At 44.8% G+C, this 102,859-nt stretch carries 106 protein-coding genes, 6 tRNA genes, 1 pseudogene, 1 riboswitch and 1 other annotated feature; of the genes and pseudogenes, 74 read left to right on the forward strand and 39 right to left on the reverse strand.

Features of this window, described 5'->3' with window-relative positions; all coding sequences use genetic code 11:
* Positions 1–10 precede the first annotated feature (10 nt).
* The 7 genes from HFA01_RS15750 to rocF all read left to right on the forward strand — a co-directional run bounded on the left by HFA01_RS15750 (position 11) and on the right by rocF (position 1,881).
* Positions 11–86 (forward strand) — tRNA-Thr (locus HFA01_RS15750).
* Positions 87–102: 16 nt separating this feature from the next.
* Positions 103–188 (forward strand) — tRNA-Tyr (locus HFA01_RS15755).
* A 109-nt stretch (positions 189–297) separates the two neighbouring features.
* Positions 298–372: transfer RNA gene (locus HFA01_RS15760), tRNA-Gln, on the forward strand.
* 38 nt (positions 373–410) lie between these two features.
* Positions 411–483, forward strand: a tRNA-Lys gene (locus HFA01_RS15765).
* 16 nt (positions 484–499) lie between these two features.
* A tRNA-Gly gene (locus HFA01_RS15770) sits at positions 500–574 on the forward strand.
* 3 nt (positions 575–577) lie between these two features.
* Positions 578–650, forward strand: a tRNA-Ala gene (locus tag HFA01_RS15775).
* A 328-nt stretch (positions 651–978) separates the two neighbouring features.
* Positions 979–1,881: an arginase gene (rocF, locus tag HFA01_RS15780; RefSeq protein ID WP_146818055.1), complete on the forward strand. Its 903-nt coding sequence runs from the start codon at positions 979–981 to the stop codon at positions 1,879–1,881.
* 11 nt (positions 1,882–1,892) lie between these two features.
* On the opposite strand, the gene HFA01_RS15785 is transcribed toward rocF, so the two are convergent.
* On the reverse strand, positions 1,893–2,087 hold the full coding sequence (locus HFA01_RS15785) for an aspartyl-phosphate phosphatase Spo0E family protein (RefSeq protein ID WP_146818057.1): 195 nt from the start codon (positions 2,085–2,087) through the stop codon (positions 1,893–1,895).
* 161 nt (positions 2,088–2,248) lie between these two features.
* Here HFA01_RS15785 and sigW point away from each other — a divergent pair, with 161 nt between their 5' ends.
* The 7 genes from sigW to HFA01_RS15820 all read left to right on the forward strand — a co-directional run bounded on the left by sigW (position 2,249) and on the right by HFA01_RS15820 (position 9,846).
* The gene (gene sigW, locus HFA01_RS15790; protein WP_146818059.1) at positions 2,249–2,812 is read left to right on the forward strand and encodes an RNA polymerase sigma factor SigW; all 564 of its coding nucleotides are present in this window, start codon (positions 2,249–2,251) and stop codon (positions 2,810–2,812) included.
* Positions 2,813–2,827: 15 nt separating this feature from the next.
* A complete protein-coding gene (locus HFA01_RS15795; RefSeq protein WP_146818061.1) occupies positions 2,828–3,484 on the forward strand; it encodes a zf-HC2 domain-containing protein in 657 nt (218 codons plus the stop codon).
* Between the two features lie 203 nt (positions 3,485–3,687).
* The gene (gene cdaA, locus HFA01_RS15800) at positions 3,688–4,500 is read left to right on the forward strand and encodes a diadenylate cyclase CdaA (protein ID WP_089652931.1); all 813 of its coding nucleotides are present in this window, start codon (positions 3,688–3,690) and stop codon (positions 4,498–4,500) included.
* The gene (locus HFA01_RS15805; protein ID WP_146818063.1) at positions 4,493–5,482 is read left to right on the forward strand and encodes a CdaR family protein; all 990 of its coding nucleotides are present in this window, start codon (positions 4,493–4,495) and stop codon (positions 5,480–5,482) included. Before cdaA ends, HFA01_RS15805 begins: the two co-directional genes overlap by 8 nt.
* Before the next feature lie 64 nt (positions 5,483–5,546).
* Positions 5,547–6,896, forward strand: a complete 1,350-nt coding sequence (glmM, locus tag HFA01_RS15810) for a phosphoglucosamine mutase (protein ID WP_146818065.1) — start codon at positions 5,547–5,549, stop codon at positions 6,894–6,896.
* 492 nt (positions 6,897–7,388) lie between these two features.
* A complete protein-coding gene (gene glmS / locus HFA01_RS15815) occupies positions 7,389–9,191 on the forward strand; it encodes a glutamine--fructose-6-phosphate transaminase (isomerizing) (RefSeq protein WP_146818067.1) in 1,803 nt (600 codons plus the stop codon).
* 118 nt (positions 9,192–9,309) lie between these two features.
* Entirely contained in the window at positions 9,310–9,846 is a 537-nt protein-coding gene (locus tag HFA01_RS15820) for a hypothetical protein (RefSeq protein WP_146818069.1), read from the forward strand.
* Positions 9,847–9,921: 75 nt separating this feature from the next.
* Here HFA01_RS15820 and HFA01_RS15825 read toward each other — a convergent pair whose 3' ends face one another.
* Both HFA01_RS15825 and HFA01_RS15830 read right to left on the reverse strand, forming a co-directional pair.
* The gene (locus HFA01_RS15825; RefSeq protein ID WP_146818071.1) at positions 9,922–11,070 is read right to left on the reverse strand and encodes an FtsW/RodA/SpoVE family cell cycle protein; all 1,149 of its coding nucleotides are present in this window, start codon (positions 11,068–11,070) and stop codon (positions 9,922–9,924) included.
* Positions 11,071–11,477: 407 nt separating this feature from the next.
* Positions 11,478–11,777: a phospholipase gene (locus HFA01_RS15830; protein ID WP_307725377.1), complete on the reverse strand. Its 300-nt coding sequence runs from the start codon at positions 11,775–11,777 to the stop codon at positions 11,478–11,480.
* Positions 11,778–11,904: 127 nt separating this feature from the next.
* Between HFA01_RS15830 and HFA01_RS15835 the strand changes: the two genes are divergently transcribed.
* The 10 genes from HFA01_RS15835 to HFA01_RS15880 all read left to right on the forward strand — a co-directional run bounded on the left by HFA01_RS15835 (position 11,905) and on the right by HFA01_RS15880 (position 19,606).
* Positions 11,905–12,231 carry a four-helix bundle copper-binding protein gene (locus HFA01_RS15835; protein WP_146818075.1) on the forward strand — a complete coding sequence of 109 codons (327 nt, stop codon included), beginning with the start codon at positions 11,905–11,907 and terminating at the stop codon, positions 12,229–12,231.
* Positions 12,232–12,338: 107 nt separating this feature from the next.
* On the forward strand, positions 12,339–12,686 hold the full coding sequence (locus HFA01_RS15840) for an ArsR/SmtB family transcription factor (RefSeq protein WP_146818077.1): 348 nt from the start codon (positions 12,339–12,341) through the stop codon (positions 12,684–12,686).
* A gap of 12 nt (positions 12,687–12,698) precedes the next feature.
* Positions 12,699–13,994 (forward strand): arsenic transporter, encoded by a 1,296-nt coding sequence (locus HFA01_RS15845; RefSeq protein WP_146818079.1) that lies wholly within the window; start codon positions 12,699–12,701, stop codon positions 13,992–13,994.
* A gap of 27 nt (positions 13,995–14,021) precedes the next feature.
* On the forward strand, positions 14,022–14,444 hold the full coding sequence (gene arsC / locus HFA01_RS15850; RefSeq protein WP_146818081.1) for an arsenate reductase (thioredoxin): 423 nt from the start codon (positions 14,022–14,024) through the stop codon (positions 14,442–14,444).
* A gap of 103 nt (positions 14,445–14,547) precedes the next feature.
* Positions 14,548–15,501, forward strand: coding sequence for a thioredoxin-disulfide reductase (gene trxB, locus HFA01_RS15855; protein ID WP_146818083.1), 954 nt, complete (start codon positions 14,548–14,550; stop codon positions 15,499–15,501).
* 195 nt (positions 15,502–15,696) lie between these two features.
* The gene (locus tag HFA01_RS15860; protein WP_146818085.1) at positions 15,697–16,746 is read left to right on the forward strand and encodes an ArsR/SmtB family transcription factor; all 1,050 of its coding nucleotides are present in this window, start codon (positions 15,697–15,699) and stop codon (positions 16,744–16,746) included.
* Entirely contained in the window at positions 16,743–17,978 is a 1,236-nt protein-coding gene (locus HFA01_RS15865) for an MFS transporter (RefSeq protein WP_146818087.1), read from the forward strand. Before HFA01_RS15860 ends, HFA01_RS15865 begins: the two co-directional genes overlap by 4 nt.
* 1 nt (position 17,979) lies before the next feature.
* Positions 17,980–18,252, forward strand: coding sequence for an NUDIX domain-containing protein (locus HFA01_RS15870; RefSeq protein ID WP_246139352.1), 273 nt, complete (start codon positions 17,980–17,982; stop codon positions 18,250–18,252).
* A 120-nt stretch (positions 18,253–18,372) separates the two neighbouring features.
* Positions 18,373–19,083, forward strand: a complete 711-nt coding sequence (locus HFA01_RS15875) for a nucleotidyltransferase domain-containing protein (protein WP_146818089.1) — start codon at positions 18,373–18,375, stop codon at positions 19,081–19,083.
* Positions 19,084–19,087: 4 nt separating this feature from the next.
* The gene (locus HFA01_RS15880) at positions 19,088–19,606 is read left to right on the forward strand and encodes a P-loop NTPase family protein (protein ID WP_146818091.1); all 519 of its coding nucleotides are present in this window, start codon (positions 19,088–19,090) and stop codon (positions 19,604–19,606) included.
* 74 nt (positions 19,607–19,680) lie between these two features.
* Here HFA01_RS15880 and HFA01_RS15885 read toward each other — a convergent pair whose 3' ends face one another.
* Positions 19,681–21,270 (reverse strand): high affinity choline transporter 1, encoded by a 1,590-nt coding sequence (locus HFA01_RS15885; RefSeq protein WP_146818240.1) that lies wholly within the window; start codon positions 21,268–21,270, stop codon positions 19,681–19,683.
* 151 nt (positions 21,271–21,421) lie between these two features.
* On the reverse strand, positions 21,422–21,976 hold the full coding sequence (gene cudC, locus HFA01_RS15890) for a choline uptake/conversion transcriptional regulator CudC (RefSeq protein ID WP_146818093.1): 555 nt from the start codon (positions 21,974–21,976) through the stop codon (positions 21,422–21,424).
* Between the two features lie 1,231 nt (positions 21,977–23,207).
* On the opposite strand from cudC, the gene cydD reads away from it, so the two are divergent.
* Together cydD and cydC are read left to right on the forward strand one after the other, a co-directional pair.
* Entirely contained in the window at positions 23,208–24,935 is a 1,728-nt protein-coding gene (cydD, locus tag HFA01_RS15895) for a thiol reductant ABC exporter subunit CydD (RefSeq protein WP_146818095.1), read from the forward strand.
* Positions 24,932–26,641 carry a thiol reductant ABC exporter subunit CydC gene (cydC, locus tag HFA01_RS15900; RefSeq protein ID WP_146818097.1) on the forward strand — a complete coding sequence of 570 codons (1,710 nt, stop codon included), beginning with the start codon at positions 24,932–24,934 and terminating at the stop codon, positions 26,639–26,641. Before cydD ends, cydC begins: the two co-directional genes overlap by 4 nt.
* 105 nt (positions 26,642–26,746) lie before the next feature.
* Here the strand turns inward: cydC and HFA01_RS15905 are convergent, their stop codons facing one another.
* Positions 26,747–27,199 carry a hypothetical protein gene (locus HFA01_RS15905; RefSeq protein WP_246139353.1) on the reverse strand — a complete coding sequence of 151 codons (453 nt, stop codon included), beginning with the start codon at positions 27,197–27,199 and terminating at the stop codon, positions 26,747–26,749.
* A 176-nt stretch (positions 27,200–27,375) separates the two neighbouring features.
* Between HFA01_RS15905 and HFA01_RS15910 the strand changes: the two genes are divergently transcribed.
* The 5 genes from HFA01_RS15910 (at position 27,376) to HFA01_RS15930 (ending at position 32,419) form a co-directional block, all read left to right on the forward strand.
* Positions 27,376–28,308 (forward strand): MBL fold metallo-hydrolase, encoded by a 933-nt coding sequence (locus HFA01_RS15910; protein ID WP_146818099.1) that lies wholly within the window; start codon positions 27,376–27,378, stop codon positions 28,306–28,308.
* Positions 28,309–28,399: 91 nt separating this feature from the next.
* Positions 28,400–30,109, forward strand: coding sequence for a DNA-binding protein (locus HFA01_RS15915; RefSeq protein ID WP_146818101.1), 1,710 nt, complete (start codon positions 28,400–28,402; stop codon positions 30,107–30,109).
* Positions 30,110–30,192: 83 nt separating this feature from the next.
* On the forward strand, positions 30,193–30,576 hold the full coding sequence (locus tag HFA01_RS15920; RefSeq protein WP_146818103.1) for a carbonic anhydrase: 384 nt from the start codon (positions 30,193–30,195) through the stop codon (positions 30,574–30,576).
* Positions 30,577–30,637: 61 nt separating this feature from the next.
* Positions 30,638–30,856: a hypothetical protein gene (locus HFA01_RS15925; protein ID WP_146818105.1), complete on the forward strand. Its 219-nt coding sequence runs from the start codon at positions 30,638–30,640 to the stop codon at positions 30,854–30,856.
* A 435-nt stretch (positions 30,857–31,291) separates the two neighbouring features.
* Positions 31,292–32,419, forward strand: coding sequence for an NAD(P)/FAD-dependent oxidoreductase (locus HFA01_RS15930; RefSeq protein ID WP_146818107.1), 1,128 nt, complete (start codon positions 31,292–31,294; stop codon positions 32,417–32,419).
* Between the two features lie 47 nt (positions 32,420–32,466).
* On the opposite strand, the gene HFA01_RS15935 is transcribed toward HFA01_RS15930, so the two are convergent.
* Positions 32,467–32,886 carry a VOC family protein gene (locus tag HFA01_RS15935; RefSeq protein WP_146818109.1) on the reverse strand — a complete coding sequence of 140 codons (420 nt, stop codon included), beginning with the start codon at positions 32,884–32,886 and terminating at the stop codon, positions 32,467–32,469.
* Between the two features lie 161 nt (positions 32,887–33,047).
* Between HFA01_RS15935 and HFA01_RS15940 the strand changes: the two genes are divergently transcribed.
* Entirely contained in the window at positions 33,048–33,278 is a 231-nt protein-coding gene (locus tag HFA01_RS15940; RefSeq protein ID WP_146818112.1) for a hypothetical protein, read from the forward strand.
* 38 nt (positions 33,279–33,316) lie between these two features.
* Here the strand turns inward: HFA01_RS15940 and HFA01_RS15945 are convergent, their stop codons facing one another.
* On the reverse strand, positions 33,317–33,976 hold the full coding sequence (locus HFA01_RS15945) for a type 1 glutamine amidotransferase domain-containing protein (RefSeq protein ID WP_146818114.1): 660 nt from the start codon (positions 33,974–33,976) through the stop codon (positions 33,317–33,319).
* 204 nt (positions 33,977–34,180) lie between these two features.
* On the opposite strand from HFA01_RS15945, the gene HFA01_RS15950 reads away from it, so the two are divergent.
* The 3 genes from HFA01_RS15950 (at position 34,181) to HFA01_RS15960 (ending at position 38,359) form a co-directional block, all read left to right on the forward strand.
* Positions 34,181–34,519, forward strand: a complete 339-nt coding sequence (locus HFA01_RS15950) for an ArsR/SmtB family transcription factor (RefSeq protein ID WP_146818116.1) — start codon at positions 34,181–34,183, stop codon at positions 34,517–34,519.
* A gap of 14 nt (positions 34,520–34,533) precedes the next feature.
* Complete coding sequence (locus tag HFA01_RS15955) at positions 34,534–36,600, forward strand: heavy metal translocating P-type ATPase (protein WP_146818118.1); 2,067 nt, start codon at positions 34,534–34,536, stop codon at positions 36,598–36,600.
* A gap of 265 nt (positions 36,601–36,865) precedes the next feature.
* On the forward strand, positions 36,866–38,359 hold the full coding sequence (locus HFA01_RS15960) for a UDP-N-acetylmuramoyl-L-alanyl-D-glutamate--2,6-diaminopimelate ligase (protein WP_146818244.1): 1,494 nt from the start codon (positions 36,866–36,868) through the stop codon (positions 38,357–38,359).
* Between the two features lie 36 nt (positions 38,360–38,395).
* On the opposite strand, the gene HFA01_RS15965 is transcribed toward HFA01_RS15960, so the two are convergent.
* Positions 38,396–38,935, reverse strand: coding sequence for an HD domain-containing protein (locus tag HFA01_RS15965; RefSeq protein ID WP_146818120.1), 540 nt, complete (start codon positions 38,933–38,935; stop codon positions 38,396–38,398).
* A gap of 142 nt (positions 38,936–39,077) precedes the next feature.
* Here HFA01_RS15965 and HFA01_RS15970 point away from each other — a divergent pair, with 142 nt between their 5' ends.
* The 7 genes from HFA01_RS15970 (at position 39,078) to HFA01_RS16000 (ending at position 44,719) form a co-directional block, all read left to right on the forward strand.
* Entirely contained in the window at positions 39,078–40,010 is a 933-nt protein-coding gene (locus tag HFA01_RS15970; protein WP_146818122.1) for a bifunctional riboflavin kinase/FAD synthetase, read from the forward strand.
* Between the two features lie 33 nt (positions 40,011–40,043).
* On the forward strand, positions 40,044–40,292 hold the full coding sequence (locus HFA01_RS15975) for a YuzB family protein (RefSeq protein ID WP_146818124.1): 249 nt from the start codon (positions 40,044–40,046) through the stop codon (positions 40,290–40,292).
* 14 nt (positions 40,293–40,306) lie between these two features.
* Positions 40,307–40,795 carry a DUF1189 family protein gene (locus HFA01_RS15980; protein WP_146818126.1) on the forward strand — a complete coding sequence of 163 codons (489 nt, stop codon included), beginning with the start codon at positions 40,307–40,309 and terminating at the stop codon, positions 40,793–40,795.
* A 79-nt stretch (positions 40,796–40,874) separates the two neighbouring features.
* A complete protein-coding gene (locus tag HFA01_RS15985; RefSeq protein ID WP_146818128.1) occupies positions 40,875–41,711 on the forward strand; it encodes an SAM hydrolase/SAM-dependent halogenase family protein in 837 nt (278 codons plus the stop codon).
* Positions 41,712–41,825: 114 nt separating this feature from the next.
* Positions 41,826–42,650, forward strand: a complete 825-nt coding sequence (locus HFA01_RS15990; protein ID WP_146818130.1) for an aldo/keto reductase — start codon at positions 41,826–41,828, stop codon at positions 42,648–42,650.
* A 369-nt stretch (positions 42,651–43,019) separates the two neighbouring features.
* Positions 43,020–43,976: a UV DNA damage repair endonuclease UvsE gene (gene uvsE / locus HFA01_RS15995; protein WP_146818132.1), complete on the forward strand. Its 957-nt coding sequence runs from the start codon at positions 43,020–43,022 to the stop codon at positions 43,974–43,976.
* Positions 43,977–44,032: 56 nt separating this feature from the next.
* Positions 44,033–44,719 carry a Crp/Fnr family transcriptional regulator gene (locus HFA01_RS16000; protein WP_146818134.1) on the forward strand — a complete coding sequence of 229 codons (687 nt, stop codon included), beginning with the start codon at positions 44,033–44,035 and terminating at the stop codon, positions 44,717–44,719.
* Between the two features lie 13 nt (positions 44,720–44,732).
* Here the strand turns inward: HFA01_RS16000 and HFA01_RS16005 are convergent, their stop codons facing one another.
* Positions 44,733–45,314 (reverse strand): CDP-alcohol phosphatidyltransferase family protein, encoded by a 582-nt coding sequence (locus HFA01_RS16005; RefSeq protein WP_146818136.1) that lies wholly within the window; start codon positions 45,312–45,314, stop codon positions 44,733–44,735.
* Positions 45,315–45,522: 208 nt separating this feature from the next.
* On the opposite strand from HFA01_RS16005, the gene HFA01_RS16010 reads away from it, so the two are divergent.
* The gene (locus HFA01_RS16010) at positions 45,523–45,960 is read left to right on the forward strand and encodes an OsmC family protein (RefSeq protein WP_146818138.1); all 438 of its coding nucleotides are present in this window, start codon (positions 45,523–45,525) and stop codon (positions 45,958–45,960) included.
* 136 nt (positions 45,961–46,096) lie between these two features.
* Positions 46,097–46,678 carry a cell wall hydrolase gene (locus HFA01_RS16015; RefSeq protein WP_146818140.1) on the forward strand — a complete coding sequence of 194 codons (582 nt, stop codon included), beginning with the start codon at positions 46,097–46,099 and terminating at the stop codon, positions 46,676–46,678.
* A 132-nt stretch (positions 46,679–46,810) separates the two neighbouring features.
* Here the strand turns inward: HFA01_RS16015 and HFA01_RS16020 are convergent, their stop codons facing one another.
* Positions 46,811–48,226: an alanine/glycine:cation symporter family protein gene (locus tag HFA01_RS16020; RefSeq protein WP_146818142.1), complete on the reverse strand. Its 1,416-nt coding sequence runs from the start codon at positions 48,224–48,226 to the stop codon at positions 46,811–46,813.
* A 135-nt stretch (positions 48,227–48,361) separates the two neighbouring features.
* Here HFA01_RS16020 and HFA01_RS16025 point away from each other — a divergent pair, with 135 nt between their 5' ends.
* A complete protein-coding gene (locus HFA01_RS16025; protein WP_174787837.1) occupies positions 48,362–48,958 on the forward strand; it encodes a flavin reductase family protein in 597 nt (198 codons plus the stop codon).
* Between the two features lie 82 nt (positions 48,959–49,040).
* On the opposite strand, the gene HFA01_RS16030 is transcribed toward HFA01_RS16025, so the two are convergent.
* On the reverse strand, positions 49,041–49,841 hold the full coding sequence (locus HFA01_RS16030; protein WP_146818144.1) for a DUF2935 domain-containing protein: 801 nt from the start codon (positions 49,839–49,841) through the stop codon (positions 49,041–49,043).
* Between the two features lie 212 nt (positions 49,842–50,053).
* Here HFA01_RS16030 and HFA01_RS16035 point away from each other — a divergent pair, with 212 nt between their 5' ends.
* The 7 genes from HFA01_RS16035 (at position 50,054) to HFA01_RS16065 (ending at position 55,560) form a co-directional block, all read left to right on the forward strand.
* Positions 50,054–50,431 carry a GntR family transcriptional regulator gene (locus HFA01_RS16035; protein WP_146818146.1) on the forward strand — a complete coding sequence of 126 codons (378 nt, stop codon included), beginning with the start codon at positions 50,054–50,056 and terminating at the stop codon, positions 50,429–50,431.
* Entirely contained in the window at positions 50,424–51,323 is a 900-nt protein-coding gene (locus tag HFA01_RS16040; RefSeq protein WP_146818148.1) for an ABC transporter ATP-binding protein, read from the forward strand. Before HFA01_RS16035 ends, HFA01_RS16040 begins: the two co-directional genes overlap by 8 nt.
* Entirely contained in the window at positions 51,298–53,292 is a 1,995-nt protein-coding gene (locus HFA01_RS16045; protein ID WP_146818150.1) for a DUF6449 domain-containing protein, read from the forward strand. Before HFA01_RS16040 ends, HFA01_RS16045 begins: the two co-directional genes overlap by 26 nt.
* 18 nt (positions 53,293–53,310) lie before the next feature.
* The gene (locus HFA01_RS16050) at positions 53,311–53,832 is read left to right on the forward strand and encodes an RNA polymerase sigma factor (protein ID WP_146818152.1); all 522 of its coding nucleotides are present in this window, start codon (positions 53,311–53,313) and stop codon (positions 53,830–53,832) included.
* A 97-nt stretch (positions 53,833–53,929) separates the two neighbouring features.
* On the forward strand, positions 53,930–54,313 hold the full coding sequence (locus HFA01_RS16055) for a hypothetical protein (protein WP_146818154.1): 384 nt from the start codon (positions 53,930–53,932) through the stop codon (positions 54,311–54,313).
* 26 nt (positions 54,314–54,339) lie between these two features.
* Positions 54,340–55,092 carry a sulfite exporter TauE/SafE family protein gene (locus HFA01_RS16060; protein ID WP_146818156.1) on the forward strand — a complete coding sequence of 251 codons (753 nt, stop codon included), beginning with the start codon at positions 54,340–54,342 and terminating at the stop codon, positions 55,090–55,092.
* A gap of 87 nt (positions 55,093–55,179) precedes the next feature.
* Positions 55,180–55,560, forward strand: coding sequence for a VOC family protein (locus HFA01_RS16065; RefSeq protein ID WP_146818158.1), 381 nt, complete (start codon positions 55,180–55,182; stop codon positions 55,558–55,560).
* A 65-nt stretch (positions 55,561–55,625) separates the two neighbouring features.
* Here the strand turns inward: HFA01_RS16065 and HFA01_RS16070 are convergent, their stop codons facing one another.
* The 6 genes from HFA01_RS16070 to HFA01_RS16095 all read right to left on the reverse strand — a co-directional run bounded on the left by HFA01_RS16070 (position 55,626) and on the right by HFA01_RS16095 (position 63,323).
* Positions 55,626–56,099: a PCYCGC motif-containing (lipo)protein gene (locus HFA01_RS16070; RefSeq protein WP_146818159.1), complete on the reverse strand. Its 474-nt coding sequence runs from the start codon at positions 56,097–56,099 to the stop codon at positions 55,626–55,628.
* Positions 56,100–56,192: 93 nt separating this feature from the next.
* The gene (locus HFA01_RS16075; RefSeq protein WP_146818161.1) at positions 56,193–57,827 is read right to left on the reverse strand and encodes a thiamine pyrophosphate-binding protein; all 1,635 of its coding nucleotides are present in this window, start codon (positions 57,825–57,827) and stop codon (positions 56,193–56,195) included.
* Between the two features lie 4 nt (positions 57,828–57,831).
* The gene (locus HFA01_RS16080; RefSeq protein WP_146818163.1) at positions 57,832–60,627 is read right to left on the reverse strand and encodes an EAL domain-containing protein; all 2,796 of its coding nucleotides are present in this window, start codon (positions 60,625–60,627) and stop codon (positions 57,832–57,834) included.
* Positions 60,628–60,756: 129 nt separating this feature from the next.
* Positions 60,757–61,935 carry a chromate efflux transporter gene (gene chrA, locus HFA01_RS16085; RefSeq protein WP_146818165.1) on the reverse strand — a complete coding sequence of 393 codons (1,179 nt, stop codon included), beginning with the start codon at positions 61,933–61,935 and terminating at the stop codon, positions 60,757–60,759.
* Complete coding sequence (locus tag HFA01_RS16090) at positions 61,928–62,251, reverse strand: PadR family transcriptional regulator (protein ID WP_370632785.1); 324 nt, start codon at positions 62,249–62,251, stop codon at positions 61,928–61,930. The genes chrA and HFA01_RS16090 overlap by 8 nt, the downstream gene beginning before the upstream one ends.
* Positions 62,252–62,357: 106 nt before the next feature.
* The gene (locus HFA01_RS16095; protein WP_146818170.1) at positions 62,358–63,323 is read right to left on the reverse strand and encodes an ABC transporter substrate-binding protein; all 966 of its coding nucleotides are present in this window, start codon (positions 63,321–63,323) and stop codon (positions 62,358–62,360) included.
* 191 nt (positions 63,324–63,514) lie between these two features.
* Between HFA01_RS16095 and HFA01_RS16100 the strand changes: the two genes are divergently transcribed.
* From HFA01_RS16100 to HFA01_RS16110, 3 genes are read left to right on the forward strand one after another with little or no spacing between them, the layout of a single operon-like run.
* Positions 63,515–64,474 (forward strand): FecCD family ABC transporter permease, encoded by a 960-nt coding sequence (locus tag HFA01_RS16100; protein ID WP_146818248.1) that lies wholly within the window; start codon positions 63,515–63,517, stop codon positions 64,472–64,474.
* Positions 64,471–65,475, forward strand: a complete 1,005-nt coding sequence (locus tag HFA01_RS16105; protein ID WP_146818172.1) for a FecCD family ABC transporter permease — start codon at positions 64,471–64,473, stop codon at positions 65,473–65,475. Before HFA01_RS16100 ends, HFA01_RS16105 begins: the two co-directional genes overlap by 4 nt.
* 18 nt (positions 65,476–65,493) lie before the next feature.
* Positions 65,494–66,471 (forward strand): NAD(P)/FAD-dependent oxidoreductase, encoded by a 978-nt coding sequence (locus HFA01_RS16110; protein WP_146818174.1) that lies wholly within the window; start codon positions 65,494–65,496, stop codon positions 66,469–66,471.
* A 95-nt stretch (positions 66,472–66,566) separates the two neighbouring features.
* Here the strand turns inward: HFA01_RS16110 and HFA01_RS16115 are convergent.
* The 10 genes and pseudogenes from HFA01_RS16115 to HFA01_RS16160 form a co-directional block, all read right to left on the reverse strand.
* Positions 66,567–66,798 (reverse strand): annotated as a pseudogene (locus HFA01_RS16115) (homocysteine S-methyltransferase family protein); the annotation flags it as partial.
* 3 nt (positions 66,799–66,801) lie between these two features.
* Positions 66,802–67,980, reverse strand: coding sequence for a cystathionine beta-lyase (gene metC / locus HFA01_RS16120; RefSeq protein ID WP_146818176.1), 1,179 nt, complete (start codon positions 67,978–67,980; stop codon positions 66,802–66,804).
* Positions 67,977–69,095: a methionine biosynthesis PLP-dependent protein gene (locus tag HFA01_RS16125; protein ID WP_146818178.1), complete on the reverse strand. Its 1,119-nt coding sequence runs from the start codon at positions 69,093–69,095 to the stop codon at positions 67,977–67,979. The genes metC and HFA01_RS16125 overlap by 4 nt, the downstream gene beginning before the upstream one ends.
* 128 nt (positions 69,096–69,223) lie before the next feature.
* Positions 69,224–69,335, reverse strand: a riboswitch (SAM riboswitch).
* Positions 69,336–69,462: 127 nt separating this feature from the next.
* Complete coding sequence (locus HFA01_RS16130; protein WP_146818180.1) at positions 69,463–69,852, reverse strand: hypothetical protein; 390 nt, start codon at positions 69,850–69,852, stop codon at positions 69,463–69,465.
* A 55-nt stretch (positions 69,853–69,907) separates the two neighbouring features.
* A complete protein-coding gene (locus tag HFA01_RS16135) occupies positions 69,908–70,240 on the reverse strand; it encodes a hypothetical protein (RefSeq protein WP_146818182.1) in 333 nt (110 codons plus the stop codon).
* 83 nt (positions 70,241–70,323) lie between these two features.
* Entirely contained in the window at positions 70,324–70,770 is a 447-nt protein-coding gene (locus HFA01_RS16140) for a DUF4385 domain-containing protein (RefSeq protein WP_146818184.1), read from the reverse strand.
* The gene (gene glsA, locus HFA01_RS16145; RefSeq protein WP_146818186.1) at positions 70,760–71,728 is read right to left on the reverse strand and encodes a glutaminase A; all 969 of its coding nucleotides are present in this window, start codon (positions 71,726–71,728) and stop codon (positions 70,760–70,762) included. The genes HFA01_RS16140 and glsA overlap by 11 nt, the downstream gene beginning before the upstream one ends.
* A 119-nt stretch (positions 71,729–71,847) precedes the next feature.
* Positions 71,848–72,873: a cytochrome d ubiquinol oxidase subunit II gene (locus HFA01_RS16150; RefSeq protein WP_146818188.1), complete on the reverse strand. Its 1,026-nt coding sequence runs from the start codon at positions 72,871–72,873 to the stop codon at positions 71,848–71,850.
* Positions 72,874–72,905: 32 nt separating this feature from the next.
* Complete coding sequence (locus HFA01_RS16155) at positions 72,906–74,237, reverse strand: cytochrome ubiquinol oxidase subunit I (RefSeq protein ID WP_146818190.1); 1,332 nt, start codon at positions 74,235–74,237, stop codon at positions 72,906–72,908.
* Positions 74,238–74,302: 65 nt separating this feature from the next.
* Entirely contained in the window at positions 74,303–75,079 is a 777-nt protein-coding gene (locus HFA01_RS16160) for a class I SAM-dependent methyltransferase (RefSeq protein WP_146818192.1), read from the reverse strand.
* A gap of 264 nt (positions 75,080–75,343) precedes the next feature.
* Positions 75,344–75,571 (forward strand) — a binding site (T-box leader).
* 97 nt (positions 75,572–75,668) lie between these two features.
* Here HFA01_RS16160 and ileS point away from each other — a divergent pair.
* Both ileS and HFA01_RS16170 read left to right on the forward strand, forming a co-directional pair.
* Complete coding sequence (gene ileS, locus HFA01_RS16165; RefSeq protein ID WP_146818194.1) at positions 75,669–78,758, forward strand: isoleucine--tRNA ligase; 3,090 nt, start codon at positions 75,669–75,671, stop codon at positions 78,756–78,758.
* A gap of 113 nt (positions 78,759–78,871) precedes the next feature.
* On the forward strand, positions 78,872–79,486 hold the full coding sequence (locus HFA01_RS16170) for a PH domain-containing protein (RefSeq protein WP_146818196.1): 615 nt from the start codon (positions 78,872–78,874) through the stop codon (positions 79,484–79,486).
* Positions 79,487–79,528: 42 nt separating this feature from the next.
* Here HFA01_RS16170 and HFA01_RS16175 read toward each other — a convergent pair whose 3' ends face one another.
* From HFA01_RS16175 to nadB, 5 genes are all read right to left on the reverse strand, one after another.
* On the reverse strand, positions 79,529–80,008 hold the full coding sequence (locus HFA01_RS16175) for a DUF4362 domain-containing protein (protein WP_146818198.1): 480 nt from the start codon (positions 80,006–80,008) through the stop codon (positions 79,529–79,531).
* Positions 80,009–80,121: 113 nt separating this feature from the next.
* A complete protein-coding gene (locus tag HFA01_RS16180) occupies positions 80,122–80,304 on the reverse strand; it encodes an H-type small acid-soluble spore protein (RefSeq protein ID WP_115824538.1) in 183 nt (60 codons plus the stop codon).
* A 195-nt stretch (positions 80,305–80,499) separates the two neighbouring features.
* Positions 80,500–81,600 (reverse strand): quinolinate synthase NadA, encoded by a 1,101-nt coding sequence (gene nadA / locus HFA01_RS16185; protein ID WP_146818200.1) that lies wholly within the window; start codon positions 81,598–81,600, stop codon positions 80,500–80,502.
* A complete protein-coding gene (gene nadC / locus HFA01_RS16190; protein ID WP_146818202.1) occupies positions 81,597–82,448 on the reverse strand; it encodes a carboxylating nicotinate-nucleotide diphosphorylase in 852 nt (283 codons plus the stop codon). The genes nadA and nadC overlap by 4 nt, the downstream gene beginning before the upstream one ends.
* Positions 82,429–83,994 (reverse strand): L-aspartate oxidase, encoded by a 1,566-nt coding sequence (gene nadB / locus HFA01_RS16195; RefSeq protein ID WP_146818204.1) that lies wholly within the window; start codon positions 83,992–83,994, stop codon positions 82,429–82,431. The genes nadC and nadB overlap by 20 nt, the downstream gene beginning before the upstream one ends.
* Positions 83,995–84,103: 109 nt before the next feature.
* Between nadB and HFA01_RS16200 the strand changes: the two genes are divergently transcribed.
* Positions 84,104–85,222 carry an IscS subfamily cysteine desulfurase gene (locus tag HFA01_RS16200; protein WP_146818206.1) on the forward strand — a complete coding sequence of 373 codons (1,119 nt, stop codon included), beginning with the start codon at positions 84,104–84,106 and terminating at the stop codon, positions 85,220–85,222.
* 132 nt (positions 85,223–85,354) lie between these two features.
* A complete protein-coding gene (mscL, locus tag HFA01_RS16205) occupies positions 85,355–85,846 on the forward strand; it encodes a large conductance mechanosensitive channel protein MscL (RefSeq protein WP_146818208.1) in 492 nt (163 codons plus the stop codon).
* Positions 85,847–85,889: 43 nt separating this feature from the next.
* Here mscL and HFA01_RS18970 read toward each other — a convergent pair whose 3' ends face one another.
* The gene (locus HFA01_RS18970; RefSeq protein WP_167506262.1) at positions 85,890–86,036 is read right to left on the reverse strand and encodes a hypothetical protein; all 147 of its coding nucleotides are present in this window, start codon (positions 86,034–86,036) and stop codon (positions 85,890–85,892) included.
* A gap of 237 nt (positions 86,037–86,273) precedes the next feature.
* Here HFA01_RS18970 and HFA01_RS16210 point away from each other — a divergent pair, with 237 nt between their 5' ends.
* The 3 genes from HFA01_RS16210 to HFA01_RS16220 all read left to right on the forward strand — a co-directional run bounded on the left by HFA01_RS16210 (position 86,274) and on the right by HFA01_RS16220 (position 88,260).
* Positions 86,274–86,507 (forward strand): hypothetical protein, encoded by a 234-nt coding sequence (locus HFA01_RS16210; RefSeq protein WP_146818210.1) that lies wholly within the window; start codon positions 86,274–86,276, stop codon positions 86,505–86,507.
* Positions 86,504–86,956 (forward strand): GNAT family N-acetyltransferase, encoded by a 453-nt coding sequence (locus tag HFA01_RS16215; RefSeq protein WP_146818212.1) that lies wholly within the window; start codon positions 86,504–86,506, stop codon positions 86,954–86,956. Before HFA01_RS16210 ends, HFA01_RS16215 begins: the two co-directional genes overlap by 4 nt.
* Positions 86,957–87,069: 113 nt before the next feature.
* Complete coding sequence (locus HFA01_RS16220; RefSeq protein ID WP_146818250.1) at positions 87,070–88,260, forward strand: MFS transporter; 1,191 nt, start codon at positions 87,070–87,072, stop codon at positions 88,258–88,260.
* A gap of 36 nt (positions 88,261–88,296) precedes the next feature.
* Here the strand turns inward: HFA01_RS16220 and HFA01_RS16225 are convergent, their stop codons facing one another.
* Both HFA01_RS16225 and HFA01_RS16230 read right to left on the reverse strand, forming a co-directional pair.
* The gene (locus HFA01_RS16225; RefSeq protein ID WP_146818214.1) at positions 88,297–88,725 is read right to left on the reverse strand and encodes a BrxA/BrxB family bacilliredoxin; all 429 of its coding nucleotides are present in this window, start codon (positions 88,723–88,725) and stop codon (positions 88,297–88,299) included.
* A 12-nt stretch (positions 88,726–88,737) separates the two neighbouring features.
* The gene (locus HFA01_RS16230; protein WP_146818216.1) at positions 88,738–89,880 is read right to left on the reverse strand and encodes a conserved virulence factor C family protein; all 1,143 of its coding nucleotides are present in this window, start codon (positions 89,878–89,880) and stop codon (positions 88,738–88,740) included.
* A 254-nt stretch (positions 89,881–90,134) separates the two neighbouring features.
* Here HFA01_RS16230 and HFA01_RS16235 point away from each other — a divergent pair, with 254 nt between their 5' ends.
* The 4 genes from HFA01_RS16235 (at position 90,135) to HFA01_RS16250 (ending at position 94,142) form a co-directional block, all read left to right on the forward strand.
* Positions 90,135–91,055, forward strand: a complete 921-nt coding sequence (locus HFA01_RS16235) for an ABC transporter ATP-binding protein (RefSeq protein WP_146818218.1) — start codon at positions 90,135–90,137, stop codon at positions 91,053–91,055.
* Positions 91,048–92,004: an ABC transporter permease gene (locus HFA01_RS16240; RefSeq protein WP_146818220.1), complete on the forward strand. Its 957-nt coding sequence runs from the start codon at positions 91,048–91,050 to the stop codon at positions 92,002–92,004. Before HFA01_RS16235 ends, HFA01_RS16240 begins: the two co-directional genes overlap by 8 nt.
* A gap of 18 nt (positions 92,005–92,022) precedes the next feature.
* Complete coding sequence (locus HFA01_RS16245) at positions 92,023–92,475, forward strand: DUF4064 domain-containing protein (RefSeq protein WP_146818222.1); 453 nt, start codon at positions 92,023–92,025, stop codon at positions 92,473–92,475.
* A gap of 182 nt (positions 92,476–92,657) precedes the next feature.
* Complete coding sequence (locus HFA01_RS16250; RefSeq protein ID WP_146818224.1) at positions 92,658–94,142, forward strand: HD domain-containing phosphohydrolase; 1,485 nt, start codon at positions 92,658–92,660, stop codon at positions 94,140–94,142.
* 38 nt (positions 94,143–94,180) lie between these two features.
* Here HFA01_RS16250 and HFA01_RS18975 read toward each other — a convergent pair whose 3' ends face one another.
* A complete protein-coding gene (locus tag HFA01_RS18975) occupies positions 94,181–94,354 on the reverse strand; it encodes a hypothetical protein (RefSeq protein ID WP_167506263.1) in 174 nt (57 codons plus the stop codon).
* A gap of 112 nt (positions 94,355–94,466) precedes the next feature.
* Here HFA01_RS18975 and HFA01_RS16255 point away from each other — a divergent pair, with 112 nt between their 5' ends.
* Positions 94,467–95,375: a formate/nitrite transporter family protein gene (locus tag HFA01_RS16255; RefSeq protein ID WP_146818227.1), complete on the forward strand. Its 909-nt coding sequence runs from the start codon at positions 94,467–94,469 to the stop codon at positions 95,373–95,375.
* Positions 95,372–96,064, forward strand: coding sequence for a Type 1 glutamine amidotransferase-like domain-containing protein (locus HFA01_RS16260; RefSeq protein WP_146818229.1), 693 nt, complete (start codon positions 95,372–95,374; stop codon positions 96,062–96,064). The genes HFA01_RS16255 and HFA01_RS16260 overlap by 4 nt, the downstream gene beginning before the upstream one ends.
* Positions 96,065–96,189: 125 nt before the next feature.
* On the opposite strand, the gene HFA01_RS16265 is transcribed toward HFA01_RS16260, so the two are convergent.
* Positions 96,190–96,660: a DinB family protein gene (locus HFA01_RS16265; protein WP_146818231.1), complete on the reverse strand. Its 471-nt coding sequence runs from the start codon at positions 96,658–96,660 to the stop codon at positions 96,190–96,192.
* Between the two features lie 228 nt (positions 96,661–96,888).
* Here HFA01_RS16265 and HFA01_RS16270 point away from each other — a divergent pair, with 228 nt between their 5' ends.
* Positions 96,889–97,656: a MerR family transcriptional regulator gene (locus tag HFA01_RS16270; protein WP_146818234.1), complete on the forward strand. Its 768-nt coding sequence runs from the start codon at positions 96,889–96,891 to the stop codon at positions 97,654–97,656.
* Positions 97,657–97,831: 175 nt separating this feature from the next.
* Here the strand turns inward: HFA01_RS16270 and HFA01_RS16275 are convergent, their stop codons facing one another.
* Positions 97,832–98,890 (reverse strand): class I SAM-dependent methyltransferase, encoded by a 1,059-nt coding sequence (locus HFA01_RS16275; protein ID WP_167506264.1) that lies wholly within the window; start codon positions 98,888–98,890, stop codon positions 97,832–97,834.
* Between the two features lie 347 nt (positions 98,891–99,237).
* On the opposite strand from HFA01_RS16275, the gene HFA01_RS16280 reads away from it, so the two are divergent.
* The 5 genes from HFA01_RS16280 (at position 99,238) to yxzF (ending at position 102,698) form a co-directional block, all read left to right on the forward strand.
* Positions 99,238–100,008, forward strand: a complete 771-nt coding sequence (locus tag HFA01_RS16280; RefSeq protein ID WP_146818255.1) for a LysM peptidoglycan-binding and 3D domain-containing protein — start codon at positions 99,238–99,240, stop codon at positions 100,006–100,008.
* Positions 100,009–100,356: 348 nt separating this feature from the next.
* Positions 100,357–100,512: a hypothetical protein gene (locus HFA01_RS18980; RefSeq protein WP_167506265.1), complete on the forward strand. Its 156-nt coding sequence runs from the start codon at positions 100,357–100,359 to the stop codon at positions 100,510–100,512.
* Between the two features lie 188 nt (positions 100,513–100,700).
* On the forward strand, positions 100,701–101,501 hold the full coding sequence (locus HFA01_RS16285; RefSeq protein WP_146818236.1) for an SDR family NAD(P)-dependent oxidoreductase: 801 nt from the start codon (positions 100,701–100,703) through the stop codon (positions 101,499–101,501).
* A gap of 21 nt (positions 101,502–101,522) precedes the next feature.
* Positions 101,523–102,542 (forward strand): thiazole biosynthesis adenylyltransferase ThiF, encoded by a 1,020-nt coding sequence (locus HFA01_RS16290; RefSeq protein ID WP_146818238.1) that lies wholly within the window; start codon positions 101,523–101,525, stop codon positions 102,540–102,542.
* Between the two features lie 63 nt (positions 102,543–102,605).
* Positions 102,606–102,698, forward strand: a complete 93-nt coding sequence (gene yxzF, locus HFA01_RS19275) for a small protein YxzF (RefSeq protein WP_503826410.1) — start codon at positions 102,606–102,608, stop codon at positions 102,696–102,698.
* The last annotated feature ends 161 nt before the right edge of the window (positions 102,699–102,859 follow it).

Genomic DNA, 102,859 nt, shown 5'->3' on the forward strand with positions numbered 1-102,859 from the left:
AAATTCATAAGCCGGCCTAGCTCAACTGGCAGAGCAACTGATTTGTAATCAGTAGGTTGGGGGTTCAAGTCCTCTGGCCGGCACCACTTATTTAGTCAAAGTGGAGGGATAGCGAAGTTGGCCAAACGCGGCGGACTGTAAATCCGCTCCCATCGGGTTCGTAGGTTCGAGTCCTACTCCCTCCACCATTTATTTCTTTGACGATAACGGCTGACATCCATGATCAGCTATTTTTTATGAAAATAAACATTCCTTGTATAATGATCTTTAGATGGTATATACTATTTTTGTAACTGTTGGGCCATAGCCAAGCGGTAAGGCAACGGTTTTTGGTACCGTCATGCGCTGGTTCGAATCCAGCTGGCCCAGCCATTTTTCAAAAGATGTTATACTAGATTTTATTACAATACGAGCCATTAGCTCAGCTGGTAGAGCATCTGACTTTTAATCAGAGGGTCGAAGGTTCGAATCCTTCATGGCTCATCTTTTAATTTTATATGCGGGAGTAGTTCAGTGGTAGAACACCACCTTGCCAAGGTGGGGGTCGCGGGTTCGAATCCCGTCTCCCGCTCCATACGGGGCCTTAGCTCAGCTGGGAGAGCGCCTGCTTTGCACGCAGGAGGTCAGCGGTTCGATCCCGCTAGGCTCCACTCTTTGAACCTGACATCAATTATTGATGTCAGGTTTTTTATGTTCTTTCCTATAGGATCTAGAATCAATTTTGTTGATTCATTTATATCCATTCATAAGTATCGACCCTAATATCTATCTTGGTGGTTAATCAAAAAATCTGTGACGTTGCTTCCTATGTGTAGTTCACTTCCCCTACAATATGGAAAAAGGTTTCAAACCTTGTAAACATGCATGATTACATACGTTTTCATACTATTTCTCGTATATATATACACAAAGATGTCCAGTTGAGTCATTACGGGAAAAACGGATACAATTATAGTAGAGAAAAAAGGAGGAACTTTAATGAATAAACAGCTTTCAGTTATTGGTGTACCTATGGACCTTGGACAAATGCGTCGAGGCGTGGATATGGGACCAAGTGCTATTCGTTATGCGGGTATGGTTGAACGTCTAGAGCAATTGAAGTATAACATTGAAGATCTAGGGGATATTGAGATTCCTCGCCCAAAACAAAATACAGATGAGAAACAGGATAATTTACGTAACTTGAATGAAATTGCTGAAGGAAGTCGCCGTCTTGCAAAAGCGGTGGATGAAGTTGTTGAAAATAAACGTTTCCCACTCGTGCTTGGGGGAGATCATAGTATTGCTATGGGTACGCTCGCAGGGGTTGCGAAACATTATGAAAACCTTGGGGTCATCTGGTATGATGCTCACGGTGATTTGAACACAGGAGATAGCTCCCCTTCAGGTAATATTCATGGGATGCCGCTGGCTGTAAGCTTAGGGATCGGCCATGAAAAACTGACAAGTATCCATGATTATGAACCGAAGATTAAACCAGAAAATATTGTGATCATTGGAGCTCGTTCTCTTGATGAAGGAGAAAGAGTGCTTATTGAAGAGAAGGGCATCAAAGTCTATACGATGCACGAAGTTGATCGTATGGGAATGACGCAAGTGATGGAAGAGACAGTGGATTATTTGAAAGATCGTACGGATGGGGTTCATTTAAGCTTAGACCTTGATGGACTGGATCCTAATGAAGCTCCTGGCGTAGGAACACCTGTAATGGGTGGCTTAAGCTATCGTGAGAGCCATCTAGCGATGGAAATGCTACATCAGTCTGGGATGATTACATCAGCGGAATTCGTAGAAGTAAACCCGATTCTAGATGAAAAAAATAAAACCGCTAGCGTAGCGGTAGGTTTGATGGGTTCTCTATTTGGTGAGAGCTTGAAATAAATGAACGTTCCTTAGCAGTAACCCGCCTTTTGTAAGGTGGGTTGCTGTTTTTTATGGGTTATTTCATCATATTCATTTAACAGGTGGTCTAATTTCACACTCACGCGTACAACTTCCGGCGAGCTCAACTTATGGAGGCTGGCTAAACGAATCATTTCCACACGACAAGCTTCGATTTCTTTCTTCAAAGCGGTCACTCGCTTCATATTAAATTTCCTCCTAAGAAATTTTTTACATTTACAGCTTTATAACCGATACTAAAAAAAGTTAAACTTATATTAGCTAAAAAAATATTAAATTTATGAAACTTTGTGGCGAGGTCATCCGTAAAGGTTAGCGACCGCACGTATAGCGGAGGTATTAGAAGATGGAAACCATGATTAAGCAAAAAATAAAAGAAGTGAAAAAGGGTAATCAATCCGCTTTCGAAGACATTGTTTCTTTTTATCAGAATAAAGTTTTTCATATTTGTCTACGAATGGTTGGGAACTCGTATGAAGCTGAAGACCTGGCTCAGGAAGCCTTTATAAGAGCCTACACAAATCTCCATACGTTTGATGAGAAAAGGAAGTTCTCCACTTGGTTGTATAGGATAGCCACGAATCTGTCAATTGATCGGATCCGCAAAAAAAAGCCGGACTACCACCTGGATGCAGAAGTGAAGGGGACCGAAGGGTTAGACATGTATTCGCAATTAGCTGCCGACCAAGCTTTACCTGAAGAAGAAGTGGAAAGCCTTGAATTACAGTCGTACATTCACAAAGAGATATTGGCACTTCCTCCTAAATATCGGAGCGTCATCGTGCTTCGTTATTTAGATGAGCTTGCTCTTCAAGAGATTGCGGAGGTATTGGATATCCCAGTAGGGACTGTTAAGACGAGAGTCCATCGAGGTAGAGAGGCTTTACGTAAGAGGCTTCGACATGTGTGAAGGAGTTGAGAGGGAATGAATTGCAAAAGAGAAGCCGTTGAACTTATGCATAAGTATTTAGATGGCGAATTAAATAAAGAAGAAGAGAGACGACTGAGAGATCACTTACAAAGCTGTCCATCCTGCCAAAATCATTTTCATGAACTAAAGAGAACGACGACATTGATCACAAACACGACCCCTGTATCTGCGCCGCCACGATTTACGGCGAATGTAATGGCGAATTTGCCGAAAGAGAAGAAGAGGAAGAACTATCTTCGTAAGCTGCAAAGGCATCCGATGCTTACAGCTGCTGCCATCTTTTTCATATTGATGTTCAGTGGTATATTTACCGCATGGAACCAGGACCAGCAGGTAACAGTATCCAAGCAGGAGAACCTCGAAATACGTGATCATACGGTCATTGTACCGGAAGGCGTTACGGTTGAAGGGGATCTTGTCGTCAGAAATGGGGATTTGAGGATTGACGGGAAAGTCGATGGGGATATCACCCTTATCAATGGCGATATCCTCAATGAGTCTTCTGATCAAGTGGAAACGGATGATGGACTTGACCGCAATAATCTTCGGGCTTATTCAGGGGAGTTAACAGAAGTGAACCAGGTTTACGAATGGGTCTGGTATCATACGAAGAAAACATTCAAGGCGATCTTCTCATTTGAATCAGATTAAATAAAGCAAGGAGGCCCAAGCTTCCTTGCTTTATTTAATTAAACAGAATGGAGGACAGGATACCCTGAAACAGCCAAAATGGCATAAAACCAGATAGGTCTGTCGTTAGGACGGTATGTTCTCCATATATACAGGAAAGGTTATGTGATATAATGGTAAATGTGAATTTTTAAGGTTTATTATATCTAAAAGGAAGTGTAGGCATGCTTGATGGGGGATTGGATGTTTTAGATTATTTTTTGATTACTGTGGATATCGCCCTTGTCTGGTTTGTTGTATATAAATTAATCATGCTGATCCAGGGAACGAAAGCCGTTCAGCTTTTAAAAGGGATTTTCGTCATTCTGGGTATATGGTTATTGAGTAATTTATTTGGACTAACCACATTAAGGTGGCTGATGTCACAAGCGATTACGTGGGGTTTCCTCGCAATCATCATTTTGTTCCAGCCTGAACTCCGAAGAGCTTTAGAACAACTGGGACGAGGGAGTTTCTTCAGCAGGAATACCTCAGAAGAAGAAGACACCGAGAAAACCTTACAGGCGATCATTAAGTCCTGTAACTACATGGCCAAACGCCGCATCGGTGCATTGATTACGATTGAACGTGATACAGGTATGGGAGATTACGTAGAGACAGGCATACGTGTCGGCGGACACTTGTCGAGCGAACTGCTTACGAATATTTTTATACCGAACACTCCTCTCCACGATGGAGCGGTTATACTTAAAAATGATGAAATTGTTGCTGCTGCCTGTTACCTCCCACTTTCAGAGAGTCCTTTCATTTCCAAGGAGCTGGGTACAAGGCACAGAGCAGCCATGGGAATCAGTGAGGTGACGGATGCTTTAACGATCGTCGTATCTGAAGAGACAGGAGCTATTTCCTGTACGAAGAACGGGGAATTGCATCGAGACCTTGATCAAGTGAAATTGGAAGAGATCTTGCGTACAGAATTGGATTACTCCGCCCCTGCGGTGAAAAGCTGGAACTGGAGGGGGAAAAAGAATGGATAATTGGTTCAAGAGTGTATGGTTTATAAGAATCATATCCCTTATGCTTGCTGGTCTTCTTTGGGTGACGGTGAATGTCGATAACAATATGGATTCTGATTCTTTGTTCTTCAATCAGTCATCCTCAGATATGGAAGTAATGGAAAACATCCCATTGGAAATCAGGTTTGATAGTGAAGAATACGTAGTCAGCGGCATTCCACAAGAAGTATCCGTCTCTGTTGAGGGGCCGACCTCTGCTGTCGCTCCTGTTTCCAGACAAAAGAACTTTACGGTTTTTGTAGATTTGAATGGGCTCGGTCCGGGTACACATGAGGTGTCCTTACAGCATTCAGGGATATCCAATCAGCTGGCAGTCACGCTCGATCCGAAAATCATTGAAGTGACGATCGAGCAAAAAGTGACCGAAGATTATGAAGTGAACATTGATTATATCAATCAAGGAAACCTGGATAGTGCGCTCGAGCTTGGTGAGCCAGAAGTGGATCCTTCGCAAGTTGCCATTACGGGAGCTTCGTCGGTCATTGAGCGTGTAGCCTCTGTGAAAGCAATCATTGATGTCGGAGGAGCTACAGAGTCGATTGAAGCTCAGGAAGCTCCTGTGAAGGTTTATGATAATCAGGGGAATGAGTTGAATGTCCTCGTGGATCCAACGACTGTGAATGTATCCGTTCCGATTGCCACTCGTACGAAAAGCATTCCATTGAACGTTGCCGCTCGTGGTGGGAATACAGAAGGTGTACTGATTGAATCAGTCAGTACAGAAACAGAAGAAGTCACCATTTCCGGACCTAAGGAAGTACTTGATGGCATTGAGGCGCTTCCTGAAGTGCCGGTCGATGTATCAGAAGTGACAGAAAGTCAAACCGTTGAAGTGGATATTCCCCTCCCTGAAGGGGTGACTTCCGTCCAACCTGAAACGATTGAAGTGGACATTGAAGTCGTTGAAGGCGAAGCGGGAGATGACGGAGACGCGACAGAATAACTAAAAACGAATCAATCGTGAAACATAGATCAATGGAAAGAATAGAAAGAGAGGTCGAATGATTATGGGTAAATATTTTGGTACGGACGGCGTACGAGGCGTCGCGAATAAGGAATTAACACCGGAGCTTGCATTCAAACTTGGCCGTTATGGCGGTTATGTCGTAACAAAAGGCGTCGAGCGTCCGAAGGTTTTGATTGGACGTGACACAAGGATCTCTGGTGAGATGCTTGAAGGCGCATTAGCTGCCGGATTATTGTCGATTGGAGCAGAGGTCATGCGTCTCGGTGTCATCTCTACGCCAGGGGTAGCCTTTTTGACAAAAGCCCTGCAAGCAGAAGCGGGAATTATGATATCGGCATCCCACAACCCTGTTGAAGATAATGGAATCAAATTCTTCGGACCAGACGGTTTTAAGTTGACTGATGACCAAGAGCAGGAAATTGAAGCATTGATTGATGCAGAGCAAGATGATCTTCCACGACCGTCAGGGGCGGACCTCGGTCAGATCAACGACTACTTCGAAGGTGGACAGAAATATTTGCAACACTTGAAGCAAACCGTTGATTATGACTTTGAAGGACTCCACATCGCACTCGATTGTGCTCATGGAGCGACTTCATCACTGGCTTCCCACTTATTCGCAGATCTTGAAGCGGATATTTCTTCGATCGGATCATCCCCCGATGGTCTAAACATTAATGACGGTGTCGGTTCTACTCACCCTGAGCCATTGCAAGACCTTGTGAAAGAGAAAAAAGCGGATGTAGGACTTGCTTTTGATGGAGACGGCGATCGTCTAATTGCGGTTGATGAAAAAGGGAATATCGTGGATGGAGACAAAATCATGTACATTTGTGCCAAGCACATGAATGAAAATGGTACATTGAATAACTCAACGGTGGTTTCTACAGTTATGAGTAACCTTGGTTTCTATAAAGCCGTAGAAGCGAATGGAATGAAGAGTGATAAGACAGCCGTAGGCGATCGTTATGTCATGGAGGAAATGCGTCGCGGTGGTTATAACCTTGGTGGAGAACAATCCGGCCACATTATCTTCCTTGATCACAACACGACAGGCGATGGGATGCTGTCCGCTCTACAACTGGTGAATGTTATGAAAGAAACAGGCAGACCACTCTCAGAGCTTGCTGGTGAAATGGAGAAGTTCCCACAAGTACTTAAGAATGTGCGTGTCATTGATAAGAATAAAGTACAAACGCATCCTAGAATCCAGGAAGCGATCCAAGCTGTAGAAGAGGAAATGGGCGATCGTGGACGCGTTCTTGTACGTCCTTCTGGTACAGAGCCTCTCGTAAGGATTATGGTGGAAGCACCTACAGAAGAACAATGCGAAGAGTATTGTGATAAAGTCGTCCAAGTCGTTGAAGAAGAGCTTGGTTTGAAGGAGTAATTTCAGGGCTTGCGCAGGTCGCACATAGGGGTGATCTGCGCATATCCTATTACAGGGCCCTTACATTTCTGTAACGGTTACAATTTTTATTGACCCACCTGAGAGGTCTGTGTACAATTGAACATGTCCTTGAAAAAATTGTCGATTTTCATGTTTGAGAAGTCTTTCATTCGGAAATGAGACAAAAGGATTTTATTTTGAAATAGTTAAGGAGGATCGAGGTCATTCCTTATTATAAAGCGCCAGGACTGTGTGTACGTTTGAAAAATAAACACAGTTGACGAGGTGGAGGTTCATCGAGTTTTCGGCGGATGCCTCCCGGTTGCCACACTTCAACCGCATGTCCGAGTGTAAAACGGGAAGGTGACTTTCCGAACAAAACATTCTGGACGAAGTGATCAAAGAAAGAATAACGGGAGAGGGGCAGCGGAAAGCCCCTTGAAATCTACGGAGCATTCGTTGCCCTTCTCCGATAATAGGAGGACAACAATTATGTGTGGAATTGTAGGATATATCGGACAGAATGATACAAAAGAGATTTTATTGAATGGTTTGGAAAAGCTTGAATACCGCGGCTATGATTCAGCGGGAATCGCAACATTGAACGAAAATGGAGTAGAAGTGACGAAAGTGAAAGGTCGTATCGCTTCCTTGCGTGAAGCTGTCGATGAAAGTGTCAAAGCGACGCATGGCATCGGACATACACGTTGGGCTACACACGGCGCTCCTAGTGAAGAAAACGCACACCCGCACCAAAGTACTTCCGGACGCTTCACAATCGTTCACAATGGCGTCATTGAGAACTATGTGGATGTTCGCGACGAGTATTTGAGTGACGTGGAGTTCAAGAGTGAAACCGATACGGAAATCATCGTTCAATTGATTGAAGTGCTGAATAATGAAATGAATGATGTAGCTGCAGCTTTCCGTAAAGCTGTCGAGCTTCTGACTGGTTCTTATGCGATTGCCATGATCGACCGCGAAGATCATGATACGATTTATGTCGCTAAGAATAAGAGCCCACTGTTAGTTGGAACCGGTGACGACTTCAACGTTGTAGCCAGTGATTCCATGGCAGCTCTTCACGTAACAGACCAATTCCTTGAGCTTATGGATAAAGAAACCGTCATCGTTCGCCGTGATGGTGTTGAAATTCAAAAGCCCGATGGTACAAAGGTTGAGCGTGAACCATTCACAGCTGAATTGGATACCACAGATATCGAAAAAGGAACGTATCCTCACTTTATGCTGAAAGAGATTGATGAACAGCCGTTCGTCATCCGTAAAATCATTCAGGAATATCAAAATGAGAATGACGAGATCAAGCTGGATCCTGAAATCCGTCAAGCGATGAAAGACTGTGACCGTATTTACATCATCGCTGCAGGTACGAGTTACCATGCCGGACTTCTAGGTAAACAGTTCATTGAAAAACTCGCAAACATTCCAGTAGAAGTTCATGTAGCTAGTGAATTCTCTTACAACATGCCACTTCTTTCTGAGAAACCGTTGTTTGTTTACATTTCTCAAAGTGGTGAAACGGCAGACAGCCGTTCTGTCCTTGTCCAGACAAAAGAACTTGGTCATCCGGCACTGACGATTACGAATGTGCCAGGATCCACCCTTTCCCGTGAAGCAGACTATACGATGCACCTGCATGCAGGACCAGAGATTGCTGTAGCTTCTACAAAAGCTTATACAGCACAAATGGCCGTCCTTGCCATTCTTGCTGTCGATACAGCGCGTGCGAAGGGCATTGAACTTGATTTCGATCCTATGCAGGAGCTTGGAATCGTGGCAACTACGATGGAAGCCTTGACCGATCAAAAAGAGAAGTTGGAAGACTTGGCGCGCGAGTATCTATCTACGACTCGTAACTGCTTCTTCATCGGCCGCGGCATTGACTATTACGTTGGATTGGAAGGGTCTCTCAAGTTGAAGGAGATTTCTTACATCCAGGCGGAAGGCTTTGCTGGTGGGGAATTGAAGCACGGCACGATTGCTTTGATCGAAGATGGCACTCCTGTCATTGCCCTTGCCACACAGCAAAACGTGAACTACTCCATCCGTGGAAACGTCCAGGAAGTGGAGGCGCGTGGCGCAAACAGCATGATCATCAGTATGGAAGGCTTGAACAAAGATGGCGATGCTTTCGTCATTCCACAAGTGCATGATTTGATGACACCACTTGTTTCTGTCATTCCATTGCAGTTGATTTCTTACTATGCAGCGCTTCACCGCGACTGTGATGTTGATAAACCACGTAACCTTGCAAAGAGTGTTACGGTAGAATAAAGAATAAAGAGCTGGCACCCTGGTGGGTGTCAGCTTTTTTACTTTGATGCCTTTGGATAGGGGAAAGAAAACCTGGGGAAAATAAGGCTACTCAATGCCGTTAGGGGTGTTTGTTTTTATGAAGAAATATGCAATGGCTTTGCTTTTAATCACCTGCCTGTTGGTTGTATATACGCCCGTTCATGCCCAAGTGGATCAGCCAAAACCCCTTGAAGATTTCTATGCTGAATATGGATACAAGTCCTTGGATGAAGCAGTCAAAGAATTTGAACAGCAAATGAAAATGAAAGTGACTCTTCCTAAGAAACTTCCGTCCTTGACATTTACACATGTGCTGGCCAGGGTTGATCGGGTAGGTGGGAGCGAGAAATTGGAATTAAATGTGGAGTATTTGAATGAACATGTGCCTGAAAATCACTTTAATGTAGATATCCGTCCTGCAGAAAATAAACTATTTATTCATGAAAAGCGAATCATAGAACAGGTGAGGTTAAAGAGTGGAGGAAAAGGGGTTTTTGTGAAAGTCCCCGGTTTTCACGTCTTCATTTTTGAAACGGAGCATTGGCAATACAGGCTGAGTATGGATCAACGCGTTTCTGATCAATTTTTTCCTGATGAATTAGTGGAAATCGCAAATACCGTCGAAAGTCATTGATCGTGTAGGAGGGTCATGCTTCAACTTAAACAAAAAGGGGACGTTCCAAGACGTCCCCTTTTGTATGGTGTTTCTCTATTCTCCAAACATATAGGTCTTATGGTGATAGGAGATCGAAAATGCAATTCCGAGTGCCATCAAGTTACCGAGCAAGGCACTTCCTCCATAGCTGATGAATGGCAGCGGAATTCCCGTGATCGGTAGCAGCTGCACAGACATTCCAATGTTTTGGAAAACGTGGAAAGCGATCATGCTGATGATCCCAACCATTACATACGCACTATAGTTGCTATTCGCTTTAAAGGCGATGGTGGTGAAGCGGTAGATCAACAGGAAGAATAAGATGATGACGATACAAGAACCGAGAAAACCATATTCTTCGGCGATGATACTGAAAATGAAGTCAGTCTGGGCTTCGGGTAAGTACACTTCGCGCTCGCCGAAGCCTTTTCCATACAACTGACCTGAACCAATGGCCCGCATCGCTTTTACGAGGTGGTATCCAGAAGAGTCTTCATACTTGGTCGGCTGGAACCAGGAGTAGATACGACCGAGCTGGTACTCTTTCACACCTAAGTAGCGGTCAAGAATTTCAGGTGCTTTTAGAGCAAGCCAGATCAACCCTGTTCCAAGAGCTGAGATCATGGTGAAAATCGGTAAAATAATTTTCCATGAGATGCCTGATATGAGGACGAATCCTGCTAAGATGGCGATAAACACAAGGCTTGTCCCTAAATCGGGCTGCTGCATGATTAAAAGAACCGGCAGTCCGGTAACCGCACCTAGTTTTAGTAACAAGAATAAATCCATTTTTATGGAAGAGCGGTGCTTTTGATTATGATCCACGGCAATTCTTCCGAGGGCAAGAATAGTGAATATCTTAACAAGTTCTGCAGGTTGTAAAGACAATCCTGGCATGGCGAACCAACTCTTCTGCCCTTTAATAACAGGTGCGATGGATGGTGGAGCGACAATCAGGGCGATCAGAAGGATGATACCGAATCCATATAAATACCAGCTGATTTTCTTGAAGTCTTCCGGATCTACAAGGAGCATAAAGCCGATGACGATGCCCCCGAGTCCATACCAGACCAGCTGTTTAAGTACAAAGTTATCGTTGTATTGGGTGCTTTGCTGGGCACTGAAAAGAGCGACTGCGCTGACGGCTATGAAACAACACATAATAAAAAAGAGCTGCCAATCGAATCTTTCTTCGAATTTCATTTTTGGTTATACATCCTCTCATGTTGGCGAAGCAAAAAAAGCGTGCTGTTGACTATTATAAGCACATGTAACACGTTTGAAAAGTGAACTCTTCCTTATTCTTCAATTATAAAGCATTCTTTTCTTTCAAGGACATGAAAATGTAACACATAACTATCAAAAAGGGTAAACCCATGCGTAAGACTCAGTTTCGAAGTCTCGATGAACAATTCGTGGAATGGGAAAATCACTCGCTGTCCGTAGGTGACTGTGCGCCTGTCCTATGAAAAGTGAGCTGATTTCCGCACCACCCAGAACCCCATAACCTCTCCAAGAATAATGCCAGGTTGCTTAATAACATAGCTTCACTTACTTTCCAATGAAAACAAAAAATCACCATAAGAACGGTGATTGGGTTATGGCATACTTTAAAAACAGGTGAAGAGACGCTGGATTCTCATGTATTTATACAGCGTTCTTGCATGACGCCCTTCTGAGGTATAAGGATTTTGTAATCTTTCAAGCTGATTGATGAAAGCAAGGTCACAAGCGCAATAATCTCTGCGCCGACGATAACATTCATCATGAGCTTTGCAGGCAGCATCTACGGCGTTTATGGGTTCGCCGGGGCCGCTGCATCCAGGTCCACAGTAGTTGTAGCCGGGAAAGACACAGAACCCGGGTCTGCGTACCGGTCCTCTTCTTCTATACATGTGGTTCTCCTCCATCCAATAGTTTGGCTAGGAGTAGTTTATGACCAAGAATTGATTTTTGTATGGTCACCTATCCTTTATAGGTTTAGTAAATCCTCTATTGAGTTAAATACTAACCAACACCAATCAAGGAGGAGATAGGATGGCACACGAAAAATATCAAAATCTAATTCAGAAGCTTCATGCTTGTATGGAAGCGTGTAACCATTGTTATGATGCTTGTTTAAAAGAAGAAGACGTAAAAATGATGGCGGAGTGTATCCGTACTGATCGCGAATGTGCCGATATTTGCGGATACTTAGAACAAGCGATTTCAAGAAACTCTCCGTTCGTATCTGAATTAGCAGGAGTTTGTGCGAAGATCTGCCAGGCTTGTGGGGATGAATGTAAGAAACATGACCATCAGCACTGCCAGGATTGTGCTAAAGCTTGCTATGACTGTGCGGAAGTTTGTAAACAGGTAGCATAAATGAAATGATAACGAGTCCCTGAATGCAGGGGCTTTTTATTTTCGCGTTTTTCCTCTTGCACATATAAGCATATACTTATATTATAATGGAGGATGAGGTGATTCTGATGGAAAAGACGATCATTGAGTTGGAACAAGCCGCACAAACGTTGAAGCTCTTAGGAGATAAAACGCGGCTGACTATTCTTGGTTTGGTTAAAGATAGCGAATGTTGTGTCTGTGAATTTGTAGAAGTGTTGCAAATGAGTCAGCCTTCGATCAGTCAGCACCTAAGAAAGCTGCGCGATGCTGGTCTTGTTAAAGAGCAACGAAGAGGGCAGTGGATTTTCTATTCCTTGAACAGAGAACACGCCACATATCCCATCATTCATCAGGTTCTGGAACAGATCCCGGACCAAAAAGAGAAATTGACAGCATTGGAAGAAGCGGGACTTCGGATCCAATGTGATAGCTAGGGGGATTGTTTTTTGAGTTTAGCACTGATTGCTACGATTATTTTTGTACTTACGCTCGTCTTTGTCATATGGCAGCCTAAGAATCTTGGAATCGGTTGGTCCGCTTGTGCGGGTGCCATTCTTGCCTTGATTTTTGGTGTTGTTGATTTTCAAGACGTCCTTGCCGTTACCGACATTGTCTGGAACGCAACGTTAGCCTTTATTGCGATTATTATTATTTCATTGATTCTAGATGAGATTGGATTTTTTGAATGGGCGGCTCTTCATATGGCTCGTGTAGCCAAGGGTGACGGAAAGCGTATGTTCGTTTACGTGACCTTGCTTGGAGCTGTCGTTGCAGCTCTGTTCGCAAATGACGGAGCGGCCTTGATTTTAACGCCGATTGTCCTTGCGATGGTCAGGAATTTGAATTTTAAAGAATCCATGATTCTTCCGTTCATTATGGCGAGTGGTTTTATCGCTGATACGACATCTTTGCCACTGATTGTCAGTAACCTGGTGAACATTGTGTCCGCAGACTTCTTCGATATTGGATTTGTTGAGTATGCGTCACGCATGGTTGTTCCGAACTTGTTCTCACTGGCTGCAAGTATTCTTGTCTTATTCTTATTTTTCCGTAAGAGTATTCCCGACAACTACGACTTATCTCAGTTGAAAAAGCCGAAAGAAGCGATACAGGATGATAAGATGTTCCGCATGTCCTGGGGCGTTCTTGCTGTTCTGTTGATCGGATATTTCGCAAGTGAGCCACTGGGAATTCCTGTTTCTATCATTGCGGGAATTGTCGCGATCTTTTTCCTATTGATGGCTAGAAGGAGTGCGGCCGTCCAGACAGGAGAAGTGATTAAAGGAGCTCCATGGGCGATTGTCTTCTTCTCTGTCGGGATGTATGTCGTCGTTTACGGACTTCGAAATGTCGGCTTGACCGATATCCTTGCGAATGTCATCCAGTACACAGCAGATCAAGGATTGTTCACAGCGACAGTCTCCATGGGATTCATTGCAGCCATTCTTTCTTCCATCATGAATAATATGCCTACCGTAATGATTGATGCTCTCGCCATTGCTGATACGAATACAGCAGGAACGATGAGGGAGGCCCTTATTTATGCCAATGTGATCGGATCAGACCTAGGACCGAAGATTACACCAATCGGGTCTTTAGCGACTTTATTATGGCTTCACGTTTTATCCATGAAAGGCTTCAAAATTTCATGGGGATACTATTTTAAAGTCGGAATCATTCTAACCGTGCCGACCTTATTCATTACACTCGTCGGACTTTATCTATGGTTATTAATTCTATAATTTTTACACAAAAAGGAGAAATGCTACATGTCTAACAAACCAGTTATCTATTTTCTATGCACAGGGAACTCTTGCCGCAGCCAAATGGCGGAAGGGTTCGGAAAGAAATACTTGAGCGATAAGTATGAGGTGAAATCAGCAGGGATTGAAGCGCACGGATTGAACCCGAATGCGGTTAAAGCGATGAATGAAGTGGATGTAGATATTACCGATCAAACATCTGACATCATCGACCCTGATATTCTAAACAATGCTGAATACGCGATTACTCTTTGTGGAGATGCGAACGATAAGTGTCCAATGACCCCTCCACACGTTACTCGATTCCACTGGGGCTTCGATGATCCTGCTAAGGCGGAAGGAACGGAAGAAGAAAAATGGGCATTCTTCCAACGCGTGCGTGATGAAATCGAAGCACGCATTCAGAGATTCGCTGAAACCGGAGAGTAAAAAACAGATGGGGCTAAGCTTGAATATAGAGAAAATAGGCATGACTTCAGTGAAATAAGGTTATACCTCTAAAGAGGAGACCTTTGCTGAAGGAGGAGTTTGCATGGCTTATAAATCGATTATATTAGGCACAGGCCCTGCCGGATTGACAGCGGCTGTTTATTTAGCAAGAGCGGATATGGAACCGCTCGTTATCGAGGGACCGGAACCAGGCGGACAATTGACGCTTACGACTGAAGTCGAGAATTTCCCTGGATTCCCTGATGGCATCATGGGTCCAGAGCTCATGGATAACATGAAAAAGCAGGCCGAACGCTTTGGTGCGACTTTCAAGCGCGGATGGGTGACCGATGTAGAGGTGGAAGGGCGTCCGTTCAAGCTTCATGTCGACGGCTTAGGTGAAGTGGTGACGGAAACGTTAATCATCTCTACTGGTGCCTCTGCCAAAATGCTCGGCATACCAGGTGAAAAAGAAAACCTTGGAAAAGGCGTCAGCACATGTGCGACCTGTGATGGGTTCTTTTTCCGAGGAAAGAAAGTGGTCATCATTGGTGGAGGGGACTCCGCAATGGAAGAAGCGACTTTCCTTACGAAATTTGCGAGTGAAGTGCAAGTCATCCACCGTCGTCATGATCTCCGCGCATCGAAAATCATGCAGACACGTGCGCAAGAAAATGATAAAGTGACGTGGGCGCTGAACAAAACACCCGTTGAAATGGTGTCGGATGGTATGAAGATCAGTGGCATCAAGGTTCGTGACAACGAGTCTGGAGAAGAGGAAGTCATTGACACCGATGGAATATTTGTTGCGATCGGTCACAATCCCAACACGGATTTTGTGAAAGGGAAGCTGAATATGGATGAAAAAGGCTATATTCTCGTTGATCCCGGGACGACCAACACGAATATTCCCGGCATCTTCGCCTGTGGCGATGTCCAGGATCAGAAATACCGCCAAGCGATTACCGCTGCAGGAACAGGCTGCATGGCAGCAATGGATACGGAGCGTTTCCTTGAAGGAGAAGCGACGATCGACTGGAGCGAAAATCTATCCTAATGACTCGATTAAGCATCGATCTGTTCTAACAGATCGATGCTTTTTTTGTACCAGAAATAGATCAAATCTTTAAGTGGATCACCTAAATAATGGTGTACCAGGTCATACATATATTGGAAGATACTTTAAAAACTAATTCAATATATATTGAATATTTAATTCTATAAGTATAGAATAATTGCAAGAGGTGATGAAATGGAAGTATTTTCTATGGGTTCAAGAAAAAGAGAGACGTATCAAGTGGAGGTGAAACATTCTCTTCTGTGGGAAGCGGCACTTGGCATTGCTGCGATCACGAATGAACAGCTGCTGGACACGCTGGACTATACAGATAAACAATGGAAGACGATTAAAGCATCATTGTCTAAGGAAATGTTGGCTCATTTGGAAATTGTCCAGCAAAAGAATACGTGGAAAACGATCTTGCTTCTACTTCATGAAAAGGACATGAATTTACTAGAGGAATTCAATCAATTTGTAAATGAATTAGGTGAAGAAGAGTTGCGTTACATCGCCCTTCCTTACATAGGGGTGAAGCATCAACAAGAGCGAAAGCTTGCTTCTCAAGGAAACCGTGATGCGGTAGAGAGGCTTCAGGAAGGATCTAAGGATAATGCTTTTTTTCCAAACTACGTTGCCTACATTAGCCAGGTGGATGTGAGCCATCTGAAAAATCATATCCAAGAGGTGATGACAGGGTGGTATGAGTCGGTTATTCAGCCGGATGAGGCGAAGTTCAAAGGTATTCTGGAACGCGATGCTTCTTCTAAGAATAAGCGTCTTGAGAAGCTGGAAGCGGAGGATTTTGTGGAGTGGGCAACCCATGGAATTCGTTATCTCCCGGAGCCTAGTGTCTATAAAGTCATCATGATCCCTCATTTTATCTATCGTCCTTGGAATGTGGAAGCCGATATTGAGGGGACGAAAATCTTTTATTACCCTGTGGCCAATGAAAGCATCCATCCAGATGACCCGTATGTTCCGGATCAAATGCTTGTTCAGAAGTTTAAGGTGCTGGGAGATGAGAATCGTTTGCGTATGCTCAAGATTTTGATGGGTGGAGGGCGTACCCTGAAAGAGATGACCGAGGAAGTCGGGATGGGTAAAACCACCGTCTATCACCATCTGAAGTTGTTGAAATCTGCCCGGCTCATCGTCGCTTATGGCCCCCGTTATCATGTAAGCCCACGGGCGTGGGAAATGCTGCCGAGGGAATTGGAGTTGTTTTTGGGAGAGGAAAAATGAACCGTGCGGAAGTGTGGCAGAGCGAAGACAAACCGTCATTCAAGTCCAATCGTCAGGCTCTACGCTTCATTGGAGGAAATCTAGTATCTTTTTTCGGAGATCAGATCTATTTGATTGCGCTCCCTTTGATGGTGCTTGCTCTTACCGGTTCCCCGCTCAGTATGGGAATTGTTGCTGCTATTGAGCGGGTGCCTGTTTTGTTCCAGCCGATTGCAGGTGTGCTTGCTGATCGATTGAACCGGAAACGAATTCTCCTGTTTTGTGATTTTTTCCGGTTTCTTTTACTTGGGAGCGTAGGAGTTTTGTTTCTGTATGAAACGATTGCCATCTATGTTCTATATGCAGCGGCTTTCGTTATTGGTGTGCTTGGACAACTTTATCAAACCTCTCAGTTTGCATCGATTCCGAAACTCGTTAGAAAGCAGGATCTCGACCTTGTAAATGCCTGGAACACAGGGATGTTTCATACGGCTGTTTTTCTTGCCCCGGGGCTGGGTGGTTGGATTGTGGCCTTTTACAACCCTGGAATCGGGATAATTATAAATAGCCTTTCTTTCTTCATCGGCTTTCTAGTCGTTTGGAGTCTACGGTTGGAAGAGGAGCGGATGCAAGGGGAAAAGCGGTCATTTACTCAAGACATGAGAGAAGGGTTTCATTTTGTAATGCAACAACGACCTTTACTCTATACCAATATCGCTATGTTCTTTTCTGTATTTGGCACGACTCTCTTTTTGACCATGATGATCGTTCATTTAAAAGCGGGTATTGGTTTTTCAGCGGTCTCGATCGGTTGGCTTCTTTCCATTGGGGGGGTAGGAGCTATTGGGGGAGCGGTGCTTTCTCCTATACTGAGAAGGAGAGTTACTTATCGCACCCTATTATTTGGATGTGGCGCACTCGGAGGGCTTTCTATCTTCCTGTTCAGTTTCTATCAATCTTTTATGGCTCTAGCCCTTTTGAACGCTTTTGGGACCATTTGTGCTTCCATCAGCAGTCCATGTATTGTAACGTTAAGACAAAAGCTGACGCCGGAGCATTTACTCGGAAGGGTGCAGGCGACGAGCCGTTTCATGACGTGGGCGTTGATGCCTGTAGCTGCCTTGGTGGCTGGAATCATCAGTGAATACATAAGTACATCTATGACCATTGCTATAGGAGGAAGTGTCTCCATCATCGCTTCTTTTATTTATTTACACCCTTCCCTGAAAAAAGTAGATAGAGAGGGGGCGTGAAATGGACTACGTACAAAGAATAAGAAAAAGGATTGGGACACAGCCGCTCGTCGTGGCAGGGGCTACGGTTCTTGTTCAGAATGAGCAGGGGGAGCTGCTGTTCCAGTATCGTAAGGATACAAAAGAGTGGGGACTTCCTGGTGGAGCGATGGAGCCTGGGGAGACGCTTGAGCAGACGGCTGTCAGAGAGCTGAAAGAAGAAACGGGGCTTATAGCTGGACACGTGCGCCAAGTCGCCACGTATTCAGGGGAAGACTTTTTTTATCGCTTCTGAGATTAGCGGAGAACGCAAAGTGGATGATAAAGAAACGTTGGATTTGAAGTATTTCAGCCTTGAATCTCTCCCTGAGAATATCGACAAAAGGGCGCGGATCATTATGGAAAGGGTGAGCCTATGAAAGCCTTAGAGGCGGCAAAAGTTGTGGTCAGAGAACGGTTCCTGGAATGTGATGCCGCCCTTCTAGCAGGGAGCGTCGTAAGGGGGGAGGAAACAAGCACATCCGATTTGGACATCGTCATTTTCGATTCGAAAGTAGCGTCGTCTTTTCGCGAATCTTTCTATGCGGGAGAGTGGCCGGTCGAAGTCTTCGTCCATCATTGGTCTTCCTACCGTGAGTTTTTCGAGAGTGATTGTGAGCGTGGACAACCTTCGATGCCACGCATGGTGGCAGAGGGACAGATCCTTAAGTGGGATGATCGTCTGGAAATTGTCAAAAATGAAGCCGTGGACCTGCTGAAGGAAGGGCCGGCCCCGTGGTCTGAAGAAACCCTTTTGCTTAAGCGGTATTTTCTTACGGATGCATTGGACGATTTTGTTGGCTGCACTGACCGGGGGGAAGCTCTTTTCATTGCATCAAAGCTGGCAGAGCAGACGAGTGAGTTTCATTTAAGAATGAGTGGCCAGTGGAGCGGAGCCTCAAAATGGATGGCTCGCTCGCTCCGAAGCTATGATGCTACTTTTGCAGAACGGTTGATCCAATGCTTTGATCATTTTTACAAATACGGCGAGAAGGAAGGCGTCGTGGAACTGGTAGATGAGGTGCTGCATCCATACGGCGGTCGTTTGTTCGAAGGGTTTTCAATCGGAAAGAAGAAAAGGAGGTAGACCAGTGAAGAGAATCATGGTGCTTGGTGTTTCTGCAGGTGTAGGCAAATCGACATTTGCAAAGAAACTAGGGGAGAAGCTCGACATCGACGTGTATCATCTCGATCGTTTTTATTGGGAGCCGGGTTGGAAGGAAGCGACACTGGAGGATTTCTCCGAGAGGCAGAGAGAAGTCGTAGAAAAAGACCAGTGGATTATAGAGGGAAATTATAGACCTACGTATGAGATACGCGCAGAGAGGGCAGACACGATCATCTACTTGGAATTGCCTCTAAGGACCTGTCTATTTCGAGTCTTGAAGCGCTGGTGGACCCACCGGGGAAGCACACGCCCGGACCTCGGTGAAGGGTGTAGTGAAAGAATGGAAGCGGACTTTTTAAAATTCATTGTAACGACCTATCGGAAACGGAAAAAGAACATGCAGGAGAGGCTCCTTTCGTTTCAGGAAATCGGCCGTGAGAAGCGTGTCATTCAATTAAGATCGAAAAACGATATCCAGAAGTTTCTTGATCACCATTCATAAATGAGTGGTTCGCAAGCGGGATTTTTACATAAAAAAGCGCTCCAAGTGAAAACTTGGAGCGCTTTTTGTTTTTATTAGGAAGCCTTTTTCTCTTGCTTTCTCTCCTCAGGTAAGAGAAGGGGCTTTGGCTGACATTTTTTCTTCGTCATTTCTGACACAACGAAAATCATTACGAATGCTGCAATACAAGCAAGTGTACGGAATGGGAACAGGACAATTCCGTCAGGATTGATCATTGGGTACGGCAGGAATGCCGGTAGTCCCATTGCAGGCTCTCCGCCTCCTAAACGGAGGAATAACGCCACGGAGAATCCGGCGATCGATCCGTAAAGGTTCGCATTTTTATAAAAGAGTGCCATGGTGAGCTGTGGGAAAAGAATCGTGTACACAAGATCGGAGGCTAAATACCACAGCGTATATACACTTTTAACATTTAATGCGATGATCATCGCTCCGACACCGACGATGATGATTGTACGCTTAATCACTTTCTTCAACTGCTCAGAGCTTGCATTCGGTTTAAGCAATGGACGGTACACGTTCCAGGATGCCATGGAAGAGGCAGAAAGAATGGAAGAGTCCATAGAGGACATGACCGCCGCTGCGAGAGCTCCAAGTCCGATAGCGGATACGAGTTCAGGCGTCAAATATCTTAGAATGTGCGGCAGAATGACTGCTGGGTTCTCAGGAGTTGGAAGTCCCATGCTTGCCCAGTCCATATTTACGCCGACAATTCCAATCAGAACGGCAGGGATGGCTGCAATGATGCAGATGATTCCTGCTGTGATGGATAACCACATGGCAGTTTTTTCATTTTTCGCTGAAAGAACACGCTGGAAATATACTTGCCACGCAATCCCACCAAAAATAAGAAGGAGGGCGTAGTCAATCCAGTTCCAGAACCAATTGCCCCATGCAGGATCCTGCCATCCGTTCAACGGTGGAAATAAATTGGCGTATGATCCGAATTCTGCTGAATAGTTACTCCATGCATTATCAATACCACCAACATGACCTAAAGTAAATGGCACTACTAAAATGAGTCCAATCAATAGAATGGCCATCTGGAAAACGTCCGTATAAGCAACCGCCCACATACCACCAGCTACGGTATAGGCGATAGCAATGATTCCTGAAAGGATGATGGATGTAGTAAAGTCAATGTTCAGGATGGTACCGAATGTCGTGCCTAGAGCCGTTAGAATCGCAGCACTCCAGAACATTTCTCCAAGTAAAGCAGGAATGTAAAGGACTCCGGCCATTTTTTTGCCGAAACGTTGTTCCAGAGGGTCAATAATGGTGAGGAATTCATAGCGGCGCATTTTACGAGCGTAGAAAATACCACCGATGATTAGACTTAATGCGTATCCCCATGGAGCTTGAGCCCAAACGAGACCATCGCTGTACGTGAATTCTGCTGTTCCATTGACATATCCGCCACCTACCCAGGTAGCAGCCATAGTGAACATGGCAATTCCAAGAGGTAAGCTGCGGTTTGCGACCATCATGTCTGCTAGAGTTCCGGATTTGTTTGTAGCGAAGACTGCACCGATGTAATAGACGAGGGCATAAAAAACAATCATGGCGATAAATCCGCCCCATTGAATGTTTTCATTTGTGAGGGCCATGTAGAGGACGAAAACACCTAAAAGCGTCCCGAGCATGATTGCGGCTTTGTTTTTTGCGAAAAAAGATGGTTGTTGATTCGATTGCAATGACATCACTCCTTTATTATTATCTGAATATTCTGTAAATTATAAAGTCCATACTTCTCCCATGAATAACAGGTAAAGTGTTATTCAGAGAGGCAGTATCTTATTTTTCTTGGTCAACAGGGAGAAAATCAAAAATTTCTCCACTCTCTATAGAGTCCACGAGCTTCTGTAACCAATGGTAATAAGGTTTGGATGCTTCGAGTTGCTGATAGACTTGTTCTGCTTCTTGTTTTACAACTTCGTCCGCTTCAGGATCTTCGATGAGACCATTCAATTCCTTTTGGGCAAGTTTGATCGCATCTAAGTTCGTTTTGACTTCTCGTAACCATTTTTTTGTAAAAAAGTTGGAGAAGAAATTAAAGAAGTCTTTTTCAGCGACAAACGTCTGCCGGCGCGTTCCTTTTCGGAATGTCTGCTTCACAATGTTGTAGTTTTGAAGCTTCTTTACTCCTGTACTCATGCTTGGCTTGCTCATTCCGAGCTTTTCACGCATTTCATCCAACGTCATATCATCCTCGAAGTACATCGTCCCATACAAGGTCCCTGCACTCCGGGTCACTCCATACAAATCCATCGTTTCCGCAATGGAATCGATCACAAGTCCTTTCGCGTGCTCAATGGTCTGTCGGGAGTTTTCTTCATGATGATTTGTCATTAAAAACCTCCTCACAGGCGTAAAAGCAATTAACTTTATTAAATTTTTTCTTTACAGACTTTATCTTAACGAATAAAAATCGCTTGTCAAAAATCATTTTAGAAAAAAATCGCCTTAAGCCCTATCATCTCATAGGTTATAGGCGATTTAAAAAATTTTTCGCTTTGACAAGCTTCCAAAGGCTTGTTAACGTTAAAAGTATTCAAAAAGTTAAATTTTTAATTAACAAGATTAACGATATGGGAAATAAAAGTAAATCAGGAGACTTACACCTGAATCAGGAAAGAATATCATTAGGTAGCAAATGATTCGATTCTGCCGGTGCGACCGTATCGTGCATTTAGTATGGAATAGGATAACTGGGGAGAATGATCATGATTTGGAACAGAAGAATGGAGAAATACCTCATAAAATATAACGCTCATAAGACTATATTGATCTGATCTGATAGAGGTGCCTGAGACTCTCTCGGGGCTAGAATAATAAGAATAAAAGAGGAGGCCGTTTTGCTTGCTCACTCTACTCTATATGGTTTGGCTGTTATTAACAGGTCAAGCAAACGCAAAAAAACAAAATTTGTAGGAGCTATATACAGGAGTTTTTGTGGAGGAACGAGGGTGATCAAACGTGTTCGAAGGTATTAACCTGATGTTACAGCAGCGGAGTTTTCTTGTATGTTTGGACGATTAATCCACCTCTCCCGTACCCATTTACTCGAAAAGAACTCCTTCCCTTATCAAACCGCTGGCTAACTTAGAATCCCGTACGTAACATATGACTATAGGACGCATCAACTTCAGCAGTAAACGAAATAGACAAGCGCTGTATTAACAGTATAAACCACTACGCAAGCCTTCAGGAATTGAATCCTGTAGGTTTTTTATTTATACAGCATGGGAAGAGGTGCGTTCGTGTGGCTATCTTCAGGAGCATCGTGAAGCGCGTGTCTTTTAACTCATCAATGTTAAAAAGGGGAGAGGTAAAGGATGGCGAATACTCCTTTATACATATTAAAAGGTCTCCATCATTGAAAAGAGGGAAATGATAGAGAAAAGGTACCTTGAGCAGCTGTGCGTTACGTTACGTATGACCGCTGTTTATTAAGGGGACGATGATATAGAATTGTCATAGAATCATCAGTTTTATTTTTAGCAATGATCCGCTTCATGAATTATAATGATGGTAATGTGAACTATTTCACAAAAAACGCATGTAAGGAGTTTTTATATAAATGAAGCACCTCAGCAGACTAGCTTTCTCAGATCGAAAAGTTTTCATGCTGTTGGTCCTCACATCCGTGTTGATTGGTGCCACGATTATTGGTCAATCCTATTTCTTCGTTGCGATCGTCGACCGGATTTTCCTTGGTGAGGAACGTTTTCAAGATATCCTTCCCCTTCTCGCAGGATTGCTTGCTGTGCTCGCAGGTCGGACGCTGTTTACATGGCTGAACGGCCGTACAGGCATAACGCTTGCTTCCAAAGCGAAGCGTTATTACCGACATTCAATTATTGAAAAGTACGCGCGCAATCCCGTTCAAGCCTCTTTACAAGGACAATCGGGAAGGAAAGTCAGTGTGCTGATGGATTCCGTAGACGAGATTGACGGATACTTCAGCAGTTATATTCCACAAATGATTCAGACGATGATCATCCCATTGATGATTCTTGTCGTTGTATTCACCCAGCATCTCTATTCAGGGCTGATCATGGTTATTACAGCTCCGTTTATCCCTCTGTTTATGGCAATCATTGGTGTCATGACAAAAAAGAAATCGGAAGAGCAGATGGAGAAATTGAACACGTTCTCGGGAAAGTTTCTAGATACGCTTCAAGGCTTGACGACATTAAAGCTGTTCGGACGTTCCAAGCAGCAAAAGGAAGAGATTGAATCCAGCAGCCTCGGTTTCCGTGATGCGACGATGGAAGTGTTGAAAGTGGCTTTTGTTTCTTCCTTGATGCTTGAGTTCATTTCCATGCTCAGCATCGGCTTGATTGCATTGGAAATTGCCATACGGCTTGTCGTTTACGAGAGTGTTTCCTTTTTTACCGCCTTTTTCATTTTAATCCTTGCCCCTGAATTTTATTTGACGCTGAAGGACTTCGGCAGTGCTTTTCATACAGGGAGAGGGGCTTCGGGCGCTGCGAACCTTTTGACGGAAGAACTTGAAAAAGAAGAAGAGCACATTCAGTGGGGAGACGAAAAGCTTGAAGGTGAACATCCCCCTGTATTGGAACTGAATCAAGTGAGCTTTTCTTACGACGAAGGATTTGCTATGGAAGGTGTGACCGCAACGATTAAGCCGTATGACCAGGTGGCCATCGTTGGTAAAAGTGGGTCAGGGAAATCGACGCTTCTGCACCTTTTAGCGGGTTTGGCTAAACCCTCGTCTGGAGTTGTCGCACTCCATAATCGCTCCCTCTTTGATTACGAGGAAAGGGAGTGGTTTTCTCGGGTGAGCTACATTTCCCAGCATCCCTATTTATTTTCCGGAACGATTGCAGAAAACATTGCGATTGGCGGGCGAGGGAATCATTCCACTGAAGAAATCAAGGAGGCCGCGGAGAGAGCGGGAATTGCCCAGTTGATCGCATCATTGGAAAAGGGTTACGACACCCCTGTAGGAGAGGCCGGACGTGGACTTTCTGGAGGAGAAAAACAACGTCTCGCTCTGGCGCGTACATTTCTAAAAAAACCCTCTGTTATTCTGTTTGACGAACCGACGACAGGCCTCGATCTGAAGACAGAACGGATATTACAAGCCTCTATGGAAGAGCTCGCAAAAACTGCAACAATCATCACCGTAGCCCACCGTCTGCATACAATCAAAAAGGCTGATCAAATTTTGCTTCTCGATCGTGGTCATCTTATTGGAAATGGTACGCACGAAGAACTTCTTGAAACGGTGAAAGAGTACAGAGATATGGTGACCGTGCAGCAAGGAGGGGACTCGGCATGAAAGAACTTAGAGAAATCATCCGTTTAGTCGTATTGGAGAAAAGGGATATTGTGCTTTCCATCGTTTTCGGCTTTCTTGCCGGAATGTCAGCGGTCGGGCTGTTTGGTGCCAGTGGTTATTTAATCTCCAGGGCAGCCCTCATCCCACCGTTGTACGCCTTGACGGTACTTATCGCTTTTTTGAAGTTGTTCGGGTTTGCAAGAGCGCTCGGTCGTTATGCTGAAAGGTATTTCTCACATAGAGCGACCTTTACGATCTTAAGTAACCTACGGCTTGCTTTTTATAAAAAAATTGAGCCGCATGCACCGAGGATTTTCCAAAAATACAGGAGTGGTGATTTGCTCTCACGGATTGTCGGTGATGTAGAAAGTCTGCAAAACTTCTTTTTGCGGGTGTATTATCCACCGGTGGTCCTTGTCATCATCTTTTTAGGGACGATCGTTTTCACATCCATCTTCTCTATTTCTGTAGCTCTCGTGCTTCTCTTGGGGCTCATCGTTACTGGGCTGATGATTCCGGCCTGGTACACCGTCAAACAACGGAAACTAACCCCCCGTGTAAGACAGGCACGTGGAGAGGTATCAACCGAAGCTGCCGAATGGCTGTACGGCTTCCGTGACCTTAAAATCTATCAACAGCTGGAAAAGAAAAAAGAAACGCTTCGGCAGTCTTCCGATGATTATATCCGAGAGGATGAGCGCAACAGTCGTCAAATGCTTTCCAGCCATTCATGGAACACGTTTGCAACACTCCTTGTATCGTGGGTTGTCACAGGTCTTGGTGCGTTTCTTGTGGCTGAAGGAGATTTAAACGGTCTGTTTTTGGCGATGCTCGTGATGATCTCATTGACAGTCTTTGAAAACGCAGCACCGATGGCTGTTCTGCCAAGCCACCTTGATGATAGTAAACAAGCATCAGAACGGCTTTTTTCTATCGTAGAGGAAGAAAATCGGGGGTCAGAAACGTACAAACTTGATGGGGATCTGTCTCCTAGTTTCCAATTAACTGATGTCAGCTACCGTTTTCCCGACGAGGAAAGAGAGGCGCTTACAGGTGTCAATGTAACGATTCCTGCTGGCAGTAAAACGGCCATTGTCGGAGCCAGTGGATCCGGAAAATCAACACTTCTGCAACTGTTTATGAAATTCCAAATCCCCTCTGAAGGTGAGTTCATGCTCAATGGTATGGACATCACGGACATATCAGAAGAGAGCATATGGGAGAACAGCAATGTCGTACTTCAGGAGAACCATTATTTTTACGGGACGATCCGTGAGAACCTGCAGCTAGCCGGACAGGACCTCACCGATGAAGAGATGTACCTTGTGCTGGAAGAGGTGGGATTGGACTTTGACCTGGACCAACCGGTTTTTGAAAAAGGGGAAAACCTTTCGGGAGGAGAACGTCAGCGCCTGTCCATAGCAAGAGCTTTTCTAAAAGGAAAACGTCTCTGGCTGTTAGATGAACCGACCTCTTCTGTCGATGCTCTGACCGAACGGAGGATCTTCAATTCCTTGTATGATCGAGCGTCTCAAGATACCGTTGTTCTTATCAGTCACCGCTTGAGCGGCCTCGAAAAGATGGACCAAATCATCGTCATGGCCGAAGGGAAAGTTGTAGAAGCAGGTTCTTATGACAACCTCATGCAAAAGCAAGGACACTTCTGCGAAATGAAACAAATCGAAAAAAACATCTTCAGCACATAAAAAATGCCGTACCGGATATTCCATAATATGGATGACCTGGTACGGTAATATTTTCCATGTAATTGAGATAAGTGAACATCCGGTCTATACGAGATTATTGCTTACTTAGTAGTAGTAAGGGTATCCGTATGAGTAGGGGTAGTAATACGGGTATGGACTTGCCAAGTATGGAAAAAGCGCTAATGTAGCAAGCCCGGCTAGTGGAAAAGTTCGACGACGGAAGCGACGTGCACGACGACGTCCGTATCCATATTGACGTTCATCCATAGCATTTCCGTCTTCATCGACCATGACGTCTTCGCTGATTAAGATTGTCAGCTTATCATTATTTACGTCGGTGATGATTCCATCAAAGCTTTGCCCGTCCTTGGTTTGGACCATGACATGATAATACTTCATTTTATTGCACTGCTCATAGGAAGGCTGCGTATGACCTTGTTTATGCATGTTTCGTTCTTCTGTCATTTTAACCATCTCCTCAAAATCCATGATATTCACCCAGCCCAAAAGTGTGACAATCCATTTCATCAGAGTTAGTAAAGCGAACCGTTTTCCCAATCATCGCTCCCCTAACACAAATGTCTCGAAATTGTTTCTTTAACTAAAGCGAGCTTATATAAAAACAATGAGAAGCTGAATAACTATCCGAGAAAGCGTTATCATTATTTGTTAAATTCTAGTACACTAGAGATAATTCATAAGGTGAGGTGAAGGAATTGAAAAAGAGAGCGCCGATGGATTTAGGAAATGATGTGTTTTTGATTGATGGTTATGATATGGGATTTGAAGGACGAACAGGTACATATGTTTTGTTAGGGGATGACATTACACTCGTGGAAACGGGTCCGAGTCCTTCTGTGCCGAGAGTACTTGCAGGTTTGGAAGAACTGAAAATTCCCAAAGAAAAAGTAGCGTACGTGGTTTTGACGCATATCCATTTGGATCACGCAGGTGGAGCAGGACTGCTTTTGCAAGAATGTCCCAACGCGCAGGTCATTGTCCATGAAAAAGGGAAACGGCACCTCGCAGATCCTTCGCGTTTGATTAAAGGAGCGAAGGCGGTGTATGGAGAAACGTTTGATGAATTGTTTGACCCGATTCTTCCTATACCAGAAGAGAAACTGGAAACAAAGACAGACGGAGACACCCTTTTGCTTTCGCAGAATCGTAAACTCACATTTTATGACACTCCAGGACATGCGAAGCACCATCTTGGTATACATGATTCACAGAGTAATGGAATTTTCACTGGGGATACGGCAGGGATCCGGTATCATCAGACCGAAGATCATGGACTGACTTTTTATTTGCCGACAACTTCACCAAACCAGTTCGATCCAGATGCTATGCTTGCGTGCATCCGTCGTTTTCGGGATATGAATCCTTCTTGTCTTTATTTCGGTCACTTCGGGAAGACGGAGGATCCTGATCAAACGTTTGACCAAGTCACTGGCTGGGTGCCTGTTTTTGTGAGTGAAGCGAAGGATGCTTTAGAGCAGGGTCAAGGGTTGGATGGTGTTCAACAGCGCCTTCATGATCGTGTGTCGTCCTTTTTAGATGAAAAAGGAATTCCGAAGGATCATAAGGTCTATGATATTCTCAAATTAGATATAGAAGTATGTTCCATGGGCCTTGCCGACTACTTGAAAAAGAAAAGCAGAACGTAATTGTTCTGCTTTTTCTCATGATTGAATATATAATTGAAACATAACGGGAGATTCGAACGTAAGAAATAAGGAGAAAAAAGGGGGATACATAATGATTGGAATAGTAATGACAACGGTCTTATCTTTTCTATTATTTTTGACGTTGTCGATCATCGTCTATGTGAAAAATCGAATGAGAAGAAAGAAAATCATGAAAACGACATTGGGAGTCCTGGTTTTCGGGATCATCGTCATGTTCTTCGTCGTTTATGCGTTCATGCCGACGATTACGGTACCGAATATGTTGATTCTTAATGTGATTGTCGCTGTTTTGTTTGTTCCGTTAGTGTATGGAGGAGCCAAAGTACCGGTGCAATATCAAACGATGCACCGTTCACTGTCAGGAATCGTAATTTTAGGTGTAGCGGTCGCGGTCATTGGTGTTTTTATTTACAGCATTCTTGCTTTGGAGGACAGCTATGACAGCATCTCTAAATCAGAGGAAGAGGAAGCTCGTCCTTTGAATGAAGAAAACACGCCCATTTCTGTAGCACCTGAATCAGCACGGAACAAGGTGCAAAAAGCGATGAGTGTCGTTCCTAATACACAATTCTATGATTTAGGAAAACTACAGGCCCAGCGAATTGATGGTGAAATCTCTTATGTAGCACCGGTAGAGTTTTCAAGTTTCTGGCGTTACTTGCGAGGAAAAGAAACAGAAGGATACTTTACGATTACAGCTACGAATATCAACGCGCAGCCGGAGTTTGTACAGAGCAAAATGAGGTACACGAACTCAAGTTTCTTCAACCACAATGTGCAGCGTGTCGTCTATGGGAAACATCCGGAATATATCCAAAGTGGAGAAGCGCAAATTGAAGTCGATGACGAAGGTAAGCCATGGTATGTCCAAACCATCTATAAGCCGCTGCTGTTTTCCAACCGCCCGGACATGAATGATATCAAAGTGGCCATTGTCGATCCCGTCTCAGGTGACATCCAAACGTTTGAGTCTTCCGATGCTCCTGATTTCGTGGAAGGATCGGTCAGCTCAGAACTGGCAGCGATTGAAAATGAGTACTTTGGTAAGTATGTAAATGGCTGGTTGAATTCGATCTTTGGAGAAAAAGATGTAAAGATCCCGAATGAGTCGGGGACTGAAAGCAGTGTTACACCGATTTTCAATGAAGCAGGTGAAATGTTCTACTTCACAGATATGGCCTCACCGAAGGAAAATATTGATTCTGCCCTTGGTTATACGTTAATCAATGCTCGGACAGGAGCACTGACCTATTACAACGGCCAGCAAAATCAGGGGATCATGGACAGCAAAGGAGCTGTACAGATCGTCAACAAACAGTATCCTGAGAAAAACTGGACAGGAACGATGCCGGTCCTCTATAACGTAGATGGTCATCCGACATGGATTGTAAACGTGCTTGATCCAAATGGATTGTTCAAGCAGTATGCATACATCAAGGCAGCAGATTCAGACTTTGCTGTGTTTGGAGATACGGCTAAGCAGACGTTGAATGCATACCGTCTGCAAATCGCCCAGGACCCAAGCAGCGTCGAGGGAAGCCAAGGTGTCGATTTGACGGAGAAGTCAGGAACAATCAACCGCGTGCTTGTCACTTCTACTGATTCCAGGCAGTCTGTTCAATTTTTGTTAGAAGGGGAGACGACCATCTATACGGTCAATACGAGTAAAGCCCCTCTCGCCATTTTCCTGAAAGAAGGAGATCAAGTGAACATTCAGGCGCGTATTCGTGATAACGGAACAGCAACTGTAGAAGAAATGCAGATTCAAGGCATCAATTGACAAAAAGCAGCAGGGCACCCACTCCTGCTGCTTTTTTGTTATGATAAAATATATATAGAAATTTAATAGTGGAGGGATTTTTTATGGCAGAAAAAACATTCGCAACAGCAATTAATTGTATGGATGGACGTGTGCAGCTTCCCGTCATCCACTGGATGCAGGAACGTTATGGTACGGAATATATCGACATGATTACAGAAGCAGGCCCGACCAAGTTCTTGTTGGAAGGCTCTGAGGATCAGCTGGATGCTGTCAAAACGAAAATTGGCATTTCTGTGGACAAGCACGGATCTGGCGTTGTGGCTGTAGTCGGCCATTACAATTGTGCCGGTAACCCTGTTGATCGTGATGTAAAAGCTGGCCAAATCAAGGAATCTGTGGAGCTTGTGAAGTCCTGGGGCTTCAATGTGGATGCCATTGGCCTATACGTTAACGACCAGTGGGAAGTAGAAGTGATCACAGAATAAGAGGGTTTTTCTTCCTCATGGCGAATATTTCCTAGTAGAACATTCGCGAAGGAGTGGCGGTATGGAGCAAGCGAGCTGGTTTGATTTCGTTGAAAAAGAGCGGGATCCTGTTTATGAAGAACTGCAGACTTTAACGGAGGAGAACCCGAAAATACGCATCGCCTCCTATACCATTACGTTGAACCCTTTTGCTCTCATTGAAATTGAAAGTGATGGCATTCATGATTGCGTCAGCAACATCGAAGCTTGTTACGCCTATTTATGTAATTTAAATAAGTAATTTCAAAGGGAAACCCCAGAGTCCACACTCTGGGGTTTCCCTTTTCCTTTTTCTCAGCTAAAGCTCCCTATACTTGAAGACTCAGTTTCGAGACATTTGTTGAGTGGATGGGGGCTGCGAGGAATGGCTCGCTTTCCGCGGGAGTACAAAGAGAACCTACCGGGTATCCCTAAAGGAAGCCTTAACTGGTTAAAATGATGATTGACGAATGCTGGCCATGGATACGGGGGCAGGTTACTATTAGAGGGATTTCGAGAACCTCGTAAGATAAAGGGGCGGAGCGAACCTTTTCCCGGCGCCCCTAAACTCCCACAAAAGTCTCGAAATCGAGTCTTACACAATCCTGCCATTAACTCGAATAGGGATTTGAGTGGAGGTTTCTTTTTCTATACAATGGTCATGGAAATGAAAATACGAATGAAAAGGTGTTTACCTATGAAGAAATATATCGTTGTCGGCGGGGGCGTGCTGGGCGCATCCACCGCTTATCACTTAGCAAAAGAAGGCGTCGATGTGAAAATCGTTGACCGCAAAGATGAAGGACAGGCGACAGAAGCGGCAGCTGGAATCGTGTGCCCGTGGCTCGCTCAACGCCGCAATAAGCGCTGGTACCGGCTCGTCAAAGGCGGCGCTCGTTATTATCCTGAACTGATCCGTCAGCTTGAAGCGGAAGGAGAAACACATACAGGATATCGTCGCGTGGGGGCAATTAGTCTCCAAAGGGATGAAGCGAAATTAGAAAAAACAATCGAACGTGCCGTGAAGCGGAGAGAAGATGGCGCACCTGAAATCGGCGAAATCACTAGGATTTCATCAGAAGAAGCGAAGAAAATGTTTCCGCCACTCGCGGATGGGTATGATGCGATCCACGTCAGTGGGGCGGCCCGCGTCAATGGACGTGAGTTGAGAGATGCGCTTCTTCGAGTAGCTGAAAAACATGGGGTGGAAAGAATTCATGGAGATGCGAGCCTTATTCATCAAGGACAGAAGGTGACCGCTGTCGAAGTGGACGGCGTACGTCATGAAGCAGATGAAGTGATCGTGACCGCTGGTGCCTGGGCAAAATCGATCCTTAAGCCACTAGGGATAGATTTTCTCGTCCATCCACAAAAAGCACAAATCGTTCATCTGGATGTACCAAATACGGAAACGGAAAATTGGCCTGTCATTATGCCACCGAACAATCAGTACATGCTTTCCTTCGGGGGCGGTCGTGTTGTTATTGGTGCCACTCATGAAACCGATGCAGGTTTCGATGGACGCTCGACCGTAGGTGGTCTCCATTATGTGTTTGATAAGGCTTTGGAAGTCGCTCCAGGACTTTCCGACAGTACGTTTGCTGAGACACGTGTCGGTTTTCGACCATTTACACCTGGGTCGCTACCTGTTTTCGGTGGCATCCCTGAATGGTCAAATTTATATGTCGCCAATGGTCTCGGGGCTTCCGGTCTTACCTCCGGTCCCTATGTTGGTGCAGAACTTGCGCGGTTGGTACTTGGAAAAGAAACCGAACTGGATCCGGCGGATTATGACGTGTCGGAAGCGCTTGGATCTAATAAATAATCACCCAACAAAAAATCCTTGCAGCCCAATAAAGCTGCAAGGATTTTTTATGGTTGGTCGGGATAGTCACAATATTCGATGATCGTTCCTTCTGTATCGGCTGGGTTTAAATAGATAAGGCGGCGTCCGTGTTTGTTTGTACGTAAAGACCATTCCAAAGTGCGGATCCCTTCTTCCTCTAATTGTTTCAGCGCCTGATCCAAATCGCCGACATCATAGGCAATATGGTGGACCCCTTTCCCTTTTTGCTTAATGAAGCGAGCGATGGGGGAAGTCGTATTATTCGTCGGCATCAATAATTCTGTACGGTCGCCTTTAATATCAATAATCGCAATCTCACTCTCTACGCCTTCCGCTTCACTACGATAACGGTCGATTAAAGTGCCCCCGAGGACATTCGTATAAAATGTGATGCTGTCCTCGATGTTGCGGACAGCAACTCCTATATGATCTAGTCTTTTTTCCACGTTTCATTCTCCTCTGCTGCCATTCTGAGAATCATTTTAACATACGAGCGCCCATCAAACTTCCTGGGGGTCCTTAATAAATGCCCTTTTTCACAGAATCTATCAAAACGTACAAGCTGATTTGGCTCTACCACATAAAGTAGAGCAGGAGGTGATTTTCTATGCCTGCCTGGATCAGCAATAGTTTCAAAATCCTGTCATCTGCTGTACTACATGTGGTTGTAACTCTTCTTTTATTTGGAACATCCACCTTTACCATTGTTACTGGATGGACGTGGATGAAAGGGTTGATCGTCATCGGGTTGTTGATTTTCTGGCTTGCTTCATTTGTGTGTGTAGCCCAAAAGCTGTACGCGTATTTGTTCGGCCGTTGGAAAGACGACGATGAATAATGAAAAAGGGGCCCTGTGGCACAGGACCCCTTTACATATTAATTGAGCTGTTTAACGACTTCTTTAGCAACGACTTCAGTGGATTGAGGGTTCTGACCGGTAATCAGGTTCCCATCCACTTCATAATGCTCTGACCAGTTTGGACCGCTCACGAATGTTGCGCCCAGCTCATTCAGCTTGCTCTCAAGCAGGAATGGCATGTGCTGATCCAGCGTTGTTTCTACTTCTTCGGCATCGGTAAATGCATTGACGCGTTTACCTTTAACTAGTGGTTCACCGTTAGATAATGTAGCTCCGACAAGACCTGCGGGACCGTGGCAGACGGCTGCCACGATTTTATCCGCTTCATAAAAGTTACGAAGCAGTTTTTGAAGCTTTTCATTATCTGGAAAGTCAAACATCGTTCCGTGACCGCCTGGTAAGAAGATGGCATCATAGTCTTCCGCTTCGACATCGGCAAGCGGCGTTGTATTTTCTAAATGTGGTTTCGTATCTAAAATCTCTTGTGGTTCATCTTCGCTGACACTACCTGGATCGACAGGTGAACGGCCGCCTTCCGGGCTTGCTACTGTCACTTCATAGCCGTGTTTTTGGAACTCGTTATAGGCTTCGCCAAATTCGGATAACCAAATTCCTGTCGGTTGCTCATCCGTGATTTTTTCGTGGTTCGTAACGACCATTAATACTTTTTTAGACATGATTGTCCTCCTTTTTCGGTAGTGGGTGTCATTGTAATATGTGAAAATCGAAAGTGCCAAACATTATGCTTTGTCACACGTAGATTAATTTTCCCGTTTTTAAATAGATAAAACATGGGCGAGCACACATTGACAAAATGGAATGCTGCGCATACGATAAGTGTATATATGAATATATGTGCATATAAGGAAGGTGTCGATTTCATGAGTGATGATAAAAATAAACCAGAGGATCAGGAGAAAAAGCACGTCAATGAACTGGATGAAGAGACATTGTTTGTCGTTTCTCAAACATTCAAGGCGTTATCGGATCCGACAAGAATCAGAATTCTACATTTACTCTGTGAACAAGAAATGTCTGTCAATCAAATCGCCGATACATTAGAACTTCGCCAATCGACCGTTTCCCACCAGCTGCGGTTTCTGAAGAATTTACGCTTGGTGAAGTATCGAAGAGCGGGTACGACATTATTTTATTCCCACGATGATGAACACGTCATCGATCTTTTGCAACAAACCATCAATCACGCTCTTCACCATTAAAGGGGAGAAAGAGAATGAAGGAATACAAACTGCAAGGCTTATCATGCGCAAATTGCGCAGCAGAAATGGAAGAGGAAATCCGCAAGCTCAATCATGGGGAAGATTCTGAGCTTCAGTTTTCATCGAGTAAATTGAAAGTTCAGGACGGCGTCGATATGGAAAAAGTACGCCGGATCTTGAAATCCGACGGCGCTTCTCTTGTCGATGATGAGGGCGCCCATGATCATAGTCATGGTCCGAACATGAAGCAGCTCGTCATTATTTCCTCACTTATCTTCGGTGCGACCTTTTTATTGGAAGGAATGGTCACCCCTTTTGTAATGATTGCCATGTATTTGGCTGCGATTGCGATCAGTGGTTATCAGACATTCTGGAAAGGTTTGAAAAACTTAATCCGGTTGAAGTTTAACATCGATACGTTGATGACGATTGCTCTCATCGGAGCGGTGGCCATTGGAGAATGGAAAGAAGCGACCCTAGTAGCTATTCTGTTCGGGTTGAATGAATATTTGGAAGGTCTCGGCATGGAAAAGGCACGGAGTTCAATGGAGCAATTGCTGAAGGTCGCTCCCAAACATGCGACACGCCTTCTCGAAGATGGAACGGAAGATGTTGTAGGAATTGAAGACTTACAAGAGGGAGATCTTGTCCTCGTCAAGGCAGGTGAGAAAATACCATCAGACGGTGTGGTCGTGGCTGGTTACAGTTCCGTGAATGAAGCAGCCATCACGGGAGAATCTCTCCCTGTGGACAAAAAGCCAGGCGAAAAGCTTTTTGGAGGGAGTATCAATAATGAAGGATTGTTGAAGGTGGAAATCGCGAAAGCCTACAACGACTCATCTCTCGCTAAAATACTTCAGTTAGTGGAAGAAGCGCAGGAGAGAAAAACACCAACAGAGCTTTTCATCAACCAATTTGCTAAATACTACACACCGCTGATCATGGTCATCTCCGGCCTCGTGATGGTCATTCCGCCTTTCCTTTTCTCTGCTTCTTGGGGAGGATCATTTTATCAGGGGCTGGCGGTCCTTATTGTCGGTTGCCCTTGTGCCCTGATTTTATCCTCGCCGATTGCAATTTTATCAGGAATCACCAAAAATGCGAGGAACGGTATCCTTGTTAAAGGTGGTGCTTTTCTTGAACAGCTTGGCAAGATCGAGAGCATTGCTTTTGATAAGACAGGAACTCTTACAAAAGGAGAGCCAAAGGTTCACGCAGTGCATGCGTATGAAGAAGAGAGGTTCTTCTCTGTTGCTTATGCCGTTGAAAGAAATTCCTCTCATCCGATTGCGAAGGCAATCCTTGAGGAGAAGCGCGTTCAAAAAGCAGCTTCATTGGAGCCTTCTTCTGTGGATACGATCCCTGGGAAAGGCGTTCGAGCGGTCATTGATGAAAAGACGTATTATGTAGGAAGCGAACAGACGCTGACGCACTTAACGGTTTCAGAAGAGGTAAAAGCAGACATTAACGAGCTCAAGGAAGATGGGTTCACCCTTGTTATTGTTTCTGACGAAAAAGAAGTGCTTGGGATGTTCGGAGTTGCGGATGAAGTACGTGAAGAAAGCCGGACGCTAATGAAACGTCTTCATTCCTTAGGAATCAAGCACACGATCATGTTGACCGGTGACCATGAAAAAACGGCTGGAAAGGTGGCTGCAGAGATTGGGGTCACGGATGTCCATGCGCAGCTTTTGCCGGATCAGAAAGTAGAAAAAGTCGAGGAATTAAAAAGGAATTCCAAACTCGCGATGATTGGAGACGGGATTAATGATGCGCCTGCTCTTGCGATGGCTGACTTAGGAATTGCGATGGGGAAAGGAACGGACAGTGCGATTGAAACCGCCGATATCGTTCTCATGCAGGACCACCTCGGTAAGTTGCCGAATGCTTTCAGGATCGCGAAACGTGTGAATGCCGTCGTGAAATGGAACATTGGAATTGCCCTTGGGTTGAAGGTGATCGCTCTTCTTCTCACGATTCCAGGATGGCTCACCTTATGGTTCGCCATTTTAGCTGATATGGGGGCAACGATTCTCGTCACACTCATCAGCCTGACCATCCTCCTCATGAAAGATAAATGATTGGATATTGATATTTTTCCACACCAGGTCATCCAAATACTGGATGTTCTGGTGTGGTTTTATTTGGAAGAAATCTAGGCTGAGTGGACCCTTTTTGTTTTAAGTGTGTCTTTTGTGTTTGCGAAGAGGTAGATTAAGGGAAACGTACCTCATGGTCGTACGGTAAATAGTGGCTTTGTTTCCGTCAAAACCACCTGTCTGCCATACATACTTTTGCTACGAAAAGACGACGATAAACCATATATAAAGAGTGAGGATAATGGCTATGAAGATACAATTCGAACACATAAAAAAACTTCATATCAGACATATTTACGGCCCCCTTCAACAAGAGGTCAGAACTCTTGCTTTTCATTCCAAAAGAGTCGAACCAGAAGCCGCTTTTTTTTGTTTGAAAGGGGAAAACTTTGATGGGCATGGATATATCGAAGAAGCCATCGGACTAGGAGCTTCCACAATCATCGGCAGTGATGAAAAGGTGCTGGACGAGCTTTCTAAGATCTATGACCGTACTACTTTCTTACTTGTAGACAATGTCCGTTCCGTCATGTCTGTTTTTTCAAAGGATTTCTTCGGCTTTGCAGATGAAGAACTCAAAACCATTGGGGTCACCGGAACGAACGGCAAGACGACTGTCACGGCCTATGTCCGATCTTTATTGACTTTGCTCGGCCTGCCGACAGGTTCGATCGGAACGACAGGGATATGGTCTTCGAAACGGAAGTTGGAATATAAGAAGAGCACGCCGACCACGCCGGAGTCCATGGATCTCCACAGGATTTTCCGTGACTTAAGAAATTTGGATGATGAGGCCGCAGTGATGGAGGTTTCTTCCATTGCCCTCGATCAATGCAGGGTGGAGGGCATTCAATATGATGTTGCTGTTCATACGAATTTTTCTGAAGAGCACTTGGAATACCACCGGACAATCGATCACTATAGGGAATGTAAAATGCGTTTGTTCAACCAGGCAGACCACCGTGTTGTGAATATTGATGATGAAGGCATGGCTCCAGAGCTGTTAGCGATGGGGAGTGACGGTCTTCTCACATATAGCATCGAAGGTCACCCGGAGGCTGATTTGTCTGCAGCCAACATTCAAGTGATGGAAAAGGGGTCTTTGTTCGATCTTACCTATAAGGGCGATACGAAAAAAGTTTACGTTCCCGTCTATGGAACCTACAATGTCGCGAACGTAATGGCCGCAATCGCTACAGCTTTCCACCTGAATTACTCTTGGGAGGAAGTATTGGATGTGCTTCCAAACATGGATGGGCCTGAAGGAAGATTCCAGGTCATCGAAACCCCTTTGAACCAAAAAGTAATCTTAGATTACGCGCACACACCCGTAGCCTTGAACAGGCTGCTGGAAGAGGTCAAGAAGCTTGATCACAGACGTTTAATCGTTATGATCGCCGGTATTGGTATTCGGGATTTCAATAAAATGCCTAAGATGGCGAAAGCGATTGAAGGAAAAGCAGATGAAGTGATCGTTACAGTCGATCATCCTGGTTATCATGACCCGCAATCCGTGGTCGATCAGGTAATGACTGGGTTTACTAATCCCATGGCTTCCAATATCCACCCAACATTGACAAGGGAAGAAGGCGTTCGTAAATCCATGCAGTTGGGAGAAGAAGGAGATATTATTCTTTTGACGAGTGGCTGCATCAACAATTCGCAAATCGTCAAAGGAGAAGAAGTGCCTCATTCGGATGAAAAGATCATCGAGAGCTTTTTTCCATCGGTCGCTCAATAAAAAATCCAGTCTCGGGCCCGAGACTGGATTTTTCTATTAATCAAACGTTTGTTCAACGAGTTGTTTATACTCATCAAAATAACTCGGGACTTCTTCAGATTCCAGTCCGTTTGTCATCCCTTCAACGATGGATTGGTTGTACCATTTTTGTGCATCGGCACCTGCGTTAAAGTTATTCCAGACTTCGATGCCATAGGTTTCTATGTCTTTTTGCAGCGAGCGTAAGTTATCCAGCTTGTCAGCTATAATCAACGCTTTTAATTCAAAAGAACCTTCCCTGACTGTGTCGATTGTATGCTGTTTTCTTTCTTTCCATGACTTACTTTTATCTTCTGTATGAGCGGCGACGAGATCTTTGACGTCCAAACCGAATTCACGTTCAATATTCTTTAGAGTGTAGGAAGTATCTTCAACCACATCATGGAGGTAGCCGGCACTAATCACTTCTTCACGAAAGCCTGCATGTTCCAAGAGAGCCGCAACCCGGATGGGATGGACCACATAGTCTTCCGAAGAGTTTTTACGTTTTTGCCCCTCATGGGCTTTAGCTGCGAATGCTTTCGCTTTTTCAATCATCGACGACCCGCCCCTTCTTTTTGTTCATCATAACAAATAAAGGGGCAGAATGATTGCAAAAAGTGATAAAGCTTGATTAAATAAGAATGGATATTATATAATTAATAGGTTTAATCAACAGGTTGAAGGGGATGCTTTGCAAATGGAAATGATTGAAGTACAAGGACAACCGCCTCACAACTCAGAGCCCGTCGTATTGATCATCGGGAAGATGGATGGTGTGCATTTAGGGCATCAGTCTCTTTTACAGGAAGCAGAAAGACTGGCGACAGAGGAAGATAAAATCGCTGTGTACGGTTTTTCTGATCACCCGAAATGGGTCCTGAGAGGCGATGAATCATTCAAATATTCATTATCAACGATTGAAGACCGTCAAACCCGCTTGGAGCAGTTCGGTGTCGATCGTTATTATCACGTCCATTTTACAAAAGAATACGCAAAGACATCTCCTGAAGAATTCGTGCTTCAGCACTTGAGCCGCTTGAACGTCCGTCATGTGATCGTCGGTGAGGACTTCCGCTTCGGTAAAGGGAGAGGGTCGGATGCTGAAGGCCTGGCAGAACTGTGTCAGCAAATTGGTGCCGGTGTCTCAATCGTCCCAGGTGTCCAGCTTCACGACAGAAAAGTGAGCAGTACGGATATCCGCACACACGTGACACAAGGGCGGATGGAAGCTGCTCAGGCGATGCTTGGACGACCTTTTGAGATCACAGGAGTCGTGGAAAAAGGGGAGCAGCTTGGCAGACAATTAGGCTTTCCGACATTGAACGTCGGAGGGATTGATGAATATGTCAAAGTGAAACCAGGAGTCTACCTCGGCCTTGTCAAAAAAGTACAGGAAGCTCCTGAATACTATTACACGTTAATTAGTGCCGGTTATCGTCCAACGGTTAACGGTGATTCTTATAAAGTGGAAGCTTATCTTCTGGATTTTTCCGGCGATCTGTACGACCATAAAGTGACCGTCCAATTCTTACGCCACATGCGCGATGAGGAGAATTTCGACGGAATGGATGCATTGATTGACCAGATGCACCAGGATGAGAAAAACGCACGAGCGATTTTAGGCCTATAAATCATACAGACACCTTAGAAGGGAGGAAGCACCATGGGAATTGTCGTTGTTGAAGTTTGTGATGGAAACTTAATCAATGAAATGGATATCGAAAGTATCATTGAATCCGAATACCCGGAAGTGGCGGTACTCATTAGTGAATGCTTATCCTTCTGCGGCATGTGTGCCCTCCGTCCTTACGCGCTTGTTAACAACCAGCGGGTATTTGGAAAAACCCCCGAAGAAGCATTACAGAAAATCCGTACGAAAATCGAAGAAGAATTAGCGATTTACGCTGAGTAAGGCAGGAGAAGACGATGGGTTTTTTGGATTCACTAATTAACAGCTTGCGTTTGCCGAAAAAAGAAGCAATGTTCCACCTGAACCGGAAAGGCATCACTCATACGATCGGTTATTTGTTCGTATTGCTGCTGCTCCTGTTTTTACCGGACATGGTCACATCGATCTTGTATTTGGAGACGAATCTGACAGAGGTATCACGAGGGATGTACATTGCACAGTTTCTCGTTTTCTATCCTCTGCTGATTGTTTTTCTTATCCTTGTCGGAGTATCCATTCTTGCCGGTGGGAGCCTGCTGATGCGAAAAGCTCTTTCACGGAAGCTTGCTTACCAGCAGTTGTGGAAGTTGACTGCCTATGCTTGTACATTGCCTTTGATCTTAAGCGTATTATTAAAATATTTGACCGTACCGAATGCCATCAGCGCCCTCATCTTTATGGTGATTTTCGTGTCTTACATGTATAAGATGATTACGGTTTATCCAAAAGTACCAGCGAAACCTTGAGTTCTTGCGGGTGCTTTTTTCTATTTGTCTTTTTTATATGTTAGAATATTCATTATTTAATAAAAAAGGTGGGGGTATGATGACAAGAGCGTTAGTTTTGCAATCAGATTTTGGAATCAGTGATGGAGCCGTAAGTGCCATGCATGGGGTGGCGCATTCTGTAGATCATCAATTGTCGATCTTCGATTTGACGCATGACATCCCACCATTCAATATTTGGGAAGGGTCTTACAGGCTATGGCAGACGATGGCTTACTGGACAGAAGGGACGGTATTCGTATCCGTCGTTGATCCCGGCGTAGGATCGACGCGAAAGAGTATTGGTGTGAAAACAGGTTCCGGTCATTTTGTCATCACCCCGGATAATGGAACACTGACCCATATCGCCCGCACGGAGGGCATCGTTGAGGTTAGGGAAATTGATGAAAAAGTGAACCGCCTGCCAAGGTCCGGAGAGTCCTACACGTTTCATGGCAGAGATGTTTACGCCTATACCGGAGCACGTCTGGCGGCCGGAGTCATCACCTTTGAAGAAGTCGGACCTGCCCTTAAGCCAGACTCCATTGAGCGTATATCCGTCAAAGATCCTGATATTGAAGAATCTAGAGTCTCAGGCATCATTGATATCCTCGATATCCGCTTCGGCAACCTTTGGACAAACATCCCGAGAGACTTTTTCAAGCAGATGGGGGTCCATTATGGAGACACCCTGAACGTGTCTATTTTGCATAATGGAGATGAGGTTTATCATAACTCGATGACCTTCGGCCGCTCGTTTGCAGATACTCATAAAGGCGAGCCGCTCGTCTATGTGAACAGTCTCGATAACTTAGCGGTGGCCATCAACCAAGGATCATTTGCCAGGGCTTACACTATTCGTACAGGTTCGAATTGGACCATCCATTTTGAAAAATAACTTCCTGCTTCTGCGGGGAGTTTTTTCCTGTCTATAAGCAAAATGAAAGCTTGTGGGGACTCGCTGTGCTACACTTAGCCATGTAAAACCTTCACAAGAAAAGGAGAATGATCAATGAAGACAGTTACGCTACATAGCACCATTGAAATGCCTCAACTAGGCTTTGGTGTTTGGCAAGTCGAAGAAAAAGACGCGGTTCCAGCCGTTACGAAAGCGATTGAAACAGGCTACCGTTCGATTGATACAGCTGCGATTTATGGCAACGAAAAACAAGTCGGTGAAGCAATCCGCCAGAGTGGTGTAGCTCGTGACGAATTGTTCATTACGACAAAGGTCTGGAACACAGACCAGGGATATGAAAATACATTGAAGGCTTTTGAAACCAGCCTTGATAAACTTGGCTTAGACTATGTGGACCTTTATTTGATCCACTGGCCGACACCAGAATACGATGATTACGTAGAAACATACAAAGCGCTTGAACAGCTGCAAAAAGACGGCAAAGTCAAAGCAATCGGCGTATGTAACTTTGATATCGACCACTTGCAGCGTCTACTTGACGAGTGTGAAGTGAAGCCGGCGGTCAACCAGGTCGAGTGCCACCCATTCTTGGCACAAAACGAACTGAAAGACTTCTGCCGCGACAATGGCATTCTGCTTGAAGCATGGAGCCCATTGATGCAAGGTGGAGAAGTATTGAAAAATGATACGATCCAGTCCATCGCTGAAAAGCACGGCAAAACACCAGCACAAGTCATCATTCGCTGGCACCTGCAAAACGACACGGTCGTTATTCCAAAGTCTGTCACACCATCCCGCATCGAAGAAAACTTCGACGTGTTTGATTTTTATTTGACAGCTGACGATATGGCTGCGATTAATAAGCTGGACCGCGGTGAGCGGAAAGGCCCGAAACCATCTGAAATGAACGTACGATAAATAGAGGAAGACTGCCCTTAGATGGCAGTCTTTTTTTGTGGACAATGGGTCAAGCCGGGAATGCGCGCAAGAGAGCCGGAACGCGCGCATGAGGTCTGGAACGCGCGCATGAGGTCTGGAACGCGCGCAAGAAGCCGGGAATGCGCACAAGAGAGCCGGAACGCGCGCAAGAAGCCGGGAATGCGCACAAGAGAGCCGGAACGCGCACAAGGAGCCGGGAACGCGCGCAAGAGAGTCAGAAACGAGCACATGAAGATCGAGCCGCGTACAATACCTCGTCTACAAAACTCCGCAAACCCACCCTTATGTTATTCCCACCAAATATGGGGAACATAAAGGTATCAATTTTATCGGTAAAGGAGTTTTTGTATGATCATCCGGTTCGGTTACGTATCGCATGCGCTCGACCTATGGGAAGCGACACCTGCGAAGACGATGACATTTGCACGTTATAAGAAGCTGGGGCATGAAGCAGCCATCGAGCAGCTTCACAAAATTGCGGAAATGAATTTGGAGCGCACACGTCGGATCATCCATTACAACATTGCGAGGGAGATCCATCTGTACCGCTTTTCTTCATCCATCATTCCACTTGCGACTCATGATGAAGTGGAGTGGGATTACATCGGGCCTTTTCGACATCTTTTCGAGGAAATTGGCGAACTGGTACGGGCGCACAACATGCGCACGAGTTTTCATCCGAATCAATTCACCCTTTTTACAAGTGACCGTCCTCATGTGACAGACAATGCCGTCCAGGATATGGAGTACCATTACGCGATGCTTAAAGCGATGGGGCTTCACAATGAATCTCATATCAACTTGCATGTGGGCGGAGCGTATGGGGATAAACAAGCAGCCGTTGCTCGTTTCCATGAAAATATAAAGAAATTGCCGACTCCAATTAAACAGCAGATGACACTCGAAAATGATGATAAAACGTATACGACAACGGAAACCCTTGATGTCTGTGAAAAAGAAGAGATCCCCATGATGTTCGACTATCATCATTACATGGCCAATCATACGGAAGATGAACCGCTATCTGAAATTCTTCCACGCTTTTATAAAACGTGGGACAGGCTTGGTCTCCCGCCGAAGATTCACATTTCGTCTCCAAAATCGGAAAAGGCGTACAGGAGTCACGCCGATTTTGTGGATGCTGATTTCATTCGCCCTCTCCTGAAAGAATTGAAGGCTCTTAACACCCCCGTTGATTTTATGATTGAAGCGAAAGAAAAGGATCGTGCGCTTCTAAAGCTTGTCGAAGACTTTTCGAGCATTCGTGGTGTGAAGCGAGTAGGGGAAGCGACTTTGGACGTTTAGTTTTGCATGCTCGCCCATGGATCAAGTATATTGTTGGTAGTGGAAGGGGTGGAATGATGGATAAACAGACCCTCTTATCAGAAGTTAATTTATTTGAAGAATTAACAAAAGAAGAACTGATGGATGTCGATGCGATCAGTGAAATGAAAAAAGTAGGGAAGGGTGAAGTCATCCTTTCCCCTGAACATCCAGCTGAGCATTTATATATTTTGAAAAAAGGTCAAATCCGATTATACCGGACAAATAAAGAGGGGAAACAGTTCACCCTCGACATTTTAAAAGACGGGAATCTATTTGGCGAGGCTTCAACGCTTACCCTGACGGATTACGAAATGTACGCGGAGGCAATGACCGATACATATGTTTGTCTGATGAGCCGGGAAGAGTTTGAACGATTCATGGAAAAGTACCCGAAAATCACTCTTCGTCTCGTTCAGTTGCTTTCGTCAAAGTTGAACGATTTTTACAGGAGAAGTGAGAAAATTGCTTTAGGTGAGGTGCGGGAACGAATTCTATATTTGCTACTTATGCTTAGCGAAAAAAGCGGCCGCCGTCATCAGGAGTGGCAGACCGTTGAGATGAAGTTGACTCATCAGGACATCGCGACGATGATCGGGGCTACAAGGGAAACGACGAGTGCGGAAATCAGTCGTTTAAAAAAGGAAGGCTATTTGAAAAAGGGCCAAGTATTATTTATTGATGCAGAAAAAGCAAAAACCCATCTCGGCTTAGTGGTTACATAAGCCGGGATGGGTTTTAGTTTAATATCCTTTTTGCTTCCATGAATCGCTGGATTCCTGTAAACAATTCAACTGCAAAGAACAACAGTGTTGACCAGAAAAGGAATGGAGGGAATAGGAGCATCACACTGAACAAAACGAATCCTTCTGTTCGCTCCGCAAGCCCTGCTTGATAATAAAAGGATTTGATTCCTGCCTTTTCTGATACGGCCCCTACGACTAAAAAGATGGTCATGGAAACAATAATGGAAACGCTGAGAAGGAGAAGCGGCCACAATACCTCTGGATGAACATAAGCGATGGCGACAATCATCCCGATTTCAACAACTCGGTCGAATGTAATATCCATCACGGTTCCGAAGGGGGAGGTTTTTGTGTTTCTGGCCATCGTCCCGTCTACGGCGTCTAAAAATCCGGAAATCCATAAAAATAAAACCGCTAAAATCGGAAAACCGAGCACATAAAGTGCACTTGTAGCAAGACCGACGAACAAGGCGAGCACTGTGATCTCGTTGGCTGTGCGGCCTTTTTGCAGAAAGTAAGAAGCTGTACGTTCAATAGAGGGCTGAACGAATTTTCTTGCGTGTGTATCGAGCATAAAAAACACCTGCTTTAGCAAATAATAACGACGTCTTGTTACCACTTTACCCTATTTGATCTCCCTTTAGACGATAGCACACGTTCCATGGAAATAGTAATACCCAGCTTCTTATGTAAGACAGATTACAATGTTGAGCACATAAGGTTTGTGACAAGTGAACAGGGTGTATAGTATCCCTGTAACAAACAACAAGGAGGAATCGGACATGTCAGAACATAAAGTATCCATTACGAGTAAATCCCATGGGATGAAATCGGAGATCCAGGCTGGAAAACATTCATTGACGATTGATGAACCGAAGCAAATGGGGGGAACAGATGAAGGTGCTGATCCACTTGCAACGATGTTAGGTTCTCTCGCAGGATGTGAAACAGTTATTGCTAATATGGTCGCGAAGGAAATGTCGTTCGATCTCCAAAGTATTTCTTTTGATATCAATGGAACCTTGGATATGCGCGGCTTAATGGGAACGGCGGATGTAAAGCCGTACTTTGACACGGTGAACATCAGAGCGGACGTAGAAACTTCGGAATCCCAAGAGCGGATTGAAGAACTTCAGGAAATCGTGGATCAACGTTGCCCTGTTTTCACTACCCTGAAAGCGGCGGGAATTACACTAAATGTCGATTGGAAAAAGGCATAACAAATGCGAAGAGGCTCCTTCGGGGGGCCTTTTTATGCTGGTAATTTCCATGGAAACGATGGAAAGAATTAATAATGAATCACTCATTCCTCCTATGTTACCTTATTAGGGAACCAGATAAGGAGGTAGATGATCAATGTTCAAAAAATCCTTGCTGACAGGATTGGCTGCCGTAAGCATGCTCGCTTTCTCCTTCCCTGTCGAAAGTTTTGCACATGCCAATACTCACACCGTCCAGAAGGGCGATTCTATTTATAAAATTGCTATGAAACATGGGGTTTCTGCACAACAATTGCAGGCTGTGAACGATAAAGAGAATACAGAAATTTATCCTGGGGAGCAGTTACAGCTTCCTGTGGCGCTTAGTGCTTCTGAAAAAGATTTACTGGCCCGTCTAGTAGAAGCAGAGGCGAAGGGTGAAAGCTACGCTGGTAAAGTTGCGGTTGCCACGGTTGTTTTGAACCGTGTGGAAAGTGACCGTTTCCCAGATTCATTGAATGGCGTAATCTATGACGGCATTCAGTTCTCTCCTGTTCTTAATGGTACAATCAATCAGCCGGCAAGCGCTGAGTCAAAACGTGCGGTTAATGAAGCTGTTGCTTATCAAGGGTTCGACCGCGAGTCTCTATTTTTCTATAACCCTGATAAAGCGCAAAGTGACTATTTGAGCAGCAAAGAAGTGACTACAATCATTGGCGACCACGTTTTCTTAAGATAAACCACGTGAACAAGCACCTTAGGAAGGTGCTTGTTTTTTTGTGGTTTTCTTTCTATGTGATGAAGTTGGTCGGTAGGGGAAATGGGAAAAGGAGACTCCTGGATAGGAATCTCCTTTTTACAATCGATCGATTTAACTGGCATCTTCTTCTTCATCAAACAATTGGACTTTCCTTTTCTTGGTCCGTTTTTTGTACACGCGGTTAACATAGTCATCTGTTAGAGCTGCAATTTCCTTATGCAGGAACAGTAATGGAATGATGTTTGTAAGCAGGACGAAGGCCAAAATTAAATCGAGGAACTGCCAGACGAATTGAAGCCCTCCAATTGCTCCTACGAATACAGCTAAGATGTAAACGATCCGCATAATTTTGGCTGCGCGTAAACCGAAGAGATACTCCGCTTGCTTTTCACCATAAAAGACAAGGACACCGATGGTCGTAATGACAAAAAAGAGTAAAAATACAGTGATGAAACTGCCTCCGAACGCATCACCGAATTCGGTGCCGATGGCCACGTTGATCATATTCGATGCATCACTACCACCGACTTCCTGCCATGCGCCGGTAACGAGGACGGTCAAACCAGACACAGTACAAATGACAATGGTATCAACGAATACGCTGAAGATTCCCCATAACGCCTGGCGGGAAGGGTGATCTGTTTTGGCTGCCGCGTGGGCAATCGATGCGGTTCCGAGACCTGCTTCATTGGAATACAGACCACGCGCAATCCCCCAGCGTAACGCTTGGGCAACGGCAGCACCTGCAAAGCCACCAGTTGCGGAAATGGGTGTAAAAGCGTGGGTGAAGATCAATCCAAATACGTTGGGGATTTGATCGATGTTGGCAAATATGACGTATAAACAGACAGAGAGGTAAATGAGAACCATGCCTGGCACCATCTTATCAGTGACCTTGGCAATCCTTTTGATGCCACCGAAAACGACCACAGCAATCGCTGCACACATGACGATTCCCGTAATTTCAACCGGCCACCCGAAGGCGCCCTCTGTTTGAGTAGCGATGGAATTGGACTGGACCATTGTACTTGGAATTAACTCAATCATTAGGAAGAATGCGAAGGCGGTGGAGACCCACTTCCAACCCAGGGCCTTTTTTATGTAATATTGAGGACCACCGACCCAAATGTTTTTGTCGTTCTTTTCCCTGTATTTCATACCCAATAATATTTCACTATACTTTGTGGCCATTCCGATTAAAGCGACCAGCCACATCCAGAATAAAGCACCGGGTCCACCTAAAGAAATTGCGACAGGAACACCGACGATATTCGTTGCACCGGCTGTAGAAGCTAAGGCTGAAGTGAAAGCCTGGAATGGGGTGATGGTTCCTTTCTTTTTCGTTTTCTTGAATATCTGTCCGATGGTTTGATGGAGAACATGTCCAAAAAAGCGGAATTGGAAAAACTTAATCCGGATGGTAAGGAAGATTCCACCCAGAATCAAAATGATCGCTAATGGATACGTCCATAAAAAGTCGGAAATCGTAGTGATCCCCTCTTTGATACTATTCCATAAATCTCCCAATGAAAGATCCCCTTTCGACATACTGTAAGATACCCATATATTCCCTTTACATATTATGTTAAACGTATAAAATGAGCAGGGAAGATGTGACTTAGGAGAAAAAGCCATACACTAGAGAGGTAGAGGAGGGATCAGTTGATTATAAGGGAAGAGGAATTTCAAAATCATTCCATGAGTAAGTTGATTAAAGGGGCAGTCGTGCCACGTCCGATTGCCTGGGTATCGACAGTAAGTCAGGATGGCGTACGCAATCTGGCTCCGTTCAGTTTTTTTACGGTAGCCTCTATGAATCCGATTACGCTTTGTTTTTCTGTGGGAAGTGTGGGCAGAGATAAAGACACACTGAAAAATATTAAGGAAACAAAGCAGTTTATTATTAATGTCGTTTCAGAATCTTTGGCTAATCAGATGCATGAGAGCAGTAAAAGGTATGGTCCTAACGTCGATGAGTTTGAGGAGGCAGGTACAGATTTCGAAGAGGGTGATTTCGTTTCCGTTCCAAGGGTAAAGCAATCACCCGTTCACATGGAATGTAAGCTCGATCAAGTCCTCGAAATCGGTGAAGGAAACCTGGTTTTAGGAAGGTTGGTCGGCTACCACATCAGGGATGACGTTTATATAGAAACAGACAAAGTGGATCCACATGAGATGAAGCCTGTCGGAAGAATGGCTGGAGATTACAGCTACATCCGGGACTTCTTCTCACTCCCCAACAACGACCTTCCCAAATAAAAGAAAAGCCGCAACCCTTTACTAAAGGCTCTGCGGCTTTTTTACATTTACTGGCGTACCAGGTCATACATTATTTGGTCATTCACTCCACCCGTGGTTTAGTTGGATCGCAGGTTGGATATTCGCCGTTTGTGGTTTCTGCTAATTTATAAAGGTAGTAGCATTCTTCTCTTGCCATGTGGTCAGCCATGAGGGGAGAGAAAGTCCCGAGTATGACTTCATTCATTTCCATCTCCTCTATTTCCTCTAAAAATGTACGAAAGATCTTCATTTCCAGATCCACTTCATTATTTAATCGTTTCAGAGCAGGGAAGGAGTGCTGGTTTGTTCTCAGATACCCTTTCATCTCCACAGCTTTTATGTAGAATTGATCGAAATGTTTTCGGAATGTTTCACTCTTTTCTTTTAACCTTTGTTCCACAGCATCCAATTCATCATGGATGGCTCCTGCATGCCCTGAAGCATCCATCAACCAGAGCATGTGGTGGTGCAGCTCATGAAATAACGGAGGAACATCTCCTTTTCCTAAAAAACCAAGCACAAGCAGATACTCTTCTACTTCATTGACCATATGGTTGAGAAAGGTCGGGCTCAAGTGGATCTTTACTTTTCCAAAAAGGGAACGTTCAATCAGGTTCAGTTTAAACTTGTGAAAACTACGTGCTTTTTCCCCGACTTGCTTTGAAAATCCGTTCATGTCCTCTACATGACCTTCACGCACCATGTTCAAAAGATCATCCCACTGTGTGACATAATCCCTTACTTGATATAACGTATCCTCTTCGGAAGCGTACAAAGAATCCCGAATAAAACGGGCGTGGTCACCAAGGATCTGCAACCAGAAGAGATGTTCAAAATTTGCTTGTTCAGTATAGTCCTTCACCTTCATCACCCTCTTTTTCTTAGGTCATCCCTTTCATCTTATTCACGCTTGGTTTTCTTCATGAGAAGAGTCATGTTTACAAGGAAGAATTTGTGATTCTTTGGAAAAAATTTAAATAGGGGCTTCTCAAATGGAAGATCCTCCTATATACTACTGTACTAGAAGTAATAATACAGTTGATACAGATAGAACACACCGTTGGAGGTGGCTGGATGTTTGAGTTGGACGTCAGGAGCCGAAAGCCGATTTACGAGCAGCTCGTGGAAAAGTTGAAGCAACTGATTATTAATGACGTTCTGAAGGAAGACGAAAAACTACCTTCTGTTAGGGAACTTGCCCAGCAGTTGACGATCAATCCGAATACAATTCAGAAAGCGTATCGGGAGTTAGAGTCACAAGGGTATATCTACTCGTTGAAGGGGAAAGGGAGTTTCGTGCATCCTTCTGGAAAAGTCGATAACGAAGAGGAGTTGAAAAAAGTGAGAGAAGAGTTAAAGAAGCTATTTTCGGAAGCGATTTATTTAGGGATGACATCAGAAGAGATCGCCGCTCTTCTCCATGAAGTTGAAGGAGGTCAGCAGGATGATTGAGGTCCATACGGTCAGTAAATCGTTTGATCGAACCAGGATTTTGAAAGACGTTTCTTTTCATGTGAAGAAAGGATCGATCTACGGCCTTCTTGGTTCCAATGGTGCAGGGAAAACAACATTAATGAGGATTCTGACAGGCATTCTTAAGCAAAACAATGGCCAGGTTCATGTTTTGGAGGAGGATGTGTTTGAGAACGAATCCGTCAAACAAAGGATGGTCTTCATCCCTGACAGTCTCTACTTTTTGCCACAGTACACGACGCGTCAAATGGCAGATTATCACCGGTCCATGTACGACAGTTGGAACGAAGAGCGATATGAGAAATTAAAAAATGTCTTTCAACTGGATGAAAAAAAGAAAATCAGTCAGTTTTCCAAGGGGATGCAACGGCAAGTCGCCTTTTGGCTGGCGATGTCGGCGATGCCTGATGTTTTGATTCTCGATGAGCCATTCGATGGACTTGATGCTGTCATGAGGCAGAAAGTCCGGAACTTGATCATTCAGGATGTGGCTGAACGGGAGATGACCGTTTTAATATCTTCCCACAACTTAAGGGAAGTCGAAGATATCTGTGACCATGTCGGAATTCTACATAAAGGTGAAATTCTTCTTGAACGTGATTTGGATGATTTGAAAGCGGATGTTCATAAAATCCAGGTTGCTTTCGATGATGATTCCTTTCAGCCGGAGGAAGCGAACCTCGATATTCTTCATAAAGAAAAGCGGGGCAGTGTCTGGCTGCTGATTGTCAGAGGAAGTGAAGCTGACATTTCAGCTGGGATCAAAAAACACCGCCCGCTCGTTTATGACAGGCTTCCACTTACGCTTGAGGAAATCTTTATCTATGAAATGGGAGGTGTAGGGTATGCGTTCGAAAACATCCTCGTTTAATAAAGAGATCATCAAGCAGGATTTCCGAAATGTCGGATGGATCAGTATCGTTTACTTTTTAGGGTTGTTCTTTATTGTACCGATGCAATTGTTTATGGTATTGAGCAGGGAAGAACCAATAATTACCGATGATCGTGGTTTATTTGGTCAAGTGTTCGCTTTTGAACTTCAGGTTTTGTTCCTGCTAGTAATGCCTCTTCTGATGGCGGTATTTTTATTCCGTTATCTACACGTGAAGGGAGCTTCAAATTTTGCTCATAGTTTTCCTATGAGAAGAGGGAAACTTTTTAATCATCATATTTTCTCCGGCATTATTCTTTTACTTTTGCCGATTCTACTAAACTATCTGATTCTCCTCATCGCAAGTGGAGTAACAGATGTGACGGAATACTATACCATAACGAACGCAAGTTATTGGCTTTGGTTATTTGTGACCATGTCATTTCTTATTTTTATCGCTGGTGTTTTTGTTGGAACTCTTACCGGCTTGTCAGCGGTGCAGGGGATTCTTACCTACATCCTTTTGTTTTTACCAGCTGGTTTGTATGCCCTAACATCATTTCACCTTAGCACTTATATCAAGGGATATTCGGCCGACATGGTTCTGGAGAGCTCCTTTCAATACTTCTCACCCCTGGCGGATCTCTTGCAGTTCGGAGGTTATGGTCCTGACCAAGTGAAGGTTCCAGTTGAAGTGATTGCTTTGTTGATCTATGGTCTCGTGGCTGTTGCTTTTTATGCAGTGTCCTTATGGCTGTATAAAAACCGTTCGATCGAATCTGCCGGCCGGGCGCTTGCTGTAAGTGCTTTGAATCCTGTGTTTACATTTGGTGTAACGTTCTGTTTCGCTTTATTTGGTGGAATGTATTTTACAGTCTCTCAATACGCGTATACCTGGATGATCGCGGGATATTTTATTGGTGGCACTTTTGGGTTTGCTGCAGCTACCATGTTGCTAGAGAAGACTTGGAGAGTGTTCAACTGGAAGCACTTAAAACGATGGTCTGGTTATGGATTGGCTGTAGCGATCCTTGTCGCTATCATCCCTCTCCTATGGCAGAATTACGAATCATATGTACCGGCACAGAGCGAAGTTGAAAAGGTTTATATTAGCGGGGGCTATTGGCAGTACCGAGAACTTACTAATCAAGATATAGAGATCCCATATATTACCTCTGAAGAGGCGATTCAGTCCTCCTTGGATCTCCATGAGCAACTTATTGAAATCAGCAATCCATTAAGTAGAGGGGAAGATTATTTCTTTTTCGTCTATCAGCTGGAAGATGGAAGTGAAATTTATCGTCAGTACCGGGTAGATGAAGAGGTCGTACGAGAAGAGAAAAAGGCTGTGTATGAAACAAAAGAATACAAGAAGATCAAGTATCCGGTTCTAGGCCTTGAATCTTCTGATGTCAACCAGTTGGTTATTCATCCTAATGCAGCACCGGGAGAGGAAGAATTGTATGATCCCGAAAAAATTTCGGCCTTTATGGAAGTACTAAAACAGGATATCCATCAATTATCTTATGAACAGATGATGGCACCACAAGGTCTGTCATCAGGGGTATCCTTCACACTTGATGGAATGCAGGAAAATCCATATCATCTCCAGATCTACCCTTCATTTGAAAATACCGTCGAGTGGATGAAGCGAGAAGGGTTTTATGAAAAAATGATGATTCAAGCTGAAGATATTCAGCATGCAGAAGTTTACAAGTGGCCTGAGGATCGCGACTTCCCTCATGACTATGACCATTATGTGTATAATCGTTTAAAAGAGGATAATGTGAAACCTCTAGAAGTCAGCGAAAGCGACCAGATAGTTAAGTTGCTGAATGGACAAGAAAATCAGGAATCAGGTAATTATATTGTTGCTTTCTACTTTGATGAACGCAACGAAAATCATTACAACCTATTAAGCTTCGATGAAGGTGACGCCCCGAACTTTATAAAGGAACACTTCGAATAAAGGGAGAGATAGAGGAAAATGGACTTTTGTAAGATGTATGAACAGTATTATCATCGTGTCTATTACACAGCCTTAAAAGTAACAAAGAACCCTAGCTCAGCTGAAGATATCCTTCAGGAAACCTTTCTAAAAGCGTACGATAAACTCGATGAAATCCGTGAAGAAGGGAAGGTGGGGGCGTGGCTCTCCACCATCGCTCACCGGAAAGCGATCGATCTTCTACGTAAAGAAAAGAAGGCCGTCCTTTTGCCAATCGAAGAGGTGCCGGTCCCTCAACCTGTCTATGAAAATGCTGATTCGGACGTGGAGCACATTTGTGAATGCCGCCATCTAGAAGAAGACATCAAGAAGCGGATCAGCACATTATCCCCTAAGCTTCGAGCGGTGTTTCAACTAAGTTACGATAAACAACTGCAGGAAAAGGAAATCGCCCAAACGCTTCAGATTACACAAGCGGCTGTCAAATCACGCCTTCACAGGGCAAGGCAGGCCATGAAGGGGAAGCTGGGGGAAGAAAGGCATCATTATTCCACAGCATAAATAAAAAAGCAGAACCTCAAATCGGAGGTTCTGCTTTTTTTGACGATGAATGTTATATTTTTTTGTATGAAGAAAGAGAAAGAAGGAGGTGGATGATTTGAAGAAGACGTATCTTTGGTATTGGATCCTTTTATTGTTCCTGTTGATGGGTTGTCAGAGTAACCAACAGTCCCTGCCTTTACCTGAGAAGGAAGGGGACATTCATTTTCAGGCGTTTGTGGAGGAGGTTCCGACAGAAGGAGATGCTGATCCAGAATATCAACGCATGTATGATCTTGTAGCAAAAATGCAAGCGAATGAAGCGATTGACCTTACACAGGTAGATATTCAAGTGAAAAAAGAAACATCCATACAAGCACATGGAAAAGAAATTACAAACTTCCCGACTTATTTTATATTGGATCAAGAAGGGATTGTGTTGGAAACGACGAACTTGGATGAAGTAGCCGATTATATAAATCGTGCAGGCGCACCAGATTAAATAGAAAAATAGAAAGGAGGGAGATCGTGACCATTCTATCTTTTCTGGCTATTTTAGGGGTAGGGATTGGAGCAGGATTCATTAACGTCATCGCAGGTGGTGGGTCTCTTTTAACGCTGCCCATCCTCATTTTTTTCGGTCTGCCTTCCGCTGTGGCGAATGGCACCAACCGAATTGCACTGATGGCACAGAATATTGTCGCCATTGTCTCTTATCGTAGAGATGGCTATTTTGATGGGAAATTCAGTCTCCTATTAGCGATACCAGCTCTCATCGGTTCAATCGTTGGTGCACAAATAGCGGTGAATATCCCGGATGATCTGTTCAATCGTATTCTATCGATCGTGATGATTGTTGTTTTAGTGATCATGATATGGAAACCTCATAAAAACCTTTCCACGGCAAGCGGCCAGGACTCCCGATCGAAACAGATTGGGCTTGCTTTTATTTTCTTTTTTATAGGTATCTATGGAGGGTTCATCCAAGCCGGAGTAGGCTTTGTGATCATAGCAGCGCTAACCTTGGTGACAGGTTTATCTCTAGTGAAGATTAATAGCATCAAAGTTTTTGTCGTTGCTGTATATACATTGTCTGCCTTGGTGGTTTTCGTCGTCAATGATCAAATCCATTGGGGCTACGGGGTGACCCTGGCGGTTGGGACAAGTATCGGAGCGTTTTTAGGTAGTAAATTTGCGGTGAAGCACGGAGACAAATGGATTCAAAGGTTCCTCATCGTAGCTGTCATTGCTATGGCAATCAAGCTTTTCTTCTTTACATAAAACGGACAGCTTAAAGCTTCTAAAATAAGAGGGATTCCCACTCCAACTAGCGAATAGGTAAGGATTACTGGTAGGGAGTGGAGGATTGTGATTAGTAAAGTAGGACAAATTATGTTGTATGTGAACGACCAGGATAAAGCCGTTAATTTTTGGACAGAGAAATTAGGGTTTGTGGTGATTTCTGAAGAAAATAACGGGGAGGGGATGAGGTGGATTGAGGTTGCTCCCAAGGAGGGGGTAGAAACAACGATTGTTCTTCACAATAAAGAAATGGTTGCAAAAATGTCTCCAGACCTCAATCTTGATCCACCTTCCTTAATGTTTTTTACGGATCGTTTTGAACAGCTTTATCGTGATTTGGTCAATCAAAAAGTGACCGTAGGAGAAATTGTTCCTATGCCAACGGGCAGGGTATTTAACTTTGCGGACAATGAAGATCAGTATTTTGCTGTCATGGAAAAAAAGTAAGAAGGAGTTTTCAATTGAATCACCAGGGAATTGAAAAAAGACCAGAGTTTTCTGGTCTTTTTTTATTATAAAGCAGGTGTTGGTGTTGGTTCAGCATAGCCATTTTCGTAGGTAGAGTCGATCTTTTCCCGAATTTCTTTTATTGATTTGCCATCCTGATAATCAATGATTGACTGTGCGGCAATCTCCATACAAACGCCGCATTTTGTGCCGTGGTCATCCCAGACGATGCTGCCATCTTCATTGGTTTTGTTCACAAAGCAGTCATAGTTGTCCCGGTGTCCTACACTCTCCCCGCATCCGCAATAGCAAGGGATGTTCTCAAGCAAATTTTTGCTTTGGGCGGCTGCCATATAGATGTCGTGCATTTCCTGTGGTTTTTCATCCATGAATGATGGAAGGGTTGTCACAGAGTCTGTCTCTTCTCTAATGTCACCGTTCACGTGTTCGATATGTGCTTCCTCTTCGGATTCCGACGAACATCCGGAAAGCGCGGTACCGATCAAAAGCGTAAGGATCAGGAATACTGTTTTTTTCATAAAAAGGCACCCTCTTCATATTGATAGTTTCATCATAAAGAGGGTGGCATGAAGTTTCAATGCTTTTCTATAAAGTTCGTTGATCAGTCACATTTATTTTCCGAATGAAGAGAGGAATTTCACGCGGTCGCCCATAGGAGGTACATTATCATCAACGAGAGCTACTTCTAAGACAGCTGGGCCTTTGACGTTTAGAATCGCTGATAAGTTCTCGTCATTGAGATCTTCCATGGATTCAACACGTGCGTTTGGCACTCCCAGTGAGGCGGCCATCTGGGAGATGTTGACTTCTTCCTGCCCAAAGCGTTCATGGGCGCGTTTGTATTGAAGCGTATGTCCATGATGGACCATGCCGAGTCTTGAGTTGTTCATGACGATAAATAAAACAGGGATGTCGTATTCTTTCGCTGTCAGAAGTTCCATGCCGTGCATGAAGAAACAGCCATCTCCCGTAATACTTACAGTTGGACGTTCCGGGTCTGCAAGTTTTGCTCCAATGGCACTTCCGATTCCACTTCCCATCGCTCCAAAATGAACGTTGATATCAAAGGAATCATTGCTTTTAACTCCCATATAGTGAACGACGTAAGCCATAAATTCACCGATGTCGATTGTGAAACGAGTATTCTCCGGAAGCTTTTCCTGTAAGGACCATAAGACGTTCTGGGAGTTAAACTCTTCAGTAACATCTGGAACTGCAGGAGCCATAGCGGGAAGGGGTGCCCGTTTAACGCCCAACCCGTGCAAGGCTGTGATTAAGGAGGAGACGGTGACATCGATGTCTCCATGAAGCGGCTGGTCAACAGGATATTTTCTATTGAAGACGGTCGCGTCATAATCGACTTGAATCAGTGTGCGGTGCTTCGTAATATTTGGGTTCCAATTGTTCGTGGCTGTTTCCCCAAGACTTGAGCCGAGCACCAGCACCGTTTCTTCATGTCCATGATTGATCAGATCGGAGGCCTCTTCATGTCCGGCAAAGCCGAAGATTCCCCTCTTCAAAGGGTGATGGTCTGGAATAAGCCCTTTGGCTTGAGGACTTGTGACAATCGGCCAGTTTAAGGTTTCGGCCAGTTCAAGAACGTCATCCACGGCTCCGCGAATCCCTTGCCCTACGAAGAGAAAACCACTCTCACTTGATGCGAGCGTTTTGGCTGTTTCCATGACCACCTCATCCGTTGGAAGCAATGGCGTTCGTTGTGGGAACGCAGGGATGGCTGGTTCTAGAATATCTGTCAGTTGCACATCAATCGGCATGGCGATGTGGACCGGGCCCGGGACGCCTGTCATAGCGATCTCCACGGCTTTATGAATCTCGGGAAGCAGGTCTTCTGCACGGTCGACCCTTTGACTGTATTTGGTAACCGATTGATAGAGTGGGTCGGCGTGTAACTCTTGAGACGCATTTAAACCGACAGTGTCAACAGGTACCGCGCCTGTCAGAAACAGTACAGGGAGGTGTTCACGCATGGCATTCGCTGCTCCAGTCACAAGGTTTGTTCCTCCTGGGCCGCTGCTCCCGATACAAACACTGAGGGAGTTTGTATATTTTGCATAAGCAGCTGCCATATAGGACGCGGCTCCTTCATGCTTGGTAACGATTGGTGTAATGGAAGGAGTATCGTAAAGTTCATCAAAAAAAGCATTCACAGATCCTGCTGGTATTCCGAAAATATAAGATACCTCTCCAGAAACAAAGTAATCCAACACAGCGCGAACAGATTTCATAGACTTATCCCCTTTTTATGAATGATTTTAAAAAATGATCCTCAAATGTTTCCGCTTGTAGCGGATGACTGTAATAATACCCCTGGATCCAGTGACAACCATGCTCTGCAAGGAAAGTCGCCTGTGCTGCTTCTTCGACCCCTTCGGCGATCACGTTGAGCTGGAGGCTGTCAGCAAGGGTGATGATGGTTTTGGTTATGGCCGCATTGTTCCGATTTGTCGTGACGTTGTTAATAAAGGACTTGTCGATTTTTAAAGTATCTACAGGAAAATCTTTTAGATAGCCAAGGGAAGAATAGCCCGTACCGAAATCATCAATCGATATTTGGACACCGAGTTCTTTCAATTGGCCGATTGTTTTTAATGTGTGCTCCGTATTATGGATAATTAAATTCTCCGTTAGTTCAAGCTCAAGGTGCTTAGCGGGGAGGCCGGTTTCTTCTAATATGTCCGACACCGTAAGCACAAGGTTCTGTTGATTGAATTGTTGAGGAGATAAATTAGCGGACACGATCAATTCCGTATGTCCAGAAGTCACCCATTTTTTCATTTGCTGACATGCTTCCCGTATGACCCATTCACCAAGGTTTGTAATAAGACCTGTTTCCTCTGCGAGAGGAATGAATTGGCCGGGAGGGATGGTGCCACGCCGTGGGTGGTTCCAACGGATTAATGATTCCATACCGATGAGCTTTTCTGTACGTACATCGAATTTAGGCTGGTAATACAGTTCAAATTCGTCATTTTTTTGCAATGCTTTGAAAAGGTCATTCTCAAGCTGGATTTGTTCAAAGGTGCGACTCTCAATCTCTGGTGAAAACAATTGATATTGATTACCAGATAAGTCCTTCGCCTTGTACATCGCGACATCCGCATGTTTGATCAACGTTTCGGCGGTATCCCCGTTTTCTGGGAAAAGACTGATGCCGATACTGGTTTTGATGGAAATCTCATGATCACCGATTACAAAAGGATCATTGAAGGCTTCTAAAATCCTTTTTGCACATTTCACGGCTCCTTCTTCCCTCTCAATCGTCGGTAGTAGAATGATGAACTCGTCCCCGCCTTGTCTTGAGACGGTCGCACCGTTCGGCACAGCCTTTTGCAGGCGTTCAGCCACATTCAGCAGGACTTTGTCTCCAAAACTGTGCCCGAAAGTATCATTGATCTTCTTAAAGCGATCAAGATCAAGAAATAGAATGGCAATGGGCTTATGTGCCAGTTCTGCATATTGAAGAGCCTGGTTGAGTCGATCTTGAAACAGCACACGGTTTGGTACATTTGTCACGCTGTCGTAGTAGGCGTGGTATTTGATTTTTTCTTCCATTTGTTTTCTGGAGGTTACATCTTTGAAAGTGACCACATAACCGGTAGTAAGATCGTTTTCCAGTTTAGGAGTGATGACGTATTCCACTGGGAAAGTATCGCCGGACTTTTTAAAGAAAAAATAATCTTTGTCTGTATGGCCGTCCTTTTGTTCGTAGTGTTCTAAGAACGTTTTTTGATTATCGAAGATCTGGGAATAAGGTGCACCTATGATTTCCCTCTCATTCTCATAACCTAATAATTCTGTAGCAGAAGGGTTCGCGAATGTGATGTGTCCCTCAAGGTCGATTCCAAAAATCCCTTCACCCGCTGAATTCAAAATCAAATCTTTCTCACGACTGATTTGCGTGAGCTCGGAAATGGCTTCCTCCAGCTCATCATTCTTTTGTAATAATTCTGACGTACGGTCCTGTATAATCATTTCCTGCTTCTCCATATAGAGCAGGTTGAAAAGGACGGGGGCGGTTGTATCTACAATCGATTCAGCCAATTGACAGGCAGAGTCAGAGTAGACCTGACCGGTTTCCTTCAGGTTTACAATGGCGATTGCACCCAGCACTTCCCCAAGCGAAACGAGAGGAATCATATATAAGCCTTTCATTCCGAACTTTTCGCATATCTCCTTGTTCGTCCGGGGATCTTCAAAAACATCCGGGACTAGAATGGATGTCTTGGTATTAATCACTTCTTGAAAAACAGGATCCTCTCTGTGGTTAAACTGGGCTTTCTGGTGGGTTTCTTTCCAATCTTCTTCTGTCCACTCACTTTCTTTACTGAGGCTTGCAGGCTTTAGTTTGTGTTCTGCAATGGGGTCAATGAAGTGGGCTCCGATATTTGGATTTTCGAGGACTTCTCCTAAATAATAGAAGCATTTGTCCAGCGCTTCTTGTAAAGAGGAACATAAGGAAAGGTCACGGGTAACATTGAGCAACAGTTGCTTTTCACTGATCAATTTCTCTTTACGTGTCAGATTGTTTGCATTTCTAATCGCCACAGCCGCCATGTTGACGTAAGCTTTCACGGATTCGATTTCCGATTCTGTTAGATTCATCGGTGTCCCATAATCAAACAAAAACACGAGGCCGTAGAGTTCATTTTCATAAGAAATAGGCGCGACGAGCAGTGAATTAATTTTAAAGGCCTGGATCGCCCGTTGATCTGGACGGTCATCCTTGGATGTATCAGGTATGTAAATGGTTTTTCTTGTTTCGATGACCTCTTTAGCGAGGAGATCATACTCCGGGTCCACGATGTGCATATCAAGCGTCATTCCATTGATCAAGGCCGGTTTTCCGACATAGCCTTGGTAGGTACCATCCTCTCGAGGCAGGTAAATGCCCACAGAGTCGCACCGCATAATTTCTTCAGATATGGCTGTGACCACGTGTTCTAATACATCGCGTAAATCATGCTCCGTGTTGATGAGCTGTGTGATTTGAGCGAGGCGAGAATATCTAGTTTGTTCTTCAGCCATTGAAAAACCTCCATAGTTGTCATATTTTGATAAAGTTCGACTATTATAACGAACTTCCTGCATTTCAAGCATAACTTTTACAAAAAAACAAAGAAACAGGCACAAAAGAGGACTTTTGCGCCCGTTTTCTTACAATATATTCAAGATGGCGCCTGCACCGACTCCAATTAAAACGATGGCCCAGGCTGGGACTTTAAAGAAGTGTAAAAGAGCGAAAAGAATGGCAGCAAGAGCAAAGTCTGCTCCTTCCATAATCGAACTTTTCAACACAGGGTCATAAAAAGCGGCAAGGAGAATGCCGACAACACTTGCGTTTACTCCTGTAAGAACGCCTTGGAAGGCCGGACGCTTTCTGAGTTCGTTTAAAAAGGGCAGAGCCGCTATCAAAAACAAGAAGGAGGGCAGGAAAATACCTGCGGTTGCCACGAGGGCCCCTGCAATGCCTTCAATCATTGTTCCCAGATAGCTAGAGAATGTGAACAAAGGACCTGGTACGGCCTGTGCCATTCCATAACCGGCAAGGAATTCATTTGCCGTCAACCATCCCGTTGGCACCACTTCACGTTCAAGCATTGGCAAGACGACATGTCCGCCACCGAATACTAGAGAACCGACACGGAAGAACGTATCGAACAGTTGAATCAGCATGCTTTCGGTGTTTCTTGCAAGGATTGGCAAGAAGGTAAGAAGAGTGACCAAAATGCCAAGAGAAACGACACCAATCTTTTTCGAAAACGTCACAGGAAATGGTTGAATCTTAGACTCCACCATGCTAGAGAACATTTTCCAACCGAATAATCCAGCAGCGAGGATGATCAACAACTGCATCCAGGCGGATGGATATAGAAGTAATATAAGTGCGGACACTAATGCTATGGCAATTCTGGGACGATCTGGCGTGAGTTTTTTTCCAAGACCAATCAAGGCGTGCAGAACGACTGCTGCTGCTATGACCTTCAAGCTGTGGATGAAGTTCGCATCTGCGAGGTCAAAAGACTGGTATAACAGAGCAAAAAGAACGAGAACGATAATGGATGGTACCGTAAAACCGATCCATGAGATCATCCCGCCGAGCAATCCACCACGGAGCATACCAATGGCAATTCCGACCTGACTGCTTGCAGGTCCAGGGAGAAATTGACAAAGGGAGATAATGTCCGCATACGTTTTGTCATCGAGCCATTTTCTTCTATCGATATACTCATCCTTGAAGTAAGCCAGGTGGGCCACAGGACCACCGAATGAAGTAAATCCAAGCTTTGTTGATGCTTTAAATATTTCCAAGAGAGAACCTTTAGGTTTACTCATGATCAAGATTCCTCCAATCTTTTCCTAAAATTTCTTCCGCCAGTTCACGGACTTGTTCTCTTCCTTCGGCAAGCACTTCTCTGCCTTTGTCCGTTATGACGTAGTACTTCCTGATCTTTCCTTCCACTTTTTCTTCGTATTTCTCAAGCAATTCGTCTTTATGGAGCTGTTTCAATGTAGGATAAAGGGTTCCTGGGCTGATGTCATAGCCGTGGGAAGCGAGCTCTTCCATCAGGAAAGCTCCATAGATTGGTTCAATGCTTGCGTGATAGAGAATGTGGATTTTAATCGATCCTAAGAAAAAGTCTCTGAGCACGGGGAGCACCTCCTCTATCGAATTCCGATATCAATATACGATATTGTAAAAAGAAAGGCAATAAAAATCGCACAAACTTTACGGAGTTTGCGCGATTCTTTACATTCTATTTACTTAACGTATCTACCATTTGATCAATACTCATTTCATGAGCGATGACACCATCAATCGTCCAGTGACTCGGGTCGTTCATCTCGTACACCTGACCGTTTTGGGCAGCAGGGGTGTTCTGCCATACAGAGCTGTTTTCAAGAATTTCGAATCCAGGCTCACCTTCGTTTCCGATGAGGAATACGTGATCCGCATCCAACTCCCCAAGTTTTTCAAGGGCAACAGGGTTCCATTGTTCGCCTTCTTCAGGAAGGCTTTGCAGGAATTCCGGTTTAGCCATCCCCATCTCGTTGTAGAAAATGTCTGCGCCATAACGGTTTTCATCAAAGACATAGAACTGCTCGCCCATCGTCCAGACAAACGCGACGGATTCATCCTCGATGTTTTCTTTGATTGTTGCAGAGGCTTCTTCGACTTTTTGGTCAAAGTCTGACAGCACTTGTTCCGCTTCGTCCTGTTTGTTCAGAATTTCTCCCATTGTTGTCAGTTGCTTCCGCCAATCAGCACCTGTTTCTTCATCGAACACGTACGTTTTGGCAATACTGGAATAGTCTTCATAGCTTCCGTTCTGCAAAGCGGAAGGGGCACTGAAAATAATGAGATCAGGGTTTTGCTCAATGGCTTGTTCCACAGGGAGATCCCAGCCGACTTTCGGTACGCCTTCAAGCTGTGGCTGCAAGTATTCCAGAACCGTTTCACCGATGGACCATTGGGCGACAGGCTTTTCTCCTAGAGCTACCAGTGAATCCTCTAAATATGGAGCAAGAATGCGCTCAGGCTTTTCTTCAAGTGTAATCTCGCCCATCGCATGTGTAAGTGTACGTTCGCTTGTTTCCTCGTTTGTGGCTTCATCAGATTCGTCGCTTGAGGACGATGGATCTTCACCGTCACTGCTGCATCCTGTAGCTAATAGGACAAGAAGCAGTAAACCGGTTATGTAAAGGGTTACTTTTTTCGACATTTATTTGTTCCTCCTAAGAAATGTGTGATAAGATAATGATAATCATTATCATTGAATGTGTCAATTCATTATAGTAGATACATAGGTAGAGAGGGTCGCTGGCTGTGGAGGAACGAACGAGAGAAGCTAACAAAGAATGGAATGAAGGAACAAGAAAAGTGTGGCGTGCGGCCTTTCTTTTTACAGGTGGCATGATTCTATTAGCTGTCACGATGGCCTTATCGATTGCTGTCGGGGTAACCGACATTTCCATCGGTACGGTTTGGAAGTCTATGTTCGCTTTTGCTCCGGAGTCAACGAGCCATGCCGTCATTCGCGAACTGCGCATGCCGCGGGCTTTAGCAGGAGCCCTTGTCGGTGCATTTTTAGCTGTGTCGGGTGCGGTCATGCAGGGTCTGACGAGAAACCCTCTTGCTTCCCCGTCCATTATGGGGGTCACGCACGGTGCGGCGTTCGCTTTAATTTTGACGATCGTCTTTTTCCCTGCCGTCAGTAACATCGGAATGACAGCTGCCGCTTTTGTTGGCGCAGGGCTCGGGGTCATTCTTGTTTTTGCAGTCGGCTCCTTTTCTAAAGGTGGTCTGACACCGGCAAAGTTAGCTCTTGCTGGTGTCGCTATCGGTGGTATGCTCAGTTCTCTTTCATCGGCCATTTCTTTACACTTTCAGGTAGCAAAACAAATGAGCTTCTGGTATGCCGGGGGATTAGCCGCAACGGATTGGGTTTCTGTCCAAATCCTGCTGGTCGCAGGAGCGGTCGGGTTGACCCTGGCTGTTTTAATTTCTAAATCTGTTACGATTTTAAGTCTCGGGGATGAGGTTTCTAAAGGCCTTGGTCAAAATACATTCCTTGTTAAAGCTCTCGGCGTCATCGTTGTTTTCGTTTTAACTGGCGCGGCTGTTTCTGTTGCTGGGACCGTCGGTTTCATCGGTCTTGTTATTCCTCACGTCGCTCGTTTTTTCGTGGGATCTGACTACAGGCTGATTATCCCCGTCTCGGCAGTGCTCGGAAGCTTGCTGCTCGTGCTGTCGGATATAGGGGCGAGGCTGGTCAACGCTCCTTATGAAACACCGGTCGGAGCGATAACGGCATGTATTGGAGTCCCATTTTTCCTTTACCTTGCTCGTGGTGAAGGGAGGGGGTCCTTATGAAAAAGAGGCGTTTTTCGTTTGTGATGGCCGTGCTGTTTCTATTTCTAAGCTTTATGGTCCTCATCAGTTTGAATATGGGTGTCGTTAACATCGCCCCTCTGGACGTTCTGAAGACGTTCATCGGACAAGGAACCGACCGCCAGGAATTGGTGCTTTTCAATTTCAGGCTTCCGTCCATGGTTCTTGCGTTATTTGTCGGTGCAGGCCTTGCTGTTTCCGGGGCGATTCTCCAGGGAGTCACGCAAAACGATCTTGCCGACCCTGGCATTCTAGGAATTAATACAGGCGCAGGATTTGCCGTCATTTTATATATTTTCTTTTTTCAACAGTCGATGGCGATGGTGAGTGGAGTCGGTATTTACATCTTGCCGTTGTTTGCCCTCATCGGTGCGTTCCTCGCAGCTTTCCTTGTGTATGCGCTCGCTTGGAAAAAAGGGGTCAACCCAATCCGTCTTATCCTTGTCGGAATCGGTGTGAACGCAGGTTTCAGTGCTGTCCTCATCATTTTTCAAGTAAAAATGAACCCACAGGATTTCAATCAGGCGCTCGTCTGGTTAGCGGGGGATTTGTGGATGGGAAATTGGAATCTCGTGCTGGTCATTGTGCCGCCTATCATTTTGATGATCGGTTGGACAATTTATAAATCCCGTACGCTGAACGTCATGAATTTAGGAGATTCGATGTCGATGGGACTCGGTATTCAAGTGGAAAAAGCACGTCGGACATTTTTACTGCTTGCTGTCGGTCTGGCTGGTTTATCTGTGGCGGCAGGGGGCGGAATCGCCTTCCTTGGGCTTGTTGCCCCGCATATTGCCCGAAGAATTGTAGGCCCCGGGCATCAACGGATGATTCCCGCTGCTGCATTGATTGGAGCGATATTTTTAGTCGTGGCTGATACGATTGGAAAGAATATCATCGCCCCTGCAGAGATTCCTGTGGGGATCGTCGTTTCGATTGTCAGCACCCCGTATTTTGTCTATTTATTAATGAAAACCCAATAGAAAAAGGAGTTCACGTCCATGGAAGAGTTATACGATGTAACCGTAATTGGTGGAGGAACCACAGGTTTATACGCTGCTTTTTATAGTGGAATGAGAGATTTAAAGACAAAAGTCATCGAGTACCAGCCTCAGGTCGGAGGCAAAGTTTCCTTTTTCTATCCGGAGAAGGAAATCTATGACGTGGGCGGATTCCCGGGCATTACTGGTGAAGAACTAGTCGCGAATGTTAAAGAACAGGCGGAGATGATCGATCCTGCTTTTGTAACGGGTGTAAAAGTGACATCTTTTGAGAAAAAGGAAGGCGGCACCTTATTGTTGGCAACAGATGACGGTCAAACGCATCATACGAAAACGGTGATTGTTGCATCAGGGCTTGGAACGTTTGATATGCAGCCGCTTGAAGTGAAAGGCAGCGAGCATTATGACGGAAAGCAGATTCACTACACCATCCAAAACCTTGAACAGTATAGAGGACGGAAAGTTGCGGTCGTCTCGCAAAACCGTGTCGGTATCGACTGGTCGCTCGCGCTCGAAGGGGTTGCAGACGAAGTCCACCTACTTAATCGTGGCGATGAGTTCAAAGCGGTTTATGAACAGGATGTGGAGAAGGTCGAGGCCTCTTCGGTTCACATTCATAAAAATAAGAAGATTGAAGAGCTGCGAGGTAAAGATGACTTAAAAGAAGCGGTACTTCAAGATGGATCGGTGCTCGAGGTCGATCATATCCTCGTGTATGAAGGCTTGCAAATTGATAAGAGCTTATATGACGCATGGGGATTGGAAACGGATAAAGGAAGAATTCCCGTTTCGACAGATATGTGTGCCAGTATGGAAGGGGTATTCGTCGCAGGAGACGCGGCTGTTTATCCAGCAAAAACGATGCTCATCGCTTCTGGATTCAATGAAGCGATGGCAGCGGTGAACAGTGCCGCCAAATATTTGGATCCAAAAGCAAAGTCGCAAGTTTATAGTACAGTAATCTATAAGCATAAATAAGAAAAACGCCGAACGCAGCAGTTGCTGTCGTTCGGCGTTTTTTTATAAGGGGGGCTGAATGGCCAGATGCTAATAAAAAGTCCGAAGTCGCTAATTACCTGACCCTGAAGGCCAAAACGCTCGAGTTTAATATAGTTCGCTCCATACGTATTGGTCTGGATGACATCTCCACCGGCGTTCACATAAGCGCGGTGTGTTTAACACCTCTTCGGAGTGAGAGATGTTCAATTCTTCAAAACATCGATCGATTCCATTGGAGTAGAGAAGGGTTCCCATTGCTCCGTCTTCAATCAATGTATGGCGTTGTAAAGCTTCACGTAAATCCATCGTTCAACCTCCTGTTTGTAGGAATGCTTTGGTCTCAACTTTCCCCAAAGCCTGATGAAAATCTTTTATTAAGTCATCCGGATTCTCAAGACCGACTGATAAGCGTAGCAATCCATCTGTAATGCCGCGCTTTTCTCGTTCTTCTTTCGGCATGGAAGCATGGGACATCCGGGCGGGGTAGGACAGGATTGATTCGACCGCCCCGAGGCTTACAGCATAGACGGGGAGTTCCACATGCTTTGTGAACTGACGGACGGCTTCTTCATCTCGTAAACGAAAGGACAATACAGCTCCGGATCCCTGCGCCTGATAAGTTTGTGTCGAGCTCCCCGGATGAAAGCGAAAGCCTGGATAATAGACCTGCTCAACGAGTGGGTGAGCGCTTAATTTTTCTGCGATTTTTAAAGCAGACGCTGAAGATTGAGTTATTCGGCAATGGAGGGTTTTCAAGCCGCGAAGCACGAGCCAACAATCGTGTGCGCCGAGAATGGATCCGAATGAATTTTGTAAAAAACCGAGCTGATCTGCAATTTCTTCATCTTTGGTAGCGGCCAGACCTGCGACCACATCACTGTGACCGGCGATGAACTTCGTCGCACTGTGCAAGACGAGGTCCGCACCAAGTTCAAGCGGACGCTGCAGGGCTGGTGTCATGAACGTGTTATCGACAAATGTCCAACAATCGTTCGCTTTCGCTAACTTTGCGACGGCACGAATATCTGTAATTTCAAGTGTCGGATTGGAAGGTGTTTCAATATATAAAAGTTTAGTATTCGGCTGGACCGCAGTCGCTACCGCATGGAGGTCTGTCATATCAACAAAAGTGTGATCGATTCCAAACCGTATAAGAACCTCGTGAATCATACGGAAAGTACCTCCATAAACATCCTGGGTAATAACGACGTGGTCCCCTTTAGATAAAAGCATAAATGCCGTAGAAATCGCAGCCATTCCAGAGGCGAAAGCAAAGCCGTTGGTGCCACTTTCCAGGCCCGCAATGGTATCCTCTAAAGCTTTTCGAGTAGGGTTGCCGGAGCGGCTGTAACCATAATCTCCGGGATTGTCGAAATCCTGTTGATGGAAAGTGGACGCCTGCTGGATCGGGACACTGACCGCGCCAGTATGCGGATCGAACTTATAATCACTGTGCAGCAATCGTGTTTGCAGAGAATGATCAGTCATCTTACAAATTCCTCCTTTTGTAATTGCGCGAGGCTATAGTCAAGATCCTGAACCAAGTCATCCATATGTTCGACGCCAACAGAGAAACGGAGCAGGCGATTACAGACCCCGTAGCTCATTCGGGTTTCTTCAGGGATATCCGCGTGCGTCTGTGTAGCGGGGTAGGTGATGAAGCTCTCCACACCTCCAAGGCTCTCGGCAAAACTGATCAAGCTCAAGTTCCGCAAGAATGGGTCGATCCATTCTTCGGATTGAAGTCTGAACGACACCATCCCGCCTCTTCCAGGATAGAAAACGTCTGTCACGTACGGGTGGTCCTCCAAGAAGGCAACCACAGATTTCGCGTTCGATTCATGCTGGCGCATCCGGAGGGGGAGGGTCTTCATCCCGCGCATGACAAGCCATGAATCGAAGGGAGAGAGAACAGCTCCAGATGTATTCTGATGAAAAGCGAGCTTCTCACTTACGGTTTTTCCTTTGCTCACAAGGATTCCGGCAAGAACGTCATTATGTCCGGCCAAATATTTCGTGGCACTATGGATGACCACATCGGCACCCTCGTCAATCGGCTGCTGTAACACCGGGGTGAAAAGGGTGTTGTCGACAATCAGCAGAAGGTCGTGCGCTTTTGCGACCGTTGAAAATTCCTTGATGTCCGCTGTATGCAATAGGGGATTTGTCGGTGTCTCTACGTAAATAGCTTTCGTCCGTTCGTTGATGTAGGTGTGGAGTCGATCAAGGTTGTTGCTGTCACAGTAGTGGAAACAGAGGTTGTAACGCTCTTCCATGTGTTCAAACAAGCGGAACGTCCCACCGTATAAATCTTCAGAGACGATGATTTCATCCCCTCTTTTAAAAAGAGATAGGGCGGTTTGGATTGCCGCCATCCCGGAGCTGAACGCAAATCCTGCATCCCCACCTTCGATATCCGCAATCGAAGACTCTAAAATTTGGCGGGTAGGGTTCCCGGTTCGTGTATAATCAAATCCAGTCGACACCCCTAAGCCAGGGTGCCGGTACGGGGTCGAAAAATAAACGGGAGGGTTGATCGCCCCGGTAGGTTCATGCCGCTGGTTCCCGGTCTGAACGAACTTCGTATCCCTATGCGGACACATAACAACACATCCTTTACTAATTAATGGTTCATATTAAGGCATTTTCCATTCCCGCATAAGCTCAACATCTGAAATAAACATAAAAAAAGCCTTCTTGAAGAAGAAGACTTTTGTGTGTACGGTTCTTCTTCTTATCTTTCAAGTTGATAAAAACAACTTGCTGGAGTTAGCACCTTTCTGGTCAAACCAGGGGTTGCTGAGGCTTCGTCGGGCCAGTCCCTCTGCCTCTCTTGATAAGAGATTCAATTGTATTTTTTCTAATTGCTGATTACTCTACACTACTCAGAAAGTTTTGACAATATGCTAGTTAGGATTTTTCTGAAATTTTTTCGGGATGAGAAAAATGCCTCCTTTTGAATGAGTAGGCTTAGATGTGTGGGTTTTGTACTCCAGCTTCGATGTAGGAGCGGACGAGCTGCCATTCTCCGTCAACTTTTTCGAACGTATCAAAAAAGAGGTTGGACGTCCCCAGCAGTTCTCCGTTTAATCGAATGGAGACCCAGAAGGCGGCAAGGTGTGTGTTTTCATTAAGTTGGGTCTCGGTATGGTTGGTGTAGATCCAGGACATATCTTGATCCTGGAAATGGTTGAAAGCTTGACGCCATCCTTCAATCGACTCTTCATAAGAATAATCCACCAGCTCCCCATGGCGGATTTCTCTTGCTTCGAGGTTTCGTGATGTCACTTTTTTTAAGTAATCCAAATCATGTTGGCTGGCTCGTCGTTTGTACTCTTCATAAAAGGTTTGAAAATCCAAATCTATTCCTCCTCTATGAAGAGTGGTTCGACAGTGAAGGTGGGATTCCTGTCATTTAATGACAAATTCCTAGGTTGTAGAGAACTGTTTTGACTTGTAGAGCAAGCGTCCCGATCCAGAGCAGGTGAGCGACGGCATTCATCCCATACCAGGTCGTTTTTTTCTTCATTTGTCCGCGTTTCTTATATAGAAAGGCCATCAAGGAAATGGTCAGGACAGTAAAAATAGCCGTCAAACCGAGAAGTCCTTTGTAGTCGCGAATCCAGATGAAATCATTAAAAAGGGGGATGATGATCGTAGGAGTATAAATGACAGATAGGAAGTAAACCCCAATGGACCAGGAGATGATCATGAACAGCAGGTTAATCAGAAGTGGGTAGGTTTTCACGGGTACACCCCTCGTTTCATTAATCCGATTTGTTTAGTAGGGTTAATGACATCCTACGTCCATGGCGCAGAATTGTCAACGTTTTATCCGTATTCTTTTTGATGGGCTTTCTTCTTCTTTAAATAATCTTCATCTTCTCTGGCCAGAATCCATTTTTCTTCGAAAATCTTTGCGGATTCTGCTTTCTCATCGTCGATGTGCCGTTCATTCAATTCCCCGTTTTTATCATACTTTTTCCCTCCTTTATAGTTGGCGTATCTCCGCGAGCGGGTATAGCCCATCTGCAGGAATTTCCGAGCCATATCCATACCGACGAAGTCATCCGCTTCTTTATAATCGAGGAACATCTGGTAGATTTTGTCCGATGACTCCTTGGCGATCTCAGGTGTCTTGAAGCGCCAGTGGGCAAGAATTTCACTTTTATAGGGTTCGACGAGTAAGACGCCTTGTTCTCCTCGTCCGACCCGGTATTTTTCAGGGTTTTTGCGAAAGTCGATGTTATCAAAATCGAGATCATAATCAAATGCCATCCTCATTCTTCCTTTCTGTATTCTCGATACCGAACATATTGAGTTCAAGGTCTTGAGAGAGTTTTTTTATCAAGGCTCCTCCAGCTGTACTGTTTCCTTTTTTATCAATAGCTGGTCCTACGACACCGATGCCCATTCTGCCGGGAGATGAACCGATGATGCTTCCAGATACCCCGCTTTTACAAGGGAAGCCGGCTTCTACTGCATAATGGCCAGAGGAATTATACATCCCTGAGGTCATCATGATTGCTTTTACTGTGCGTAAGTGGTGGGAGGGGATGAGCTTTTCACCTGTTTCAAGGTCCAGCCCTCCTTTGGCTAAAAACAGACCGACACGGGCGAAATCGTGGCAGCACATCATAACTGAATTCATCCGAAAATAAAGGTCGAGTGCCTCTTCCACGTCTGTTACCAACGTCCCTGTACTCTGCATGAAGTAGGCGAGGGAGCGGTTGCGTGCACCGTTCGCCTTTTCGGCTTCGTACACTTCCTCACTCATTTCAAGTTGTTCATTATTCGTCACCTTACGCAGGAAATCCATATAGCGGTTGAAGCGTTTATCAACGGTTTGTCCTTTGATCAGAGCAGAAACAGCGATGGCTCCAGCATTGATCATTGGGTTGAAAGGTTTACTCGTATCGTAAGACTCCAATTGGCTGATGGAGTTGAAAAAATCACCCATGGGTTCCATGCCTACCGTTTGGAAAACACGCTCTTTTCCAAAATCCTGTAGAGCGAGCATAAGGCCGATGATTTTTGAGGTACTCTGCATCGGGATAAACTTGTCATTATCACCGGCTGCAAAGCATTCTCCGTCTGTTGTGATGATGGTTACGCCAAGGTAGTCTCTAATGGTTTCATCGTATTCGGGTATGATCATGTTGACATTTCCGGATGAAGCGAACGGGCGGCTGTCTTCAATGGCTTCCACGAGGTAATCGTTCGTCAATTCCTGCATATCTTTGCTCCTTTTCTATAAGAAGTTCTATGAAATCAATGAAATATGGTAGTTATGTACCTTTTTTAAAAAGGGGATAAACAAAAAACGGCACCCCATGAGGAGAGTGCCGTCATCTGTTATTCCTGTTTCAAGTAGCGGCGGTCTTTGAGGAAGAGACGCCAGAAAAGGTAAAAGGCTGGAATGAGAATGCCGAATCCGACCGCGTAGACGATCAGCATCTGATAGAACGTATCAGGGTTTGTAAACCCGTCTTCGATGGTGATATCCGGATAGATCAAGTAAGGCAGGTGGGCGGCCCCGTAAGCATAAATAGCGATGGCATACTGAAGTCCGACCATAATGACGGCAGCCCTTGCCAGACCGCGGCGACCGTCTTTTTTCTTTATAAAGAGAAAAGCGTATCCAATGATAAAACACAGCAGGGATAATCCGAACGCCACCCAGTGTTCCTGGATGTTATCGACTATCCATGAAGCCTCTTCAGGGAATGTGCCGATCGTCAGCATGGCAATGGCGATACTGATAGGTCCAAGCCACAGGGAATGCTTACGGAATGTATCATACGCGTTCCAATCCTCCGCTTCCTTGGCGTAGTCCATCAGGAAAATGGCCGAGATGAACAGCTCGGTCGATAATCCGAATAAGATGTGCATGTACAAGGTCGGATGGGTAAGCAGTTCTCCGTATTGCAGGCGGGGATAGCCACTTTCAAAGCTGACGAAACCTCCCAAGGTAATCGGTAGAATACTGACAAGAAGTGCCGGTATGATCAACCCTGTAAAGCCGGAAGTCAGCCGGAGCAAGTCTTTGTACCGATCAGCGTGATGCTGGAAAACCATAAACGTTGTTCGGATCGTCAACAGCAGAACTCCAAGTCCAACAGGGACGAGCAATACATTACTGAGCAGAGTCGTTGCGAACGGGAAAAAGGTGACGACAGATACGACGAAAATGACGAGAAAGACGTTGGTCACTTCCCATGTGGGAGAAAGAAAACGGTTGGCGATTTGGGAGGCACTTTTCTCTTCATTCTTTCCGTAGATCATCCCCCAGAAACCAGCACCGAAGTCGAGAGACCCTAGGATGGAGTAGACGAAAAGCAAGCTCCACAAAATCGTAATCGCTAATGTTGATGCTTCCATAGGTTGTACGTCCTTTCTGGGATGATGTTTTCTTACGCTTCCCGGGCATCCAAATCTTTACGGACCGGATTCCGCTTGAAGTAGTAACGCATGACAAAACCGGTGACAAAGAGCAGTGTGATGTAAAGAGTCATAAACAGGTAGAAGAGGAAACCAACACTGTTGGATTTGGTCGCCGCTTCATCTGTACGCAGTACTTCATTGATGGTCCACGGTTGGCGACCGATACAGCTGAAGCACCAGCCCGCTTCAATGGCAAGCATTGCGAGCGGTCCACTGACAACGAGCAGAGCCAAGATCCAGCTTGGAAACTCTTTTTTCAGGACGTGCTTCCAGAACAAAGCTATGAACGCAACGAGGATGAGGACCGTACCAATCCCGACCATGACATTGAAGAGGATGTGGACATAAAGCGGCGGCCACAATTCTTCGGGCCATTCATTGAGTCCCATCACTTCTGTATCCAAACGGTCACCTGCAAGAAAGCTGAGTGCGTAAGGGATTTCGACCGCGTATTTCACTCGTTGATCTTCCAGAGAAGTATAACCACCGACGGATAACGGAGCGTAGCGTTGAGTTTCGAAAAGTCCCTCCGCAGCTGCCAATTTACGTGGATTGTATTCATGAAGCATCTGTGCTGTTTCATGCCCGTTGACTGCCGTTGCAAGAGACATGAGCGCGCCGAAGTAAAGAGCGATGGTCAGTGCTTTTTTATGGTAGGCACGCTCAGCTTTTGTGATTTTCTTTCTCATGAGCCTAAGAGCGGCAATCGATGCGACGAGAAAGGCAACCGTCATGTAAGCAGACAAAGTCACGTGAATGGCGGTGACTCCGAAACTTGGATTGAAAAAGGCTGCCCACGTATTTACATCTGTGATCTCACCGTCTGGGGTAATGTTAAAACCTGCCGGCGTGTTCATCCATGCGTGAACATCAGTAATTAAGATTGCCGAGGCTGTCGCTCCAAGCGCGACAGAAATGATGCTCACAAGTCTCAATGTTGGCGGCAGACGGTCTGCCGCGTACAAATAAATCGACATGAATACCGCTTCGATAAGAAAAGCGAAAATCTCCATTTGGAACGGGAGTGCGATGACTTGTCCGACGATCTCCATAAAGTCAGGAAACAAGAGGGAGATCATGACACCGACAATGGTTCCTGAAGCAATCGATACGGCGAGTAGTATAGCGAAACCTTTCGTCCATCGTTTCGCCATCAGTGCATAATCCGGATCTTTCTTTATGAAGTGAAGGACTTCCGCGATGATGATCATGACCGGAAGTCCAACACCGATCGTTGCATAAATAATATGAAACCCAAGCGACGTTCCGAACAAGGCCCGGGCCATTACGACGATATCCATTGATCTCCACCTCACATTGAATTCAATACCTCGCTTATTTTTCCAATGTGATGGTGGATTATTCGTTAGGAGGAATGTTTTTCTACGACTACCATATACTCATCGATGGTGAATGATTGAACACGGCTGTTTTCTTCTTGAATGCAAAAGTGGCTCTTTGCTCCAGTGGGCGCTTGTTTGAAAAGTTCTTCAACGGCTTTTTGGTCTGCTTCGTCTTCTAATGTACGACATACCCAGTCTGAAAAAGGCATGGCCTTCTTCCGAGTGAGATGCTTTTTTACGCTCAACTGGTGGGTGCGGAAAAGTTTTTCCCATTCACTGACTTTAAGGGCGCGGACGTGGCTGTAATCTCGCATTTTTTCAAAATGATTATAAAACTCATCCAATTCATCATCTTCAGGTGCCACGTTATCAATCATGAGAAATCTGCCCTGGTCTTTTAAGACACGAGCCACTTCTTCTATAAAATCGTGCGGAGAAGGAAAGTGGTGGGGAGCGATACGGCAGGTAACGAGATCGAAACTTTCATCAAGAAAAGGTAGTTGTTCGGCATCTGCGACGACGTATTCAATATTTTGTTGAGAATTCAAGTGACGGGCGGTGTTTTGCAGCATGTCTTTCGTAAGATCTGTGGCGAAAACCGTTCCGCAATGGCTGCTCAACGCTTTTGCGACATGGCCTCCTCCGGTAGCGATATCCAATGCTTTGTGGGATGGACCAGGTTTCAGCCACTCGATCATTCCATCAAGGTCGGATTGCTTTTTATGTGTCGTACTGTCGACATACGCCTGCTTGTTCTTCGAAAATACTTCCTTAACGTGACGCTTCACTTCATCTGACATTTGAAATCCCTTCTTTCCTAATATTCCGCTTCTTTTAAATGCAGATTTGTGCTTGCAGTTATTAAAGAATAGGGCTTATGTTCAACATTTAATAGGACTTATTTTTATTGTAAGCAAAACATGTGATTTGCGATAATATAGAATTTTTATAGAAAGCGATAAGATAAAGTGAATACGTATAAGGTCCTGAAAAATGGGCGAGGATGAGGGTAAGAAAGCTTTGACATACAAAAGATTACATTGTAGGATATGGAGAAGATACGTATAGTTTCGTTGACGAGAAGAGTAGGTTTTTATTCCGGTCTCAAGAGAGTCGCTGGTAGGTGGGAAGCGATGGCGGGTAATAGCTGAAGATCATCTCTGAGAAGTTCTGCTGAAATGATACAGAGTAAGTGGGACCGGTGGGCGGCCGTTATCCGTTATGTGAACCGAGAGCCGTGCATGTGATGCGCGGAATATGGGTGGTACCGCGGAATCAAATCCGTCCCTGTTGTTACAGCAGGGGCGGATTTTTATTTTGTTCCTGCCGTCATTGGAAGTTTTTAATCATTTTTCTATACAAAAAATCAAAGGGTAAGAGGTGGAAGAAATGCGCAGTGTCAATACGAAAGAAGCGGCTTTAGACCGCGAAAATCGTGTCAAAGATTACTGGAATAAAGAGAATGTCTTCCGTCGCTCTATGAACGAGCGCGAAGGTGCAGAAACATTTGTTTTTTATGAAGGACCGCCAACAGCCAACGGCCTTCCTCACGCTGGTCACGTCCTTGGCCGCGTCATCAAGGACTTTGTCGGACGTTACAAAACGATGCAGGGTTATCAAGTGCTACGTAAAGGCGGCTGGGATACCCATGGTCTGCCGGTAGAGCTTGAAGTCGAGAAGCAGCTCGGCATCTCCGGAAAGCAGCAGATCGAAGAGTACGGAGTAGAGAAGTTCATCGAGAAATGTAAAGAAAGTGTCTTCAACTATGAAAAAGAATGGCGCGAATTTACGGAATCGATCGGCTACTGGTTGGATATGGATGATCCGTATGTCACTCTTCAGGATCGTTATATCGAAAGTGTCTGGTATATCCTGAGTGACCTTCACAAGCGTAACCTGCTTTCTAAAGGCCACCGTGTTACACCATACTGCCCGAGCTGTCAGACGACGCTAAGCTCTCACGAAGTGGCGCAGGGATATGAAGATGTCAAAGACCTTTCCGCAACGGCGAAGTTCAAAGTGAAAGGTTCTGAAAATGAATTTTTCCTTGGCTGGACGACAACGCCTTGGACGTTGCCTGCCAACGTCACGCTCGCTGTTCACCCGGATCTTGATTATATCAAGGCGAAGAAAGATGGCGAAGTGTACATCGTTGCTGAAGCTCTTGCTGAGAAGAACCTTGGGGAAGAGTACGAAGTTGTTTCCAAGCATAAAGGGAGCGAATTCAAAGATGTCGGATATCAACCACCATTCCCGTTCGTGAAGCCTGAACGTGGTCACTTCGTAGTCGAAGCAGACTTCGTTAACGCCGAAAGCGGTACAGGTGTCGTCCACATCGCACCAGCTTATGGTGAGGATGACTACAATTTGGTGAAGGAAAACAACTTGTCCTTCTTCAATGTTGTTGATGGTCAAGGCCGTTACACAGAGGATATCCCTCCATTTGAAGGTCGATTCGTCAAAGATTGTGACGTAGATATCGTGAAGTACCTTGCGAATGAAGGACTTCTTTTCCATAAAGAAAAATACGAGCACAGCTACCCACATTGCTGGCGTTGTGATTCGCCATTGCTTTACTACGCAATCGAGAGCTGGTTCATTAAGACGACCGAACTGAAAGATCAGTTCATCAAGAACAACCAGGAAGTGACTTGGCACCCGAACCACATTAAAGATGGCCGTTTTGGTAATTTCCTTGAAAACATGGTGGACTGGAACATCGGTCGTAACCGCTTCTGGGGAACACCACTTCCAATCTGGATGTGTGATTCTTGTGATCATCAGTACGCACCACACAGTAAGGCGGATCTTCAAGAAAAAGCGATTGGCGATATTGGTGATGTCGAACTTCACAAGCCATACGTTGACCGCGTACAGGTAACGTGTGAAAAATGTAATGGCACGATGAACCGTGTACCAGAAGTGATCGATGTATGGTTCGACTCTGGTTCTATGCCGTTCGCCCAGCAGCACTACCCGTTTGAAAACAAAGATCAGTTCCAGAAGCAGTTCCCAGCAGACGTTATCTGTGAAGGAATCGACCAGACGCGTGGATGGTTCTACAGCTTGCTAGCTGTCTCCACATTGTTCACGGGTAAAGCACCATATAAGCGTGTCCTTTCCACAGGTCACATCCTTGATGAAGAAGGACGCAAAATGTCCAAGAGTAAAGGAAATGCTTTGAACCCGACCGATCTTGTAACAAAATTCGGTGCTGACGCATTCCGTTGGGCTCTACTTGCTGACAGTGCACCATGGAACAACAAGCGTTTCTCCGAACGTGTTGTCATCGAAGCGAAATCTAAAGTGATCGACACGTTAGTGAACACGCACGGTTTCTACACGTTGTATGCGAATATCGATGATTACACGTTCGATAAGAATGAAGAAGGCGAAAAGACATTGCTTGACCGCTGGGTGCTTTCCCGCTTGAACAGTGTGACAGGAGTCGTAGAAGAAGCCTTGAACGACTACGACTTCACGAAAGCTGCGAAAGCTCTTGAGAAGTATGTCGATGAAGTGAGTAACTGGTACATCCGCCGTTCTCGTGACCGTTTCTGGGAAGAAGGCATGACAGAGTCTAAGAAAGCCGCTTACCACACGCTTCACGAAGTGTTGGCACAGCTTAGTCAGCTGATGGCTCCGTACACGCCGTTCCTTGCTGATGACATCTATCAAAACCTGACGGGTGAAAGTGTGCACTTGGCGCACTTCCCGAAAGTGGACGATACAGTCGTAAATACACAGCTTGAAAAAGATATGGATGCGGTTCTTCAAGTGGTTGAGCTTGCTCGTGGTGTCCGTAATACGGAATCCATCAAGACGAAGCAGCCGCTATCTGAGCTTGTCGTCATTCCGGTCAACCAGGATCAAGGAAAAGCGCTCGAAGAGTACAGCAACATCATCCGTGATGAGATCAACGTTAAGGAAGTTGTCGTGAAGCAATCTTCTGATGATCTTGTCCGTTATGAAGTGAAGCTGAACTTCCGTGCGGCAGGACCTGTTCTAGGGAAAAACGTCGGGCTTGTGAAAGGGTATCTTGAAAAACTTTCAGACGAAGAAGCAGCGAAGATCGTCCAGGACGAAAAAGTCGTTGTACCAACAGGGGATGGAGAAGTCGAAGTAACGATGGATCTGTTGAACGTAGAACGCGTCGCGGATGCTGGCCTTTCTATGGGATCAAACCAGGACTTCCACGTTGTGCTTGATACGAACATCACAGAAGAGCTGCGTCTTGAAGGCCTCGCGCGTGAAGTGATTCGTGTGATTCAGGATGAACGTAAACAGCAGGATCTTCCAATCGATCTTCGTGTCGACATCGCCCTTGATGGGGACGCAGACGTGAAAGAAGCAATCCAACAAAATGAACAGCTGATCCGTGAAAATGTTCTCGTGAATGATTTGACGGTCGGTGAAAAAGAAGCGATGAAAGAGTACACAGTCGGTGACCACCAGCTGAAACTAGCGCTTCAAAAATAAAAGAAAAGGAAAGCTGGGGCATCTTAGGCTCCAGCTTTTCTATTTTCAGTGAGAGGATTTGTGTCTGAGATATCGAAGTAAACAACGAAAACGATTATTCAGGAGGTAGATCCATGTTCAAGAAAATGGCGAGTGATGCATTAGGATTAAGTGACATTGGAAAGATCATCAGAAAAGAAGATTTTGATAAGACGCAGTCTGATGATTTTGTCCTGACAGAGGACGGGGAAAAGATACATTTTCTAATTAAATCCAAAAGTGATGAGTACTGCTTTACCAATCGCGCGCTCATTCACCTGGATGGCGACAAAGCGACAAGTAGTAAACGCAACATCTACCGCTATGACTATTATCAGCACCTCATTCGAAATGTCTCGGTAGAAACGGCAGGGACGATTGATTTGGATTTAGAGATCAAGTTTTACATCGGCGATCAGTATATGAGCATTGATATCGCCAAGGATGAAGGAGAAGCGATTGCTGACTTATATAAATCCCTTGTATCTATTTCTCAAATCCAGGAGGAAAATCAGCGGCAGGCGGCTTTTGCCAAAGACAGCATCGGCATGGCGCAGGACCTTATTCATGACAACCGGTTCCATGAAAATGATATATCGAAAGGATTTAGTGAAGCGGCTTCCTTTGCGTATGAGTGGTTTACACAAAAGTACAAAGATAATACCCGCAAAGACTTTGCTGATGTGTTTGAGAAGTATATTCAAAATTAAAGAAAACCCGGATCGTGTTTAATCGCATGGTCCGGGTTTTCTTTAATTCAAAGCTTCTCTGAATGCTTTTTCGGTCCCTACAAAGCTTAGAAGAGTGGAGAGATCCTTCCCTTCCTCTGATTGACAGTTGCTCACATACACCATTGGTCCGCGGCGAGTCACGTATTCACAATCGAATGAGCCGGCAGGAGACGACGGATACGCACCATAATTGTTAACGAAACGGATGGACTCTCCATCGTAGGAAAAGGAGATTTGATAATGGGAACCATCAGGATTGAAGATGGAGACGTCAATTTCGTCTTCTCTTCCTTGCTCTACGTTGTTAATAAAAGCGGCCATTTTTTTAATGTTTTCAACTTCCAATGCCCCGTTTTTTATTTGATCAAATTGGTCGGATTGATGTTCAACAATCACATGTCCATCTTTTTCCGCATCTTCAACCGTGTAGGGTTCTTCTATTTCACCTTCAGAACAAGCGACTATAAAGATCAGGCATGCTACCCACAATAACTTCTTCATATAATCCTCCTACTACGTCATTGGTATTCCTTATATTTCCATTATTGCGCAAGAAGCGAAGGATGTACACACCTAAAAGAAAAGCCGCCTCAGTAGTGAGTGCGGCTTCTGACCTATTCTTGTTCTTTCAATTCGTATAATGGAACCTTTTGAACGATATTCGGCTGATCTGTCGGGTGAATGCGCGCCATTTCATTACGTTCAATAACCTCTTCGATGTAAATTTCACGGTCTTCGTGCATGACCGGAATCATGTCTTCAGATTTGAAGATTTCTTTTGCGCGTTCTTTGTTCATCTCAACAACCCCTCCTTTTAAACGTAATATTCTCAAGAATGGGCTGTGGTATTCTCCTTAAAATAACGTTAAGTCACTTTCCACGTGCGTTAGGGCACTTTGAACCCGAGTTAAGTCACTTTCGAAAAAAGCTAGGGCGCTTTCACTCCCTGTTAAGTCACTTTCCACGTGCGTTAGGGAACTTTCATCACTCGTTCACGCCCGGACCAACATCCGATCCAATGCTTTTCGCGCGTCCGAAGCTACAGATGACTCGACTCGTATCAAGTTCTGTGGTTGACCTTCCGCTATCGATTCAAGTGACCAGGCCAGATGGGGAAGGTCGATCCGGTTCATCGTTAGACAAGGACACATCCTCGGGTTCAAGGAAATGATGTGCTGCTCTGGGTGTTCCTGGATGATGCGCTTGACGAGGTTCATTTCCGTACCGATGGCCCATTCGCTTCCAGGTGGAGCGTTTTCGATCGCCTGAATGATGGCGTTCGTTGATCCTGAGAGATCGGAAAGTTCCACGACTTCACGACTGCATTCAGGGTGGACAATAATTTTCATGTTTGGGTGGTCCGCACGAACTTGTTCAACATTGGCGACCCTGAAATTCTCATGAACAGAGCAGTGTCCTTTCCAGAGAATCACTTTGACGGCTTCCAAAGGCCCGTCATATAACAATTCTTCTACAATCGGATCCCAAACAGCCATCTGATCGAGCGGGATGCCGAGGTCATACGCTGTATTTCTTCCTAAATGCTGATCGGGAAGAAAAAGAATCCGTTCTTTCTGGGAAAACGCCCACTTTAACATATCTGCTGCATTTGAAGAAGTGACAGTGGCTCCGCCATGCTTTCCTACGAAAGCCTTGATGGCTGCCGTTGAATTCACATAGGTCAGTGGCAGGATGGTATCATCAAAAAGTTCCATGAGACGACCCCAGGATTTCTCCGTCTGTTGGATATTCGCCATATCTGCCATCGAACAACCTGCGCGCATATCGGGAAGGTAGACGTGCTGGTCCTCCCGCGTCAAGATGTCTGCTGTCTCTGCCATGAAATGAACGCCGCAAAAAACGATAGCCTCCGCTTCATGTTGGGATGCGGAAAGTTGAGCAAGTTTTAAAGAATCTCCGCGAGCATCGGCAAATTGGATGACTTCATCTTTTTGGTAATGGTGACCAGGTAAGAAAAGTTTCTCTCCCATTTCTCTCTTTACTTGGAGAACTCTCTGTTCGAGTTCATTCGCTTCCATCGTCTTATACCGATCAGGCAGTGTATTCTGTTCAATCGTTTCAAAAAGGTTCATCGTACTTCCTCCTTTGTTGTGGCTACACGGGCGCTAATATCAAGGGCTTTTGCTGAATGGGTCAATAATCCGAGGGAGATATAGTCAATCTCAAGACCGCGGTAATCAGGTAGGGTTTCGAGCGTGATTCCTCCAGAGGCCTCTGTCGTGATCGAAGAAGGCACCAGTGTGGCGAGGTGCTTGATTTCATCGGGGGTCCGGTTATCGAACATGATAATGTCAGCACCCGCTTCTACAGCCTCGACAACCTGGCTCTCCGTTTCTGTTTCCACTTCAATTTTGACGGTATGACCGACAGCCGCTTTCGCTCGAGTGATCGCTTCTCGTACCGAACCAAAAAACGAAATGTGATTATCTTTCAGCATAACGGCATCATAAAGACCGAAGCGGTGGTTGTAACCTCCGCCAGTCCGCACGGCATACTTTTCAAAAGAGCGCAATCCAGGGGTGGTTTTACGAGTGTCACAGATCCTGATGTTTTCATCATTTAAGGCTTCAATGGCTTTCTTCGTCATCGTAGCGATCCCGCTCATCCGTTGAATGAGGTTGAGGGTGACGCGTTCTCCTTTTAAAAGCTCTCGAACAGGGCCATCAATGGTGGCAATCGTGTCTCCTGCATGCATCCATTCTCCATCATGGATATAGTGTTTGACGGTAATGGAAGGGTCCAGCAGCTGATAGCCATCAGTAATGATTTCAGCACCGCAAAAAATGCCTTCTGCTTTAGATGTAAAGGTCAGTCTTCCATGGTGATCTTTCGGAAATAACAAGTCTGTGCTGTAATCTTGCTCCCCAATATCTTCCGTGAAAAAGGCTTCTAACTGTTTTTTACGTCTCCATGGATTCATGGACTTCCCTCATTTCTAATGTTTTTTGTCTAATGATTTGTTTGTTCTGCCATTCCAACTGTTCTTCAGGAAAATCGCTGCGATAATGACCACCGCGGCTTTCTTCACGCTCGAGGGCTGATTGAGTGATCAGCCAGCATGTTTGCAGCATGAACATTCTCGTCATTTGCTCGTATGTGAGCATACTTAAGTCATACTCTTTCCATTCAGACGGTTGGACGAACGATTCCAACCACTGCAGATGACGGACCAATTCTCGCCCCTCCCTCACAATGCCGACGTTTTCCATCATGCGTTCCTGGATTTCGGTTTTAGAAGGAAGAGGAAAAAGACAGGGCTTCCTTTTCTCGTTTGTTTCTTTTGGTTGTAAAAAAGGCTCTGTGCAGTCTTGAAGATGTTTGGCCAGCCTTTTTCCGTACACGAGTCCTTCGAGGAGGGAGTTGCTTGCCAGCCGATTGGCTCCGTGCACACCCGTACAAGCAACTTCTCCAATCGCATACAAGCCTTCAACCGTGGATTTCCCAACCATATCCGTCTTCACGCCACCCATGGAAAAATGACAGCCGGGGGCTACTGGGATTTGTCCTTTTCTTAAATCAACTCCATGCTGCAGGCATAGGTTTGTGATATGGGGAAACCTTTGTTCAAAATGGTTTACATCCCTTATATCCAAATAGACGTTTTCACCGTTTCTCCTTTTTTGATAAATCGTTTGAGAGACCACGTGCCTTGGTGCCAGATCTCTGAGAGGGTGGATGTTTTCCATGATTGGTGTTCCCATCTCATCAACAAGCACGGCTCCTTCACCGCGCACCGCTTCAGAGATCAGCCCCACCGGCTTATCTTGTATGTACAAAAGGGTGGGATGGAACTGAATAAATTCCATGTCTGTAAGTTCCGCTCCAGCCTGATACGCGAGGGCCATCCCATCACCTGTGACAGAAGAGGCATTGGATGTGGAGGTGTACAATTGTCCGCATCCTCCTGTCGCAAGAACAGTATGAGGGGCGTGGAATTCATAAACGCCAGAAGCATGTTTGCTTTTCACTCCGAAACAGCGGCCATCATCATTTGTTAACAAATCAAATACATAATGGTTTTCAAGAATCTGGACATTTGGGGGAAGGGATCGCATCAAGTAATCCATAAGAACTTTTCCCGTTTGATCACCACCCCCGTGGATGATGCGGTTTTGTGTATGGGCGCCTTCTTTTCCGAGAGCAAGGGTGCCGTTTTCTTCATAATCAAAGCCGCAACCTTCCATTTCGAGCTCTCTAATGATTTGAGGAGCTTCCTTTGTCATCATAAGCGTAGCTTGATGGTTGTTCATCGAACGACCCGCGATGACTGAATCGATGAAGTGATAAAAAGGGTGATCCCTGTCGCCGATAGCTGCAGCAATTCCTCCTTGAGCTAAACGGGAATTTCCATGGCCGATCGATGACTTTGTGAGAAGAATCACATTTTTGTCCGTAGCGGTTTGCCGGGCGAGTTGTAAGGCGGCTACGCCACTACCGATGATGATGATATCTGTGTTACGAACCATGAATTTAACCCCCGTAAATATACATGTGTATTTACACTTATATTTACACTTATATTTACACACTGTTAAACTATTGACAAGAGATTTGGATCAAAAAGGGGAGAAGAATGTGGAAGGATATTTTGATTATGCGGCTACATGCCCGGTGGATGAGGATGCGCTCGGGGCATACAACCATGCAGCTCGTCACTATTTTGCAAATACGAAAAGTTTACACGATCCCGGAACAAAAGCTCATGCTTTGTTAGAACAATGCCGGAATACAATGGCAGGGCTACTGGGAATTGGTCAGGAAGGGGTTTACTTTACAAGCGGAGGTACGGAAAGTAATGAACTTGCCATCGATGCTCTATTGAAAGCAGGGAAAGGGAAGCATATCATTACGACAGATGTTGAGCATTCTTCTGTGCGGAATCTCATTTATAAATACGAGGAAGAAGGTTATAAGGTAACAAGGGTGCCTCTGAATGAAGTGGGAATCGTCAATGTGGAAGATGTTGAAAAAGCGATCCAAGAGGATACTGTCCTCTTGGCGGTTCAGCACGTGAATTCTGATATTGGATCGGTGCACCCGATTCGCCAACTGTCTGATGTTTGCCGCTCGTATGGCATACTTATTCACAGTGATTGTGTTCAGTCCTTTGGAAAAGTGTCGATGGAGGAAGTGGCTCCTTATGTCGATAGTCTCTCGGTGAGTGCACACAAACTCTACGGACCTAAAGGAGTAGGAGCGGTTTATATTCGGCCGTCACTTTCGTTTACTCCGAAAACTCCAGGAGGCACGCATGAAGGGGGAGTCAGAGCAGGGACGGTCAACACACCAGGCATTGCGGGGTTTACGGTCGCGGCTGAAAAAATGGTGAAAGAAAGACATAGGATCGAGTCGAAGATTACGGAACTGAAAGAGGCGTTTCTTAGAGCAGGAGAGTGGAAGATCGTCGGAAACACATCGGATCATTCTGTACCGATCATCGGTCTGCTTCTACCGGAAATGGAAGGGCAGTGGGCCATGCTAGAAGGAAATCGGCGCGGGTTTCATTTTTCCACGGGGAGTGCCTGTAGCGCCGGCAGCCACGAACCTCCGGGTACATTGCTCGCAATGGGTTATGGTGCTGAAGAAGCCAAGTCTTTTATTCGTGTTTCTTTTAGTCACCATCAAACAGAAGAACAAGTGGAGAAACTGGCCCTGTTTTTAAATGGAATTCGTAAGCCAACAGTGGCTCGGTAACTGTATGTCAGGACCTTCATTTGCACATGCCAGCGAACTGTTGAATAGAGGTGCGAGGTATGAAGGTTTTCCTTCTGAATCATAGTTTGTCCTTTTCGCTCATAGGATGATGGGTGAGAGGGGGAGCCTGGTTTGGGATTGTTGCATGAATTCAAACAGTTCACCGTTCGTGGAAGTGCCGTCGATATGGGAGTCGGAATGGTCCTGGGAGCCGCTTTCAGTGGATTTATTGATTCACTTGTAACTGATATTTTACTTCCGCCTGTGGGTGTTTTGTATACAAAGATGAATTTTGAGAATATGTTCCTAAGCCTTGATGGATCGGTCTATCCTTCGCTGACGGCCGCTAAAGAAGCGGGGGCGGCTACCATCAATTATGGTCTTTTCGTTACGGCTTCCGTCCGTTTTATCATCATCTTGTTTGCGGTTTTTCTTGTCGTTCGCCAAATCAACCGTTGGAAAAAGCCGCATCAGCACCCTCTGCATGGGATGACGAAAAAGGAGTGCCCGTATTGCTGTATGCCGATTCCGACTCAAGCCATCATCTGCCCGAATTGTTCGTCTTCACTTGAAGCCAATCCGTCTCCGCGCCAGCAAGTGAAAACAAAATGGCGAATCAAATAAAAAAGGCGAATCCTAAAAAGGATCCGCCTTTTATTTACATGGATTATTCTGCGCTGTCTTCGCTCTCAGTGTCACTTTGTTCCTGCTCTTCCATTTGTTCTTCTTCCATCTCACCGTCTTCTTCTCCGCCACAAGCAGCAAGGGTCAAAACAGATACCAAACCTAACGCTAACATCCATTTCTTCAACATGTATAAAATCCCCTTTCCAAAGTGAGTTACGTATAAAAGATACCCGTCCTTTGTTAATGGGAAGTGAATATAGTGTAATTTTATGGTAATGATATCAGCTGTTATTTGTTCTCCAACTATGGCGTTCTCGGGTTCTGTACCACTTCCACCCCTATCGCTCTCTATACTTTTAGAATTCCATGTCCACGATTTGAAACTTGAAACCAATATCATCGTATAAGAGGTAGAGGTGATTGGGTGAAGAAATATATCGTGTTCATTTTCACGTTGATGTTAAGCTATGGGCTCGTGTCATGGGGGACAGGTTTAGTTTTGACTTTTCTACATGAGCCTGATCCATGGAGAGTAAATGCCGAAACGGACCCATCCATGCTTGTAAGAGTCATGCCCGCGGTAGTGTTGGTGCTGCCTATACTCATGGCTATTTTGATAACAAATAAATTCAATCAAAGGAGGGAGATGAAAGAATGAAAATTGTGCTCTTGAAAGAGAGGATGGATTTCGTCGACCGCGCCATCGACATCTTTTGGGAACAATGGGGGGATGAAGATAACTTCAAGCTGTATGAAGACTGTATCCAGCAGTCATTGAAAAATGAGGATGAACTGCCTTTGTTTTATACTCTTTTGGATGAGGAGAAAATCATCGGCACCTATGCTCTACTCCGAAATGATATGAACAGCCGCCAGGACCTTTGTCCATGGCTGGCGTGCCTTTATGTTCATCCGGATCATCGAGGGCAGCAGGCCGGGAAACAGTTACTCAGTCATGCCGCGCAGGAAGCGGGGAGGCTAGGTTACCATTTTATTTATTTGGCGACTGACCTGGAAGGGTACTATGAAAAATACGGGTGGGATCAGGAAGGGAAAGCCTTTGGCCTATCTGGTGAGTCCATAAACGTATACATAAAAGCGACGTGAGTATATCCAGATTTTTCTCATCGTGAATCCATTGGAATAGGGCATCCTACGTTTATGAATACGTAGGAGGAATTGCATTGGAAAACAAAGTAAGCCGTTGGTGCCTAGTCAGTATGGCTTCGATTCCCCTTGTGATGACGCTCGGGAATTCCATGCTGATTCCAGTATTGCCGATTTTCGAGAAAAAGGTAGGCATCACATCTTTTCAATCAAGCACAATCATCACCAGCTATTCCGTAGCAGCCATTATCCTGATCCCTGTTGCCGGTTACTTATCCGATCGTTTCGGAAGAAAGTTAATCATCCTTCCGAGTTTAGTCCTGGCTTTCATTGGAGGGCTGATTGCTGGTTTTTCTTCATGGAAACTGGATGACCCCTTTCTCTGGATTACGATTGGACGAATTCTACAGGGGGTGGGTGCAGCAGGGGCGACTCCGATCATTTTACCTCTCGTCGGAGATTTATATAAAGACGATGATGAAAAAGCAAGCTCCTGCCTTGGTATCATAGAAACGTCAAATACGTTCGGAAAAGTATTAAGTCCCATATTGGGTTCTCTTTTTGCTGTATTTTTATGGTTTTTGCCGTTCTTTTCGATTTCCTTTTTCAGTTTGATCTCGATTGTTCTCGTTTTCTTTTTTATTAAAGTTCCTAAAGGGAAAAAGGAAGAACCCCAGCCATTCAAGCAATTTCTGAAAAAGACGAAAGAGATATTCAAACAGGAAGGGAAATGGTTGTACCCGGTATTTCTACTAGGGGCTTACGCCATGCTCGTTTTGTTTGCCGTGTTGTTCTTTATGTCCGATATCCTTGAGAAAACCCATAACATTGAAGGTGTGAAAAAAGGATTCGTCCTAGCTATTCCACTGTTCACGTTATGTGTATCGGCCTTTGTGACTGGGAAGAAAATCAAGGGAGACACAACCGTCATGAAATGGGTGCTTGTCACAGCATTGATCATGGTTTCAGCAAGCGTCATCTTCGTCGGTTACGTCAACGAGAAGTTGTTTCTGCTTCTCGTTGTAACGAGTGTACTAGGAACAGCGATCGGCGGGATGCTCCCGACCCTTGATGCCCTCATCACAGAAGGGATTGAAAAAGAAGAGCGGGGAACGATTACGTCTTTTTACAGTTCATCCAGATTCATAGGGGTCGCTGCGGGACCTCCGTTGATGTCGCTGCTGATGAAAGAGTATTTGAATATCAGTTACATCGCCAGCGGTGCCTTAGGTGGTCTTCTCTTATTGATTGTTCTCCTGTTGATTAAGCCCGAAAAAAGCGGGGATCAAACCAAGACCGCATGAAAAAGCGCCTTCCATCATAGTGGAAGGCGCTTTTTGTTAACAGTATTGGTTATATGCGTTCGTAAGATTGGCTACAATTTCTTCGACTTCATAGTCTTCAATCTCTTCACGAGGGATGAAGTGGAGCACCTGTCCATCTTTCAAAAGAGCCATGGATGGAGAGGATGGCTCATAGCCTTCTAAATAGTCACGCATGCGTGAAGTAGCTTCGCGGTCCTGGCCGGCGAATACAGTTACAAGATTTTCAGGGCGTTTTTCATTGTTGAGTGATTCGCGGGCGGAAGGACGGGCAAGTCCTGCAGCACAACCACAGACAGAGTTGATCACGACAAGGGACGTGCCTTTCTTTTCGCTGATGAATGTGTCCACTTCCTCTGGGGTTGTCAGTTCAGTAAAGCCTGCGTTCGTCAATTCATCACGCATCGGCTGGGAAATTTCTTTCATATATGCTTCATATGGGTTCATAATCGTAGCCTCCTATTGTTGTTTTTTCTTAGTCGCTTGAGTCATTTGATGCCACACGGATCCTTTGGCTTCTTCACCGCCTTCAATTCTTTCGATCGCCATATTAATTTGAAGACGGACTTCAAATTCGGGATCATCAGCGGCTTCGTTCAAGGCAGGGAGGGCGGTTTCATCGCCAAGCTCATACAAGTACATCGCTGCACGCCAGCGCACGAGTTTGTTGGAGTCAGATAGGGACTCCATCATTTTCGGCATCGCTTCTTTAAAGCCGAGATCAGAAATACAATCGCCAGCTGTGCGACGTACAGTGACCGATTTATCATTGAGAGCTTTGTAGAGATACGGAAGTGTTTCAAGTTCTTCAATCATTCCAAGATAGGCTGTTGCCAAGCGTCGGATTGAAGCTTTTTCATCATCCAGGGCTTTATCAAGCAGGCGGTAATCCTCTGCCGTCGGATCCATCCGGTCTAAAGCCGCGTAGCGAACTTTCCAGTCGTCATGATCCAGCGTGTCTAAGCTGATTTTCGTCTTTTCTTCCTTCGGTTCGACATCAACCGATTCTTGGTCAAACGCTTGTTTAACAAGAGATTCCAGTCGGTCTTCATCATAACTTGCCGAAAGTTCTTCTTTTACCTGCTCCCCGATTTCTGCCACGTCGCCATAGCGTGGGTTCTGCTCTACCCATTTACGCTCCATGATCATGTTCGGAGAGGCGGGAGCTGCTTTCATGGCCGCATCCATGAAACGCTCAGGAAGCCCTACACGTGTTTCTTCTTCGCCTTCCTCAAGTTTTACTTGCATCGGCAGGCCGCGGAACATCTGCACGAACACACGGACTTCCCCGAAGTGTTCATCCGGTTCTTCCTGTTTTAGTGACGATGCATCTTCGGTTGCTTCTGATCCGAAAACCTTTCTTACCTCAGGAAGAATGGATTCCCAGGAGACACGTGCATTTCTTTCCAAAGCGATGAAATCAGTCACGTGGTAAAGGCCTTTGACACCTTCAATTTCGAAAAGGTGTTGGACAAAGTCTGGCGCATCACTTAATCCATCATCTTTTTTATAGTTGTGAGTCTCGCCGTCTGGCAAGGTCTCGTTTAAATTGATCTTCATTGAATTTGGACTAGGTGTCGGTTCAATAGATACAATTTTCACTGAGTCTAACCCCCTAACAGTCTGATCATCTTTTCATCCGGTTCCGAGGGATCGGCCCTCATTCCATGCTTCCATCTTATCAAAAATTCCCAAGCTCATCCACGCATCCGTCCCTTCTCTATCTCGGGAGTGTCTAGAAACCTAGTCTTCCACAATTCTGCCACATTTTTAATTTGTAAAATTTTTCATAATTTGTGAAACCAGATTGGTTTTGTGCCGTAGAGTAGGTGTGTTGATAAAAAGGAGGGGGAAGAATGTCAGAGCCTGTGATGCAGTTGAAGAATGTCAAAAAGACAATTGGCAAAAAATCAATCATTAAAGGTTTGAATTTCGATATTTACGGAGGGGAAGTGTTTGGTTTTCTTGGGCCTAACGGAGCAGGAAAAACCACAACCATCCGGATGATGGTAGGGTTAATGAAAATGACGGATGGGGATGTAATCATCCAGGGTCAAAGTGTACAGAACGACTTTAAAGGAGCGATCCGTCACGTAGGCGGAATTGTAGAGAACCCTGAAATGTACCCATTCATGAGCGGATGGAAAAATCTCGTTCATTACGCCCGTATGATGCCCGGAGTTACAGAGGAACGTATGAAGGAAGTCGTCAAGCTTGTTGGGTTGGAAAAGCGGATGAAGGAAAAAGTAGGGAAATATTCACTTGGAATGCGCCAGCGCCTTGGAATTGCCCAGGCATTATTACATAAACCATCCGTCCTCATCCTTGATGAACCAACAAACGGGTTGGACCCTTCTGGGATCAGGGAAATCCGTGCGTATATCCGGAGACTGGCGGAGGAAGAAGGAGTAGCGGTTATTGTATCGAGTCACATCCTATCTGAAATGGAGATGATGTGTGATCGGATTGGGATCATTAAAAACGGAGAATTGATTTCCATCCAGACGGTTCACGATGCTCTTCAAGAAACAGATGAGAAAGAAGTGTCCATTGAAGCGACACCTGTAGATCAAACGATGGTCGCTCTTCAAGAGATGACGGGCAAGGAAGTGAATCGAAAGGAAGAGCTTCTGACTTTCACAGTAGAAAAAGAGAAGATTCCATCTGTTGTGGCAGATCTGGTGCAAAAAGGAATCCAAATCTACAGTGTCAATGTCAACCGCTCAACGCTTGAAGATAAATTCTTGGACTTGATTGGAGAGGGAGCCATTGAGTAACTTTTTTCAACTGATCAAAAATGAACAAATGAAGCTCTATAATCAAAAGGCGACGTGGATCATGGCTATTCTGTTGGTGGTTATAATTGTGGGAATAGGGACTTTGCTCAAAATCGATGATGCGATTACGGGCGGAGAAGGACCGACCGGCGACAATTGGAAACAGGAGCTGGAGCAGCAGAATGAGCAATTGATGTCTACGGGGGAACAGCCGCCAGAGATCGAGTATCCGGGATATATGAATATAGAGATGAATCAATATCGCATTGAAAATGACTTGAAGCCGACACCTTATAATGCGTGGGATTTCGTTCGCGATAACCGTGATCTTGTGGCGTTGGTCAGTTTATTTACAATCATTGTAGCGGCAGGGATTACAGCCAATGAGTTTCGCTGGGGCACAATTAAACTTTTATTAATCCGCCCGATTTCAAGAGCGAAGATCCTGTTAGCAAAATATGTGTCCGTGGTTATCTATGCTTTGGTCATGCTTTTCACTTTATACCTGTTGTCCTTTTTAGTAGGTTCATTGTTGTTTGGAATGGGCAGCTTTTCTCAGACGTATGTATATACTCAAGCGGGTGAGATCAAAGATGCCAGCCTCTTTTCATTTACTGTTTCACAATACTTATTGAGTTTTGTAGAATTAATTATGATGGCTACGTTCGCGTTTATGATCGCTTCTGTTTTCAGGAATACATCCCTTGCCATCGGTTTGGCGATCTTCCTCATGATGGCTGGAAGCTCCATTGTGCTTTTCTTTATGGAAAAAGAGTGGGCGAAATATATCCTGTTTGCCAATACGGACTTGACTCAATACATGTCCGGGACACCATTCGTATCAGGAACTTCGCTTGGGTTTTCCATTGCAGTTTTAGCGGTATATTATGTAGTATTCATGGTTTTATCATGGGGGTTCTTTACGAAGCGTGACGTAGCTGGAGCATAAAAAAAGGAGGAGAAGGAATTGAAACGTACGGTAGAAATCGTTCTTACCATCATTGGAATTGTTCTTTTTGGACTTCCCGTTCTGTTGAGTGGCATTTTGTTAAACTCTTCAGATAATCCGCAAATACAACAAGAAATTGAAAACTTCATGAATTCCCCGGAAGTGCAGATGGAAGGGGAGATGAGTTCCACTGATATGACTCAGATGTTTGAAATGATGGGATCATTCGCAATGTTCGTATTGATTGCGTCTCTAATTGCCATCGGATTAGGTATTCTGGCTGCTGTGTTCCTTAAAGGGAATAAGAAACCAAAAGCTGCGGGGATCATTTTAATTATTTCTGCAATTATCTTTACGTTCGCTACTGTATTTATGGGATTGTTCGGAGGCGTAGCGTATTTGATTGCCGGAATTGTTGCGCTCGTCCGTAAACCGAAAAAGACCGCAACCGATGAAGCAATCAGTTATTAGGCGAGAAAAAGGCGTGGCTCTATAGCCGCGCCTTTTGGTTTGTCATCCACCAAATATACAAGGAACGAAAAAGCGGCCGCAATGAAAAATCCATAAAATAGAGTCACTCATGTAGGAGTTCGTCGAATTTTTGTTGAATGAATAAAGATAGAAGAGACGAATGTATTGAAGGAGCTTAACGAATGAAACCATTCAACTTTTTCCAAAGGCGTATGTTGATGAATTACATATGTGGATCGGCGGTGGCTGTTTGCGGTGTTGGCAGCTTGTTTATTTTCTACACGCTTCAGCTTGAAATGAGAGAAATGATGTATTTAATTCTTATAATGCTGGTGTCTGTTGGGATCATGTTAACCGCCGAGATCATGATGTACAAGCGCCATGTCCTTCCTATCCAGCACCTGTTCACCAGTGATTCATATTCTCCTGAACAGGTGAAGGGTGCTTTGCTGAGGGCGCATCAATTCCCACAGTTAACGGTAAAACGGATTCTAGGCCCTCACTTGTTTGGACTTTCAATTCCTGCTTCCCTCCTAGCTTGGGGGGCAATTGAACGCGGACTTGTAGACCTTCCGCTTTCTTACATAGGTTTTGCGTGGATGGGGGCTGTCTTGATTGCTGTCATGCATGCTTTGATCGAATTCTTTATGACAGACCGGGCGGTTCAATTGTTGCTTCCTTCGATTTATGAGAAGGGGGGCCTCATTGATTACAAAAGGGAAACATCAATCAGTATTAAGACCAAGTTGTTCTTGAGCTCGATGTTTACAGCGGTTTTCCCTGTCATTCTCTTCTTACTGGCATCTCAAGTCCGCCTATCTGAAGGGGATGGGGTAAATGGTTATTGGAACTGGGCCTCTATCATCGCTCTTGTGGTTATGGGGATCGGAGCGCTCGCTGCCCTTTTACTCTATAGAAGCATTCAGGAGCCGATGGAGCATTTGAGCAAACGTTTTCTTGATGTACGCCGTGGTGAGATGAAGTCGATGGAGAACTTGTATGTCGATGAGTTTGCCGAGTTGGTCACAGGATTCAATCACATGGTTACAGGTATAAAAGAAAGAGATGCAGAAAACGAACGACTGCTCGAGAGCTTTTTCACGGTTTTTGCCGCGACGCTGGACGCACGGGACCCTTATACCGCTGGTCATTCGAAGCGGGTGGCTGAATACTCGGACCTGATTGCGCGAAGAGCAGGTTTTGATGAGAAACAATTGGAATTGTTGAAGAAATCAGCTCTGCTTCATGATATCGGAAAAATCGGGATCCGTGATGATGTGTTGCTGAAGGAAGGGCGTTTGAGCGAGGAAGAATTCGCAAAAATTAAGGAGCACCCGGTAATTGGGGCTCAAATTCTTGTGCAAGTGCAGCTGCCTAAATCCCTTGCTCCTGTTTTGACAGGAGTACGTCATCACCATGAGCGTTACGATGGCAAGGGATATCCCGATGGACTTGCAGGGGACGAAATTCCCTTATTTGGACGCCTGATGGCCGTCGGGGACGCGTTTGATGCGATGACGTCTGACAGGCCTTACCGTCAGGGGATGCCGGTCTCAAAAGCGTTAGCGATTATAGAAGATGGAAAAGGGACCCAGTGGGATCCGTATTTTGCTGAATTGTTTTTAGATGAAATGAGACGTAATTCATGTGAAAAAGCGCTCGGCTGATATAGAGCGCTTTTCTGTCGTACAAAGAAATAATGGAATTAATCCAAGTACCGATTCATTACATCCACATCCGCACTCTGGCGGTCATAGACGTTTCCTTCCTGAGGGCGGAGACCATTGCCGCCGCAAATCTTACAAGTATAGCGCCACTCTTCATCATCCATTAACAGACCTTCTCCATCGCAAGCGAGACAGAATTCATCCCTGGCCATCTTCATTCCTCTTTTCTTTGTTTTTCTTACCATTTCTCAAACGCTTCAGGTTATACAAGGGAGATTATATTTTTAAAGAATCGGGAATGTGAGAATCATTGGAGGGATGACCGTGGCTAATGAGGAAAATCCACAGGAAACAGATGTGAATGAAAGCAATGATTCAAATCAGAAAATAGATCGCCCGGGGCGACAATTTTATATTCCGTCCCAAATCGTAGATGAATTTGGGGAAAAGGGAAGGGATCACTTAAATAAACCTTTCCGCGCTCAATTTTTACTAGCGCTTACGGCGGGATCTTTTATGACATTCGGAGCCGTTTTTTCCATCCTTCTTGCCGTTGGAGTCGAGACGAAAGGAATGTATCACCTTTTGTCCGGGCTTGGGTTCGCGGCAGGATACTCGATGGTCTTCATATCAGGGGCTGTTCTTTTTACGGAAATCAATGTTTTATTACCCTCTTACTTGTTTAACAAAGCAGGGTTGATGAAAACGAACATTTATAAGTTCTGGATGTCCTCCTATATTGGAAACATCATCGGCGCCTTTCTGGTCGCTGTACTGATCCAGTGGTCAGGCTCCTTCGCTAGTACATTCTATCCTGAGCTGGAGATGTATTTGGATCATAAGATGAAGTTTATGGATCACGGAGTAAAAGGGTGGTTTCAGGTTCTGATTTCCGGTGTTCTTGCCAATTGGCTTATTGGAATGGCAGCTTTTTTGACGACGTCTGCCCGGGATTTAACAGGTAAAATCCTTGGAACCACCTTGCCAGTCGTTCTTTTTGTAGCAGGAAATTTCCAGCACAGTGCTGCAAATATGGGATACTTTAGTATGGGGTTTTTAGCTTCTGATAAATACACATGGTATGAATATATCTTTTTTAATCTTGTACCTGCAAGTATCGGAAACCTTATTGGAGGAGCGATATTGGTATCCTTATTGTTCTCTTATGCATACAAAGAGGACATTCAAACTTCCTTGGGAAGAAATAAAAATAAGAAGGGGGCTAAACAATGAAGCAAATCATAGCTATGGGTGGAGGCGGCTTCTCAATGGAGCCTGAAAATCCACTTTTGGACGATTACGTATTAAATCAAGTAGAAAAAGAAAGACCGAAAATATGTTTTGTCCCCACAGCTAGTGGGGATGCGGACAGTTACATCGAACGCTTTTATGAAGCATTCAAAGAAAAAGCGGAAGCGACCCATTTGTCTTTATTCAAGCCACCAACGAGAGACTTACGGAAATTTGTGCTCGAACAGGACATCATTTACGTAGGTGGAGGGTCGACCAAGAACCTACTCATCCTTTGGCGGGAGTGGGGACTGGATGAAATCATGAAAGAAGCATGGGAACAAGGGGTTGTCCTTGCGGGGATCAGTGCAGGCGCCATTTGCTGGTTTGATGAAGGTGTGACGGATTCCTACGGCGACCAGCTGGAACCGCTGGAATGCCTCGGATTTCTTCCGGGAAGCTGCTGCCCGCATTACGATGGGGAGGAACAGCGGAAACCGGCGTACACTTCTTTTATTAAAGATGGATCCATTCGTCCAGGCTATGCGCTTGATGACGGAGCGGCTGTTCATTTTGTAAATACGGAACCAGTGAAGAATGTGAGCTCGCGCGAAGAGGCGAAGGGCTACTATGTAAGAGTGGAAGCGGAGGAAGTGGAAGAGAATAAGCTGGAAATGACATATCTAGGCTAATCCTAACGAAAACCCCACGCGCTGAATATTCAGCGCGTGGGGTTTTTTGCCCAGGAATTCATGGAAGAAACAGGTGTACCAGGTCATCCAAAATATGGGTGGCCTGGTATGGTGATTTATTGTAGCTACTCAAACAATAGGATTTCCGGGTCTTTCTTATAAGTGTGGACTAACATAGCATGCAATTGCCCGCGGTGGTGGTACATATGGGCGACCGTTTGGACGAGCCATTCAAACCGTGTATTGGTCACACCCCACCACGACGTGGTTTCAGTGTACAGGTGCTCTTCGGTGTAGTTTTCAAATTGAGTTTTTAATTGCGCAAAGTTTTCAAATAGACGTTCTAAGATTTCATCCTTTGTTTTCATTGATCCCGTTTCATAGAAGTGCTCCATCTCTGCTTTTGAAGCCCCTTCTGTGATGTGCCCATCAGCCGCAGGGATTGCTGCAATGTGTTCAAGCAATTCCCCAATGGAGTACTTTCCCTCCGTGGGTCTAAGGGTCAAATCTTCTTCTGATAACTGACCGACCATTTCGGAAATGGATGCAATGACGATTTCTAATTGATGAAAAGCGCTCTGACAGTACATATTCATAGGAACACAACCTTAATAAAATTGTTATTCCTCCTCTTATTCTCCGACGTTCGACTAAATCCCTTTTCAAAGCGAAAAAATACAGGAAACGACGAAAATCGCCCTAAGGATTTGTTTGTTACCTGCATAGAAAGACCTATACATAAAAATGGATGTAGCAAATTTTTGTGCGATGAGTTGACTCTGACGTTACGTCATAGCTTATCGTTAGATGTGAGGTGATCACCGATGTATAAAGTAAAAGAAATGGCGGAGTTGACAGGGGTCAGTGTGCGCACACTGCACCATTATGATCATATCGATTTGTTGGCCCCAACCTATGTAAGTGAAAACGGCTACCGTTTATATAGTGAAAACGAGTTGGTACGCCTGCAGCAGATTCTTTTCTTCAAAGAGATGGATTTCTCCTTGAGAAAGATCAAAGAGATTCTCGATCATCCTGATTTTGATGAAGCTGATGCATTGCAGCGCCATCGTGAGATTTTGAGTGAAAAGAAAAAACGTTTGGAGCAGTTAATTCGTTCAGTAGATCAGACGTTACAAACGTTGGAAGGAGAAGATCGTATGAAAAATGAAGACCGTTTCCGTCCATTTGATAAAAGGGAGATTGAAGCCCATCAAAAAAAATATGAGAAAGAAGTGGAAGCGCGTTGGGGAAACACGGACGCTTACAAACAATCCAAACAAAAAACATCACAATATACAAAAGAAGATTGGGAAAGGATCCAACAAGAGGGGGATGGAATTGATCGCGAACTTGTAAAATTAATGGATCGTGACCCTTCAGATTCAGATGTTCAGCAGTTAATAGATAAAAAACGTCAGCACATCACTGATCACTTTTATGAGTGCAATCTGGATATTTTCAGAGGGTTAGCGGACATGTATGTCAACGACCCTCGTTTCACGAAAAATATCGATCAATGGAAAGAAGGCTACGCCGAGTTCCTAAAAAAAGCCATGCACCTATACTGCGACCAACAGGAAGAAAGCTAATCCCCTTGTGGAGGAGAGAATAATTGTATGACCAGGTCATACAATTATTACCAGAAAACCAAAAACCAGCCCTCACAGTTTTTGTCTGTGAAGGCTGGTTTTGTTTATGTGTGTACTTCGTAAGCTAGGCGGTTCCCTTTTTCTTCCGTACCAGGTCATACAGTTTCTACCAAATTTAACGCGGGCGGCAGATGAGCCCGTTATGCACTTTGATGTAACCGTGTCTCAGGATGTCGAACCCTGCTTCATACATATAGAGTCCCATTTGTTCAACGGTCATGAGTTCCCTGTAGGTATGGTTCATCACATCGGCCATGACATGATAATAGAGACGAGATCGAAGTTGGTTCCGTGGGGTGGTTAGAATTGCGTATCCACCTTCTTTCAAAAAGCGCCGGTGCCAGTCAGCGACTTCCGGCTTGTATTTATCAGGGAAATGTTCCAACAGACCGACGGAAAGGACGATATCAAACTCTTTTCCAAAATCAAGGTTGCGAATATCCTCAACCACATATTCAATGTTCAAGTCATCTTTATATGTGACTTTCCACTGTCCGGTACTCGAATTTTCACCTAAGAACGGATAATGCTCGGGGAATTCACCAAAACGTGTAGTCTTGCAAAATTCATCGTAATCGACCATGACAATTTCCGCTCCTGGATACATAGCTCCAAGCTGCATCGCTTCATAACCTTCCGCAGCTCCTAAAAAGAGAATGCGGGGCCGATCTAAATGTAATCCTTCAAAAAGGGCTCTCTTTCCACGGGGGTCCCAAATTCCATCTTGGATTCTATGAACATAATTCCATAACTGCAACTGAACAAGATTACCAATCGCTTGTTTTACTTGTACAGGCTTAAATGAAGCAAGGCTTCTCATGAATTGTTCTTTGCCAAGGTTCTTTTCCTTAGGAACATCTTTGATGAACCACTCATGAAAGGATTTGTTGAAATAGGTCCATGAAGTGTGTGGGTCCATTGCTTGATTATTCTCTTTCTCCCATTCTGTCCGTTCTCTCGAATAATTCGTGACCTCAAAAGGTTTACCTACATCCTTCCATGACAAAAGAGACCAATCAGCTACCGTGTTTAAACGAACAAACTTGTTATATTCTTTCTCTGAATAGCGTCTAAGGTCAACACGGTATTGAGGATGGGAAAACGTTTCGTCCATATGCTTTTCACTATAGGGTTTGGGTATCCTCGAATCTTTAACCGCAGCTTCACCTAACATGGAACGATCACCTCTCCATTTCATTTAGTACAACTATAACCGCTAATGTAAACGTTTACAATAATAACCATTCAGTATTAGTGCCAATAAATGTATGACCAGGTCTTACAATATATGGCGTACCAGGTCATACATTTATTCCCAAATTAAACCTCAGATAGGTACATATAACCATTACAACCGTATTATTACACTGTAGTAAAGATGATGTAATGTTTGAAAAGTTATTGTTGTGTTCCTGTTATTGGAATATGAGCTGTGCGTGTTACAGTAGGAATTGTGATTTTGAGACAGCGCTTAGCCGAGGGCTGAGCGAGAGCTGTTTACCAAGGAGGAAATTAAACATGATGAAAAAAACAATTGTTTCTTTGGCGGCGGTCGCATCGGTTTCGGCAGTAACAGCAACAGCAGTAAGTGCAGATGAAATTAAAGTAGAAAAAGGAGATACTCTTTGGAGCATTGCTCAAAACAACGGAGTATCTGTGAATGATATAAAAGCAGAAAACGGTTTGAACTCTAATCTGATTTTCCCTAACCAAGTCCTTTCTATTAACGAAGGACAAAACGCAGACGCTCAATCCCAAACTTCCAGCAGTGTCCACACCGTTCAATCCGGGGACACACTTTACAGCATTGGACAAGCAAATAACGTAAGCGTGCAAGAGCTGCAAGCTTGGAACAATCTTAACTCCAGCCTTATTTATCCGGGAGAAAGACTAACTCTTGATGGAGCAGCAGTTGCAGAACAGTCCACATCTGAAAATAACTCAAGCAATGAAGAAGCAGAAGCAGAGCAAACATCCAGCCAACCAGCAGAAGATGGTGTCGTGAAAACATTGAATATGGAAGCGACTGCTTATACAGCATTCTGTGAAGGTTGCTCCGGAACAACTTATACAGGTATTGACTTGAGAGCTAATCCAGACCGAAAAGTGATTGCCGTAGACCCGAACGTAATTCCACTAGGTTCTGAAGTTTATGTAGAAGGCTATGGTAAAGCAATCGCTGGCGATATCGGCGGTGCGATCCAGGGCAACCGTATCGATGTATTCATGGCAGATCGTTCGGATGCTCTCGACTTCGGACGTAAAAACGTACAAGTAAAAGTATATGAATAATATAGATGGAGACGATCCTTTGTGGGTCGTCTCTTTTTGTTTTACCGTTGGTAACCAATATAAAACTTCCTTTGAAAACGTGGAAACAATGGAAGAGTTTTTTGACTCTATGGTTTATTCGATTTACTGGAACCTTATGTAGGAAATATTAAAAATCGACATTTTTCCACATAAATGAGTTTTAAAATCAACCCGTGCGGATATTGTTAATCAATGATGATCCCTCAAATAAGCTCTATAGTTAGAAAAAAACGTATAAAACATAATTTTTTCTTGCTTTTGCGATGTTTTACTAATAATATCAAGGGGAATCGAATTATATACTAAAAAAGAAGGGAGGACACCACGATGACTCTGCTATACTCAAAAGCCCGTGAGCTGTTCGATCAGGATTATAAAAACAGTCCGGAAGCCCATGTGCAATCCAAGGCTAAAGGCGTAAAGCGTACACGTAGTGGAAAGGTTCTATTCTCTTTCCGTAAGCAGACTAACAAGCGGAAATAGCATTAGAAGTCGTGGAGGTAGCTATGAGAAGTAACAAAAAAAGAATCAACATGGTCGACTTTTTAAAACAGGTTGTCCCGTGGATCAGCGTTTCAATGACATATCAGTCATGAAGCGCTGATTTTTTATATCCAGAAGGTTTACATACGGAAGGGTTCGGTTATCGTACTCGCTAAGGAGGCGAAAAAATGAACATATTTTCTGGCGAAGCATTAAAGGGTGAACACATCCTCGTGACAGGGGCAACAGGTGGGATCGGATATGAAACGGCTAAAGAGGTTGTCCGCGCTGGAGGTCATGTGACCATTACTGGCAGGAATGAGGAGAAACTGGCCTCGTTAAAAGAGGAATGTGCTACCATAAATGGAGAAATGAAAGTTTTTATAAGTACTGCTGATTTGAACGAGAAAGCAGATCGAGTGAAAGTAGTAAAGGATGCCAGGCAGGCGATAGGTCCAGTGACAGGACTCGTCAATTCGGCTGGCATCATTGGTGGCGGACCGCTTGATAATCTAAAAGAAGAAGATTTACGTAAAGTAATGGAGCTTAACTATTTCTCTACCGTTCTTTTCACTCAGGAAGTCTATCAAGATATGAAAGCAAATGGGCGCGGAAGTATCGTCAATTTATCTTCCCTCTCTGGTTTGCGGGGGACTCATTCTGGTACGGCTTACAGTGCTTCAAAGTTTGCCATTACCGGATTTACGCAGTCTTTCGCTCATGAAGCCATTGATCACGGGGTTCGTGTTAACGCTGTATGCCCGGGTTATGTAGATACTGCTATGGGGCAGGAAGCTATTCGTTCAAAAGGGGAACGGGAAGGCAGAAGTTATGAAGAACAAAGAAAAGCAGCAGAAAAAGGGATTCCTTCAGGAAAACTAAGTGAACCGGATGAAGTGGCAAGGTCCATTGTTTACCTTTTATCGGAGGCATCGACCAATATTGTCGGGGAATCTTTGAAAATATCTGGAGGAAGTGTCATGAGATAAGGAAACAAGGAGGTGGGCCCTTTGCCAGGAGAACGATATTCAAGACAACAGCTCTTTCAACCAATAGGAGAAAAAGGGCAGCGCCGTCTGGAAGAATCGCACGTGCTCATCGTAGGCGCCGGTGCGCTAGGGACAAGCAGTTCGGAGCAGCTTGTAAGAGCAGGTGTCGGGAAAATAACCGTCATTGATCGGGATTATGTGGAATTCAGTAACTTGCAGAGACAGCAGCTATTCACAGAAAGAGATGCTGAAAACCGTCTGCCTAAAGCGGTGGCTGCGAAAAGTCGATTAGAAGAAGTAAATAGTGAGGTTCAAATTCATGCGGTGGTCGCTGATGTACAAGCAGAAGAACTAAAAAAATATGCACAAGGAATCGATATGATCATCGATGGAACAGATAATTTCGAAACGCGTATGCTCATCAACGACTTTACACAAAGAAACGGAATCCCCTGGGTTTATGGTGGCTGTGTAGGAAGTCACGGGATGAGTTATACGATTATCCCGGGCTCAACCCCTTGTTTGTCATGTTTGATGAGGAGCATCCCGCTCGGTGCCGCTACTTGTGATACGGTCGGGGTGATTAGTCCAGCGGTTCAAATGGTCGCTGCCCATCAAGTGACAGAAGCTTTGAAAGTGCTTGTAGGGGATGTCGAATCCATACGCAAAGGTCTTGTTACCTTCGATCTTTGGACGAACGACTATACCTCGATTAAAACCGGACGTATTCAAAGGCAAGACTGTCCATCTTGCGGGAAAGAACCGAACTATCCATACCTATTTGGAAATGAAATGACAAAAGTTGCAGTCCTATGTGGAAGGGATACCGTGCAGATACGCCCAGGTAATAAAGGGCAAAGAGATCTAGAGGAGTTAAAAAATCGATTGTCAGATGGCGAGATTCAGGAGAACCCTTTCTTGTTATCCTATAAAACATCGCGGCACCGGATGGTTTTTTTCCGTGATGGCCGCGTGTTGATCCACGGGACGAATGATATTAAGGAAGCAAAAACGTTGTATCATAAAATCGTTGGTGGATGATGTAGTTTGTTCAGGGAGAGGAAAGGGAATAGATAAACCAACAACCAATAAGGAGAGTGCAACATGGGACGACTACTTAAACGAGTGTTCAAATATGGACCTATGGTATATCCAATCATAAAAAAATTTATGAGGAAACGAAAAGGACGGTACTAAAAGTGAGCAGGAAGCTGCTCGCTTTTTATTTTTCTTTTATATAATAAGGAAGAAAAAGAGTAATGAGATTCTAGTACTCTAAGAAACTAAAAAAAGTTTTGGAAAACCATTGCGTCATTCAAAATGCCATGATATATTATTACTTGTCGCGTTAAGAGAGT

The sequence above is a fragment of the Halobacillus faecis genome, from assembly GCF_007991335.1.
Classification (GTDB): Bacteria; Bacillota; Bacilli; order Bacillales; family Halobacillaceae; genus Halobacillus; species Halobacillus faecis.

Bases quoted from the DNA above. Each gene is read 5' to 3' on its own strand.
- rocF (WP_146818055.1), top strand. From the start codon at position 979: ATGAATAAACAGCTTTCAGTTATTGGTGTACCTATGGACCTTGGACAA.
- HFA01_RS15785 (WP_146818057.1), bottom strand. From the start codon at position 2,087: ATGAAGCGAGTGACCGCTTTGAAGAAAGAAATCGAAGCTTGTCGTGTG.
- sigW (WP_146818059.1), top strand. From the start codon at position 2,249: ATGGAAACCATGATTAAGCAAAAAATAAAAGAAGTGAAAAAGGGTAAT.
- HFA01_RS15795 (WP_146818061.1), top strand. From the start codon at position 2,828: ATGAATTGCAAAAGAGAAGCCGTTGAACTTATGCATAAGTATTTAGAT.
- cdaA (WP_089652931.1), top strand. From the start codon at position 3,688: ATGCTTGATGGGGGATTGGATGTTTTAGATTATTTTTTGATTACTGTG.
- HFA01_RS15805 (WP_146818063.1), top strand. From the start codon at position 4,493: ATGGATAATTGGTTCAAGAGTGTATGGTTTATAAGAATCATATCCCTT.
- glmM (WP_146818065.1), top strand. From the start codon at position 5,547: ATGGGTAAATATTTTGGTACGGACGGCGTACGAGGCGTCGCGAATAAG.
- glmS (WP_146818067.1), top strand. From the start codon at position 7,389: ATGTGTGGAATTGTAGGATATATCGGACAGAATGATACAAAAGAGATT.
- HFA01_RS15820 (WP_146818069.1), top strand. From the start codon at position 9,310: ATGAAGAAATATGCAATGGCTTTGCTTTTAATCACCTGCCTGTTGGTT.
- HFA01_RS15825 (WP_146818071.1), bottom strand. From the start codon at position 11,070: ATGAAATTCGAAGAAAGATTCGATTGGCAGCTCTTTTTTATTATGTGT.
- HFA01_RS15830 (WP_307725377.1), bottom strand. From the start codon at position 11,777: ATGGAGGAGAACCACATGTATAGAAGAAGAGGACCGGTACGCAGACCC.
- HFA01_RS15835 (WP_146818075.1), top strand. From the start codon at position 11,905: ATGGCACACGAAAAATATCAAAATCTAATTCAGAAGCTTCATGCTTGT.
- HFA01_RS15840 (WP_146818077.1), top strand. From the start codon at position 12,339: ATGGAAAAGACGATCATTGAGTTGGAACAAGCCGCACAAACGTTGAAG.
- arsC (WP_146818081.1), top strand. From the start codon at position 14,022: ATGTCTAACAAACCAGTTATCTATTTTCTATGCACAGGGAACTCTTGC.
- trxB (WP_146818083.1), top strand. From the start codon at position 14,548: ATGGCTTATAAATCGATTATATTAGGCACAGGCCCTGCCGGATTGACA.
- HFA01_RS15860 (WP_146818085.1), top strand. From the start codon at position 15,697: ATGGAAGTATTTTCTATGGGTTCAAGAAAAAGAGAGACGTATCAAGTG.
- HFA01_RS15865 (WP_146818087.1), top strand. From the start codon at position 16,743: ATGAACCGTGCGGAAGTGTGGCAGAGCGAAGACAAACCGTCATTCAAG.
- HFA01_RS15870 (WP_246139352.1), top strand. From the start codon at position 17,980: ATGGACTACGTACAAAGAATAAGAAAAAGGATTGGGACACAGCCGCTC.
- HFA01_RS15875 (WP_146818089.1), top strand. From the start codon at position 18,373: ATGAAAGCCTTAGAGGCGGCAAAAGTTGTGGTCAGAGAACGGTTCCTG.
- HFA01_RS15885 (WP_146818240.1), bottom strand. From the start codon at position 21,270: ATGCTCGGGACGCTTTTAGGTGTTTTCGTCCTCTACATGGCCCTCACA.
- cudC (WP_146818093.1), bottom strand. From the start codon at position 21,976: ATGACAAATCATCATGAAGAAAACTCCCGACAGACCATTGAGCACGCG.
- cydD (WP_146818095.1), top strand. From the start codon at position 23,208: ATGAAGCACCTCAGCAGACTAGCTTTCTCAGATCGAAAAGTTTTCATG.
- cydC (WP_146818097.1), top strand. From the start codon at position 24,932: ATGAAAGAACTTAGAGAAATCATCCGTTTAGTCGTATTGGAGAAAAGG.
- HFA01_RS15910 (WP_146818099.1), top strand. From the start codon at position 27,376: ATGGATTTAGGAAATGATGTGTTTTTGATTGATGGTTATGATATGGGA.
- HFA01_RS15915 (WP_146818101.1), top strand. From the start codon at position 28,400: ATGATTGGAATAGTAATGACAACGGTCTTATCTTTTCTATTATTTTTG.
- HFA01_RS15920 (WP_146818103.1), top strand. From the start codon at position 30,193: ATGGCAGAAAAAACATTCGCAACAGCAATTAATTGTATGGATGGACGT.
- HFA01_RS15925 (WP_146818105.1), top strand. From the start codon at position 30,638: ATGGAGCAAGCGAGCTGGTTTGATTTCGTTGAAAAAGAGCGGGATCCT.
- HFA01_RS15930 (WP_146818107.1), top strand. From the start codon at position 31,292: ATGAAGAAATATATCGTTGTCGGCGGGGGCGTGCTGGGCGCATCCACC.
- HFA01_RS15940 (WP_146818112.1), top strand. From the start codon at position 33,048: ATGCCTGCCTGGATCAGCAATAGTTTCAAAATCCTGTCATCTGCTGTA.
- HFA01_RS15945 (WP_146818114.1), bottom strand. From the start codon at position 33,976: ATGTCTAAAAAAGTATTAATGGTCGTTACGAACCACGAAAAAATCACG.
- HFA01_RS15950 (WP_146818116.1), top strand. From the start codon at position 34,181: ATGAGTGATGATAAAAATAAACCAGAGGATCAGGAGAAAAAGCACGTC.
- HFA01_RS15955 (WP_146818118.1), top strand. From the start codon at position 34,534: ATGAAGGAATACAAACTGCAAGGCTTATCATGCGCAAATTGCGCAGCA.
- HFA01_RS15960 (WP_146818244.1), top strand. From the start codon at position 36,866: ATGAAGATACAATTCGAACACATAAAAAAACTTCATATCAGACATATT.
- HFA01_RS15965 (WP_146818120.1), bottom strand. From the start codon at position 38,935: ATGATTGAAAAAGCGAAAGCATTCGCAGCTAAAGCCCATGAGGGGCAA.
- HFA01_RS15970 (WP_146818122.1), top strand. From the start codon at position 39,078: ATGGAAATGATTGAAGTACAAGGACAACCGCCTCACAACTCAGAGCCC.
- HFA01_RS15975 (WP_146818124.1), top strand. From the start codon at position 40,044: ATGGGAATTGTCGTTGTTGAAGTTTGTGATGGAAACTTAATCAATGAA.
- HFA01_RS15980 (WP_146818126.1), top strand. From the start codon at position 40,307: ATGGGTTTTTTGGATTCACTAATTAACAGCTTGCGTTTGCCGAAAAAA.
- HFA01_RS15985 (WP_146818128.1), top strand. From the start codon at position 40,875: ATGACAAGAGCGTTAGTTTTGCAATCAGATTTTGGAATCAGTGATGGA.
- HFA01_RS15990 (WP_146818130.1), top strand. From the start codon at position 41,826: ATGAAGACAGTTACGCTACATAGCACCATTGAAATGCCTCAACTAGGC.
- uvsE (WP_146818132.1), top strand. From the start codon at position 43,020: ATGATCATCCGGTTCGGTTACGTATCGCATGCGCTCGACCTATGGGAA.
- HFA01_RS16000 (WP_146818134.1), top strand. From the start codon at position 44,033: ATGGATAAACAGACCCTCTTATCAGAAGTTAATTTATTTGAAGAATTA.
- HFA01_RS16005 (WP_146818136.1), bottom strand. From the start codon at position 45,314: ATGCTCGATACACACGCAAGAAAATTCGTTCAGCCCTCTATTGAACGT.
- HFA01_RS16010 (WP_146818138.1), top strand. From the start codon at position 45,523: ATGTCAGAACATAAAGTATCCATTACGAGTAAATCCCATGGGATGAAA.
- HFA01_RS16015 (WP_146818140.1), top strand. From the start codon at position 46,097: ATGTTCAAAAAATCCTTGCTGACAGGATTGGCTGCCGTAAGCATGCTC.
- HFA01_RS16035 (WP_146818146.1), top strand. From the start codon at position 50,054: ATGTTTGAGTTGGACGTCAGGAGCCGAAAGCCGATTTACGAGCAGCTC.
- HFA01_RS16040 (WP_146818148.1), top strand. From the start codon at position 50,424: ATGATTGAGGTCCATACGGTCAGTAAATCGTTTGATCGAACCAGGATT.
- HFA01_RS16045 (WP_146818150.1), top strand. From the start codon at position 51,298: ATGCGTTCGAAAACATCCTCGTTTAATAAAGAGATCATCAAGCAGGAT.
- HFA01_RS16050 (WP_146818152.1), top strand. From the start codon at position 53,311: ATGGACTTTTGTAAGATGTATGAACAGTATTATCATCGTGTCTATTAC.
- HFA01_RS16070 (WP_146818159.1), bottom strand. From the start codon at position 56,099: ATGAAAAAAACAGTATTCCTGATCCTTACGCTTTTGATCGGTACCGCG.
- HFA01_RS16075 (WP_146818161.1), bottom strand. From the start codon at position 57,827: ATGAAATCTGTTCGCGCTGTGTTGGATTACTTTGTTTCTGGAGAGGTA.
- HFA01_RS16080 (WP_146818163.1), bottom strand. From the start codon at position 60,627: ATGGCTGAAGAACAAACTAGATATTCTCGCCTCGCTCAAATCACACAG.
- chrA (WP_146818165.1), bottom strand. From the start codon at position 61,935: ATGAGTAAACCTAAAGGTTCTCTCTTGGAAATATTTAAAGCATCAACA.
- HFA01_RS16095 (WP_146818170.1), bottom strand. From the start codon at position 63,323: ATGTCGAAAAAAGTAACCCTTTACATAACCGGTTTACTGCTTCTTGTC.
- HFA01_RS16100 (WP_146818248.1), top strand. From the start codon at position 63,515: ATGATTCTATTAGCTGTCACGATGGCCTTATCGATTGCTGTCGGGGTA.
- HFA01_RS16105 (WP_146818172.1), top strand. From the start codon at position 64,471: ATGAAAAAGAGGCGTTTTTCGTTTGTGATGGCCGTGCTGTTTCTATTT.
- HFA01_RS16110 (WP_146818174.1), top strand. From the start codon at position 65,494: ATGGAAGAGTTATACGATGTAACCGTAATTGGTGGAGGAACCACAGGT.
- metC (WP_146818176.1), bottom strand. From the start codon at position 67,980: ATGACTGATCATTCTCTGCAAACACGATTGCTGCACAGTGATTATAAG.
- HFA01_RS16125 (WP_146818178.1), bottom strand. From the start codon at position 69,095: ATGTGTCCGCATAGGGATACGAAGTTCGTTCAGACCGGGAACCAGCGG.
- HFA01_RS16140 (WP_146818184.1), bottom strand. From the start codon at position 70,770: ATGGCATTTGATTATGATCTCGATTTTGATAACATCGACTTTCGCAAA.
- glsA (WP_146818186.1), bottom strand. From the start codon at position 71,728: ATGCAGGAATTGACGAACGATTACCTCGTGGAAGCCATTGAAGACAGC.
- HFA01_RS16150 (WP_146818188.1), bottom strand. From the start codon at position 72,873: ATGGAAGCATCAACATTAGCGATTACGATTTTGTGGAGCTTGCTTTTC.
- HFA01_RS16155 (WP_146818190.1), bottom strand. From the start codon at position 74,237: ATGGATATCGTCGTAATGGCCCGGGCCTTGTTCGGAACGTCGCTTGGG.
- HFA01_RS16160 (WP_146818192.1), bottom strand. From the start codon at position 75,079: ATGTCAGATGAAGTGAAGCGTCACGTTAAGGAAGTATTTTCGAAGAAC.
- ileS (WP_146818194.1), top strand. From the start codon at position 75,669: ATGCGCAGTGTCAATACGAAAGAAGCGGCTTTAGACCGCGAAAATCGT.
- HFA01_RS16170 (WP_146818196.1), top strand. From the start codon at position 78,872: ATGTTCAAGAAAATGGCGAGTGATGCATTAGGATTAAGTGACATTGGA.
- HFA01_RS16175 (WP_146818198.1), bottom strand. From the start codon at position 80,008: ATGAAGAAGTTATTGTGGGTAGCATGCCTGATCTTTATAGTCGCTTGT.
- HFA01_RS16180 (WP_115824538.1), bottom strand. From the start codon at position 80,304: ATGAACAAAGAACGCGCAAAAGAAATCTTCAAATCTGAAGACATGATT.
- nadA (WP_146818200.1), bottom strand. From the start codon at position 81,600: ATGAACCTTTTTGAAACGATTGAACAGAATACACTGCCTGATCGGTAT.
- nadC (WP_146818202.1), bottom strand. From the start codon at position 82,448: ATGAATCCATGGAGACGTAAAAAACAGTTAGAAGCCTTTTTCACGGAA.
- nadB (WP_146818204.1), bottom strand. From the start codon at position 83,994: ATGGTTCGTAACACAGATATCATCATCATCGGTAGTGGCGTAGCCGCC.
- HFA01_RS18970 (WP_167506262.1), bottom strand. From the start codon at position 86,036: ATGTTGAAGAAATGGATGTTAGCGTTAGGTTTGGTATCTGTTTTGACC.
- HFA01_RS16215 (WP_146818212.1), top strand. From the start codon at position 86,504: ATGAAAATTGTGCTCTTGAAAGAGAGGATGGATTTCGTCGACCGCGCC.
- HFA01_RS16220 (WP_146818250.1), top strand. From the start codon at position 87,070: ATGGCTTCGATTCCCCTTGTGATGACGCTCGGGAATTCCATGCTGATT.
- HFA01_RS16225 (WP_146818214.1), bottom strand. From the start codon at position 88,725: ATGAACCCATATGAAGCATATATGAAAGAAATTTCCCAGCCGATGCGT.
- HFA01_RS16235 (WP_146818218.1), top strand. From the start codon at position 90,135: ATGTCAGAGCCTGTGATGCAGTTGAAGAATGTCAAAAAGACAATTGGC.
- HFA01_RS16250 (WP_146818224.1), top strand. From the start codon at position 92,658: ATGAAACCATTCAACTTTTTCCAAAGGCGTATGTTGATGAATTACATA.
- HFA01_RS18975 (WP_167506263.1), bottom strand. From the start codon at position 94,354: ATGGCCAGGGATGAATTCTGTCTCGCTTGCGATGGAGAAGGTCTGTTA.
- HFA01_RS16260 (WP_146818229.1), top strand. From the start codon at position 95,372: ATGAAGCAAATCATAGCTATGGGTGGAGGCGGCTTCTCAATGGAGCCT.
- HFA01_RS16265 (WP_146818231.1), bottom strand. From the start codon at position 96,660: ATGAATATGTACTGTCAGAGCGCTTTTCATCAATTAGAAATCGTCATT.
- HFA01_RS16270 (WP_146818234.1), top strand. From the start codon at position 96,889: ATGTATAAAGTAAAAGAAATGGCGGAGTTGACAGGGGTCAGTGTGCGC.
- HFA01_RS16275 (WP_167506264.1), bottom strand. From the start codon at position 98,890: ATGTTAGGTGAAGCTGCGGTTAAAGATTCGAGGATACCCAAACCCTAT.
- HFA01_RS16280 (WP_146818255.1), top strand. From the start codon at position 99,238: ATGAAAAAAACAATTGTTTCTTTGGCGGCGGTCGCATCGGTTTCGGCA.
- HFA01_RS18980 (WP_167506265.1), top strand. From the start codon at position 100,357: ATGACTCTGCTATACTCAAAAGCCCGTGAGCTGTTCGATCAGGATTAT.
- HFA01_RS16285 (WP_146818236.1), top strand. From the start codon at position 100,701: ATGAACATATTTTCTGGCGAAGCATTAAAGGGTGAACACATCCTCGTG.
- yxzF (WP_503826410.1), top strand. From the start codon at position 102,606: ATGGGACGACTACTTAAACGAGTGTTCAAATATGGACCTATGGTATAT.